The following is a 114,953-nucleotide window of genomic DNA, read 5'->3' on the forward strand; positions in this document are numbered from 1 at the left end:
TCGGTGTGGAACGCGTGGATCGTGCGCCCGCCAATCGCGGCAACCGTGTTCTCGACAAAGCCGCTTTCGTTCAGCGTATCCGTGTGGATCATGACCTGCACGTCCATGTCATCGGCCACGCTCAGGCAGCAATCGATGGCGGCGGGTGTCGTGCCCCAATCCTCATGCAGTTTCATCGCACAGGCCCCGGCCTTGACCATCTCGACAAGGGCTGCGGGTTGGGAGGCGTTGCCCTTACACGACAGGCCAATATTCATCGGCACGCTATCGACGGCCTGCAACATCCGCCCGATATGCCACGGGCCGGGGGTGCAGGTGGTCGCCAGCGTGCCATGCGCGGGGCCAGTCCCCCCGCCGAGCATCGTGGTTACACCTGAATGCAGGGCATCCTCGATCTGTTGCGGGCAGATGAAATGGATATGCGCGTCAAATCCACCTGCGGTCAGGATACGGCCCTCACCCGCGATGATCTCCGTCCCCGGGCCGATAATGATATCGACACCGCTTTGCGTATCAGGATTGCCCGCTTTGCCGATCGCCGCGATCCGGCCTGAGCGCAGGCCCACATCGGCCTTATAAATCCCGGTCCAATCGACGATCAGCGCGTTGGTGATCACCGTGTCCATCGAGCCTTCGGCACGGGTGACTTGCGACTGACCCATCCCGTCGCGGATCACCTTGCCGCCTCCGAATTTGACCTCCTCACCATAGGTGGTCAGATCCCGCTCCACCTCGATGATCAGATCAGTATCGGCTAGCCGCACCCGGTCACCGGTGGTGGGGCCGTACATGTCGGCATAGGCCGCGCGGGGGATGGATATGGGCATCGGATTTCCCTTCGTTCAGTCAGATGGGCCGAGCGGGCGACAGCGCGGGCCATGGCAATTGTGGTTTGCGGGGCGCTTGCACATTCGGTTGCGGGACGAGCCCGCTGCGCGGCTCAGCACATATCGGCCCGCCCAACGCGTGTGATGTTGCGGATATGCTTGTCACAGCGCCCCCATCACCGCCTTGTTAAAACCATATACCTCGCGTGCACCGCCCAAGGGCACGAGCGTCACCTCACGCGTTTGCCCCGGCTCGAACCGCACGGCGGTGCCTGCCGCGATATCAAGCCGGTAGCCCCGCGCCGCGTCGCGGTCAAAGGACAGCGCGCCATTGGTTTCGGCAAAATGGTAGTGGCTGCCGACCTGCACGGGCCGGTCTCCGGTATTGGAGATGGTGAGGGTCACGGCCTTCGCCCCGGCATTGAGCGTGATCTCTCCCGCTGCGGTCATCACCTCGCCGGGGATCATTTCTTGACCCGCGCCATGATGGCGGCCCCGACACCTGCACCGACGAGCAGCGCCAGCGCCATCGCGCCGATGCCAAACTCTGCCCCGTGGGGGTGCATATGTGCGCCGGAATGCGCCTGCGCGGCACCGGTCATCAAGATCAAGCCTATGGTTATGCGCATAACGTCTCTCCAATTCTTTTTTCCAAAAATACCTCCCGCCGGAGGCGTCTACCGTATGGGATGGTGGACGGTCACAAGCTTGGTCCCGTCGGGGAAGGTCGCCTCGACCTGCACGTCGTGGATCATCTCTGGCACGCCGTCCATGCACTCCTCGGCGCGCACCACATGCGCCCCGGCCTGCATCAGATCGGACACGCTGCGCCCGTCGCGCGCGCCTTCGACGACGAAATCGGTGATCAGCGCGATGGCCTCGGGGTGGTTTAGCTTCACGCCGCGCTCCCGTCGGTTGCGGGCCACGATGGCGGCCATGCTGATCAGGAGTTTGTCTTTTTCACGAGGGGTCAGGTTCATCTTTGTCTCACATATGCCAGACGCGGGGCAGGGCTTCGCCCCGCAAGTGGGTCAAGAGGGGGATCAGCGCGGCGCGCAGCGCCTGCGCCGTCTCCCCCACCAGTCGGAAGGCCATCATACCATTCCAGCCCGACACGCCCCCGATCACGCCGGGCGCATCAAGGAGGCCGCGCATCCCCTCCACGCGGGTCTCCGCATCAGGGGCGATATGCACGAGGCTTGCAAAGGCGCGGGAGCCGTCAAGCGCGCCGGGCAGGTCCAGCGCGCGCATCTCGGGCGGCAGGCGCAGCGCGTCGGCATAAACGAGCCGCCCTCCGCGATGGATATGCCATGTGTCACGAAATGCGGCGCGGGCCACATGCTCGCCCATGGCACGTCGCCCGATCACAATCGGCTCCAGCACCGTAAGGGTCGCATCCTCCGCCATATGGGCCGTCATCCGGCGCGACAGGGCTGAGTGCTCAAAAAGGATCGTCTCTTGCGGCACCCAATCAAGTCTGGCCCCGGTGCCGACCCGCAGGGTCGTGTGCACCTCTCCCGGCAGGTCGGCCTGCCGTGCGCGGTAGAGCCGCTCTGCCGTTTGGGTCGTTGCGGTGATGGCCGTGCCGTCACCCGCCTCCACCGTCCAGTCGAACCGGTCGCCGCCGGTGATCCCGCCTGCGGTGTTCACGAAAACAAGATGCGGCATGGTGCCATAGACACTGGGCAGCATCGCCTTGGCCGAGCCGGATTGGCTCAAATCCGCGATCCGCGTGCGCCCCGATTTGAGGGCAAAGCGCGCGGCGGCTGCCCCACGGGCCCGCTGCATCACCACGATATCCTGAGTGTCCAACATGCCCGCGATTGGGGCATGACGATGCCCCTTGGTCAAGCGATCCTGACAGTTTCACCGCGCCATGGCAGGCAATTGCCTTTGTGTTGGGCAACTGCCTTTCTGCTGGGCATTATGCGACCACCGCCTGTTTGCCGTATTTCAGGTTCCACGCCAGAAGCGCCAAGACGACAACCACGCCCGCCGTGTTGATCATCAGCGATCCCGGCCACATGCAGGCCGCACCACCCACCCCGGCGATGACGCGCATCGGCAGGTTCAGCACTTTCTCCATCCCGCCTTGCAAAGCGCCCGCCACGCCGTAGACGCCGACGCAGGCGAAGGCGAAGATGGTGAACATCTCCCCCCAATTGCCAGATAGGAACGGCGTATAGGCAAAGAGGACCGGCACGATGTAGAGGCCTTTGGCCAGCTTCCAACTCGCGATGCCCGTCTCCATCGGTTTCGATTTCGCGATGGCAGCAGCGGTGAAGGAGGCAAGTGCCACGGGCGGCGTCACGTTGCTGTCCTGACTGAGCCAGAAAATGATCATATGCGCTGAAAGGATCGCCGTGACCATCACTTCAGGGGCCACGACGAGATCCCGCAGGGGCTGCGCCACTTCAATGGGCAGGGAGGCGACAAGTGCTGCGGCCTCCGCCTGTGGCATTGGTTGCGACAGAAGCGGGATGACCTCTGGCGAGGACAGCATGAAAAGGGCAGAGGCGAAATCGGGCAATTCGCCAGCCGCGATCAGCGCGATCACCTCACGGTCTGCGATCATGCCGGACAGGGCCGGGGCCGAAAGGGTCGCGAGCACGATATAAGCCGCCGTCACCGGCAACCCCATGCCCAGCACCAGCGATGCCAGCGCGATCAGCACGATGGCGATCAGGATATTGCCCCCCGCCCAGCCCGCGATTTGCAACGAGAACACGTTGCCGATCCCGGCGGTCGTGATCACGTTCACCACAAGGCCCACGGCGCACAGCAGGATCGCCGTCATCACCATGGATTTCGAGCCCATGATGAGCGCCTCCATGATCGCTTTCGGTCCCATCGGATTGGCGCTGGCCCAGCTTGACACGATCACGGCGGCGATGCCGAACACGCCCGCATAGGTGGGGGTGAAGCCCATAACCAGCATGGTGATCAACAGACCGATGGGGATGATGAAGGGCGCGCCGCCTTTCTTGAGCGCGCCCATGAGTGTCTCCCCGTCGGCAGGCAGCGGTGGCATATCAAGGCGCCGCGCCTCGATCCGCACGAAAAACGCGACGGTGAGGAAATAAAGAAGCGCAGGCAGGGCCGCGACCGCCACGATGGTTTCGTAGGAGATTTGCGTAAAGCTCGCCATCACGAACGCGCCCGCGCCCATGATCGGGGGCATCAACTGCCCCCCGGTGGAGGCCGCCGCCTCCACACCGCCTGCAAATTTCGGCTGGAACCCGGCTTTTTTCATCAGCGGGATCGTAATCACGCCGGTGGAAGCGGTGTTCGCCACCGCAGAGCCGGAGATCGTGCCCGTCAGACCGGAGGAGATCACCGCGACGATCCCCGGCCCCCCCTGAATACGCCCGGCGACCGCGCGGGCCAGCGCGATGACAAAATCGCCCGCGCCGGAGCGTACCAGAAACGCGCCGAAAATGATGAACAGGAAAACGTAAGTGGATGAAATTCTGGCGATATTGCCGAAAATTCCCTCATCATTGTAGATCGACCGCCACAGCGTGCTTTCCCATGTGAAGCCGGGAAAGGAAAACACCCCACCGATCCATGGTCCCCAAACGGCGACATAGGTGAGCGACAGGATCACGAGGATCGGAATGACCCAGCCTGCGACCCGGCGCGTGAGTTCGGTGGCAAACACGACGAGGCAGATCGCGGCGATCCAATCCAGCGTGCCGAAGGGCTGGTTCGCACCATAAAGCGGCTCTTCCATCAGGATGAACCACGCCCCGGAACACAGCGCGACGATGCCGATGGTCACGTCGATTGCGATGCCCAGACGGCCCTCTTTCCACGCTTTGCGCCGGAACATTGGGTACATGGCCGCGGCAAGGATCGCGAAGCCACCGAAATGGAACACGTTGCGGTCAAATTCGGAGACGACCGGGAAGATCGCCACAAACAGGTGGAACACCGCAATCACGAGGCACAGGCCCGAGATGAGCCAGTGACCGATGCCATCGAATGTGCGCAAGGGCGCGCCTTCTTCGTCGCGTGGCTCGTCTGTCGCATCGGTCATTGGATCACCCTATGTCGTTTCTTTTTGTCGTTGGAACGAAAAAGGGCGGCCCGAGAGCCGCCCTGATCCTGAATTAGTTTGCCAGCAGGCGGGCAGGGATTTCGATGCCCTGCTCCTGATAGAAGCGTGCAGCACCAGGATGCAGCGGCACGGGCAGGCCCGCGATTGCCTTCTCGATTGCCATTGCTTTGGTTGCCGGGTGGATCGCCTGCAGGAAGGGCAGGTTCTCATAGATCGTCTTGGTGATCAGATAGACGTTCTCTTCCGGCAGGTCAGCATGGGTGGCAAGGAAGTTCGGCTGCGCGATGGTCATCACGTCAGCGGTCTGGCCGGGATAGGTGCCCGCCTCGATGAGGAACGGGGTCCACAACTCACGCCCACCATCTGCCATGGCAAGCTCTTCGTCGGTTACGCTCAGAAGCGTCACGCTATCACCCGCTGCGGCCATAAGCTGGCTCACCGCGCCGACAGGCACACCTGCGGGGGTGGAGATGCCCGCAACCTGACCGTTTTGCAGTGCCTCGGCAGAGGGGCCATAGCCACCCTCGACGAGCGTGAAGTCGTTATAGATGTCGAGCCCCATACCGCCCAGCAGGGCCTCGTTGGAGCCAATCGTGCCGGAGTTGCGGCGGCCAAGTGCCACGCTTTCACCCTTGAGCGCCACAAAATCGCTCAGCGTGCCGGAATTCACCCGGTCGCTTTGGACGATGAAATGCTCGACGTTCTGCCACAGCATGGAGACGGAGCGCAGATGCTCCTGCGGGCCGGACTCTGCGACAGGGCCAGTACCGGTTGCGGCGAAATAGCCAAACAGACCTTGCAAAATGCCGAACTGCGCTTCGCCTTCGCGGATCAGGCGAACGTTTTCACCGGAGCCTGCGGAGGAAATCGCGCTCATGCCGATCTTCTGGCCCGGTTGCAACTTCACCTTCACCAGCGTGGAAAGAGCCACGCCAACGGGGTAGTAGGTGCCGCCGGTGGAGGCGGTGGCGAGGATGTAATTCGCTTCTTCCTGCGCTTTTGCGGGGGCGGATGCGAAAGTGATCGCAGTTGCCGCGACAAGCGCGGCCTTCATCAGGTTCTTCATGGACTTCTCCCTGGTTAGAGGCAGCTATCGTGCTGCCTTGTGGGGAAAAGTTAGTGCGCGTGCTGCGCTGGGTCCACGAAAGAATCCGCGCAAGAGGGCGTGGGGGCCTGCGGATTTCCGCAGAGCGGGCGGTTTTGGGTGTCTCGGCGCGACGACGGTCTAGAATCAGAACGAAAAAGCGGACAAACCGCTCGTTCGTGCCGCAGATGGTCCCACGTCACTCCAGCAGATCCGCCTTTTTCAGCCCCAGTTTGACGATTTTCTCGTTCAGGGTGCGCCGCCCGATGCCAAGTGCCTCTGCCACCGCGTCCATCCGCCCGCCATGGGTCTTGATCGCGTTGGCAATCAGCGTGCGTTCAAATGCGGCGACGGCGGCACGCAGATTGTCGGGCACATCATCGGCAGTATCCGTCATGCGCAACGCCGCCGCGACCGAGCCGCCGCCACGGCGGGCCGACAGCACCCGCCGCTCCGCCACATGACGCAATTCCCGCACATTGCCGGGCCAGTCATGCGCGAGCAGGGCCGCCGCATCCTCTGCCGTGAGGGGCGGGGGCGTAATTTCATAGGTTTCCGAGAGTTGTTCGACAAAATGCCCAAAAAGGAGGATCACATCCTCCCCCCGATCCCGGAGGGACGGCAGATGCACCTCAAACGTATTGAGCCGGTAGAGCAAATCCTCGCGGAAGGTGCCTGCCGTCACACGCTCCGCCAGTCCTTCATTCGCGGCCGCGACGATGCGCACATCTGTCTGGATCATGGTGTCGGAGCCAAGCGGCGTCACCTCCCCGGTTTCCAGAACGCGCAACAATTTGGCCTGTACAGAGGGCGGGCAGGCGGAAATCTCGTCAAGAAACAGGGTGCCGCCATCGGCCCGGCGCACCCATCCCGTGACCCCGTCCAGCACGCCGAACATCTGCTCGTCAAACCGGTCTGGCGCGATGGTCGCGCAGTTCACGGCGACAAATGGCCCTTCCCGCCTTGGGCTGAGGGTATGGAGCGCGCGGGCCACCAGCTCTTTGCCCGTCCCGGTCGCACCTTGCACCAGAACGCTGCCCGATTGAGCGGCAATGTCGATCACGTCCTCCCGCAAGGCCGCGATGCCGCTTGATTGCCCCAACATCACCCGATCCAGCCCGGAGAGGGAGGAAAGCTGATCGCGCAGCGCCCGCGTGGCCGATAGGAGTCGGTGGTTCTCGGCCGCGTGCAAAACAGCCGCCAGCAGGCGACGCGGATCAAACGGCTTTTCAAGGAAGGAGTAGGCCCCGTCCTGCATCGCCTTCACGGCGGTGGGGATATCCCCATGCGCTGAAATCAGCACCAAGGGCGGCGCGACGTCATGGCCCTTGAGCGCGGTCAGAAGGTCCAGTCCAGTCATCCCCGGCATCCGCACATCCGACAGCACCACATCAGGGTCAAAGGCTTCCATCCGGTCAAGGGCGGCCTGCGCGGAAGCGGCGACACTGACGGTCCAGCCCGACCGTTCCAGAAGAACACCAAGGGAGGCGCGCATTTCCTTGTCATCGTCGATGACAAGCGCGCGATAACCGGAAGCGGGAGGGGAAACATGCTGGACCATGACGGCGGATATGGGCCGAGTTTCCGTGCCGATGCAAGCGGCGATTTATGCGAATGGGACCAAGGGGGGGATTTGGCGTGGTTGCCATGCTGCCCGTTTCGGGTAGAGTTAAGAATGAATAAAATTGTTAAAAATTAGTATCTAAGGGGCGTTTGTTCACGTCATTCCCCACACCTTTCGGCAAGGATAAGGTGAACACCGCACCACCCTCCGGGCCATCCTGAGCCTCCAGCCGCCCGCTCAGATCCGCCACGATGGAGGCCGAGATCGCAAGGCCCAGCCCCATGCCCGCGCCGGAGGATTTCGTCGTCATGAACGGTTCCTGTAGGTCGCTCAGGCTGTGCTTTCCCAGCCCCGGGCCAGTGTCGGACACGCGCACTTGCGCCTCCTCCTCCGTCTGGGCAAAGCGGATGGTCACGCGCCGGACCGGCTGATCCTCCACCGCGTCGAGCGCGTTGCGGATCAGATTGACCAAAACCTGCTCGACCCGGTGCTGCACGCCAAGTGCCAGCGCGGCCTGATCCTTGTCCAACACCTCTAGCGTTACATCCCGCGACAGTGCGGTATGCTCCACCAATGTGATCGCTGCCGCCACCGCATCGGCCATGGCAAAGGGCGCGCGCGGGCCTGCCCCTGGTGTTGCGAAAAACCGCAATTGATCGACGATGCCCTGCATCCGTGCGATCAGCCCCGTCATGGTCTGGTTCAGCGCGCCGGGCAGGGTGCCTTGCGCGATTTCCTCCGCTGCGAGGTAGTTGCGCATCGCGCTGATCGGCTGGCCCAGCTCATGGGTGATGGAGGCCGCAAGTTGACCGAGGGCCGCAAGCCGGGAGGACCGGCCCAGCTCGGCCTCCGCCGCGCGCAGATCGGCCTCCGCCCGCTGGCGTTCTCGGATTTCTTCGGTCAGGCGGCGGCGGTCCGCATCCGATAGTTCGAGCGCGCGGCGCAGTTGCGCCGACCGAAACACCGTCATTCCGATCCCCGCCGTGAGCAGCACGGCAAGCGCAAGGATGACGCCGACGCTGGCTTGCCGCCGCAGGCCCGCCACATCGGTCAGAAGGTGCACGGTCCAGCCTTCCCGCGGGATCGCGCGGATCGCCCAAAGATAGCTTTTGCCTTCCAACATCAGCCGCCCGGTGCCGGTGCTTTCCCAATCCAGCGGGGTCAGCGGATAGCTGCCATATTGGCGCTGCGCGTCGATGATCGCACGCGCCGCCGGGTCAAGCGGGGCGATGGTGCGAAACGCGAGATCCTCTTGGGAGGATAGCACGACCACCCCTTCGGGCGAGGTGACAAGGATCAAGGCGCCCGCGCCCGTCAGGGCGGTGCTCAACTCCGCCAACCCGATCTTGACCACCACCACGCCAATGACGCGCCCTGCGGCGATGACAGGTTCAGCCACGAAATATCCCGGTCGCCCGGTGGTCGCTCCGACGGCGAAATAGCGCCCGGTCTTGCCCGCCAATGCGTCCGTGAAATAGGGCCGGAAAGTGTAGTATTCGCCCACATAGGTGCCCGGCTCGTTGTAGTTGGAGGAGGCGATCGTCAGCCCGGTTGGGTCCATCAGGTAGATCGCTTCGGCTTCCGCGCGCTGCGCGTATTCCAACAGGCGCGGATTGAGCGCATCGCCCGCTCCGGTGCGCAGGGTTGCCATGATCACCGGGTCTTGCGCGATCACATGCGGCAAATGATCGAGCCGCCCGATGGCTGCACTGATCATGCTGGATTGGATATCGGCGCGGTCCTCCGTCTCCGCCTGACCTTGGCGCAGCAACACGCCCATCAGGCTGGCATAGATCACCCCGCAGATCACGAGGAGGGCCATTAGGACAAAAAGGATGCGAGAGCGTGGCATGGCCACCATCATGCCGGGCGGGGCGGCTGACGCAAGCGAAGTCTCAGCGGGCAGCGGCACGGATGCGCAGCGCCTCATCAAGCGTGATGCGGGTGGGGGCCGCGGTCTGATCCGTGTCGGGCGTGTCCGTGCGGTAATGCCCGCCGCGGCTTTCGCGCCGGTCGAGGGCTGCTGCCGCGATGAGGGTGGCCGCGTGGGTCATGTTGAGAAACGCGCGGGAGGCGGGGGCATGGGCAGCCTCGAGCGCCGCGATCCCCTTGAGCGCGGTTGTCAGCCCATCGGCGCTGCGCTCCACCCCGACATGATCGGCCATGAGTTGGCGCAGGCTGCGCACGGCGTCATCGGGGGCGACCGCGCCGGGGCCGTCCATCAGGGCTGGCGGGATGTCGATCGGCCGGGGTTGGCCCTCTGCCGCGTCCTGCCCTGCGATGTGCTGCGCGATGCGGGCGGCGAACACCACGGCCTCCAGAAGCGAGTTTGACGCCAGCCGGTTCGCGCCATGCAGGCCCGTTGCCGCGACCTCGCCGCAAGCGTAGAGGCCCGGCAGGCTCGATTGCCCGTCCGCATCGGTCCAGACGCCGCCCATGTGGTAATGCTGCGCGGGCTGCACCGGGATGGGCTGAGTGGCCGGGTCAATGCCCGCGTCCGTGCAATAGGCCGCAACGGTCGGAAACTCGTCAAAGATATGCGCGCCAATAGCTGCGCGCGTGTCGAGATATGCTTGTCCGCCGGATAGGTTCTTGCGATGGATCGCGCGGGCGACGATGTCGCGCGGCGCAAGCTCTCCATCCGGGTGATCGTCAAAGATGAACCGCCGCCCGCTCTCGTCTATGACGCTGGCGCCATGCCCGCGCAGCGCCTCGGTGGCGAGCGGGCAGGGGTCGCGGTTTACGTCCATGCCGGTGGGATGGAACTGCACGAATTCGGGGTTGGAGATCAGCGCCCCCGCCCGGGCCGCCATGCCCAGCCCCTGACCGCGCACACGCCCGGGATTGGTCGAGATGGCGTAAAGCCCCCCGACACCACCCGTGGCAAGCACCGTGTGGGCCGCGCGAAACATCAGCGGCTCTGACGTGTCATCCCCGACCCTGCGGGCAAATGCACCAATCACCCGCCCATCCGCCACGGTGAGGTCATCGACGGTGACATTCTCCAAAAGCGTGATGGAGGGGGTCGCGCGGGCGGTGGCGATCAACGCATCCATGATCGCGCGCCCGGCCTGATCGCCGCTGACGCGGATCACCCGGTTTGTGCTATGCGCCGCTTCGCGGGAAGCAAGAAGCGCTCCTGTGGCGTCATCGCGGTCAAACGGTGCGCCGTAAGCCAAAAGGTCAAGCACCCGCGCGCGGGCCTCCGACGTAACCATGAGCGCGATATCCGGGTCCACCAGACCTGCGCCCGCCGCGATTGTGTCTGCCGCGTGATCTTCAGCCGTGTCGCCCTCACCGATCGCGGCGGCAAGCCCGCCTTGCGCCCATGCCGATGACGCGCCCGTGCCAATCGGATCGGGGGAGAGGACAACCGCCGGGGCGGGGGCCAGTTTCAGCGCCGTGAACAGCCCCGCCAGACCCGCCCCGATGATCAGGGTGCCATCGCTTTCAAAGCAGGAATTGCGTGGGGCAGTCATGGCGCAACTTTCGGGCAGGATCGCAGGTGGCGGGCAGGGAAGCCTCCGGCGGGAGGTATTTTGGGAAAAAAGAAATCAGGGGCGCGCGCGCAGTGGCACGCGCCCCGAAAAGATCATTCGACCAGCAATTGCGTGGCGACAAGCCCACCGCACAATTCCCGCCCGCCTGTCGGCGCAATCGCCGCGCCATGGCGGGTGACGTTGGGGGCAAGCATATTGTCGCGGTGATTGGAGGAGGCCATCCAATCCTCCACCATGGCCTGTCCAAGGCTCGCATAGGTATGGCGCGGCAGGATGCCCGTGCGCCCGCCATAGGTATAAGTGCAATTTTGATGGCTGATCACCCGGTATTCGACGCCGGATTTATAGGCGATGAAGAAATCCTTGAGGATATTCTCTCGCGCTTCGCCATAGCGGGCCCCTGCGCTGTCCAGACGGTCAAGGAAGCTGTTGCGCCCCGCGACCGGGGAGCGGTGATCGAAAAAGCCCAGTTGCGCCATATCGCCCGAATGCATTTCAGCCGCGCGGGTCAGCGCCGGGTCGGTGGTGACCGGATCAAGCCCCGCCCGGCACCGTCGTTCGTTGACGAAAGCGGTCGTGGCCTCGCTCACCAATCGGTTGTCATGGGTGCCGTCATTGGGCACATCGGCGGCAAAAGCCCGTGGCAGCGTGACCGCGCATGCATCCGTCGCCACAGGCGCGGGGGCGGGGATATCGCTCGACACACAGGCCGCGAGGGTCAGCCCCGCAAGGGAGGCGAGGGCAAAGAGGCGCGCGCTCATTTCGTCACCGCGATCATGCGTTCCACCGCCCGTGCCGCCCGGCCGATCAGATGCTCAGGCACCGTGACCTCCTCTGTCCCGGAATGCAGCGCCCAGAGGATATTCTCAAGGCTGATCCGTTTCATATGGGGGCAGATGTTGCAGGGGCGGATAAACTTCGTCTCGGGCAGTTCCGCCGCGACATTGTCGGACATGGAGCATTCGGTGACCATCACCACCTTTTCGGGCTTTTTGGTGCGGACATAGGAAATCATGCCATGGGTGGAGCCTGCAAAATCGGCCTCATCAATCACATCGGGCGGGCATTCGGGATGGGCGATGATCACGACACCAGGGTGATCTTCGCGGAAGGCGCGGAGTTCTTCGGCGGTGAATTGCTCGTGGACGATGCAGGCACCTTCCCACCAGACCACGCGCTTTTCCGGGACCAGTTTGGCGACATTCTGTGCCAGATAGCCATCGGGGGTCATGATGACCGTATCGCTGTCTTGTGCGCGCACGATCTCCACCGCGTTGGAGGAGGTGCAGCAGATGTCGGAGGCCGCTTTGACCTCAGCCGTGGTGTTGACATAGGACACGACCGGTGCGCCGGGATATTCGGCGCGCATCTTGGCGATGTCGGCGGCGGTGATTGAGGACGCCAGCGAGCATCCCGCGCGGCTGTCCGGGATCAGTACCCGCTTGGCCGGATTGAGGATTTTCGAGGTTTCGGCCATGAAATGCACGCCGCATTGCACGATCGTGGATTGCTCCACCTTGGTTGCGGCAATGGCCAGTTGCAGGCTGTCGCCCACGATATCCGCGACGCCATGATAAATTTCCGGCGTCATGTAGTTATGGGCGAGGATGACCGCGTCCTTCTCCTTTTTCGCCGCGTTGATGGCGCGGATATAGGGGGCGCAGCTGGCCCATTCGGGGGCGGGAATGATGGATTTGACCACGTCATATTGCGCGGATGTTGCCTCCATCGCGGCATCGGACGGCGTCAGATCGTAATGCGCCGCCAACTCGGCACGGGCCGCATCTGCTGCGGTGTTGGCATTCATGAACATGGTTTGCTCCCCACATTATGCTCATTCGGAGCATAAATTTCTGTTCAAAAAACGCGCAAGGCTTGCGCGCGAAATCCCCTCAGATGTGGCGAGCTGTCACGAATTTGTCAAGCCTTAAGCCCCGGCGTGATCCGCGCAAGCCGTTGCTCCCGCCGGAATGCATATACCCCGGTCAGGGTCACAATCAGCATCCCGAACACCGTCCAACCATCTGGAATATCGCCAAAAACCAGATAGCCAAGGCCAATGGCCCAGATCATCACCGTATAGCGGAAAGGTGCGACATAAGCGATCTCTCCCACCCGCATCACCGCGACCGAACAGATATAGCCCAACAGGATAAACCCAGCCGCGCCCGCAAGGATTGCCCATGTGGCGGGCGCCATGGCGACCCAGTCTTGGGTCGGGGACAACACGATGCCGGTAAACGTGATCGCGCCTGCGGTCAGAAACGCGACCTGATAGGAGGAGACCTGCGCGGAAAGCCGCCGGGTCGCCAGATCGCGCAGCACGATAAAACCGACCGCCGCAACCGCCCAAAGTGCCGCTTGGTCAAATCCGGCAAATCCCGGCTTGATGATGAACAAAACGCCAAGGAACGCGACCGCAATCGCGCTTAACCGCCGCCAGCCCAATGGCTCCCCAAGGAACACTGCTGCCGCCAGCGTCACCGCAAGGGGTGTGATCTGCAACACGGCGGAGGCATTGGCGAGCGGCATCTGGGTGAGGGCCGTCAGAAAGCACAAGGTGCCGCCGATCTCCGCGCCGGTGCGCAGGGCGACGGGCCAACGGTCTCCGCGCGGAACGGGGCGGCGGAACGCGCCCTTGACCCAGGCGATTGTGCCCAAAAGGGCCGTCGCCATGATCCCGCGCACCACCATGATCTGATAGAGACCCAACTCAAGCGATGCGAGTTTCACCAAGGCGTCGTTGAACGTATACGCCCCCATTGCCCCGATCATCAGAAGCGCGCCGCGCATATTGTCCGTCAGGGGCATAGGTGGGGTTCCCGCATGTTTCCCTTATCGGTACACCTTGGATGGTCCTGCGCACAAGATGTCGCGGCGAGGCGATTGTGTGCCGTTTGCCGGGTTGTCCGCCGCGTTCAGGCTCGCTACCCATTGGGCGAAGGACAAAGGACGTCGCCATGACCAATGAAACCGCACAGGCGCTTGGGCCGCTCGAATTTCGCACGCATGGGCAGGGGGCCGCGACCCCGCTCGACCGCATTTCGGTGCGTGATTATGTGCGCACGGTCGATATCGGGGCGTTCGGCAAGGAGCGTGGCGTGACCCAGCGGGTGCGCTTTAACGTGGTGCTCGAAGTGGTCGCCCATGCTGCGGCGGAAAATGACGATGTGGATCAGGTCATTTCCTATGACACGATCGTGGAGGCGATCCACGCTGCCTTGGCGGTGGAGCGGCTCAACCTGCTCGAAACGCTCGCGGAGCGGATCGCTGCGGGGTGCCTTGCGGATGCGCGGGCTTTGCGCGTGTTTATCCGGGTGGAAAAGCTCGACCGTATTCCGGGTGCGTTGGGGGTGGAGATCATGCGCCAGCGTCGCCCGGCGGATACGCCCCGGCTTGGCCCCGTGCCCGCCCCGCGCCCCGATGCACCGGGTGCGCGGCCGCTTGTGTTGTTCCTCGCGGCGGGGGCGATGCCCGATCGGGATCAGCTTGCGGCCATGGTGCGGCCCCTGGTCGTGGTGCTGCCACCGCTCGATCCCAGCCTGCGCGATGTGACCGGGGAGGCCGCGCGCCGGATCAGCCTTCTGTCGATGGAGCAGGCCGCATGGCGGTTTGCCGGAGCGGATGACAGGCTTGTCGTCGCCGGATCACGGACGGAGCTAGATTGGGCGCTGCGCGAAGGGTTCGTCGCGGTCTGGGCCCCGTCGAAAATCGTCCTTGATGCGGTTGATGATCCGGCCCCGGACGGGGCGGACCCGGCGGCGCTGGCCACCTGGCTTGCCCGCCATCTTGACGGGGAATACGCCACGGCCCTTCCCGCCGCCTGAGCCGCCTTGCGATGGGCGGCGATCTGGGGCAGGGTCCGGCTCAGTTTTGATCCCGCGACGGAGGCCCGCTATGCCCGCAATTGAAACCCCGCAAGAGCCGCTTGGCTGGGCTGCGCCCGAATTCTCCCTGCCTGATCCGTCGGGACAGGTGTTCAGCCTTGGGGATTTGCGCGGTGTGCGCGGGTTGGTCGTGTTCTTCATCTGCAACCATTGCCCGTATGTGAAGGCCATTGCGGATCGGCTGACGATGGATGCGCAGGTGCTTCTCGATCTCGGCTATGGGGTCGTGGCGATCTCGTCCAATGATGTGGCAAGTTACCCGGAGGACAGCCCGGAAAACATGGCTGTTTTCGCGGAGGAGCATGCGTTTCCCTTCCCTTATCTCTACGATGAAGATCAGTCGGCGGCGAAAGCGTTCGGTGCAGTGTGCACGCCGGATATTTTCGGCTTCGATGCCATGCTCAAGCTGCGCTATCGCGGGCGGCTTGATGCATCGGGGCGGGAGGCCGCGCCGGATGCGCCGCGCGAGTTGATCGACGCGATGCGCCATGTCTACCGCACGGGCCGCGGCCCGGAGGTGCAGCATCCCTCCATCGGCTGTTCGATCAAATGGAAAGACTGACGCCGCTGCGGGTGATCTTTGACCTCGACGGCACGCTGGTCGACAGCGCGCCGTCGCTTTGCCATGCGGGCAATGCGATGATCGCGGAACTGGGCCGCGCACCCGTCGATGTGGCCACCTACAAAACCTTCGTCGGGCGCGGGATGCGCAAGCAGATTGAGGGGCTTTTGGCCCATACCGGGGGCATTCCTGAGGATTTCGAGCAGTGCCTTGCCCGGTTTCGCGCGATCTATGACGCCAACCCGCTGATCAAGACGGTGCTTTATCCGCATGTTCTGGATGCGCTGGCGGAGGTGCAGGCGGCGGGTCACAGCCTTGGCATCTGCACCCAAAAGCCCGAAGCGCCTGCGCGGTTTGTTACCTCCGGGCTGGGCCTCATGCCACCCATCACGGGGCTGACCTGTGGCGATACGCTTGACGTGTTGAAACCTGATCCCGCGATGCTCTGGCACGCAGCGGAGCAGTTGCCCGCTGGTCGGATCGTTTTTGTGGGGGACAGTGAAACCGATGCGCAAACGGCGCTGAATGCCGATGTGCACTTCGTGTTGCACACCAAGGGCTACCGCAAGGGGGAGATCGCAACGCCCTACCGGTTTGACGATTGGGCGGAATTTCCCGCCATCCTGCAAGAGATCGCCTTAGCCACATGATCTATTACCGTCCCCTTGCCCAAACCGGCCCGCGCCGCCCCGGGTCTGCTGTGCCTCTTGCCGGTGGGTGGGCGTGGTTCACCCATGTGGAGGCTCTGTCACGTGGGGCACCCGGGCGGATCGTTTCGGTGGCGGATGTGCCTGCGGATGCGCTGGCACGCCTCACCGGGGACCGCGCGCCGATGGCGGGCCTTTCCATGGCGCGCCCACACCTGATGGGTATTCTCAATGTCACGCCGGACAGCTTTTCCGATGGCGGGCGGCTTTCCAATGTGGAGAGGGTGCGGGAGCGGGCTGGGGCGATGGTGGCGGCGGGTGCCTCACTCCTTGATATCGGGGGGGAGAGCACGCGCCCCGGCGCGGCCCTTGTCCCCGTCGCGGAGGAGATGTCCCGGGTGATGCCCGCCTTGGAGGCCGTGCAAGGCTTGCCCTGCGCCATTTCCGTGGACACCCGTAAGGCAGAGGTGGCGCGCGCTGCCCTCAATGCCGGGGCGCATCTGTTCAACGATGTGTCTGCCCTGACCTTCGATCCGGCGAGCATGGACGTGCTGCGAGAAACCGGCGCGCCGGTCTGCCTGATGCATGCGCTGGGCGATCCGGCGACGATGCAGGATGCGCCGCGCTATGATGACGTGCTGCTCGACGTGTATGATTTTCTGGAAGCGCGCATCGCGGCCTGTGAGGCGGCGGGCATTTCGCGCAGCCGGATCATGGTTGACCCCGGTATCGGCTTTGGCAAGACGCTGGAGCATAACCTGACCCTGCTGCGCGGCCTCAGCCTGTTTCACGGATTGGGCTGCCCGATCCTGTTGGGTGTGTCGCGCAAGCGTTTCATCGGCACTATTGGCGGCGCGGCGGAGGCGGATCAGCGCGCGCCCGGCTCCATCGCCGTCGGGCTGGAAGGGATCCGGCAAGGTGCGCAGGTGTTGCGCGTCCACGATCTGGAGGACACGGCGCAGGCCCTGGCGCTGTGGCAGGCGGTGGCCGTCTAACTTAGATGCACGCGCAGGGCCGCGGCACTGGCAAAGGGGCTGACGGCGACCGCGAACAGGCTCGTGCCCGTCAAAAGCATCATAGCAATGCCGGGATCAAGGCCCTTCGCCGCGAGGCTTACGACCTGCGCGCCGAAAATCAGCGTCGGGATATAGAGCGGCAGCACGAGGATCGACAGCAACAGCCCACCGCGCCGCACACCCACCGTCAGCGCCGCACCAATCGCACCAAGCGCGGACAATGCCGGGGTGCCGACCAAAAGCGCCGCCACAAGCCATGGATAGGCGGGCCCGGCAAGGTTCAGCGTCAGCCCCAGCACTGGTGCCGCGATCACCAGCGGCACGCCTGTCGTCAGCCAATGACCAAGGGTCTTGACCATCACCAATCCCTCCATCGGCACGGGAGAGAGTGCGAGGATATCAAGCGTGCCATCCTCCGCATCCTGCTGAAACAGACGGTCGAGCGACAACAGGCACGCAAGCAGCGCCGCCACCCACAACACACCCGGCGCAATCAGGCCAAGCGTCGGCGTCTCTGGCCCGACGCCGAAGGGGATCAGCATGATCACGATCAGAAAGAAGGCAAGGCCCAGCCCCGCGCCGCCGCCGGACCTCAGCGCCAGTGTCAATTCGCGGCGCAGCAGGGCGGAATAGGCGTTCATTCCCAGCCTCCGGCCATGAACGGGTCGGTTTCTTCTGCCGCCGTGACAGGGCGCGGTCGCGTGAGGGTAAGCGTGTCGGCATCGGTCAACCCCAGATCAATATGCGTAGCGATCAGCGCCATGCCGCCCGCGTCGCAATGGGCGCGGATCACGCTTGCCACACGCTCGACCGTCGCCTGATCGAGCGACACTGTCGGCTCGTCCAGCAGCCAAAGGGGGCGGTCTTTGGCTAGTGCCAACCGCGCCAGCCCCGTGCGCCGCTTCTGCCCGGCAGAGCAGGCATGGGCCGGGCGATCCGCGATTTCGTCAAGCTGGAAGCTCTGCATCGCCGCGCGCACATCACCGCCAAAAAGATGCGCCCAAAAGGCGATGTTCTCCGCCACGGTCAGGGTCGGCTTGAGGGCATCCTGATGCCCGGCAAACAGAACCTGATCCTGAAAAGCATCCCGATCCGTCAGCGGCGTGCCGTTCAACACCACCGATCCCGACGCGATGGGCATCAGACCCGCAATGGCGCGCAGCACCGTCGATTTGCCAACCCCATTTGGCCCGCGCAACAGCGTCGCCCGCCCCGGGGTCAGCGCAAAGCTCAGATCAGATACGATCATGCGACCGCTGCGCATCAGGGTAAGGGAGGAAACGGCGAGGCTCATATCCCTTGGGTAACGGATCGCACCGCGCCTGGGAAGGCAGAAACCAGCGCGGGTGAGGGGCGTGCGTGTTTTTGGAAAAAAGAAACGCGGGGCAGGGTGTGACGAATTGTGTACCATTGCACACAAAGCTTGAAACCGATGCGAATTTCCGGCATAGGGGGCGCGAGATTTCAATCTGCGACTCTTATCTGCTAGCTTGCCGACAAGACACCGCACGACCCGGACCCACACCTGAGGAGGATGCCATGCCCATCACAGTCGGCCATGACAGTGCAAAAACCCGCCGTGAGCTGACCGTCGAAAACCAGACGGTTGCCTATTATTCCATTGAAGCGGCAGAGGCCGCAGGGCTTGGCGATTTTTCCAAGCTGCCCGCCGCACTCAAGGTCGTGCTGGAAAACATGCTCCGGTTCGAAGATGGCAAGACGGTGCATATCGACGATATCAAGGCGTTTTCCGATTGGGCCGCGCAGGGTGGCAAAACGAACCGGGAGATTGCCTATCGCCCGGCGCGCGTTCTGATGCAGGATTTCACCGGCGTTCCCGCCGTGGTGGATTTGGCCGCGATGCGCGACGGGATCGTGGCCCTTGGTGGGGACGCGCAAAAGATCAACCCGCTCAACCCCGTTGATCTGGTCATTGACCACTCCGTGATGATCGACGAATTCGGCAATCCGCGCGCGTTCCAGATGAACGTGGACCGCGAGTATGAGCGCAATATGGAACGCTACACCTTCCTCAAATGGGGTCAGTCCGCGTTCAACAATTTCCGCGTGGTGCCGCCGGGCACCGGGATTTGCCATCAGGTGAACCTTGAGTATCTGGCACAGACCGTCTGGACCGATACCGACCAGAACGGCGCCGAAGTTGCCTATCCCGATACGCTTGTCGGGACCGACTCGCACACCACCATGGTCAACGGTCTTGCCGTGCTCGGCTGGGGTGTCGGCGGGATCGAAGCGGAGGCCGCGATGCTGGGTCAGCCCGTGTCGATGCTGATCCCCGAGGTTGTGGGCTTTAAACTGACCGGCGAAATGGTCGAAGGCACCACCGCGACCGATCTGGTGCTCAAGGTCGTGCAGATGCTGCGCGAAAAGGGCGTGGTCGGAAAATTCGTGGAATTCTACGGCGACGGTCTGGACCGGCTTCCGCTTGCGGATCGGGCGACGATTGCGAACATGGCGCCGGAATATGGCGCGACCTGCGGCTTCTTCCCGATTGATGGCGAGACCCTGCGCTATCTGCGCACCACGGGCCGGGACGAGCAGCGCATCGCGCTGGTCGAAGCCTATGCCAAGGCAAACGGGTTCTGGCGCGGCGCGGATTACGATCCGGTCTATACCGACACGCTGCACCTCGACATGGGGGAGATTGTCCCCGCGATCTCCGGCCCGAAGCGCCCGCAGGATTATGTGGCCCTGACAGACTCAAAATCCGCGTTTGCGCGTGAGATGGAGCAGACGTTCAAGCGCCCGATGGGTAAGCAGGTTCCGGTTAAGGGTGAGGATTACACCATGGAATCGGGCAAGGTCGTGATCGCGTCGATCACTTCCTGCACCAACACCTCCAACCCTTATGTGATGATCGGCGCGGGCCTTGTTGCGCGCAAGGCGGCGGCCCTTGGCCTGACGCGCAAGCCGTGGGTCAAAACCTCCCTCGCGCCGGGCTCGCAGGTTGTGTCCGAATACCTTGAGGCGGCAGAGCTTCAGGATGATCTGGATGCGCTGGGCTTTAACCTTGTCGGCTATGGCTGCACCACCTGTATCGGCAACTCTGGCCCGATCCAGAAGGAGCTGTCTGATGCCATCGCAGAGGGCGATCTGGTGGCGACCTCGGTCCTGTCGGGCAACCGCAACTTTGAAGGGCGGATCAGCCCCGATGTGCGCGCAAACTACCTCGCCTCTCCGCCGCTGGTGGTGGTCTATGCCATCGCAGGCACGATGGATATCGACCTGACGAAAGACCCGATTGGCACCGATAAAGACGGCAATGACGTCTATATGAAGGACATCTGGCCGACCACGCAGGAGATTGCGGATCTGGTGGAGAAAACCGTCACCCGCGAGGCGTTCCAAGCGAAATATGCGGACGTGTTCAAGGGCGATGAGAAGTGGCAGGGCGTGGCAACCACCCCGTCAGAAACCTATGACTGGCCGCCAACCTCCACCTATGTGCAGAACCCGCCCTATTTCCAAGGCATGGCGCAGGAAGCTGGCGTGATCTCTAATATCAAGAATGCCAAGGTGCTGGCCGTGCTGGGCGATATGGTCACGACCGATCACATCTCCCCCGCCGGATCGTTCAAGGACACGACGCCAGCGGGCAAGTACCTGATCGACCGTCAGGTGCCGGTGCGGGAGTTCAACTCCTACGGCTCCCGTCGCGGCAACCACGAGATCATGATGCGTGGCACTTTCGCCAATATCCGCATTAAGAACGAGATGCTGGATGGCGTTGAGGGCGGCTACACCAATGGCCCCGACGGTGAGCAGACCTCGATCTTTGATGCCGCTATGGCGTATCAGGAAGCAGGCACGCCTTTGGTGGTGTTCGGTGGGGAGCAGTATGGCGCTGGCTCCTCCCGCGACTGGGCCGCAAAGGGGACGGCCCTGTTGGGTGTGAAAGCCGTGATCGCGGAGAATTTCGAGCGTATCCACCGCTCCAACCTTGTTGGCATGGGTGTGATCCCGTTCGAATTCACCGGGAGTGACACGCGTAAGACGCTGGGCCTGAAGGGTACCGAAACCGTGTCCATCTCCGGCCTTGCGGGCGATATCGTGCCGCTGTCTGAGGTGCCCTGCACGATCACCTATGAGGACGGCACGGTGAAAGAGATCATGCTCAAGTGTCGGATCGATACCGAGGTTGAGATCGACTATGTTCGCAACGGCGGTGTGTTGCATTACGTTCTGCGGAACCTCGCAAAATCCGCGTAGTCTGATGGCAGCGTTCTGATGAAAGGGCCGGGGGGCGACCTCCGGCCCTTTTTCGTGGTGGTGCGCGGGCCATGTCCCTTAGGCGGAAGAATAGACCGGGTGCCCTTTCCTCTGGCCCATCGTGACACCATATCCCGTCAACAGACTGAGCGGAGCAGACCCATGGCCGAAAAATCCTTTCCCGACCTTCCCCCCATCTGGATGGCGGGTGCGATGGTGGCAATTGTCATGATTGACCGCATGGTGCCGGAGCAGGGATTGCGGCTGCCGGGATTTGTGCTGATGCTCATCGGGATCGGATTGATCCTGTGGGCTGGCAGCTATTTCCAGCGCAAAAATACGCCGATCCATCCGGGTGTCGCCCCGAAATCCCTGTTGATCGAAGGCCCGTTCAAGATCAATCGCAACCCGATCTATACCGGCATGGCGGTGATCCTTGCGGGCTTTGCGATTGCGACGGGCGCGTATTTTGGTCTTATCCTCGTGCCGGTGTTTATGTGGATTATCACCGAGCGGTTCATCAAAGGGGAGGAGGCACTGATGCGACAGGCTTTCCCCGATGAAGCTGCGGCATATATCGCTGCCACCCGGCGGTGGTGAGGATCAGCGGGCCTCGTCCCACGCAGCAGCGCGCCTGAGAAGGTCGAGGATCAGATCGGGCTTGTGATAGAGAACATGAAAGCCTGAATCGGGCACGATCGTCACCGGATTGTTCGACGTTGTCCGCACATATTGCTCAATGAATTCAGCACCCATTACGGGGCAATGGGCACCATGCAGCCATTCGGCCCGGCAATGCACGGCGCGATACGCCTCCGTCCAGTCCGACATGGCTGCCGCCCCATCCAGAACAAAGCCGCGGGTGCCCTGTACGATCATATGCAACCCTCCGGCCTCAATCGCCGGATATATCGCGGGATCGTCAAGGCAGGCGCGATCTACCGGATCATTGCGAAAGAAGGAGTCGAAAAAGCTGCGCGGCCCGGATTTCAGGAACGCACGGGTGCCGATGGTCAGGATCATCTCCATCAGGGCAGGGGTGTGCTTGGTCGCGATGGCGGCCATGCGGGTCTGGCGGTTCATGGCGTGGATATGGGTTGTCTCATCAATGGGGATGCCCGCCCCGATCATGACCATCCCCCGCAGCCTGTCGCCGAGATGGGCCGCGATGCGGTAGGCGTGGGAGACGCCGCCCTGATGGGCAATGATATGCACATGCTCGATCTGCTCGGCTTCCAGCACAGCCAGCGCGTCGGTGATGGTTTCATCATTGAAGGCGGCATCCGTACTCGACGGGCTGGTTTTGCCGAACCATGGCCGCGAGGGCGCGATCAGGCGCAGCCCCTCGCGGGCAAAAGCGCGCTCCATCGCTTTGGGAAAGAAGGGGCCGGTTTGCAGCCCGTGCAGGAACAGAAACGGCACCCCGTCCGGCGCACCATATTGGCGATAGTGAACGGTCCGCCCACCCGCAACAGGCAAGAAATGGCCATCCTCGGGCAGGTTCTGTGCCGCGACTGCCGGGCGTCGCAAATAGGCGACGCTGCTGGCCAGCACCGCCACATCCGCCATGCGCGGCAATCCGGTTTTTTGCAGGATCGCTTTTGACTGCGCCTTGATCGTCTCGACAGATTTGCCGGCGGTCTGCGCGATCTGGGATTGGTTTTGACCGTTGAGCACACCGTGAAGCACCACTGCCTCCCGTTTGCTCAGTCCAAGTGCCGCCGCGATTTGGTCAACAAGGTCATCTGTCCAGCGAATATGCGAAAAGGCGAGGGCAAGCACCGGCTCCTCGGGGCGGTCGGGAAGGGCCGTGACCTGACATACCGCGAAATGCAGGCTGCCATCGGCATCATGCACCACCGGCAGGATGTCTTGCGTCAGGCCGGACCCATCGCGCAGGCCACGCAGTGCAAGGCGCAGCGCCTGCTGCCCGTCGCGCGTGATCGGCACGGCGTCAAGCGGCTTGCCCTGAGCCTCGGGAAACAGGGCGGCCGCGGCCGCGTTGCACCATTCCACACGCCCTGCGGCAGAGACGATCATGCGCGCATGGGCTGTCTCCGCCATGGAACCGCTGAGCGCGTTTTGCGCGCTTTCGCTGCCCTGAAACCGATCAAAAAGCCGCGCAAGCCGCGCGCTGTGCTGCGCGATCTCCGGCGCCAGCACCCGCGCGGCGCCCAGATCGGGCGCACGCTGCCAGCCACCGCCGCTTTGAAACAGATAGGCATTGGCCTGGTCAAACAGCGCGTCGAGTTGCGTGCTGTCCTCGGACACAGCATAGGCGCTGTTGAGCAACGCGATCAGTTTTGAGTTTTCGGCGGGTGTTTCCATCCGGCGCATGTTCCCTGTGAAACACCGTTTCTTCAAACCTTATCAGCACCATGCGACGCAATTGCGGCAAAGGCAACGTGGCGTGTTCACGCGGTCTCCCAAACTCTTGATTGGAAAAGGGGGGATGTGCTGTCTACATTCATGGCAGACCAAAAGGGGCACCGTTTTGAAACGATTTATCCATGCACTTTCCGCCGCTGCGATTATGGGGCTTGGCCTTGGCCTTGGCCAGATGGCTGTGGCTGAGGAACGGGAGGTGCTTTTGGAATTATTCACCTCGCAGGGCTGCTCGTCCTGCCCGCCCGCCGATGCGGCTTTGGGCGAATTTGCGCAGCGCGACGGCGTGATCGCACTCGCGTTGCATGTGGATTATTGGGATTACCTTGGCTGGCGGGACGAATTCGCCATGCCCGCCATGACCGCGCGCCAGCGCAGCTATGCTGAAACGATGGAAGAGCGGTCCGTCTATACCCCACAGATGATTATTCAGGGGCAGGCGATGGCCGTGGGTCATAACACCCGCGCCATTGACCGCTATATCGCCCAGATGCGCGCGCAACCCCAAACCGCGCGCCTGATGGCGGAACGCTACGAGGATATGATCAAGGTGCAGGTCGAGCCTGACATGGCTGGGCAAACCGGCGTGCTGCATGTGGTCGCCTATCGGTCCAAGGCGGTGTCGCCCATCGCCCATGGGGAGAACCGGGGCCGGACGCTGACCCACACGAACGTGGTCACGAATTGGTCCACGGTCGGCGCATGGGAGGGGGAGGCCGCGACCTTCGTTGTGCCAATGCCCGATGCGCAGGACGGCGGGATCGTCGTGATCCTGCAGGCGGGAATGACCGGCCCCGTGATCGCGGTAGACCGGCTCAACTAAGCTGGGATCAGCGCCAGCGCCGGTGAAACCAGAACCATTGCGCGGGCGCTTCCATGATCCAATCTGACAATTGCGCATTCGCGTCCGTCATCATCTGCTCGGGCGTGGAGGGCGTGATGGGCGTGCCGAAGATCACGTCAAAGCTCATCCCATCCGTGCGGCGACGGCTGATCGCGGGAATGAGGGGCATGTCGTTGGCCAGGGCAAGTTTGGCCGGGCTCAGCGCCGTTTCCGCCTCATGACCCAAAAACGGCAACAATGGCGCGCCGGTCTGTTTCTGATCTGCGAGGATCATGACGCCCCCGCCGCTGCGCAAATGCCGGACAAGCCCGCGCGTGCCTTCCTTCCCCTTGGGAAAAGCATTCGGATCGACCTCATGCAGCGAGGCCACGAAATCCGCGTTGTAATGGGGGTTGTTATGGGGGCGATAGACGCAAGCCATCTGGTGCCCGGCAAACCGGATCGCGGCGCGGATGCCTTCCCAATTGCCATAATGGGCCGTCACGATGACCGGGCCGCGCCCGGCGTCCAGCGCGTCGAGCGTGTCGGCCCAGCCGTCACCGCCAACATGGAACCGGGCGGGATCGGCCAGAAACTCGGTCATCATGGTTTCTTCCACGAGGACACGGCCAAAATTGTCGGATGTTTCCCGCAGGATTTTGCGCGCATCAAACGTGGGCGCCACCCGTTCCAGATTTTGAAAGGTGCGTTTGCGCGCGGTCGGGATGCGCGCAAACAGGCCACGCCCCACCGCCGCGCCGACCTTCACCCGGTTGGGATAGCTCAAGCCGCGCAAGGCGCGCCCGTAGAGGCGCAACAGGCCATTGGCGGCCCATTCGGCCCCTCGCATCATGGATGTGCTCAACTGGTTCATGCGCTTTGAGGTAAGCTATCGCGCGCGCGCAGAAAAGCCCTACACGTCCTGCCGTTGCGGCACGACCTTGGTTTCGCGATACCAGACGTAAAGCCCGGCACCCACGATCACGGCCGCGCCCATCACGGTGAAGCCATCGGGAAACTCCCCGAAGAAGAAAACACCCCAAAGCGTGGCAAAAGCCAGCCCGACATAGCTGAACGGTGCTAGCACGCTCGCGGGGGCCGCGCGAATGGCGAAGATCAGAAGGAGCTGCGCCAGCCCGCCAATCGCGCCGAGCACGACCATGATCCCCGCATCCGGCAGGCTGGGCGTTTCCCATACGGGTGCCACCATAAGGCTCGCGGCCAATGCGCCAAAGAGGCCAGTGTAGAAAAAGCTGGTCCATGCGCTTTCCTCCGATCCCAGAAACCGGGTCGCGATGGCATAGGCGGAATAGCAGAACGCGGCGGCAAGCGGGAACAGCGCATAGGGTGTGAACACGTCTGTTCCGGGCCGGATGATGATCAGCGCCCCGATCATCCCCGCGCCCACACCGGCCCAGCGGCGCAGGCCAACCTTCTCTTTCAACACCAGAACGGCAAGCCCGGTCAGGATCAGTGGTGCGACCTCGAAAATCGCGGTGGCCTGCGCGAGCTTCAACCCCGACAACCCGCTGTAGAAGCTGAACGTGGCCCCGAACAGCAGCACGGACCGCAGCAACTGCATCTTTATGTGTTTGGTTCCGATCACCCGAAACAGGATCGGGGAGAGCATCACGAGGGTCCATGCGACCTGCCCGGTATATCGCGCCCAGACCACCATCATCGGCTCATAGCGTTGTGTCAGCCCTTTGGCCAAGGCGTCCATCAGGGTGAAAAACAGGATCGCGGCGATCATGAACAACACCCCCTGCCGGGTGCTGTTTTCCTCAAGCCTGATGGTGGGGAGAATACGCATAAGCCTGCTTAGGCGGGCTGGCGCAGGCTGTCCATAGCGCGCGGCAACCGGAGCGCCTGTTGCACGGTCAGGCAGGGGCGGGCAGGGCGCCCGTTCAGCGCCTGCGCGCCGGTTCGGCGCGGAAACAACCCATAGAGACGCAGGCGCGTGCGCGCAGGCAGATTGCGGATCACCATTGGCCCGATCAGGAGCGATTCCACCTCGCATCCTTCGGCAAAGACGATCTCGTGCCGGTCGAGCGCGAAATGCACCCAATCCTGGTGGTGCCGTCCGCGCATAAGGCGGATGCCGGGTTGGCGCACCAGCCCCTTGGCCGGGGCAAAGCGTTCGCTCTCATAGGGCAGTTGGTGCGTTCCGCCCACCAGAACGCGATGTTGCGCGGACAGGATCAGATCGCGGCGGGGGATGGCCGGGCCAAATGCGCCCATTCGGATCAAGACGGGCAGTGTGTCACCGTCGAGCCCCACCTGGTGCCGGGACCACCAGCGGATCGGCCGTGGCCCGTGATCGCGCGTCAACACCAGATCACCGGCGCGCAGGTCGGCCACCACGCGCTCCCCCGCCGGAGTGGCGATGCGGGTATCGGGGGCGAAACAGGGCAGGTCGATATAGTCTGTGTACCGTAGGGTCGTATCCCCGAAGTCAGGATCGTTATTGTCCACATTGAAGGAGCGGATGAATTCGTAGGACAGATTTGGGTCCAACTGCTCTGACGGCAGATAGCCTATCAGTTGACCGCCGATTTCCACCCGGTCGATTGTGAGGATGCGGCCACCAGGGGCGCGGATCTCAGCATAGGCTTCGACATAAATGCGGCCAGAGGCGACAGCCGTGCCATCTGGCCGGGTCACGATGCCGGTTTGGTTGGTATCCTCCCCCCTTTCGTCAGCGGAGGCATCCCCATCGAAGAACACGTCGTTATCCGTGATCTCCATGCGCACCCGATCCTGAAAAGGATCATAGCCGTTGAAAAATTCAAATGAGTTGGTGCTTGCGTTATACCCGAACGCATCTGCGCTATAGGCAAACAGGGTGTAGGTGGTGGTCATCCCAAGCGCTCTTATCCATTCCGTCAGGAAGGGAGCTACGCGCAAGGATTTAAGTCATGGTAAATGGGCAAAGAAAAACGGGGCGCTGCATCGGCAGGCCCCGTTCCGCATGTCGCGTCTGATCGGATGAGGTCAGGTTTTGACCGGCCCCACGATCATGATCATCTGGCGGCCTTCCATCTTAGGCATGTGTTCGACCTTACCCAGTCCTTCAAGGTCGGTTGCCACACGCTCCAGAAGCTCACGACCCAGATTCTGGTGCGCCATTTCCCGGCCTCGGAATCGCAAGGTGACCTTCACCTTGTCCCCATTGTCGAGGAACCGCGTCACGTTGCGCATTTTCACTTCGTAATCATGGGTATCGGTGTTGGGGCGGAATTTGACCTCCTTCACCTCGATGATCTTCTGCTTTTTGCGCGCTTCGGATTCTTTTTTCTGCTGTTCGTATTTGAACTTGCCGAAATCCATAATTTTGCAAACCGGTGGGTTCGCATTCGGAGAAATCTCGACAAGGTCAAGCCCTTCTTCCTCTGCCATGGCGAGTGCCGCGGCGGGGGACAGGACACCATGGTTTTCGCCAGCCGATCCGATCAGGCGGATTTCGGGTGCACGCACGCGATCATTGACTCGAGGGCCGGTGTCACGGGTGGGCGGGGCGTTGTGTGGTCTGCGGGCGATGGTGGTATGCTCCGTTGTTGTTTCGATCATATGCGCAAATGGATGTAGCCATTGCACTTCATGCTCTTAAGTGGATAAAAATCCCATGAAGGTCAAGAGTCGCCGTCACGTTGGAGAAGCCAACAGCAGGTGTCCGGGCCTTTGAGCGGGGAATTTTGTGGAAGTTGCATATCTGGGTCTGATGCTGTCGGTGATGGGCGCGCTTGTCTATGTAAGCGTTTTCCAACTTGCCGCGCCGTCGCTGCGCCGCATGATCGTCAAGGGATGCGCCGTCAGCGGGCTGATCCTGTTTGCCGTGGGCTTTGGCGCGCCGCTGATGCTGATCGTGGCCCTTGGCCTGATGTTCGTCACGGACCTCGTTTTGGCCTCCGGCGCGTTTCGCACCAAACGGTTGATGATCATCGGCATGATCACCTCCATCGCCGGGCAGGGGGCGTTGATGCTGTTGTTCGCGCAGCATTGGGGCGGGCTGGAGAACTGGTTTTTCGGGCTGGTGGCCATCTTGGGCTTTGGCTTGGGCATTCTGACCATGCTCTGGGATGAGATGAAAAAGATGCTGTTCCCCGTCATGATCTATATCAGCAGCATTGCCGCGATGGCGTATTTCTCCTTCGGACTAATGGAGCCTTACCGGCTGGCGGTTTATGGCTCGGTGCTCTTTATCGTGCATGCGATCATCCATGCGTTTGAACAATTCCATCTGGCGCCGACATCGCCCTATGTGCGGGTCACGGCCCCCGTCATCTATCTGCTCTATTACGGGGCGCTGCTGATATTCGCGCTCGCGTTCATCCTGCCCGAAGCACTCTGATTTCCGAGTTTTCGATTCGATTTTGGTGAGGGTGGCTTGCCGGTTGGATTGTCGCGTTCTGATATCGACATATGTGCGGTTGTATATAAAGCTACCCGCAATGGCGTGACACACGTTTAAGTTGTGAAACGGGTCGAAACAGCGCGAAACACTTGCCCTTCCTTCACCGATGCTGTGCAAAGGGGTCAGCTTTGGGGGCTTGACGGTTGTTGCTGATCTTATCCATTGGTTGTGCGCTTGTGTATGGGCTGGCCTTTAGTTGGCGGCCTGACCTGTTGCCACGGATTGTGACCAAAACTGCGGCGATGCTGCTGCTGTCTTTGGTGGCTGTGCTCTCCGATGCCCCGCTTTTCATCATGTTTGGAATTCTGTCTGCCACACTGGGGGATTTCCTCGTCATCTATGGCTACCGATGGAAAAGCGTGGCGCGGCTCAGGATCAGTTCGCTGGCCTATATGGTGGCCTATGGCGCCTATATCGTCGGGTTCGTGAAGGCGGATGCGGCACTGGGGGCTGATTTTGCCTATGTCTTTGCTTTTGCAATCGCTTTTGGTGCGATGGTGCTAAGTTGCTTTGGGCCCCAGATGCGGGAGATTTCCTCGCCCTCGGTGCTTTTTTCGCTGATGGTCGTGGCGCAGTTTTCCGTCGCCTATACCCTTCCGCCGGAGCATGTGCTGGCGTGGTACGGTGCCTGCCTGATCCTGATCTCCAAGGCGCTGTTCGGGTATGAGCTGTTTTTGGTTCCGCAGGGCGATAAACGTCGCAGATTGTCGAGCCCGGCGGTCTGGTTGAGCTATTTCTCTGGCCAAGCGTTGATCGTGATGGGGTTTGCCTGAGCGATTAATTGCCGGCGGCGATGGATCACCTGCGCCGTGTTGAAAGGATCTGACTGCCCGTGTTGTCCCCGGCTTCCCTCCTTGCTGCGGCGCTCATTTCGTCCGTGATCTACGGCGTCGGCTTTAGCTGGCGGGTGGAGGGGCGCGCGCGGGCATGGGTCAAGCTGGCCGCGATGGGATGTCTGATCCTCTATGCGATTGCCGCCGGGATGCCGTGGCTGCTGGTTCTGGCCCTTGTCTGTGCGACGGTGGGCGATGTTCTGGTCGTTTCGGGGTGGAACGTGCCGCAAGAGCGGCTTTTGCACACCAGCCTTGCCGCCTATATGGGCTGCTATTTGCTGCAAATGTTCATGTTTTTCATGACAGGCGCGCAGTTTGATGCCGATTTCGCCATCACCTTTGCGCTGGCTTTGTCGATCCTCGTGATGGGGCTTGTCGCCTTCGGGAAAGACATGCTGAGCGTGTCTGTCGTCACGATTTTCTATGGCCTACTCGTGGTGTTGATCGTCAGCACGGCCTACACCCTGCCGGATGCGTTTTGGCGTGCGAAACTCGGGACTGCGCTGTTTTTCGCGGCAGGGCTGCTTTACGGGATCGAGTTGTTTCGCATCGGTGCGCATGATCCGAAACGGTATTTAGTGAGCCCCGCGATTTGGTTCACCTATATCGCGGGGCATCTTCTTGTTTTGTGGGCGTTTTCCGCCTAGTGGCGCAGATCGACCGGGGTTGCTTCCTCCCGCAGGATCGCGACGGCCTCCGCCACGGTGATCACCTTTGAGTGTTTCTCGCCCAGGCGGCGCATGGACACGGTGCCATCTTCCACTTCCTGACGCCCAACGGCGAGGATCACCGGCACCTTGCCCACGGAATGTTCGCGGACCTTGTAGTTGATCTTTTCGTTGCGGCTGTCTGTCTCTGCCCGGATGCCTGCCGCGCGCAATTGTGCGACGATATCGGCGGCAAACGCATCCGCATCCGACACGATGGTCGCGACAACCACCTGCCGTGGGGCAAGCCAAAGCGGGAATTTGCCCGCGTGGTTTTCGATCAGAATGCCGATGAACCGCTCAAAAGAGCCAAGCGTCGCACGGTGCAGCATCACCGGGCGGTGCGGCTCCCCATCCTGCCCGATATAGCTCGCATCAAGCCGCTCCGGCAGAACGAAATCGACCTGATGCGTACCGCATTGCCAGTCGCGCCCGATGGCATCGGTCAGAACGAATTCCAGTTTCGGGCCATAAAACGCGCCTTCGCCGGGGTTCAGTTCCGGCTCGATCCCTGCGGCACGGGTCGCGGACAAAAGCGCGGCTTCGGCCTTGTCCCACACCTCATCAGACCCGGCGCGCACCTCTGGCCGGTCGGAGAATTTGACCTTGAACCCCTCGAACCCAAGGTCCTGATAGGTCTTAGACAGGAAGGAGATGAATTCCGCCGTCTCCGCCTCGATCTGGTCCTCCCGGCAGAAGATATGACCGTCATCCTGCGTGAAGCCGCGCACCCGCATGATCCCATGCAGCGCGCCCGATGGCTCATACCGGTTGCACGAGCCAAATTCGGCCATGCGCAGCGGCAGATCGCGATAGGATTTCATACCCTGATTGAAAATCTGCACATGGCAGGGGCAGTTCATCGGTTTGAGTGCATTGATCGCCTTTTCGCGGGCGTGCTCCTCGTCCACTTCGACGATGAACATATTTTCCTGGTATTTTTCCCAATGGCCCGAGGCTTCCCACAATTTGCGGTCCACGACCTGTGGCGTATTCACCTCGACATAGCCACCCGCCCGCTGGCGGCGGCGCATGTAGTCCTGCAAGGTGGTATAGATGTTCCAGCCATTCGGATGCCAGAAAATCTGCCCCGGCGCTTCCTCCTGCATGTGAAAGAGGTCCATCTCCCGGCCCAGCTTACGGTGGTCGCGCTTGGCCGCTTCCTCCAGCATGGTGAGGTAGGCTTTCAGCTCCTGCTTGTTGCGCCACGCGGTGCCATAGATGCGCTGAAGCTGCTTGTTCTTTGCGTCGCCCCGCCAATAGGCACCCGAGACGCGCATCAGTTTGAACGCATCGGCAGGCACTTGGCCAGTATGCGCCAGATGCGGGCCACGGCACAGATCTTGCCAGTCCCCATGCCAATACATGCGGATCGCCTCACCCTCGGGGATCATGCCCACAAGTTCGACCTTGAACGGCTCGCCAGAGGCTTCGTAATGGGCCACAGCGCGGGCGCGGTCCCAAATTTCCGTGCGAACGGGATCGCGCAAGGCGATGATATCGCGCATTTTCTTTTCAATGACCTCAAGGTCTTCGGCAGAGAATGGCTCTTCCCGGTCGAAATCGTAATACCAGCCGTTTTCAATCACCGGGCCGATGGTGACCTTCACATCGGGCCAGATTTCCTGCACCGCGCGCGCCATGATATGCGCGCAATCATGCCGGATCAGTTCGAGCGCTTGCGGCTCATCCTTGAGGGTGTGAATGGCAAGGTCGGCATCCGCCTCAATGGGCCGGGACAGATCGCGAAATTCACCGTTGACGGTGCAGGCCAACGCGGCCTTTCCGAGCGATTTCGAGATATCGGATGCAACCTCACCCCCGGTGATCCCCGCCTCATAGCTGCGCTGTGCGCCATCGGGCAAAGTGATCGTGATCTGGGACATCTGATGGTCCTCCTCGGTTTGGCGCCTACGAAACGCCCGGTTGGGGTATGTGGTTCGGGCGCAGTCATCGCCGCATTGGCCGAGCCTGTCAAGCGTCGCGAAACGCGCCGGGCATGCTCTGTCTGGAATTATCACCCGAGTGCCGGGCGTTACCGCGCTGTGAGGCGCGGCCCCTAATTATGCCGCGCGAATCCGACCGATGATCTCGGTCATGTCGCGGGACAGCGTGGGTGCCGAAGCGATCCGTTCCAACTCCGGCCCGATCAGCGCCTGCCGGGCCCTATCGAGTCTCCGCCACGTCTCGAACGCGCCCGCGACCCGTGCGGTGGTCTGCGGATTGACCGGGTCAAGGGTCAACAGCCAGTCGGCCAAGAGCGTGTAGCCGCTGCCATCCGCCCGGTGAAAACCAGCCGGGTTCGCCACGGCAAAGGCACCGATGACCGCGCGAAAGCGGTTGGGGTTCTTCCAGTTGAACGCGGCATGTTGGGTGAGTGTCTTGACCGTCGCGACAGCCTGCGCGGGCGGCGTGGCCACGGCCTGCACCGTGAACCATTTGTCCATCACCAACGCATCCGTGGCCCATTTCGTCTCAAACGCGGCAAGGGCGTCCTGCGCCTGACCCGCGCTGACCAACAGGGCCAAGGCGGCCATCGTCTCTGTCATGTTGTTGGCCGTGTCGAACATCGCCTTTGCCTCTACCGCCTGACGGTCCAGTCGCGTGAGATAGGCCAATAGCCGGGCGCGCAGCGCCCGTTGCCCCGGTGCTGCACCATCGGGAGAATAGGGACCATCCACCCGCATTGCGGCATAGACGGCGGGCAGCGCATCGCCCAACGCCGTCGCAATGGTATGCTCCACCACGGCGCGCCGGTCGTGGATGGCCGATGGGTCCACCACTTGGCCCCGCCCTGCGACATGCGCGGCGATCTCCTCTTCGGATGGCAGGGTCAGGGTCAGCGCGCGGAACGCTGGATCAAGGGTTTCATCCGTCAGCACTGCCTGCAAGCCCGCGCCCAGTGCAGCGTTATCCCGGTCGGAGGTCAAAGCCTCCAGCATCATCGCGCGGCCTGCCTCCCATCGGTTGAACGGATCGCTGTCATGGGCAAGGAGGAATGCCTGTTCCGCCGCCGACACATCCCGCGCCAATGTGACGGGCGCGGAAAAGCCGCGTAGCAGGCTCGGCACCGGGCGCTCCGCCAGATCAAAGCTCAGGCTTTCCTGCGGTTGTGTCAGCACATGCAGGCCCTGCGCCACTTCCGCCCCGGTCTTGTCCAACAGCCCGTAAGCCATTGGGATCGGCACGGGTTTCTTGTCCGTCTGGCCGGGTGTGTCGGGCACGGTTTGCGTAAAGGTGAGCGTGTAGCGCCCGTCCTCCCATGCCTCCGCCACATCGACACGCGGCGTGCCCGCCTGCGCGTACCAAAGCGCGAATTGGCTGAGGTCAATGTCGCAGGCATCCTCAAACACCTTGAGCCAATCCTCGATCGTGCAGGCCTGCCCATCATGCCGCTCGAAATAGAGGTCGGTGCCCCGGCGGTATCCTTGAGGCCCAACCATGAGCCAAAGCATACGGATCAGTTCGGCGCCTTTCTCATAGACCGTCGCGGTGTAGAAATTGTTGATCTCCACATATTCGGCAGGGCGCACGGGGTGCGCCAGTGGCCCGCTATCTTCGCGAAACTGGCGGGCGCGCAGCATCTTGACGTCATCAATGCGTTTCACCGGTTCGGAGCGCATGTCGCCGGTGAACCGCTGATCGCGGAACACGGTCAGCCCTTCCTTGAGGCACAGTTGGAACCAATCGCGGCAGGTGATCCGGTTGCCCGTCCAGTTGTGAAAATACTCATGGGCGATGATCGCCTCGATCCGCTCGAAATCGAGGTCTGTCGCGGTGTCGGGCGTGGCCAGCACATAGCGGCTGTTGAAGATGTTGAGGCCCTTATTCTCCATCGCGCCCATATTGAAATCATCGACCGCCACGATCATGAACAGATCAAGGTCATATTCCCGGCCATATTCGGTCTCGTCCCAGCGCATGGAGCGTTTGAGTGCATCCATCGCATAAGCGCATTTGCCCTCATCGCCGGGGCGGACATAGATTTTTAGGTCCACCTTGCGGCCCGACATGGTGGTGAACGTGTCGTCCACCGACACCAGCTCGCCCGCGACAAGTGCGAAGAGATAGGCTGGTTTTGGCCACGGATCGTGCCATTCGGCCCAGCCGTCGCCCTGCGCGGTTGGATTGCCATTAGACAGCATGACGGGCAAGTCGCCCTCGATCCGCACGGTGAAAGGGGCCATCACATCGGGGCGGTCGGGATAGTAGGTGATCTTGCGAAAACCCTCGGCCTCGCATTGCGTGCAATACATCGCGTTGGACATATAAAGCCCTTCCAGCGCGGTATTGGCCGCCGGGTTGATTTCGACCTCCGCCGTCCATGTGAAGCCGCCCTGCGGGACATTTTGCACCGTCAGGCCCGTTGCGGTGATGTCCGGGGTCACGTCCTGCCCGTCGATCCACGCGGCCATAAGGGTCAACTGCTCCCCATCAAGTTCCAAAGGGTGATCCCCATCCGCACGTGCGGGATTGGGCACGAACACGATTTCCGAAGCCACGCGCGTGGCCTCCGCCTTCAGGGAAAAGGTCAGCGAGACCCGCTCCACCAGCCATGCGGGCGGCGAATATGCGGCAAGGCGGGTGACGGGGTGTTGGGTATCGGTGCGCATGGGAAACCTCGGGCAAATGCTGCTGTCACAGGAGATGGCACGAGAGGGCGGGGAGGTCAAACTTCCACTATGTGAAAACCTTTTTCAAAAGTGTTTGCCGCCCGCATGCCGTGGCATACATGCCAGTGCAGACCATAGGACATCGCCCTCAAAGGAGCCGCCATGAACAGCTATCGCACCGTATCTGACCTGCATATCGCGCCGCAGCTTTTCGACTTTGTGGAACGGCAGGCGCTGCCCGGCACCGGAGTGTCATCGCAGGATTTCTGGGCGGGTTTGTCCGCTGTCGTCCATGACATGGGGCCAAAAAACCGCGCGCTTCTTGCCCGCCGGGCAGATTTGCAAAACCAAATCGACGCATGGCATGTCGCCAACCGGGGCAAGGCGCATGACGCGGCGGCCTATACCGATTTCCTGCGGGAGATCGGCTATATCGTGCCCGAGGGCGATGATTTCAGCGTTGAAACCTCTGGCGTTGATCCGGAGATAGCGTCCATCCCCGGTCCGCAGCTTGTGGTGCCAGTGATGAACGCGCGCTATGCGCTCAATGCTGCGAATGCACGCTGGGGCAGCCTTTATGATGCGCTCTATGGCACGGATGCGATGGGGGATTTGCCGGAGGGCAAAGGCTTTGATGCAGCGCGGGGCAACCGCGTGATCGCGTGGGCGCGGGCCTATCTGGATGAGGTCGCGCCACTCGCGGCAGGGGGCTGGTCGGATGTGACCGGGCTGCGCGTTGAGGGCGGCGCGTTGATCACAGCGCAGACGGCGGGCGATACCGGGCTTGCCGATCCTAGTCAATTCGCGGGCTTTGCCGGGGCGGCCGCAGCGCCCACTGAAATTCTGCTGACCAAGAACGCGCTCCATATCGCCATCCAGATCGATGCGACCAGCCAGATCGGTGCGGGGGATGCGGCGCATATCTCTGATATCCTTCTCGAATCCGCGATCTCCGCCATTATGGATTGCGAAGATTCCGTCGCCGCTGTTGATGCCGAAGATAAGGTCGTGGCCTATGCCAACTGGCTTGGCCTGATGCGTGGCGATCTGGAGGAAGAGGTCGCCAAGGGAGGTAAGACCTTCACTCGCCGCCTCAACGCGGATCGCAGCTATACCGCGCCTGAAGGGGACGCACTGACGCTCAAGGGTCGCGCGCTGATGCTGGTGCGCAATGTCGGCCATCTGATGACGACACCTGCCGTGCTGGACCGCGACGGGAATGAGATCGGGGAGGGGTTTCTTGACGCTTTTGTCACCGTGCTCTGCGCGATGCATGATCTCAAGCGCGACAGCGGCAACTCCACCCATGGCTCCGTCTATATCGTGAAGCCGAAAATGCACGGGCCGGAGGAAGTCGCCTTTGCCGGGGAGATTTTCAGCGCGGTGGAGCGCACCCTTGGCTTGCCCGCGAACACGGTGAAGATGGGCATCATGGATGAGGAGCGGCGCACCTCCGCCAACCTCAAGGAATGCATCCGCGCCGCTAAAAACCGGGTTGTGTTCATCAACACGGGCTTTCTGGATCGCACGGGGGATGAGATGCACACCTCGATGGAGGCGGGCCCGATGATGCGCAAGGGGGATATGAAAAACACGCCCTGGATCGCGTCCTATGAGGACCGCAACGTCGATATCGGCCTTGCCTGTGGTTTGCGCGGCAAGGCACAGATCGGCAAGGGGATGTGGGCGATGCCTGACCTCATGCAAGCAATGCTGGAGCAAAAGATCGGCCACCCGAAATCCGGGGCCAACTGCGCATGGGTGCCCAGCCCGACCGCAGCGACGCTCCATGCCACCCATTATCACAAGGTTGATGTGCTCGCCCGTCAGGACGAACTTGCCAAGGGTGGCCCGCGCGGCACGCTGGCCGATCTTCTGACCATCCCCGTGGCGCAGGGTCAAAACTGGTCCGATGCGGACATCACGGCGGAGTTGGAGAACAACGCACAAGGCATCCTTGGATATGTCGTGCGCTGGGTCGATCAGGGCGTTGGCTGCTCCAAAGTGCTCGATATCCACAATGTCGGCCTGATGGAGGATCGCGCGACCTGCCGGATTTCATCGCAGCATATGGCCAACTGGCTGCATCATGGTGTCGTCTCCGAGGCGCAGGTCATGGAAGTGATGAAGCGGATGGCCATCGTCGTGGATGAGCAGAACGCGGGCGATCCGGCCTATACGCCAATGGCGCCCTCCTATGACGGGCAGGCGTTCAAGGCCGCGTGCGATCTGGTGTTCAAGGGGACGGAGCAGCCGTCTGGTTATACCGAGCCGGTGCTCCATGCCCGCCGTTTGGCGCTCAAGGCCGAGCTGGCCTCCTGATAAACCAAGAAAGAGGATATCCCAGATGGCAAATATTTCACATCGCAAGGCCCGCACGATCATCTCCAAAACCCTCGCCAAGGGGCGGGAAATGGGGCTCAAGCCATTGTCCGTCGTCGTGCTGGACGCAGGCGGGCATGTCATCGCGTTTGAGCGGGAGGATGGCGCGTCCCCGGGCCGGTTTGAGATTGCGCGCGGCAAAGCCTATGGCGCGGTGATGCTCGGTATGCCCGGCTCGGCGCAGATGGCGCGCGCCGAACAGCAGACCTATTTCATGGCGGCTGTGAATGGCGTCTATGGCGGGCAGGTGATCCCTGTGCCGGGCGGCATTCTCGTCATGGACAAGCGCGACAATGTGATCGGCGCGGTCGGTGTGACGGGCGATACGTCCGACAATGACGCCGAAGCAGGCATGGCCGGGATCGAGGCCGCGGGCCTGATCGGGTCCGCCTGAACGAAAAAGCACCGCGCCTGAAGGCCCAAGGGGAGTTGGGCGTCAGGGCGCGGTGCGCATGTATTCGGCCACGACAGGGAGACAGGGCGAATACAATCGGGTGGGGCCTTATACGAGGTAGGCCGAAATCACATCCAGAAGATGCATCCGCTGCTTGCGCATCTGGGTCATGTGGAAATCATCCGTCGGCTCCACATCCGTCTCTGCGCGATGGATCGAGCGGTTGATGTCGTCATAGGCTTCATCAAGTTTGGAAAAATGCGGATCGTTCAGCCGCAGCAAATGAATTTGTTCCGCCGCGTCGGGGAAATGTTCATTCAGGCTGTGGGGCACATGGCTCATAACGGGCGCTCCTTTGCGGCATCAGGTGGTGTGAGGCCAGATTGCGCGAGTCGCGTCCCTGCCGCTTTGATCCGGATCAAAGCGGTTTCTTTTTTGCATCATTGAAGAGAGCAGTGCCGCGCCGCCTTAGCGGGGCAGGGCCTGTTCCACACAATCGGCCCATGTCAGCAGGGCCGGGCGCATCGCGTCAGAGCGGAAGGTCACGACGCTGTTGTCATCCAACCTGCGGATCCGGATCGTTTCCGCGTTGAACAATTGCGCCTGAAACAGGGTTGCTTCTGTCTCCAGCGCGGGGAGGAAGAACATCACCGTATCACCGGTCGCAAAACCAGGGCGCAGGAACCGCACACCCTCGTCAAACTGCACCAAAAGGCGCAGTTCTTTCGGCTCCTCAGTCGCGCGCTCCGGATCACCAAGGATAAAGAAATCGCCCTCCACCCCGGTATTCGCGTTGAGCGACAACCACTTGTCGCCGCCCGTTGTGTTGCGCAAGGAGCAGGTCACCTCCGCCCCTGCTGTTCCCAGCAACGTCGTCGTCCAGGTTGGCCCCTCATGGAGAATGTCGAACGACTGGGCGAACGCGGTCACCGGCAGGCAGGCCAGACTGGCAGCAAGGAAAAGCGGTTTCATATCTGTGCCTTAGGTCAGGTTTTTTGCAAAAGTGATCGAGGTGGGCTGATCATAGCCGTCATGGCGCGTGCGATCCACCTCGTCATAGCCGAGCCGGGCAAAGAGCCGGTGGTTTTCGGTCAGTTCCACCCGCGATTCGAGCGTCGCATGGCCTGCGCCCTGCGCCCGCGCCCATCCTTCGGCGGCCCGAAACAGCCCGCTGCCGATGCCCTTGCCATGCAGGCCGGGGCGCACCGCGACCTTGCCAAGATACACCTCAGGTCCGTCCAGTTTCGCGAAAAGGCACCCAACCGGATAGGCCCCGCGCCATGCCAGAAAGAGGGTCTCCTCCCGCGCCTTTTGCGCCAGCGTGTCGGGCGTCATCCGGGTGAGGGAGCTTGGCGGGTCAATGCGCCCATCCATCCCGGCAAAGGCTGCGTTCAACAGCCGGTGCAGCCCATCCCAATCGTCAAAGCCAGCGCCTGCGATGATCTGCACCTCTTGCGCACTGCCAGCCCATGCCTGTTGCGCGTCCGTCTCCACCGCGCCGGGGCGGACAGCACGGATCGCCGTAAGCGCCGCGTCAGGTGCCATGCCCCGCTCCACCATCAGACGCATCAGCGCCATGCCAGACCGCCCATGCCCGCCATAGCAATGCGCCAGCACCGTCTCCCCCCGGTCAAGCAGGGTATGGGCCGCGCGCGCGGCGCTTGGCCACGCGGCCTGCACACTCGGAGAGGGCGTGCCCCAATCCACGATCGGTAAGCGCAAGAGCGCGATGTCGTGCCGCTCCAACGCGTGATGCAAGCGCGCAGGCCCGCCCGGATGCTCCTCATCCGCGGTCATCGACAGGACGAGCCGCACGCCGGCGTGCATCAGCGCCTCCGCGTCCGCCTCCAGCGTGTCGAACCGCCCCGGCATCGGTGCGATCCCAAGCCGCCCGCCACCCGGCAAATCGACAAAAGCCATCGTCATGGGCATTCTGGATCAGTCCCGCGCTTTTTGCCCGAAAAGGACCTTCTGGGCCTCTTTCTGATCCTGAAGGTTCGCGCGCATATCCTTTGCGAGCGCGCGTCCCTTTTGAACGCCCGGGCGGGCATAGCAGCGGTCAAGCCATGCCTGCATATGCGGGAATGTTTCGATGTCCTGCTCCTGACCTTCCCACAGGCAGGCCCATGGCCAGATCGCCATATCTGCGATGGAGAAGAAATCCCCCGCCACAAATTCCCGGTCCGCGAGTCGTTTGTTTAGCACCCCGTAAAGGCGACCCGTCTCATTGCGGTAGCGGTCCTTGGCGTAGGGCAGGTCATGGGGCGGCTCCATTGCGGGGGCGTATTTCAGGAAATGATGCGCCTGTCCGGCCATGGGGCCAAGCCCGCCCATCTGCCACATCAGCCACTGATCCACCTCGATCCGCTCCCGTTCCGTACTGCCGCAGAACGTGCCGGTTTTGCGCGCAAGATATTGCAGGATCGCCCCGGATTCGAAGATCGAGATTGGCTCCCCGTCCGGCCCGTCGGGATCAATGATCGCGGGCATCCGGTTGTTCGGTGCGATCTTGAGGAAATCGGGCGCGAACTGTTCCCCCGCGCCGATATTCACCAGCTTGAGCGTATAGGGCAGGCCCATCTCCTCCAACGCGATGGAGATTTTCCAACCATTCGGCGTGGGCCAATAATAAAGCTCAATCGGTGCGGGCATGGGGCACTCCTTTGTCTGAATTTGAAGCCGCAAGGCTGGGTCAGATCAGGACGGGGTGCAAGGGGTAATTGGGTTTTTGAGGCGCGTGGTGCCCTTAGCTGACACTTCCCGGAATCAAGCCGCAGGCGCCGGGCATCGCCAGACCGACCCCACGGGCTGTCGATTTGGTTGATCCGGGTGCACCGCATCAGCGGAAGATGACATGGCGACCATAAAGCGCCTTAGACTTTCGGTCACATCGCAATCCCCCGGTCCGGCGATGCCCTCATGACACGCAAGCAAGGGTGCTGTTCAAATCCGCACCGTCCCCTCGATCAGCATCTGTGTCTCCCCGCCGATCAGCACGCGGCCATCGTGGCTGGGATGGGGCAGGATGTGGACGCGGCCTTTGCGGCCTATCTTTTGCCCTTGGGACGCGGTGAGGGGGCCGGTCAGGCGGCCCTCGTTTTGCAGCCACAGCGCAATCGCGGCGTTCAGGGAGCCAGTAATCGGGTCTTCGGCCATGCCGGAGGACGGGGCGAGCATCCGCACCTCATAGGCACAATCAGCCCCATCCGGATAGGCCCCGAACAGGCCAATGGCTTTGAATTCGGGCCAGCGCACGCGCATCGCTTCCGCCCGCAGCACGTCTTCCGCGCTGGCGAGTTCGATCATTTGCCAAACGGGGCCATTATCGAGCTCCGCCGTGTGCCGCACGCGGTCCTCAGGAATGTCGAGCGTGCTGAGGATCGCGGCGCGCATGTCCGGGTCCATCGGGCGTATGGCGGTTGCGGGGGCGACAAACGCGGGCACCGGGCCGGTGAGATCAATCTCCACCACGCCGACACCGCAATCCTGCCGCACGATCCCCGGCTCCTTCGGTTGCCCGCCGAGATGCAGCCATGCCGCACAGCTTCCCAATGTCGGATGCCCGGCGAAGGGCATCTCCCGCGTGGGTGTAAAGATGCGCAAGGTATAGTCCGCCTCATCGCTGCGCGCGGGCAGAAGGAACGTGGTTTCAGCCAGATTGGTCCATGCCGCGAAGGCCTGCATCTCCGCGTCGCTCAGCCCCGTGCCATCCATGACAACGGCAAGCCCGTTGCCGCGCGTCGGCGTGTCGGTAAACACATCACATTGGATAAAGGGGCGGCTGCGCATGGGAGAAATCCTTTCTGAAAGAGGCCGCACGCTAGCAGCGCGGTGCCGTCTTGACCAGCGCGGGACATGGGCCTAAACGACTGGGACGTGGCGATTTGTTGACCGGCTTGCGGGCCACGTAAAATATTCCGCTAAACAGGACGACGGCCCCCCGCGCATGGCGCGGCCCGTGCTCCCGAACGGTTTTGAGCAAGGAGGGCCGGAGGGAACCCGGCTGACAGAGCATGAACGACTGGAACCCCCGCACGAAACTCGTCCATTCCGGCAGTCGCCGCAGCCAATATGGTGAGATGGCCGAGGCGATCTATCTCACCCAAGGTTTCGCTTATCCTGACGCTGCGACAGCCGAGCGGCGCTTTATCGAAAGCGGCGAGGATGAGTTCATCTATGCCCGCTATGGCAACCCGACCGTCGCGGTGTTTGAGGACCGGATCGCCGCGCTAGAGGGATGCGAGGCCGCATTCGCCACCGCATCGGGCATGGCGGCCGTGAATGGCGCGCTTTTCTCCATGCTCAAGGCCGGGGATCATGTGGTCAGTGCCAAGGCCTTGTTCGGCTCCTGCCTTTACATCGTTGAAACGCTGCTGCCCCGGTTCGGTGTCGAGGTCACGTTTGTGGAGGGCACCGATCTTGATCAATGGCGGGACGCGGTGCGCGATGACACGACGCTGGTGTTTTTCGAGAGCCTGTCGAACCCGACGCTGGAAGTGATTGACGTGGCCGCGGTCGCTGAGATCGCCCATGCCAAGGGCGCGCAGGTTGTCGTCGATAACGTCTTTGCCACCCCGATTTTCATGCGCGCCTTTGATCTGGGGGCGGATGTGGTGATTTATTCCGCGACCAAGCATATTGACGGGCAGGGGCGGTGCCTTGGCGGTGTGGTGCTGGGGACGGAGGCGTATATTCGCGGCACGCTTGAGCCATATCTGAAGCATACTGGCGGGGCGATGAGCCCGTTCAACGCGTGGGTGATGCTCAACGGTTTGCAGACCCTTGATCTGCGGTGCCGCGCGCAGGCGGAAAGTGCTTCCCGCCTCGCGGATGCGCTGGCCGGGCATGACGCGGTGACGCGGGTGCTTTATCCCGGGCGCAGCGATCACCCGCAACATGGCGTATCGTCCCGGCAGATGAGCAGCGGTGGGACCATGATCGCGATTGAGGTTGCGGGCGGGCAGGCAGGCGCGTTCCGGTTTCTCGATGCGCTGCACGTGTTCCTGATCTCCAACAATCTGGGAGACGCGAAATCCATCGTGACCCATCCCAGAACGACAACACATCAGCGCCTGACGGAGGAGCAGCGGCTGGCGCTTGGCATCACGCCGGGCACGGTGCGCCTGTCCATCGGGCTAGAAGATGTCGCGGATCTGGAAGCGGATCTTCTGTCAGCACTCGATACGATCTGAGGGAAGAGCGGCGGGGGCAGGGCATTGAGCCCCGCCCCCGCCGCGCCCTGACCCAGTGCGGGTCAGGCATGCCTCCGGCGGGAGGTATTTGCGGAAAAAAGAAATATGCTGTTGCCGCGCGCATCTGGGACGGGGCGGGCATCGCGGCACGCTCCGCCATTCCCGCGCAACCGCCACCCCCAACGGGAGGAAGGAGCGTTAGCGACTGTGCGACGGGCGGGAGCGCGCCTTATTCCGCAGGGATCCCCGCTGATGTGGGAGTTGATACGTTTCGCGTCTTGCGCTTTTCGCCCAGCATCAGCATGGCCGGGGTCACGATCAGGGTCAGGATCGTGGCCACCACAAGACCGCCCGCAATCGCACTCGACAACTCCGTCCACCATTGGGTGGAGGGCGCGCCATAGACGATCTCTCGTGTGAAGAAGTTGATATTGAGACCAATCACCATCGGCATCAGTCCCAGTGCCGTCGTCACCGAGGTCAGGATCACCGGGCGCAGACGTTGCGCGCCCGTGCGCAGGGCCGCTTCCAAGGGGGACTGGCCCGCCTTCTTCAGATCATTGTAGGTGTCGATCAGAACGATATTGTTGTTCACCACGATCCCAGCCAGCGCAATCACCCCGATGCCACCCATCACGATGCCAAAGGGGCGCCCGGTCACGAGGAGGCCCATCAGCACGCCCGCGACTGAGAACACGATGGCGCTCATCACCACGAAAGCCTGATAAAAGCTGTTGAACTGGGTCACGAGGATCACGAACATCAACAGGATCGCTGCCCCAAACGCCGCGGCGAGGAACTTCATCGCATCGGTCTGATCCTCCGCCTCACCGCCGAACTGATAGCTGACGCCGGGGGGAAGATCGAGATTGGCCAAGGCTTCGGTCAACAGAACGATCTGATCGTTCACCAGCCGGTCCCGGTCCACATTCGCCTCAATGGTGACCACGCGCTCCTGATCAATCCGGCGGATCGTGCCACTGCGCGGTGCGGGTGAGAAGGTCACGAAGTTACCGATCGGGACCAGCCCCGCCGAGGTCGGCACGCGCAGCGCCTGCAACTCCTCAAGATTTCTGTCGCCCGCGGGGAAGCGCACGCGGATATCGACTGCGCCATTCGCATCCGACGGGCGATAATCGGCCACCGTGATGCCATTGGTCAAAAGCTGCACCGCCTGACCTAAAAGCGTGATATCCGCGCCAAACCGCGCGGCCTCCGACCGGTCCACCTGGATCAGCCATTCCACGCCGGGCAGGGGCATCGTGTCCGTGACATCGACAAAACCGCCGATCCGGTCCATCTCCGCCCGGATCGCGTGGACGGTGTCCATCTGATCACCCGGATCAGTGGCAAGAACCTTGAGGTTGATGGGCTTGCCGCCCGCAGGGCCACCGGATTCGATCTGGACCTGCACATTGATGCCGGGGATGTCGCTCATCATGGTGCGGATCTCATCCGCGATCACTTCTGCCTTGCGGCGCGTGTCCCAATCGGTGAATTCAAGCTGGAGCGTGCCGATCATCTCTTCATTGTCGGCAGAACTGCCGATGGTACGGGCATAGACGCTCACGATCTCGTCTTGATCAAGGAGGCGATTTTCCACCCGGCGCACCAGCGCATCCCGCTCATAGATCGAGAAGTTTTCGCGCGAGCGGACCTCGACATTGGCGAAATCCGGTTCAATCGAGGGAAAGAACGAAATCCCGTTGCCCAAGGCGCCATAGGCACCAAAAGCCCCGATCAGCATCAGAATGGCGAAAGCCAGCGTCGTCAGCGGGCGCAGGATCGCCCATTGCAGGAACCGCACATAAGCCCCGGCAAACCCGGTCATGTCGCGCGGATCGCCAAATTCGGCGGCATGAAGCTGCGCCTTTTGCTTTTTCGATTGCGGCTGCACCTTGCCGATCACGCCGCCCAGAACGGGGATAAAGATGAGCGCCATAAACACGGAGGCCGACAGCGTCAGGATCACCGTGATCGGCAGGAATTTCATGAACTCGCCAATCACGCCTTCCCAGAACAGAAGCGGGAAAAACACGCAGAGCGTCGTGGCGGTGGACGCAAGGATGGGCCAGGCCATCCGCTTGGCGGCATGGGCGTAGGCTTCTTTCGGACTGTCCCCTTCGGAGAGGCGGCGATCCGCCAATTCCACCGTCACAATCGCGCCGTCCACAAGCATCCCGACCACAAGGATCAGGCTGAACAGGACCACGATATTGAGCGTGAACCCCATCAGATTGAGCGCCATCACCCCCGCCAGAAACGCGCCCGGAATGGCCAGCCCCACCAGAATGGAGGACCGCAGGCCAAGGGCATAGACGATCACGATCATCACAAGGAACACGGCGGCGATCACGTTCGCCTCCAGATCGCTCAACAGGGTGCGGACCTGTTCGCTTTCATCCAATGTGTAATTGACGCGCACCGTATCGGGCCATTCATTGCGCGCGTCGTCGATGATCGCCTGCACTTCGGCCACGGTTTCGATGATGTTGGCCCCGACCCGCTTTTTCACCTCAAGCGCCAGCGCGGGCTGGCCGTTGATCCGGGCAAAGCCAGTGGGATCGGCAAAAGTCCGGCGGATCGTGGCCACATCGGCAAAGGTCACGACCGTCTCGCCGCGCACCTTCACCGGAAGCTCCATCAGATCGTCGATATCCGCGATCAGGCCCGGCACTTTCAGCACCAGCCGCCCCGCGTCGCTCTCAATCGCGCCCGCCGCGATCAGGCGGTTGTTGCGGGTGATCTGGCCGATCAATTCCTCAAAGGAGAGGTTGTAGGTTTCAAACACGGTCGGGTCGATCAGCACTTCCAGCACTTCGGTGCGGGAGCCGCCGATATCGACCTCCAGCACCCCGGCAAGCGCCTCGATCCGGTCTTTCAGATCATCGGCCAGGGTGTTGAGGGTGCGTTCCGGCACCGGGCCGGACAGAATCGCGGTCAGGATCGGAAAGAGGGCGGTGTTGATCTCTGACACGCGCGGATCATCGGCATCCGCGGGCAATTCCAGCGCCGCGCGGTCCACCGCCTCGCGCACCTTTTCCAGCGCCTCGTCACTGTCAAAGCCCGGCTCGAATTCCAGATTGACGTTGGCGTAGCCTTCAGCGGCGGCAGCATTCATAGTTTTAAGCCCAGAGAGGGCAGAAAGCTCCGTCTCCAACGGCTCCAGCAACAGGCGCTCCGCGTCCTCCGGCGCGATCCCTTCGAGCGAGGTGGAGATATACGCGGCGGGGATCGGAATCTCAGGGGAGCTTTCCTTGGGGATAGAGATATAGGACAGCGCCCCGACGATCAGGATGCCCACCAGCGTCAGGACAACAACACGCGTTCGCGAAAAGGCAGCGTCGATGATCGTATTCATTGGGTCACCTCCACGAGGCTCGTATCCGTCACCGGGGTAACGGGCTGGTTATTGCTCACAAAGCCTTGGCCCACCGTGATAATCTGCGCCTGCTCGGGCAATCCGCCGACCCAGATGCCATCGGTCTGCGCGCGTAGGATGGTGATCGGCGTGAACCGCGCGCGGCTGTTCTCATCCACGATCATCACGCCAAGCGCACCATCGGGGCCAAGCGACAGCGTGGCGGGGGAGATGAAATGCGCCACTGCCGAACCTGTCGCGACCCGCACCTGCGCACTGATGCCCGAGGGCAGCGCAAGATCGCTGTTGGGGACGATCACTTCGGCGCGGAAGGTCCGCGTCGCGCTGTCGGCATTGATCCCGACAAAGTTGATCTCCCCAATCCGCTGCTCCCCCGTGATGAACTCGACCTGCGCCGGTTGGCCTTCCCGGATGCCGGATAGGGCTTGTTGCGGGATTTGGATCACGACGGTAAGCGGATCACTGTCGAGCACTTCGGCAACACTGCCGCCTGCCTGCACGAATTCGCCCTCATCAATATCAAGCGCACTCAGCCGCCCGGCAAAGGGCGCGCGGATGACGGTGTTGTCGAGCGCCTCGGTCGCGCGCGTCAGTTGCGCCTGTGCCGCAGCGAGCGCGGCGCGCGCTGTCGTGACACGATCGGCAGTTGCGTTACCGCGTTCGCGCAGCGCCTCGGCGTTGTCAAATTCACGCTGCGCCCGTGCGAGGTCTTCCTCCGCAACCGTAAGTTGCGCGCGCTGGTCGGTATCCTGAATGCGCGCGATCACGTCACCCTGTTGGACATATTGCCCCTTGCGGGCGACCAACTCGGCCACGGGGCCGGAGCTTTCGGCCCTGATCTCGGTGATCCGGTCCGGCTGCGCCTGCCCCTCGGCGGAGAAAATCTGCTGGATTTCTTCCGCCGTCGAATTTGTCGTGGCGACCGTCACGGCACTGCGGACGGAGGGCAGGGCGGCTTCGCTGTCATCCTCCGGCGTGGGCAGGATGATGCCGCTCGCCATCCATCCCACCATGGCCAATCCAAGGATCACGGCGACCCATTTGGAACGCGATGCGCCGCGATCCGTGTTGAAGGTCAGGGTCTGTTTGCTGGGGTCGGGCGAAGCCATCGTGGAATCCTTGTATCAAAGAAAGCGCACCAGATGATCGGGGCGACCCAATGCAAAACGCTTAATCTGTTTTCCGTCATACTGATTCTTAGGCGAAACGTCTAATGAAACAGCAATTTAGTCGCTTTTCGGACCGACAGAGCATCTGCCCGGAACCGACCGACGGCACAAGTTGCATTTGCGTATGGGTGCCATGCATCCGGCGATGGGCAGTGGGGTGCAAAAAAGATAGGGCCCGCCCCCTGTCGGAGCGGGCCCTCTAACCCGTCTGCTTCGCTTCGCTTCAAAGAGGAACGGGTTAACTCATGACCTCCGGCAAAAAGAGCGCGATAGAGGGGAAGGCGATCAGCGCCACGACCATCAGCAGCATCACGATGACGAACGGGATCGCGCCCAGCATGACCTCTCCCATATGCCCTGATTTTCGCGCCCCTTGCACAACATAAAGGTTGAGGCCCACAGGCGGCGTGATCAGCGCCATTTCAATGAGCACGATCATCAGGATGCCGAACCAGATCGGATCAAATCCTTGGGCGACCACCAGCGGCACGATGATCGGGATGGTGACGACCATCAGGCTCAGCGTTTCGATGAAAAAGCCCAGCACGATGTAGATGCACACCACCACAAGGATGGTCATCATCGGTGTCAGCCCCATGCCTTCGAGCAGGTCGCGCAATTCGCGGCCCAGCCCGGCAGAGGCGAGCGTGAGGTTCAGGAAGGACGCGCCGATCACAACGAGCATGATCATCGACGTGATCTTGATCGTGCCGATGACACTTTGCGCGACCATATCCCATGTGACGCCATGAAAAACGGCGGCAATGGCAAACGCGCCCGCCACACCCACAGCGGCGGCTTCGGTCGGGGTGGCAAGGCCAGTGTAGATCGTGCCGATGATGATCCCGAACAGCACCACGATAGGCAACAGATGGGTCAAGGCGCGCAGCATCTCGATGAAGGGAAACACCCGCCGCTCCCCGCCCAATTCGGGGCGGATCATGCAGATGATCGCCGTGATCACCAGAAACCCGAGGGCAAGTGCGATGCCGGGGATCAGCCCGGCAAGGAACAATTGCGGGATCGAGGTTTGCGTCAGGAAGCCATAGACGATCAGGTTAATCGACGGCGGGATCATGATGCCCAGCGTGCCGCCCGCTGCAATCGCCCCGGAAAACAGCTTCGGATCATAACCGAGCCGTTCTGCCTGTGGCATGGCGACCGTGGCCACTGTCGCGGCGGTTGCGACGGAGGAGCCGGAGGTCGCGGAAAACATCGTCGCGGTCGCGACATTCGCGTGCACCAGCCCACCGGGCAGCCAGCTCACCCACCGGTCAAGTGCGGCATAGGTCCGCTCCGCGATGCCGGAGCGCACGAGGATCTCGCCCAACAGCACAAAGAAGGGGATCGCGATCAGCGTGGCGGAATTCGAGGCCGACCAGACCATTGAGCCGAGCGCGCGGATCAAGGGGAAAGGGCTGAACCATTGGTCCACACCAAAGCCAAGCAAAAACAACACGATGCCGACAGGAATGGAGAGGCTTAAAAGGCCCAGAAGTCCGATGGAGATATACCCGATCACAGCGCGGCCTCCTGCTCGCCAAAGGTGCCAATCGCCCCTTCGGCCGCCCCGAATTTGCCTTGAGCGGCAAGGATGATCGCGCAGACCAGCGCGGCCCATGCCATCAGCGCAAACCAGACCCAGCCTGCGAACCATGGCACCTGCACCATCCAAAGCGGCGTTTCCAGCACTGTGTTGGCGCGCGAGCCGTTGCGCAGCGAACCCTCGACCACCGGCCAACACTGGAACGCGATGATCGACACGGTTCCAGCAAGGATCAGCAGCGAGCCGAGGTCGAACAGAACCCGCCCCGCCACTTTTTTCACCCGTGTGCGCAACAGGTCGATGCGCACATGGCCCAATTCCAGCATGGTAAACGCCATGCCCCAAGAGGTCGCGATGGCCATCACATAGCCGCTGATCTCATCCGTCCCGCCAAAGGACGACCCGATCTGCCGCAGGATGATGTCTATCAGCACAACGCCTGCGCAGATCAGAAGCACGGCGCCAATCACGAGGGCAACGCCCCGGTTGATCCTGTGCAGAGTTGCGAGAATGCTCTCGGCCATCGCTGTTGGTCCTCTTGTTTGGGGTTAGTTGATCGTGACGCCGACGACTTCGCCGACCGATGCGTTCCAGCGGGCGATCCAATCCTCCCCGGCGCGGTCTTTCCACTCCGGCAGCACTTGGGTCACGAGCGCATCGCGGGCGATGGCGAAATCTTCGTCCGTTGCCTCGACCAGCACCATGTTGCGCGCATCGCCGGAGGTGCATTCGCCCGTCCCGGTGAGACATGCCACATCATTGGCGAGCGCGTTTTGCGCGCTGGCCCATGCGGGAGCTTCGAAATTCGCGGCGATCTCCGCCTCGATCAGGGCTTTATGCTCAGCGCTCAGGCTGTTCCACTTGTCCATGTTGATTGCGGTCACAACCGGATCCCAGCCGCCGATGGGCAGGGTCAGAAGGTGCGTGGACACTTCCCACCAGCCTGCGGAATAGCCGGAGCCAGCGCCGGTGACGGCACAATCCACGACACCCTTTTGCAGCGCGCCCGGCACTTCGGAGAAGGACACGTTCACGCCCTCCGCGCCAAGCGCTTCAAGGAATTTCGCGGTCATCCGGCCAGAGGCCCGCACTTTGAGACCCGCAAGGTCGGACAGGCCCGCAATCTCAGCGTTACAGAACACGATCTGCGGCGGATAGGGCGCGATGGCCAGAACATGGGAGTTGAAGCGGTTGGCGAAAATGTCGCTGACCATTGGCTTTGCGGCGTCTGCCATTGCCCGCGCCTCATCGGCGGAGAGGGCCAGCAGCGGCACGTCCAGTCCTTCAAGCTCGGGCGCATCGGCCACGGCATAATCGCCAACGGTCATTGCGACATCATAAACTCCGTCGCCCAAAAGCCGGTAAATATCGCCAAGGCCAAGGCCCATCTGGTTATGGGTGGTCAGCGCCACCTCGATATCGCCACCGGATGCGGCGGGAAGGGTCTCCTCCCAAAACGGTGCTTCATATTGCTTGTGCAGCGGCAGGCCGGACCAGCTTCCGACAACGGACAGGCTTTCGGCCATGACCGGGCTTGCGAGGGCGGTTGTGGCCGCGAGCGCTGGGATCAATCGTTTCATCATGTGTCAGTTCTCCTTGTTGGTAGGGTGTTCTGTTGTTCAGCTTGGTTGCAAGACCGGGTTTTCGGCGGCCTCGGGAATATCGGTCACGAGCATGTGGCCGGGTTTGTGCGTAATCACGAGCGGCAGGGCCGCGCGCTCAATGGCAACCTGCGGGGTCACGCCACAGGCCCAAAAGACGGGAATGTGGCCTTCAGGGCAGGGGGCGGGGTCGCCCCAGTCGGGGCGGTTTGCGTCCCGAATGCCAATCTCCGCCGGATCGCCCCAATGGACGGGCGCGCCATGGGCGAGCGGAAATTTGCGGGAGGTCTCGATCACCAGATCAAGGTGCGCGGCGGGGATGTTGCGCATGCTCACGACCATCTTGCCGCCAAATGGCCCCGCCGGGATCGTCTCAATCGCGGAGCGGAACATCGGCACGGTCGTGTTATGCTCAATATGCCAAAGCTTTACGCCCACTTGCGCCAGCGCATGCTCAAAGGTGAACGAACAGCCAATGGCAAAGGCGACCATATCCTGAGCCCAAAGATCGACGATATCCGTGACCGATTCTGAATAGGCCCCATCGCGGTAGATGTTATAGGCGGGCACATCGGTGCGAATGTCGATCCGCGCGCCCATGGTGCGCATGAACGGATCGCCCGTTTCCGATACACCAGCGAGCGGGCAGGGTTTTGGATTGCGCTGGCAGAACCGCATGAAATCCAGCGCGACAGAAGCCGGCAGGATCGCGAGATTGGCTTGCAACACACCATCGCCCAATCCGGCCGTGTGGCCCGTATAACGCCCTGCCCGGATCAGGCGGCGCAATTCCTCCGGCGAGAGGTGTTTGAGAGTTTCATAGTCCAGCGGCACGGGTCGCTCCTGCATCGTGTTGGTGCAGGATCGAAACAAATCGCGATCACATCAAATCGAAAGATTTTCTGGCTACGTATCAAATATTTTTATATCCTAGATACTCCTCAGCCACTTCCGCCGCACATTTTGCTGCAATTTCAACGATCTGGCTTTTCGGGTCTGCCAGATAGCTGGCGGAGAAGCGTAAAGGCTCCGGCACCCAGCCGGGATCAAATGGCTTCACGGTGCCAAGTGCGGTGAGTGATTCCCCCAGCACAACCGGCAGGGCCGCCACACCCAATCCCGCCTCCACCAACCGGATACAGGCCGAGAGGGAGGAGGACGGAAACAGCCGCACATCCGGCCCGACACGCTCAAACAGCGCGCTTTGCACCTCCCGAAAGGGTCGCGTGTTGCGGGCATAGGTGATGACGGGGCGGTTGAAATAGCCGTCCACATGATCCGGCTCGGGCATGGTGGCCGCCGCGTACCACGCCAGCTCAAATCCCGGTAATTCGACATTATCGACCGAATAATCGGAGATCGGCCCCAACAGCAGCGCCAGATCGACCTCCCGATCAAAAAGAGCCGCGCGCAACACGATGGAGATGTCGACATTCACCTCAATCTCGATCTTCGGGAACCGCTGGTGCAGGCGGGTGATGAAATCGGGCAGCCAAATCTGGGCGATCGTCTCGGACGCGCCAACGCGCAGATGCCCCTCGATCCCGTCAGGATCAATCACGTTGCGCTCGACCAACGCGCTGAGTTGCTCAAACTGTTCGGCATAACGCAGCAGCAATTCGCCGCGCTTGGTCAGCTTCAGCCCGGTGGTGGTGCGGTCGAACACCTCCGCGCCGAGGGTGGTTTCCAGCGCTTTGATCCGCGCGGTGATCGCGGGTTGCGTAACGTTGAGGCCATCGGCGGCTTTGCGCACGCCGCCCATCCGCACGACCCAAAGAAAGCTGCGCAATTGTTCAAGGTTGAGGCGGGTCATGGCGGCTGGTCCTGCGTGAAGCGTGGAGAGTGGCCATAGCATGATTTTGCGGCTCAGGGGACTCCTGACACTGGCCGTTCGCGAACCAATTAGCCCGGTTTGAGCGGGATTATTCCGACTTTGGAATTTAACGGTTTTTTCACGCTTTCGCGGAGCGGAAAGGCGCAAATTCGTGGTTGCGCGGTTGTATCATCTGTTCGGGTTTGCAACCTTCATATGCTGTATTTTCGTAGGATGATTTGATCTCGATACCTTCATACTGGGATATTTATGCGCGGGTCTTTTTCTCATTTCATCCTGAGTGTTAGCCTTCTTGGGCTTGCTGCCTGTGGCGGAGGCGGTGGTGGCAGCACGGCTGAAAGCGGTGCCGCTGCAACCGGACCGGTCGTCGCATCCGATATGGAGGCGCGAGCGAATTACGCCCTGCGCTCCGTCAAGGCGCTGGAGGCAAATGCGCGGGGCTACACGGGACGCAATGTCAAGATCGGGATTGTCGATAGCGGTATCCAAGGCACTCATCAGGATTTTGCGGGGCGGATCGCCGGGACGTACATTCTGCGCGGTGGGCTGACTGCTGCGGACCGGGATCAGGTCAATCACGGAACAGGTGTTGCAAGCGTCGCGGCAGGGGCGCGCAATGGTTTTGGCACGCAGGGCGTTGCCTATGACGCGACCCTCTACAGTTATAAACTCTCAGATAGCAGCAGTATTGGCTACACCGACTCGGATCTGGCGGCGCTGATCAATCGGCAGGTCGCAGATGGGGTCGAGATTTCGAACAACAGTTGGGGCGGCTCGCCACTGGTTGGGAGTTTTGGAGCGTCAACCTACATGAATGGCCGCCCGCAAATCCGCGATGCCTATCGGAATGCGGTGAACAATGGGGTCATTTTTGTGTTTGCCGCGGGCAATTCGGGGCGCTCTCAGGTCGAGATGCATGGGGGAGCTGCGCATTACGATGCCATTTTGGCTCCGCAATGGCTGACGGTCGTGGATGTCGACTCCAATTTGCGTGAGACGAGCTATACCAATCGGTGTGGTTTGGCGCAGAGTTTTTGCGTCACAGCGCCCGGCGGAAATGTGGTGCTTGCCAGCAATTCGGGTGGGACGCGTCTTAATTCCGGCACCTCTTTTGCAGCGCCAGTTGTAACCGGCGCGTTGGCGCTCCTCAAACAGGCCTTTCCGACCCTCACCTCCGCGCAGGTCGTGACCCGGTTGAAGGAAACGGCGACCCTGAACGGGCTGACGACCGTTTCAGGGTGCACAATAAACACCTGCACAGAGGCAACGATGCGCAATGTGTTCGGGCGTGGCCTGATTGATGTGAACGCCGCGACCCAGCCTATCGCCGGGCTTGGTATGGCGCAGGGAGCGCATCTTGATGGCGGGCTGACCCCGGTTGAGAAGGCCCGGATCGCGCTTCCCGCAGGGGTGAGCGCGCAGGTGCTCGCCGCGCTCGGTGCCACTCAGGTCGCGGTGTTCGATCAATTCGACGGTGCAATGTTCCAAGTGTCCGCTGATAAGCTGATGGAACCCATCGCCACGACCACCCGGCAGATTGGCTATTCCGCCGATACAGCGGCCGCGCCCGCAGCGGATGTCACCTTCGCCAATGGTCTGAGTTTCGCGACCATGACGCAGGCGGATGCACATGCCTTTGGGCAGCAGGCCTTTTGGGGCGGAAAGCTCGGGCTTGTGGCGCAGCCTGCATCGGCGCGCGCCTCTGGCGTTGAGGCGCGCTATGCTGCGTCGGGCTGGCTGTCGCTTGGCGGGTATGCGGCGTTCTCCGAAGATGTGGAGGCGGCATCGCTTGGCTTTGATGGCGTTGCGACACTGTCTGAGCGGACCCGCCTGCGCCTTGGGTTTTCCATGGCTGAGGGAGAGGCTATCGGTGCCACGCAAGAGGGCCAATCCAACTTCACCTTTGGCCTGCGCCACACGCTGAGCGACCGGGTCGAATTGTTCGGGCAGGCGGCCCTTACCCGGATCGACGATACCGCGTCTGGCATCAACACATGGGGCCAAACGGGGGCCGTGATGCAGGATGCGACGCTGGGGCTTGAGCTTTTGTCGGATCATCATGCGCTGTCGGTGGGTGTCTACCAGCCACAGGCACAGGTGGGCGGCACAGCGGAGATCACGCTTGCCTCTGGCCGGGATCTGGCGGGCAACATCCAATACACGACCCACCGGTTTGATGCCGCCGATGCGACAGCGCCGGGTCTGTTCCTTGCGCTGCGGGGCGATGTGCCGGGCCTGTCGGCAGGGGATTTCACCCTCTCGGTCCAGCAGACGCCCGGCAATGTGCAGCGCACGGATCAGGCGGCGTTCAAGATCGGGTTTCAGTTCTGACCGGCACCCAGCCCCATGCGCATCGCGACCTGACGCACTGGCCCCAAACCGTGCAACGCGGTCAATCCGCGAAGGCGTAGATCACGCAGCGGCTGCGCCTCTGCCATCGCGGCGCGGTTGAGCATGTCGATCCCCTTGAGCCGCGCGGCGATATCGACCTCCCGCGCGCGCGCATAGGCGGCAAGCACGGGCGCACCGGCCCAATCCTGCCCGGTCTCACGGGCGGTTGTGACCCCGGACAACAGCGTCGTGATGTCCCGCAGGCTCATATTCAGCCCCTGCGCGCCGATGGGTGGCATCACATGGGCTGCCTCCGCGATCAGGGCGGTGCGCGGGCCGGTCAGCCGCTCTGCCTTTTGCGTAATAATCGGCCAGATGCGCCGGGGGGAGGCGAGCGTCAAATCCCCCAAAACCCCACAGGCCCGAATGTTGAGCGCCTCGGTAAAGGCAGCCTCGTCCATCGCCATGAGCGCCGTGGCTTTTGGCCCGGTTTCCATCCACACGATCGCGGAATGATGCTGCCCCTCCGCATCGGGCAAAGGCACCAGCGTAAACGGCCCGCCGGTGCGGTGGATCTCTGTCGAGATATCGTCATGGGGCACCGGATGGGACACGGCAAACACGATGGCCTTTTGCCCATACCGGGTCGTTTTCGCGCCGATCCCCAAGGCTTCCCGCACGAAGGAATTGCGCCCATCCGCCCCGATCACCATTTGCGCACGCAACGCCGTGCCGTCCGACAGGGTGGCGAGCGCTTCTGTCTGGCGGGTCAAAAGCTGTGACAGCGCGGTGCCCATGCGCAGATCGGCATTTGGCATCGCCTCCAGATGGGCGACCATTTCGCGGCGCAAAAGCCAGTTTGGCAGGTTATAGCCAAACGCCTCCTCGCCAAGGTCATCGGCCACGAAATCGCGCACTTCGCGAATCTCCGGCTCAGGCCCGCCTGCATCCGCGAGCCGCATGATCCGCAAGGGTGCCGCATAGGGCGCAAGGCGGGGCCAAAGCCCGATTTCCTTCATCAGGCGCACGGAGGGCTGCAAAAACGCGGTGGAGCGCAGATCCGACCCGTCGGCTGCGGCCTCGGTCACCGGCGGGACCGGATCGACGCAAATCGTGCGAAACCCATGCGATGCAAAGGCGATGGTGGCCACCAGCCCGGCCACGCCGCCGCCGGAGACTAGGATATCAGTCTGTTCTCTTTTCATAGGGCAAAAGATAGGCCGCCGCGCGGGGCGGGGAAAGCCCACGGCCCGCGACGAAACGCCCGGCTCATGTCAGGGCTTCCAGAAACGCGGCAAGGTGTTCGGTCTGATCCGGGGCGTACGGCGCGTCCTCTGCGGGGCCGACGAGCACGGTTTTCATGCCCCACTCATAGGGGACTTTGAGGTTGCGCGCGTCATCTTCGAACATCGCCGCGCCAATGGGTGCAATCGCGGCCTTGGCAAAGACTTTGGCGAACGCGTCCGCCTGCGGCTTTGGGATGTAATCGGCATCCTCAATCCCGAAGATCGCATCAAACACCCCGTTGAGCCCGCGTGCTGCCGTCACCCGCTCTCCATGTTTGCGCGACCCGTTGGTGTAGACGATCTTGCGCCCCGGCAGCGCGGATATGGCAGCGCCCAGCCGCTCGTCCTCCGTTAGATGGGTGAGGTCGATATCATGCACCTCCTCCAGAAATGGATCGGGGTGGATGCCGTGGTTTTGCATCAGGCCGTTCAGGGTCGTGCCATGCTCCATCCAATAGCGTTTGCGCAGGTGGCTTGCGTCCGATTCCGACAGGTTCAGTTCGCGCATCACATAGCGATGCATCAGATGCTCGATCTGGTCAAACAGCCGCGCTTGCGGAGGATAGAGCGTGTTGTCGAGGTCAAACACCCACGCCGTGACGCCAGAGAAGTCTTGGGAAATTGTGATTGTCATGGCGCGATGGTAGGGCGGTGATACGGAATGGTCCAGCGGAGGAAAGCGCATGACGGATGCACGCGATTGGCAGGGGCGGGTCGGGCAGGAATGGGCCCGGCGGGCCGATGCGCTCGACGCGCTGCTTGGCCCCGTGGGAGAGGCCGCCTTTGGCCCGCTGGAGCACGCAGCGCGGGTGCTGGATGTCGGCTGCGGCGCGGGGGAGAGTGCGCTGACGTTGGCCCTGCGCGGCAAAGACGTCACCGCCCTTGATCTGTCGCGTGATCTATTGGAGGTGGCGCGTGCGCGCGACGTGGGTGGGCGCGTCAAATGGGTTGAGGGCGATGCGGCGCGCTTCACCGCCGATCCGCCCTTTGACGCCCTGCATTCGCGGTGCGGCGTGATGTTTTTCGACGATCCTGTCGGCGCGATGCGCCATTTGCGCGGGCAGATCGAGCCCGGCGGCACGCTGTCGGTCATCACATGGCAGGACGCGGCGCTGAACGCATGGGCGCGCTTGCCCTTGGACATCGCACGCCCGGTTTTGGGAGAGGCGCTGACCAGCCTTCCCCCTGCGGGCGGCGCGGGGCCGTTTGGCTGGGCGGATCAGGACTATGTGGACAGAGTGTTGCGGCAGGCCGGATGGCGGGACGTGGTGTTCACCGAAATCAACCGCCCCGCGGAGGTCGGCTACGCGATGGACGCAGACGGGATAGAGGCCGCGACGCTGTTTTTCACCCGGATCGGCACACTCGCCAGCCGCTTGCGCAATGTCGAGAAACCCCTGCGCGATAAGGTGAAAGAGCGTCTGCGCGACGCGCTTGCCGCGCATCAGCGGGCGGATGGCACCGTGTGGCTGGACACGGCCGCGTGGCACATTACGGCATCTGCTTAAGCTCGCAATTGCGCCAACCGTCTTCTGCGAATACAAGTGTATACAAAGACTGACGGGAGGACGCAGATGCCCAGCACCGAAACCGGCCCAACGGATGCGTATCGGCGCATCCTTCAGGCCATCGACAATGGCGAATTCAATCCCGGTGATCGGCTGGTGGAAAGCGAATTGGCCGACCGGCTCGGCATGTCCCGGACGCCCATTCGCGAGGCCCTGCAACGGCTCGAAACGCAAAGCGTGCTGGCCCGTGACGGGCGCAGCCTGATCGTCTCATCGCTCGATCATGACCAATTGGGTGAGCTTTATGTCGTGCGGGCAGAGTTGGAAGGGCTGGCCGCACGGCTCGCCGCGCAACATGCCGCGCCGGAGGAAATCCGCGTCCTTTATGACATGATCGACGCCGACAAGAAGCTGATGTCCGATCCCAAGGCGATGAGCCGGGCCAACAAACGCTTTCACCGGCAAATCCATCTTGCGAGCCATAACCGCTATCTGATCCAGCAACTCGACAGTGTGCGCCGGTCGATGGCGCTTTTGTCCACCACGTCCTTTTCCGCCGAAGGGCGGCCCGAAGTGGCGATGGCGGAGCATAACGCGATCGTGGATGCCATTGCCGGGCGCGATGGGGATGGCGCGGATGAGGCCGCGCGGGCGCATATCTCCATCGCCTATGAAACCCGGCTCAAGATTGATGCTGAGGGCCGCAATGGATCTTGATGCGCTGGCGCGCCACATCGCGGCGGACCGCCGGGCGCGCGCGCCTTTTGTCGATTTTCCGATCCCTGACATCGCGACGGGCTATGACGTGCAGGACCGGGTGACGGCCCTGTCCGGCCCGGTCGGCGGGTATAAGATCGGCTGGAACAGCCCCGCGCTGCTGGAGCGGTATCATGTCTCCGAGCCAGCGGTGGCGCGGGTCATGGCGGCGGATATTCGTGACGGTGCTGCGGCACTTGATCCGGGCGATTATGCCACTCTGATGCTGGAGCCGGAGATCGCGGCGATCCTTGCCACCGATTTGCCGTCGCGCGCGGGGCCATGGACGGCGGACGCGATCCTTCCCTATATCGCGCGGTTCACGCCCGCCTTTGAGGTGTTGGACCGGCGGCAGGGCGAGAGCGTCCATGCGCCCTCCATCATCGCGGCAAATGTGTTTAACGCAGGCGCTGTGGTCGGTGAGCCCGGGCAGGGATGCGAGAGCGATCTGACGGGGCACGCGACCCTGACCATCGGCGGGGAGGAACGGCTCTCCGCCGAAAACACCGCCCCCCAACCGCCCGCTGAGGCCGCAGCTTTTATCGCCACGGTGATGCAATCGCGCGGTCAGGTGCTGGCGCAAGGGCAGATCCTGCTTTGCGGCACGCATGCCGGTTTGCAGAGTATTGCACCGGGGCAGGAGGCCGTTTTTGCCATCGCGGGGCTGGGGGAGGCCCGCCTAACCTACGGTTGATCCATGGGGCGGCTGGTCCTTCATATCGGGATGCACAAAACCGGCAGTTCCGCTGTGCAACATGCGCTGGTGCGCAACAGGCATCTGCTGCGCTGGGCTGGTGTGCACTATCCGCTTTCCAAAGGTGCCACGGGACGGCGGCTGTCAAAGCAATCGGATCTGGGCGCTGCCATCGCACATGAAAAGGACCATGGCGGCCCGCATCCCGTCTTTGGCCCGGCGCGGGAGCGGATCGCGCGGCTCTATGACGTGGCAGGGGCGGCGCGCTGCACGATAGTGAGTGCGGAAAACCTGTCAGGGGAGCATCCGTGCTATGCGGAGGCATTCCGCCCCTTCGCAGGGCGGGTAGAGACGGAGGTGATCGTCGTCTTGCGCGATCATGCCGATTGGGCCGTCAGCTTTTATGCGCAGATGGTGCGCAACCGCGATGTGCGGGAGCCGCGCAGCTTTGCCGAATGGTGTGAGGATGAATGGACGCAAGCGCATCTTGATTATCCCACGATCCTCGGCTGGTGGGCCGATGTGTTCGGGCGGCAGGCGCTGCGGGTGATCCGCTATAACGGCGGGGTGTCGGTGGTGCCGGAGGTGCTTGCCGCCGCGCAGTTGCCCGCATGGATGCGGGTGCTGCCGCAGGTGCGCCGGGTGCGCAACCCCAGCCCGGATTTGGCCGCACTTGACCCCCTGCGCCAACGCAATGCGGCGGAAGCGGGTGTGCCTTTCACCCCCAATCCGCCGCAGTGTTTTTCAGATGAGGCCGAACGGGCTGCCTTTCGGGCGCGCTACGCCCCGCAATGGGCGCAGCTTTCCGATCTGGGCCTTGGTCCTCAAAGGTTCAGTTGGTAGCTCACTGGCGTGTAGTCGAACCCATCGCCTGCCGCCTCGACAAAACCCATCGCGGGGTAGGGCATGTGGTAGCCGATGAACGGCACACCATCAGCGGCCAGCATCCCGAACAGATCCTTGCGGGTTTGCGCCGCGGCGGCCTTGTCCATGTCAAACCGCACTTCCCAATCCGGGCGCTGGAGGGAAAGCACGAAATGGTTGGCCGCGTCGGCGGTCAGGACCACGCGCTTGCCTTCACTCTCGATGTGATAGGTCATGTGACCGGGCGTGTGGCCAAAAGCGGCCATCGCCTCGATCCCGCTGGCAACACTGTCGCCCGGCTGAACAAAGGTGGTTTTCTCCGCCATCGGCGCGAGCGTGTTGCGCACCATCGTGTGGATGCCCTCAGCCCCGGTGCCGACACGATCCGTGGAGTTCCAGAAATCATACTCCGTGGCCCCCATCACATAGCGCGCATTGGGGAAGGTCGGCGCGCCATCGGTCATCATGCCGCCGATATGGTCGGGATGCATATGCGTGATGACCACCACATCCACCTGATCGGCGCTGTAGCCAGCGGCCTCCATCGCGGCGAGAAGGTTACCGCGCGCGGGCTGGGCGCCGGCACCATTGCCCGTGTCAAACAGAATGAGTTCCGCTCCCGTGTTCACGATTGTGGGCAGGAAGGTGAATTCCATCATATCCGTCGGAAGATTGTTCGCGGCAAGCAGTCCTTCGACCGCCTCGACGCTTTGATCCTGACCGAAAATGCCCTGCGGGTTCGGCACCGGGGCCGCACCATCCAAAAGTGTGGTGACTTCAAACGCGCCGAGTTTCACCCGCCGGTAGGTTGGCCGCCATGAGCCCATGAGAGGTGCTGCGGCATGGACTTGCGAAAGGCCAAGCGCTGCCCCCGCAGCACCAGTGGCCAGAACGGAGCGTCGAGTAAACTGTGTCATGAATTTCCCTCCTGTTGTGACGTTAGAAATGGAGCGCCCATTCGATAGGTCAAAACAGCTAGTCTGTTTCCGTTCTGGAAACCGATTTTCGGGCCAACCCATGTTGGGTTTTTTGCCAATGAAACGGCATGGTGAATAATTCAAAAATCGCGCGATAGGACGCGATGGAGCCAAGCGACCAATAGGCGGGCAGGGTAAATGCCCATGGCAACAGGCCGAGCAGACGGCGCCGATAAAGAGCCAGGATTGCCGCACAGATCATGGTGAGATTGCCCAAGGGCAGGCTGATGAAAAATAGTGACCAGACCGTCCGGTCCACCGCACCAAGCCATTGCGGCTTGATCCCCGTCACCTCCGCGAACAGCAGCACCCAGAACAGCGGCATCGCAAGGTAGGCCGTGACCGATCCCAGCAGCAAAAGCTGAAAGCCCAGAAATGGCCCGGTCCCCAGATCGCGCCACAGCCGCAGCGGCGTGCGCATGTGGTTCACCCATGTCACGGCATAGCCCTTGAGCCAGCGGGAGCGTTGCCTCAGCCAGTTGCCCAATTGGGGGTTGGCCTCTTCAAACGTCACTGACCGCACGAGGTCACAGCGGTATCCGAGCCGCGCGAGCCGCATACCGAGATCGGCATCCTCGGTGACGTTATGGGCATCCCACGCGCCGATTTCCTTCAAGACATGGGTATGAAAGAAAACCGACGTACCGCCGAGCGGCAGCGGAATGCCAAGGCGGCGCACGCCGAACAACAGCACCCGAAACCAGATCGCGTATTCCATGGTGAAACAGCGGGTCATCCAGTTTTGTCTTGGGTTGTAGAAATCAAGCTGGGCCTGCACACACGCGACCTCGGGCGGGGGCGGCGGCAAGGCTGCGCACCACCAGCGTGACCTGATCGGGATCGGGGCGATCCTCGGCGTCATAAATGCCGACGATGCTGCCCCGACAGAAGGGCAGCGCGTAATTCATCGCGCGCGGTTTTGTCGTGGGGCCGCCGGGCGGGATGTCGAGCACTTCGATATTGTCCGGCAGGGGGGAGCGGCTCAGCGCCGCGCGGGTCACATCATCATGCGCTTCGATGAGTAATTTGATATCTAAAAGATGCGCCGGATATTCAATCTTACTAATCGCTTGGACAAGCTGATCTACAATCTCTGGTTCTTTGTGAACCGGCAGGAGGATCGACACGACCGGCAGCACCTCCGGCAGCGGCGGCGGCTCCGGGGCCAGTTCGGACGGCTTGGTCATCAGCCCGATCATGCGCATCACGGTGGTCGCGGTGTTCATGATCACGATCCAGCCCAACAGCAGCGTCAGCGCCACGGACGGTGCGGCGATGGCGAAGAGCAAAAGGCCCGCAGCAAGGGCCGCGAGCATTGACGGGCGCAGCGCCCCGGCCCAGTCCCGGCAGGCATATTCCGTGGGGCAGAGGGTCGAGGCGGCTTCGGCCAGTTCCGCGCCATGGCAGCGGGTGATTTCCGCATGGAGGGAGCGTTCATCCGCAAAGGAAAACAGGATGCTGCCGCGCCAATGGCGGGCAAGTTCGGCGCGCACCCGATCCGTATCGGTGATCGTCGTGACCGCGACCACCAGCACCAGCCCAAAGCTGCGCCATGGCAGGCACAGATGCTCGGCACAGAATGCGCCGGACAAGAGCCGCGCGCGGTCATCCTGAGCCGGGTTCTGCGCAAGGTCGATGGCATATTGGCGCGGGCGCAGCGGCTGCACCGGGGCCGGGAAGGGTGTGACCGCATCAAAGCCGGGCGAGGATGCACCGACGCGCCCCGCAGGCACCACCCGGGGGGCGGGCACGATGGCTGCCCACTGTTCAGTCTCTGATGTATAGGCCAAGCGGCGACCTCCCTGTCGGGATCACCGTCGCATGGCCGAGGTTAACGGAGTGTTAACGAACGTCGAATGGCCCGTCCGTCAGGCCGCCCGATCCATCGACGCCACGAACCGCTCAAACAGATAGAAGCTGTCTTGCGGGCCGGGGCTGGCCTCCGGGTGGTGTTGCACCGAAAACACGGGCCGCCCTTCAACGCGCAACCCGCAATTCGTGCCGTCAAACAGCGACACATGGGTCTGTTTCACGCCCTCGGGCAGCGTGTCTGCGTTCACCGCAAATCCGTGGTTCATCGACGTGATCTCAACCTTACCGGTTTCCACGTCCTGCACGGGATGGTTCACGCCGTGGTGGCCATGGTTCATCTTGATCGTCTCGCCACCCAGCGCGAGCGCGAGCATCTGGTGGCCAAGGCAAATGCCAAACACCGGCAGATCGGTCTGCTCCAGCACCGCGCGGATCATCGGCACCGCATAGGCGCCGGTTGCCGCCGGATCACCCGGACCATTGGACAGGAAAATACCCTCTGGCTCATGGGCCATGATCTCTTCAAACGTGGCAGTGGCGGGCACGACCGTGACGTTACACCCGGCAGAGGTCAGACAGCGCAGGATGTTACGCTTGGCCCCGTAGTCCACGGCGACGACCTTGCGGCCCTTGCCCTCGCTCGGGGCAAAGCCGCCCGGCCATGCCCACCGCTGATCGGACCATTGATAGGTCTGTCCGGTGGTGACATCCTTTGCCAGATCGGCCCCTTCCAACCCGGCGAAGCCAGCGGCCAGCGCGCGCAGCGCCTCAAGGTCGAACTGGCCATCCTCGCGATATTCCAGCGCCACATGCGGCATCCCAAGCGAACGGATCATCCGGGTCAGCCGCCGCGTGTCCACACCGCCCATCCCAACCCGGCCCTGCGCGCGCATCCAGTCCTGCAACGTGCCGGTGGAGCGCCAATTGGACGGGGCGGTCGGATCCCATTTCACCACCATGCCGGAGGCTTGGGCCTGCGGGCCTTCCTCATCTTCCGGGGTCACACCAGTGTTGCCGATATGGGGGAAGGTGAAGGTGACGATTTGCCCGGCATAGGACGGGTCGGTCATCACTTCCTGATAGCCGGTCATCGCGGTGTTAAAGCACAATTCGGCGGTTTTCACACCCTCGGCCCCGAAGCCGCGGCCATAGAAAATCGTTCCATCTGCAAGGACAAGGCAGGCGGTCGGGTGGGGTTGAGCGGTCATGGCGCACCTTTTTGAGATTTGGCGGAAGCTACCTTGCGTCCCGCCAAGCGTCAAGAAGGCGCTGAGAATAGATTTCATAGTGAAATCATAAGTTTAGCGAAATCTCTCCAGCCTTGCTCCTACTGAGGGCGATGCGTATAGTCTGGCGCGACAGATATTCCTAACATGGTGGGTGATTTGATGCTGCGAGAGCGCATTACCAAAGACATGAAAGAGGCGATGAAGGCGCGCGACAGCCAGCGCCTTGCCACGTTGCGCCTGATTATGGCCGCGGTGAAGGATCGCGACATCGCATCGCGCGGGGATGATGGATCGGAGGGCGTGTCGGAGGCCGATATCCTCTCTATCCTCGACAAGATGATCCGCCAGCGCGAGGACAGCGCGCGCACCTATGAGGAGGCCGGGCGGCTGGAGCTGGCGGAACAGGAACGCGCGGAAAGCCAGATCATCGCGGAATTCCTGCCCAAGCAGCTCTCGGCGGAGGAAGTCACCGCCGCCGTGGACGCTGCCCTCAAGGAAGCAAACGCAACCTCAATCCGTGACATGGGCAAGGTGATGGGCGTGCTCAAGACACGCTATGCGGGGCAAATGGATTTCGGCAAAGTGGGTGGCGAGGTCAAAAAACGGCTGATGTGAGCGCGGCTCAGGAGGTTGCGCGCCGCACAAGGGCAATCAGCGGCAGCGTAAGGGCGGCAAGAGCGACAAATGCCGTGCCAAGCCCCGCGATCTCCCCCAGAAAGCCCATGATGACCGGGCCGAACAGCAGCCCGCCATAGCCGCAAATGGCGACGGCGGCGACCGCGCGGCCCGCCTCCGGCGCGCGACCCGCGCGGGAAAAGGCCAAGGGCGCGATCAGGGCCAGTCCGGCGGCAAGTGGTACGATCGCGGCAAACACGCTCCACCAGACGGGCGACAGGCCAACACCGGCCATGCCAAGGCCCGCAAGCAGGGTGGACAGCATCAGGGCCCGCCGCGGACCAACCCGCGTGATCAGGTGATCGCCGCTCAGTCGCATGACCACCATCACTACCGAAAAGAGGGCCAGTGCCAGCGCCCCACGCTCGGGTGTGGCCAAATGGGTTTCGATCAGAAACACCGCGACCCAATCCAGAAGCGAACCTTCGGCCACGAAGGCGAACCCGGCAAAAAGCCCGACCGCCAGTACGGGGCCGGTCGGCCAGACAAATTGCGCCCCCACCGCGCGGGGCTGCGGCAGGGACGGGACGAGCCGTGCCTGCGCGAACACCGCCGCGCAAAGGCCCACGCCACACATCAGTGCGAAATGGTGCTCCGGCGTCAGATCCAGCGCGATGGCCAATGCACCAATGCCTGCGGCCATGCCAAACCCCACGCTCCAGAACCCATGCAGCATCGACATGGTCGAGCGTCCACGCCTGGCCTCGACCTCCGCGCCATAGGCGTTCATCGCCAGATCAAGCGATCCGCCAAGCGCGCCAAAAAGGAACAATGCAACGCCGAGAAGGACAGGGCTTGGCATCCACGCCATCAGGGGCAGGGTGGCAGCCATCCCGATCCCGGCAATGGCCGTCACGCGCGAGGCTCCTTTGGTGTCCGACAGTCGCCCGGTCACGAAAAACGCCGCGACCGCGCCCACGGCCATGTACAAAAGGATCAGGCCCAGCATTGCTTCGGTCAGGTCAAACCGGGCCTTGATCGCGGGAATGCGGCTGGCCCAAGTGCCAAACATCGCGCCATTGATCCAGAAATAGACCAGCGCCGCGATGCGACCCGATGGGATGTCAGGCTGAGCGGAGTGCGCGAGTGATATCGTCATAGAGGCTGGCCCTTGCTTCTGGCGTGAGGAAAGCCCCAAGTTCGATCCGCCGCCCATTTCCCTTGAGCGTCAGGTATTTCTCGATCTTTGGCGTGTCTTCCAGCGCGACGTCTACCCAATAGGGATTGGCGTGCCAACGCTTAATCTCTCCGTTTGGCTCGGTCCGGATCACAGTGATGAGATCGGGCCAGATCGACAGCACTTCGCGCAGGTCGGCATCGCGGTAATTGCGCATCAGACCGGCCCATAGGAGCCACAGCGTTCCGCAGAAAAAGGGCAGCAATCCCCAGCCCACTGGTGTTCCTAGAAACGGGATGAGGGAGAACACGAACCCCATCGTCACCAGAAACATCAGCCAGGTGACGCCCTCCTTGCTCAGCGACCGGTGCGGTTGCAGCGTGAGCCGATAGGATGGTGCATCGGCCCGTGCATAGGGATCATCCTCAACAGCAAAGGCCGGGGAGGGATCCCCGGCCTTTCCGTTTTTGTCAGCAGGGTCGCTCATCAATGCCCCGGTTGCTTGTCCCACATATCCTGCGTCGGGAGCGTCTCAAACGTGTGCTCCGGCGGCGGGTTCGGCAGGGTCCACTCAAGGGTGGGATCGGTGCCTTCGCCCCAATACATCGGCTCTTCGACCTTGCGGCCGCGCAGCAGCGCATACCCGATGATGCCGAGGAACAGCAGGAAGGACGCGAAGGCGATGAACGCACCGATTGAGGAGATGTAGTTCCAGTAGGCGAACTGCTCCGGGTAATCGATATAGCGGCGCGGCATACCCTGACGGCCAAGGAAGTGCTGCGGGAAGAAGGTGAGGTTCGCCCCGATGAACATCATCCAGAAATGGACCTTGCCCCAGAACTCGGAATACTCGCGGCCCGTCATCTTGGTGAACCAGTAATAGACACCGGCAAAGATACAGAACACGGCACCAAGGCTCATCACATAATGGAAGTGCGCGACCACATAGTACGTGTCGTGATACACACGGTCCACAGGTGCCTGAGACAGGACAACACCGGTCACACCACCCACGGTGAAGAGGAACAGGAAGCCAATCGCCCAGAGCATCGGCACCTTGAACTCAACGGAGCCGCCCCACATCGTCGCGATCCAAGAGAAGATCTTAACCCCGGTCGGGACCGCGATGACCATCGTGGCCAGCATGAAATAGGACTGCTGGGTGATGGACATGCCCACGGTATACATGTGGTGCGCCCAAACGACGAAGCCCAGAACACCAATCGCGATCATCGCCAGAACCATCGGCATGTAGCCAAAGATCGGCTTCTTGGAGAAGGTCGCGATGACGTGGCTGATGATGCCGAAGCCCGGCAGGATCACGATATACACTTCCGGATGGCCAAAGAACCACAGGAGGTGCTGATACAGGACCGGATCACCGCCGTTGGATGCGTCAAAGAATGCCGTGCCGAAGTTCCGGTCGGTCAGCAGCATGGTGATCGCACCCGCAAGCACCGGCAGCGCCAGAAGGATCAAGAGAGCGGTCACAAGGATGGACCACGCAAACAGCGGCACCTTGAACATGGTCATGCCGGGGGCACGCATGTTCAGGAATGTGGTGATGATGTTGATCGCCCCAAGGATCGAGGAGGCACCCGACAGGTGCACCGCGAAAATCGCAAGGTCGGTCGAAATTCCGGCTTCCGTGGTGGAAAGCGGCGCATAGAGCACCCAGCCGATGCCGGAGCCAAGCTGCCCGTTCCCGCCCGGTGCCACAACAGACGCCACCGCAAGGGAAGACCCCGCCACGAACAGCCAGAAAGACAGGTTGTTCATCCGTGGGAATGCCATATCCGGCGCGCCGATCATCAGCGGCATGAAATAGTTGCCGAAGCCGCCAAACAGCGCCGGAATAACCACAAAGAACATCATCAGGATGCCGTGGGCCGTGATCATCACGTTCCACAAGTGTCCGTTCGGATTACAATTTTCTGCCCCAATGCCGGATATGAACCGTGCAGCGGACTGTCCGCTTTCATCCAAACACATGAACTGCACACCGGGCTCCATGAGCTCCATGCGCATGTACACGGTGAACGCGACCGAAATAAAGCCCAACAGGCCCGATACGATCAGGTACAGAATACCGATGTCTTTGTGATTGGTGGACATGAACCACCGGGTGAAAAAGCCCGGCTTGTCATGTCCAGCGTCGGCGTGAAGCGTTGCGTCAGCCATAGAGTGTCTCCCCACACGTTTCATCAGCCTTCCGAGTCGGAAGTGTGCCGATGTATGCATAATCGAGTTTGGTCGTAGCGTTTCGCATACTAATGCTCAACGCCTAATTGGGCGAAAGCGGGGTGTGAATTGCCGCAGGCCCTTGAATTTCCACATCGCGGTGCGCGCAGGCAGGGGGTGGAGCCACCCGCAATCAGGTAAACGGGCAGGTTTTGCGCAACGCCGCGTCCACATCGTCCATCGTCACTGGCAGCCCCAGATCGACAAGGCTCGTGACTCCATGCCCCTGAATGCCGCACGGCACGATCCCCTCAAAATGGCTCAGGTCCGGCTCCACATTGATGGAGATACCGTGAAAGCTGACCCATTTGCGCACCCTCAGGCCAATCGCTGCGATCTTATCCTCTCGCGGGGTGCCGTCGGGCAGGGCGGGTTTGTCCGGGCGGGGAAGCCAGACGCCAACGCGCCCCGGCCGGATTTCTCCCGACAGGTTGAACTCCGCCAGTGTTTCGATCACCCATTTCTCCAGATCACGGACAAAGCAGCGCACATCGCGGCCCCGCTTATCCAGATCGACCATGACATAGACCACGCGCTGCCCCGGGCCATGATAGGTGTATTCGCCACCCCGCCGCGCCTCGTAGACAGGGAAGCGGTCCGGCTCCAGCAGATCGTCACGATTTGCGCTCGTCCCGGCGGTGTAGAGGGGGGGATGTTCCAAAAGCCAAATCCGCTCAGGCGCTGTGCCGGCGCGAATCTCGGCGACCTGCGCTTCCATCTGCGCCAGCGCGTCGGGATAGGGGACAAGCCCGTCTGAATAGGTCCATTCCACCATCGGGCGGGCCCTCACGAAAAAAGTTTTGCTGACCCTCAATATTCCGCATCGGGGGGGCTTCACAACCGCGAAAGGCGGGGCTATACGCTCCCCACCTCGCGAATGAGAGACATCATTCGCATCGCGGTCGTGGCGGAATTGGTAGACGCGCAGCGTTGAGGTCGCTGTGGGGTAACTCCCGTGGAAGTTCGAGTCTTCTCGACCGCACCAAAACACACCCTGAGCCTGTTGGCTCGGGGTGTTTTTGTTTTAGGCTGCATCCATGGCAGCCGCCCGCAGGAAGGATGTGCGACATGACTCTGGAAACCTATCCCAGCGCCCATCCCCGGCATCGGCGCGCCGATATGCTTGTGCATGCGGTGGGTCTCATGCTCGTGCTGGGCGTGAGCACTATCCTGATCGGCAAAGCCGCCGGGGGCGATGCGGCGATGCTGGCGGCGATTGTGGTCTATGCCGCCGCGGCCCTTGCCTCAAACCTTGCCTCATGGGCTTATCATTTCCTGCCATGGCATGACAGGCGTGTGCTGTTGCGCCGGATTGATCACGCGGCGATCTATCCCAGCATCGTGGCGACCTTCACCCCGTTTTTCGTTCACGCCGGTACGACATGGACCCTGACCCTGCTGGTTCTGTGCTGGCTGCTGACCGGTCTCGCGATATGGAAGAAGCTGACGGATGTGGCGGTGAAATCGCGCTGGTCCACGGCCTCTTATCTGCTGATCGGGGGATTGGGGCTTTTGGCGATTCCCGATCTGGAGGATGTGCCGCAAGCGACGGTCTGGTTCATCCTCTCGGGGTCCGTGTCCTATCTCATCGGCACCGCGATCTATGTGCGAAAAGCACTGCCCTACCGCTATGCCATCTGGCACGCATGGGCGAATATGGGTGGGCTTTTGATGTTTTTCGGCATTTGGCAGATCGTGGCGTAATCGGGTCAAACCGTCATTCTATCCTGCCGTGATTCAAATCGGATGCGCGGTCAGTTTTGCCGCCCGAGGGGCAATAAGCGGTGTTTGTGGGCGGAGTGTGTAGCACGGCCTCACACCACCCTCCGGCGTGGCGTCAAATCATCAAAATCGAGTTTCTACAGCGAAAATCCACTGCTGGGTCATGCAGCAATGCATGCTGGCCATACAACTTTAGGTGGTGGACCATTTGAACCCTTATCGAGAAGCTTCGATTTGAGGCGCGCGGATAACCATATGGTTTTTATGCGATTAATCTCGAAAATGTGACCAGTGAACCATCCCTGCCGCTCTTGAATGACTGTTGAATTGATGTTGATTTCTGAGCCTTACATTCGCGCTTTTCTCCTTATGAGTGTGTTTTTGACGGATCTGGCGCTGTGACGGCGCTGGCACCGATCTGTGACTGGATTCGGAGAGAGACTGACCGTGAATCGTAAGAAACGGCACCGCCGTGCAGCATGAAGGGTCGGATGCGCATCCGGCCAAAAAATATGAAGGAAGACCTCTAATGAGTATTACAAAGCAGATCATTGTCTCAACCCAAGCTGAGCTAACAGCCGCGTTGGACACTGCAACCGGTGGTGAGACGATTTTGCTGGCGAGCGGGTATTATGGTGACCTGCAAATTTCTCCTAAAAGCCTCAAAAATTCCGAAGGTGTTTACGATAGCACCGTCACAATCAAATCTTTGAACCCCGAAGATCCGGCTGTGTTTAACAGCGTCGAAATTGCGGGTGGGCAAAACATGCATTTTGCCGATCTGAAGTTTGAATTCACGCCACAAGAGGGCGATGGCACGACAACGCGGGTTTTTGACATCCATGGCTGGTCTCTGGCAGATCGCGACGCGTCCAACATCACCGTTGAGAACTCGCTATTCGTCGGTCAGCCCGTGCCCGACGATCTGGGCGGCGATCCGAACGACCCGGAAGATGTGTATGCACATGGCGGAAACGTCGCCGGTATGGCCACAGGCATTGCCTTCTCCGCCAATGGTGCCAGCGACATTTCGTTTATTGGTAATGAAGTCACCAACTTTTATCGCGGTGTCGTTTTCTCAGACACCGACGATATCAATTTCTCCGACAATTATATCCACGGGCTGCGGTCGGATGGCGCGGATTTTGCGCAAGTCAAGAATGTGCTCATCGAAGGGAACGAAATCCGTGACATGACCCCATGGCGCCATGAGGATGCCGTGGCCAAGGGCGATCACGCCGATCTGATCCAGTTCTGGACAAGCAGCACGACGGAACCGTCGGAAAACATCATTATCCGCGACAACCTGCTGCATGTGTCCGATGGCGATCCGTCGCAATCAATTTTGATGCGAAACGAGTTGGTCGATAGCGGTCAGGCTGGTGAGGAGATGTTCTACCGCAATATTCTGATCGAAGATAACTTGATCTATAACGCGCAAGCCCATGGCACCCGGATCGGTGAGGGTTTCGACATCACGATCAAAAACAACACCTATATCCAGAATATTGATCACGCGGACGGCACAGTGACCGTCCCTGCGATTACGGTCGCGTTGACGTCAGAAAACGTCACGATCGAAAACAACATCGTGCCGCGCATCGCCAACGAGGATGCCATGCGCGATCTGGGCTTCAACATCAGCAATAACCTGATGATCCAGAACACGGACCCGAACGGCGAAAACTATGTCGGTGATCTGTTCATTGATGCCCTTTCTGGCAAATATTCCAGCGTTGCCGACCTACAGTTGATCCCCGGATCGGCTGCGGATGGCATGGGGGTCGGCGCGGCCATGACCCAGTTCAACGAGACGCCTGAGGCGCTTACGGCCATTGCACGTCAGGCTTCGGGCGAATATCTGGGCGATGATAACTATTTTGTCTTCGATGCCAGCCTGACGGCGGATGCGCAGGGCTTTACCGGCGCGCGTGCGACCTATCTGTGGGATTTCGGGGATGGCACCCAAGCCACGGGCCCGCTGGTTGAGCATCGGTATGCATCGCATGGCGACTATAAGGTGACCCTGACCGTCACGGGCGAAGATGGTGCCGTCTCCATCAACGAGATGAAGGCCGTTGTCGATAATCCCGTCTTGTTCGAGCTTGGCCTTGCTGCGGATGGTGTCATCGACACGTCGAGTTACAATGTGGCACTCAGTGGCGATGGTGCCGCTGACGCGATCGTCACGCTGGATGACGGAAGCCTTGCCTATCAATTGTCTAACGCATCCACGCTGACCCTTGATCGGGCTGCGAGCCAACTCTACAGCCACGATCAATTCACCTTCTCGCTCGATCTGAAACGCGACATGGCGCATGACGGTGGCGGCTATCTGATGATGTGGATCAGTTCCATGCGTCTGCAAATCGACGATGCTGGCTTCCTGACCTTCGATTTCTGGAATGCCGATGAACAGCATTTCGAGATGGTCTCAGATACGGCCATTTCGGATACCGACTGGCACGATCTGTCGGTCAGCTACAACGCGCATCTTGAGGAGGCGGTTTTCTTTCTGGATGGTCAGACTATTGGCAGCGCCTTCATGGAAGGATTCACGGACGCCCGAGAAAGCTGGGGCATGCAACTGGGCTACAGCTTCAAAGATAATTTTGAGGGTCTGATCCGCAATGTAACCCTGTCAAACCAAGCACTTGATGAAAACGGGATGCCGCCAGTGCCCGACGAGCCAGCACCGGCGCCCGAAGCGCCAACCCCCATGCCCGAAGCGCCCGCACCATCGGAGGAGCCACTTCCAGAAAACCGCATTGATCTCGCGCCCGGTGGCGCGATCCAAGGTGGCACCTCTGATGCGGATCTGATCGTCGGAACCGATGGTGACGACATTGCCAAGGGTCTGGACGGCGACGACGTTTTCCAGATGGGTGATGGTGACGATATCGTCAACGGCGGCGCGGGCGATGACATCATGTATGGTGGGGCTGGCAATGACACGCTGCGCGGCTTCGCCGGAACAGATACCGCCTATGGTGGGGCCGGGGACGACCTCATCTATGCCAACATCGCATATGGTGAGGACGGAAATGACACCCTTCGCGGCGGCAAAGAGGACGATTACCTGTCCGGCGGCGACGGGGATGACGTCCTTATTGGAGATAATGGCAATGATGTTCTAATTGGCGGGGACGGTGCCGACATACTGAAGGCTGGCAATGGGGACGATATCCTCGTGGCGGATATGCTCGACATCCGAATTCAGGGGGGTGCCGGACAGGATACCGCGCTTTTCTTTGGTGCGGATGACACGTTCGAGTTCGATGGCAAGATGGTCATTGGCATTGAGACGATGGATTTCACCAATGCCCTGCACAACACGATCGAACTGACCTCCCTTTCTCAGATACGGCAATCGGATACCGATGAGCTTGCGATCATGGGCGATTTGGGCGACGTCGTCCGCTCCAGCCTCGATTTGACTTTCACGGGTCAAGAGGAGCGTGACGGTGTCACTTACGACCGTTACCTGACGGATGAGGGAACATCGTTGCTGCTTGATATTGATCTGACATTGGACGGTTTGGTCTAGTCAGCCAAGCGGTCTTACGCGTCCCCGCCAGCCCCTCAAAACGGGCGGGCGGGGACGTTGCCATGGGGTTACCCAGACACGGTGGCACAACCCTTTTTCACGGGTGCTCCGGGGAAGGGGCCCGTTCATTTTTCCGTCGATCCGGTTGGGTTATTCGGTGGAGACAGCAACAATCGCGGGATTGAACGGCGACGCGTTGATAAATTCAGCAGAAATACCCGGTGCCAGCGGGGACATGACATACTGCCTGACGTGAAACGTCCACGATCGGCCTGTGTCGTCTGCGGCGGGCATCGCACCTTTGCTATCAAGGTTTAGCTCCACATCTCCCGACAATTGGAGAAAGCGGCTCGTTTCAAAATCGACAAAGGTTAGGCCAGCGCGCGGATTGAGCCGGAAATTTCCCAACGTGCTGAACATTGAGTTTCCGTGATAGTCAGGAATATGCAGTGTCTGGCCTTGGGTTCGGACAAATCCGGGTTTGCCACCGCGATGCGAAACATCTGCTGCTCCATTGGGGGCAGTGCTGGCCACAAAGAATGTGTCGGCAGCCGCAATCCAGTTCGACGCATAATCGGGAAGGACCGTCCCTTTCTCAACGATCTGCGGGTCGGTGAGCCCGTCTGTCGTCGTCAGCCGCCTCGACTGAATATATTTGGGACAGTTGGGAAAGGATTGATCGACGGTCAGTGTCAGGCCCCGGCCTGACAGCGCAGCAATATGGCCATTGACCCGCAGACGCTTGCGCGTCGAAAGGTCGACAAAAAGCACGCCAATTTGGCGTCCGACACTCAGGTCAATTTGCCGATGGAGCAGCCCGCCGGGGGAAAGGGATAAGGTCATGGACGCTCCATCCTCCGTGACGGTCGCAAAACCTGTGGTCCCCACTAGAAACTCTGCCCAAGCATCGCCATCCGCCGACACACCTCCAAGGACGCAATAGGATTGCGCCGTGACAAAGGGGACAACGCGGGCGGGTATCGACGACCACAAGAGCTTTGTATGGCCGGCAGCAATATGCCGAACGCCAGCGGCGTCCTGAACTGCCAATTCACCAGGGTGGAACATTATAGATTTGCCTTTGGTCTATCTGAGTCCGTGCACCGCCCAAATGGTGATGCACGGACATGCGCGGCAGTTAGAAGGTCACCAGCCGGTAACCTTCATCAAGGTAGCGTGACAGGTCGATGACGCCGGACGTTCCGGGAATGGCTTTGTCCCCGACAAGGGAAACGCCCGTCGATTTCACATCTTCGGTCGCCCCAAAAACATCGGCGCATCCAAGGCAGGCACCCGCCACTTTGTCCGAGATTGCGTTATAGAGTGCATTTGCTGGATGGGCGGGATTGGTCAATTCGCTCACCCAGCGCACGCCGGTGCCTTGAAAGATGAGGGCGACTTCCTGTTCCTTGTCCTTGAGTTCATAGGCCAAGAACATGGCGTTAAAGACGCGGCCAAGCGCCTCTTCCGAGTTTGCCTTTGGGTCTGAGTAAATGACGATAGCAGTTTTAGACATGGGTATTTTCCGTTTTTGAGTTGCTATTTCCGAACGATCGTTCAATTATCTGATAGCGACAGGCGGGGTGTCGAGCAATCGTATTTTACCGTTCGTTCGGTAACGAATTGGTGATCTGGAGGAGTTGTAGTTGGGACGAAAGTCAACGATCGCAGAGGACGATCTGATTGAGGCTTTATCGCGCGTCTTTCGCGAAACGGGGTTTGATGGGGCAACACTGACGGTCCTATCGCAAGAAACTGGCCTGCAACGGGCCAGCCTCTATCATCGCTTCCCCGGTGGGAAAGAGCAGATGGCGCAAGAGGTGCTGGCAGCGACCGAACGGTGGCTGACGGACAACCTGTTTGACCCGTTAAAGGCTGACGCCCCGATCGAGCAGCGGCTTCAAACACTGATAGCGAAGCTGGATGACCTCTACTCAAGTGGAAAAAAGGCGTGCATCCTGAATATGCTCAGTTCCGCCAGCGACCATGACAGCCCTTTTTCCGGAGCGATCAGGCGGATATTTGGTGCCCTGATTGAAGCATTTTCCGCCCTCGCTCAGGAGCAAGGGTTTGACGACGCGCAGGCCCGGACACGCGCCGAACGCGCTGTGATGTTGTTACATGGCAGCTTGGTCCTGTCGCGTGGGACAGGATCGCAAAAGCCCTTTGAACGGTTTCTCGAAACGCTCCCGGATGAATTGCTCGGGCAACGCTAACGAATAGCTGGTGCCGTTGGCTTGCTGTCACATTGATGAGCCGTTCCGGTGCGGTACGTGCCACTAAAAATCTTGTTAGTAAGCACGCCGCAAGATTGCCTCAGTCAGCCTATGGGCTCGCCATGCCGCACTTGGCGCTTGTCTCAATTCGATGCGGAAAAAACGGCGATTCGTGACGACCCAGACCGAGGAAGTCGTCGATCAATAAAGGCGAATCTCGCCTGTCGTTGACGACGAGGCCTGCCAAGCGCGTTCAATGAACTGGCGAAAACCTAATCTCGTGAGGTTGGTCCGGTCACTGCTCCGGCGCAATCGGTAACTACCTGAAATCATTAAGAGATTTTGGTGAGCCCGGAAGGATTCGAACCTTCGGCCAATTGATTAAAAGTCAACTGCTCTACCACTGAGCTACGGGCCCGACTGCTGCGGCGGTGTTTAGGCAAGCCTTGGGGTGGGGTCAAGCGGGAATTGGCAAAAATCTGACGCCCTTCGCGCCACGCGCAAAAATCGGGGGCAAGCGGGTGGCTGATGATCCTGCGGCCCTTGTGATGGCGTGCGTCGGTCGATAGTGTCCGCGCGACTTTCCGCAAAAGACATAAGAGGTACATGATGAGCGAAGATGCGCTTGGGGCGATCCCTGAAGAGTCCGGCCCGGCGGAGCAATACCGTGTCACCGCAGGTGAATTGCGCGCCTTTGTCGAGCGGATCGAGCGGCTGGATGCCGAAAAGAAAGACATCGCCGATCAGCAAAAAGAGGTGATGGCGGAGGCAAAGGGCCGGGGCTATGACGTGAAAGTCCTGCGCAAACTCGTCGCGCTGCGCAAGAAAGACCCGCAGGAGATCTCCGAAGAGGAGGCCGTGCTGCAACTCTATAAGGAAGCGCTCGGGATGTGAGCGCGATCCGGTCTTGCCCCTTGGGCCAACGCTCTGGCAGGGTCAGCGCGGTAGGTATTAAGGGGAGAGACCGCCATGCGATTCCTTCTACGTGCGTTTTTGGGGCTGGTGGCCCTCATCGTCCTTGCAGGGGTGGGGCTGTTTTTCTTCTTGCCCACGGACCGGATCGGGCAGATCGCGGCGGAACGGTTTGAGGCGGCGACGGGGCGCACGCTCACCCTGACCGAAGGCTTCAGCCCCTCGCTTTATCCCACACTTGGGGTGCGCACCGGTCCGATCACCATTTCAAATCCCGATTGGTCCGACACGCCCAATATGGTCACCGCCGAAGGGGCCGCTGTGGGCGTGTCGCTTTTGCCGCTCTTGTCCGGGCAGATCGAGGTGGAGGAGTTGACGCTTCTCAACCCGGTGATCGCGCTGGAGCGGGACGCTGACGGGCGGGCCAACTGGCAACTGACCCCAACGGGATCCGCCGCCGAGGACACCCTATCCGATACGGCGGCAGAGGCTGAACCCAGCGCGTCCTCCGGCCCTGCGCTCACCCGTGTGAACGCGCAGATCGTCGACGGGGTGTTCAGCTATCGCGATGCGGCATCGGGAGCGGCGCATCTGATGGATGACGTCAATGCCCGCATCGGGTTCAGCGGGCCGGAACTGCCTGCTGAGGTGTCGGGTGAGCTGACATGGCAGGGGCAGGAGATCACGCTTGCCGCCACGCTCGGTGCCATTGGCGCGCTCTTGAACGGAGAGATGACCGATATTGCCGCGCGGATCGAGGGCGATCTGGGGCAGATCGCGGTGAACGGCGCGCTGGCTCTTTCTCAGACAGGGGCATTGCACTCGGGCCTTGTGACGGTGAGCGCAGGGATGGAGGATTTGGCACCAATCATGACCGCACTTGCCCTGCCGCCCCTGCCTGCCAGCGCGGGCGCGCTGCGGGATGTGTCGGCAGAAGCGTCCGTGGGGCTGGGTGAGAGTGGGCTCGAAAGCACGCTGACCGCGCAGATCATTCGCGACGATGTGCCCGTCCGCCTGTCGGGTCGCGTCGATGGCGCGGCGGATTGGCTGAGCGCGCTGGCCTTTCAGGTGGATATGAGCGTGGCTGTCGAAGGGCTTGCCGATGCGTCCTATCGCGGCACGGTGGACGTGTCTGACCCGGCGACCCCGGCGGCGAATGGGGCAGTGTCGTTCCGGTCTGACGATCCGCGCGCGCTGATCGCTTGGGGTGCAGGCACCGCACCAGACTTGCCGGATGGCGTGCTGACAAGCGTGGCTTTGGATGGCACGCTCAAGCTTGCCGGTGTCAATCGGGTCGATCTGACGGGGCTGACACTGGCGCTGGATGAGTTGACCGCGACCGGGTCGCTGGGCGTGACCATGGGCGGTGCGCGCCCAGCGATCCGGGGGGCGCTGGCGACGAACCGGATCAACCTTGACCCGTTCCTTGGCGGGGAGGGGGAAGAGCAGCCTGCCTCCGGTGGGGGTGCGTCCACCCCGGGCGGGCCGGCGGGATGGAGCACCGATCCGCTTCCGCTGGAGTTGTTGCGCCTTGCCGATGCCGATCTGGACCTTGACGCCGAGGGCCTCAAAGCCGGCACGATCGACATTGGCCGCACCGGCATCAGCATCGACCTGACCGATGGCGTGCTAACTGCCCGCCTGAGGGAGGCTGCGGCCTTTGGCGGGAACATGGCTGCGGAGGTGCGCGCCAATGCGGGCAGTAAAGCCGTCTCGCTCAACGCCAATCTTGCCTCTATCCGCATTGAGCAGGTGCTGCTCGCACTGGCCGGGCTGGACCGGTTGCTGGCCGATGGTGCCCTGACGGTGGAGGTGGCGGGCGATGGCAGCAGCCTCGACAGTCTGATGAACAGCCTTGATGGCCAGATCGGCCTGAACCTTGCCGACGGGGCCATTCAGGGGGTCAATATCGCCCAGCTTGCCGCGAATTTCACCAATCCCGGTGCGGCGATGGAAGCGAATGACCGGACAGACTTTACCAGTGCTGTCGCGGCCTTCACCATCACCGATGGCGTGATGGATACGCGCGAATTGTCGATGCTGGGGCCACTTTTGCGGCTGACCGGGTTGGGCACGGTGGACCTTGGCGGGCAATCGTTGCAAATGCGGCTCGCGCCCCGGATCGTGGGGGATTTGCAGGGGCAGGGCGGTAACCTTGATGCCAGCGGGATCGTGTTGCCGGTGATTGTGCGCGGGCCGTGGTCCGACGTGTCCTTCGCGCCTGATCTGGAGGCTCTGCCCGCCTTGCAGGCCGCACAGGACAGGTTGCGGCAGGAGGCACAAGCGGCAGAAGAACGGCTCCGCCGCGAGGCGGCAGAGGCAGAACAGCGCCTCCGCGATCAGGCGGAAGAGCGCGTCAATCGCGAACTCGATGCGCTGCGCAATCAGTTGCAGGAAGCCAACCCGATCCTGCGCCTGTTCGACTAGGCGTAGCAGCCTAAACAACAAAGGCCGGGGATCGCCCCGGCCTTTTTCGTTTTGGACCTGAATTTGCCCTTAGCTTTGCCAGGAGCGCACCGGCCCGCAATCGTAATGTACGAAGCCGGAGCGGCGATACCGCCCGACGCCGCCACCACTCAGGCTGACCGCCGCACGGTACATATCCCAAGAGGACCGCTCCAGCAGCCGCAAATCGGCCGCCATGCCGCGCGTGTGATAGGAGTTGCGCGCCACACCCCGGTTGGACCGGCGCAGCATCGCGTTCGTCTCGGGCGTGCGGTAGCCCGACATCATCTGATAAGGCTCATCGGTTTCCAGAACCGAATGCGCCGCAGCCATCACGTCGATCAACGCGGGATCCATCGGGATGACCATGTTTTGCCGCCAATCGCGCATCAGGAAGGAGATTTCGTCCATCACTTCCGGCACATATTGGCCGTCGATCCAATACACAGAATCCAGTTTTTCGCCCGTGCGCTGGCTATACATGCGGATGCGGCGGATATTGCCCGCACCGCTCAAAACCGCTGGCGCGTTGGCAAAGCTGGGAGCCGCCGAAACAACCCCGAATCCAGCCATTCCGCCAAGAAGCGCGCGGCGTGTTACCGTCGTTTTGTTCGTCATATGCCCACTCTGTCCTCAGATGTCCCGTCTCGGTCCGGCTGTTTTCACCGGTTGCTGGGACCGTCGCATACCAAGACTCATTGGCCAAGTGGTAAAAATATCGCAACAATTCCGTCAGATGGCAGGTGTTGAGTGATGGAAGGGCGTCAATGTGTTCGCAAATGTTCTTGTTTTTCAACCGGTGGTCGGCAAAATTGTGACAACTCGGCGGAAACTCGCCGGGAAGAGCCTGAAATATCTTTAGCTTTCGCCTGTGACCCCCTAAATCTAGTATCTGTTCGGCGGATAAGCGGAGGGCTTCTGAGTGATGCAAAATGGCAACAATTCTGGTCTTTTCCGATCTTTTTCGGTGGCCCTTGTCGGTTTTGCGGCGACTTTTGCCGCTCCGGCGCCCGGTTTTGCGGCGACCCCGGCAGGGTTGAGCGTCTCCCAACCTGCCGCGTCCGTTACGTTTGAACAGCATCTTGAAGCCGCAATCCTCGCCGCTGGCCCGGAATTTGAAGGGGTGCGCGCATTCTATGCCGCCCGCGCTTATCAGCCGATCTGGACAGGGGCTGACCGGCGAACGGCGCAGGCGCTTCTCGCGTCCATGGGGCAGATGTTTGACCACGGATTGCCGTCCCAGTCGCGCAAAACGACCCTGATGGCCGCGATCCTTGAAACGGTGGGTGAGGGGGAGGCCGCAGCCTCTGCCGAGTTGATGTTCACCGAAACTTATCTCGAATTCGCACGGAAAAAGACGACCGGACTTCTGATCCCGAACACGCTGGATGAGGAGATTTATGTCTTCCCCGAGGAAAAGACCGATGATGAGCTTTTGTTCACCCTCGCGTCGTCCCGCGATCCGGCGGAATTCATTCAGGCGCTCGCCCCGCAGACCGAACAATATCGCCGCTTGCAAAATCTGCTGGTCGCGATGCGCGACACGGTGCGCGGGGGCGGATGGGGCGCTGTCACGATCCCGCCCGGCGATTTAATCCGTCCCGGGGACGCGGACCCGCGCATTCCGGCGATCCGCGACCGGTTGACAGCAATGGGCGATCACGCGCGCCCCTTGTCCGGTCTGGTTCTTGCCAGCACGGGCGACAATGGCGCGCAACTCTATGATATCGAGCTTGAGGCCGCATTGCGCCGCTTTCAGGCGCGGCATGGTCTGAATGATGATGGCGTTATCGGGAATGCGACGCTTGCCGCGTTGAACGTCACCGCCGAACAGCGGATGCGTCAGGTTCTAGTCAATCTGGAGCGGGAGCGCTGGATGAACAAGGATCTGGGCGGCAAGCATATCTATGTGAACCTCGCAGATTTCCGCATGTTCGTGCGCGAGGGCGGGGAGGAGCTGTTCACCAGCCGCGTCGTCATCGGCCAGTCCGAAGAGCACCGCACGCCCGAATTTTCCGACCGGATGACCTTCATGGTCGCCAATCCGACATGGACCGTCCCGCGCTCCATCGCGGTGGAGGAAATTCTGCCGGAGTTGAAGCGCAACCCGGCCTATCTGGTCGAGAACAACATGCGTCTTTTGCCCGGCGGCTCTGCCGAGGTGCCGGAGGACAGTACGCTTGTGGACTGGTCCCAGTATAACGAGAACAATTTCCCGTGGTGGATCCGGCAATCTCCCGGGCCGCATAACGCGCTTGGTCGGGTGAAATTCATGTTCCCCAATAAATTCGCGATCTATCTGCATGACACCCCGTCCCGCAGCCTGTTCCGCCGCGATGTGCGCGATTATTCTCACGGCTGCGTGCGGGTCGATCGCCCGCTCGATCTGGCGCATTTTCTGCTAAAAGATCAGGAGGATGACCCGGAGGCTTATTTCCAGAGCGTGCTGGACACTGCCGAGGAAACGGAGATTTCGCTCAAGCGGTCCCTGCCGGTGCATCTGAGCTACCGCACCGTTTGGGTCGATGCGGATGGCCAGTTGAATTTCCGTCAGGATGTCTATGGTCGCGATGCCACCGTCTATTCCGCGCTGGAACAGGCGGGCGTCACCCTATTCGATGTGAAAGGATGACGCATCGTCATCCTCCTTTGACCGTGTGATTGGCGTTTTCCAAACCCCGCCCGGTGGCGTATAGAGCGGGGGAAATGGAAAAGAAGGTGTCTTTGGTGTCCCACTCGATTGCCGACATTGCCGCTCAATTGGGCGGGCAGGCGGTTGGCCAGACCGATCTGATCGTCACCCGCCCGCGGGAGCCCGCAGCGGCGGGGCCGGGCGATCTGGCGTTGGCCATGGACCCGAAATTCGCCGCTGGTCTGGCGCAGTCGCGCGCTGAGGCGGCGGTTCTTTGGGCCGATGCCGATTGGCAATCCTTTGGCCTGAAAGCCGCAATCCTCGTCGGGCGCTCGCGCTATGCGATGTCGGGCATCACCACGCTGTTTGACCTGCCTCCCGGCCTTGCGCCGGGCATCCATTCGATGGCTGTGATTGATCCGAGTGCGGAGATTGGCGACGGCGCTGCGATCGGCCCCTTCGTGGCGATCGGCGCAAATGTGCGGATCGGGGCGGGGGTGCGCATCCTGTCCCATGTCAGCATCGCGGAAGACGTGATCATCGGGGAGCATGCGCTGATCCATGCGGGCGTGCGCATCGGCGCACGGGTGCGAATCGGGGATCGGTTCATCGCGCAGCCGGGATGTGTGATCGGCTCGGACGGGTTTTCCTTCGTCACACCAGAGCCGAACGCTGTTGAGGAGATGAAGCGCACAGGCCGGATCACTGGCGAAACAGCCGCCCCCGAATGGACCCGGATCAATTCGCTCGGCGCCGTGCGCATTGGCGACGATGTGGAGATCGGGGCGAATGCAGCGATTGACCGGGGCACGGTGTCGGACACGAAAATCGGCAATGGCACAAAGCTCGATAACCTCGTGCATATCGGCCATAACGTGCAGATCGGTGAGACGACGCTCATTTGCGGTCAGGTCGGCATCGCGGGCAGTGCTGTGATCGGGGATCGGGTGGTCCTGGCGGGGCAAGTCGGCGTGGCCGATCACGTCACCGTCGGCTCTGACGTGATCGCGGGCGCGCAGGCCGGGATCGCCAACAACGTCAAACCGGAGACGATGGTCATGGGCTATCCCGCGCAACCGCGGGAGCAGTTCATGCGCGGATTGAAATCAATCCGTCGCGTTCCGATGCTATCGGAGCGGTTGGCAGCGGTTGAAAAACGGGTTCCAAATGAAGATGTGAGCGGCTAAGGCTGGCGGCTCAAAGGGGAATGACTGACATGTCCGATGAAGTGGCAGAGAAGGTAAAAGCAATTCTGGCGGAGCAAGCGGTGCTTGAGCCATCCGACGTGGAGATGACATCCACGCTGGACAGCCTCGGCATTGATAGTCTCGGGCTTGTTGAGGCTGTGTTCGCCATCGAAGAAACCTTCGATGTGCAGGTGCCGTTCAACGCCAATGATCCAAGCGACTCGGACTTCGATATCACCAATGTCGCCTCGATGATTGACGCCGTGCGCAAACTGGTTGCGGAAAAGCAGGGCTGATGGGGCAAGCGGGACATCGCGTCGTCATCACCGGGCAGGGGGCGGTTTCCGCGCTTGGCATCGGGGCGGACGCGAACATGGCCGCGATGCGCGACGGGCGCTGCGGCATCGCGGAGATGGAATTTCGCGACATTGACCGCCTGTCGATCAAGATCGGGGGGCAGATCAAGGGCTACCGCGCGGAGGATCGCTTTTCCCGGCAGGAAATTGCCCTCTACGATGCGTTCACCCAATTTGCGCTGATCGCCGCCGATGAGGCCGTGCAGCAATCCGGGATCGAGATTTCGGAGGCGCTGTCGCTGGAGGCGGGCGTGATCCTCGGCACCTCGGGCGGTGGGCTGCAAACCGTCGATGACAATTACCGCACCGTGTTTGCCGAAGGCAAAAACCGGGTGCATCCCTTTGTGGTACCGCGCCTGATGAACAACGCCGCCGCGAGCCATCTGTCGATGGTGCATGGGCTGCGTGGCCCAAGCTTTACCGTGGCGACGGCCTGTGCGTCCTCCAATCACGCGATGGGGCAGGCGTTTCAGATGATCCGCTCGGGCCTGTCGAAGGTGATGCTGACGGGCGGCGCTGAATCGATGCTCTGCTTTGGCGGGATCAAGGCATGGGAAGGGCTGCGCGTGATGTCAAAAGACGGCTGCCGCCCCTTCTCCAAAAACCGCAACGGCATGGTACAGGGCGAGGGCGCGGCCGTGTTCGTATTCGAGGAATATGAGCACGCAAAAGCGCGCGGGGCCAACATCCTCGCGGAAGTGATCGGCTTTGCCATGTCGTCGGACGCAAAAGACATCGTGATGCCAAGCCAGAATGGTGCCGCGCGTGCCATGCAGGGCGCGCTGAAATCTGCGGGGCTGTCGGGCGATGAGGTCGGCTATATCAACGCGCATGGCACCGGGACGGCCGCGAATGACCGCACCGAATGTGCCGCGGTGCGCGACGTGTTTGGCGCCCATGCCGATACCTTGATGATTTCCAGCACAAAATCCATGCATGGCCACCTGATCGGCGGCACTGGTGCGGTGGAGCTGTTGGCCTGTATCATGGCGTTGCGGGATGGGGTGATCGCACCCACGATCAACTATGAAGAGCCTGATCCGGCTTGCGACCTTGATGTGGTCCCCAATGAGGCGCGGGAGGCATCGGTCAATGTGGCACTGACCAATGCGTTTGCATTTGGCGGGCTGAACGCGGTGCTGGCGCTGCGCGCAATCTAGGCTCAGCGCGCGTGCGGGCGCAGCGCGTTAAAGCTCGCGGTAAAGCCTGCAAGGGACACGCCCAACACCGCCTGATCCGGCAGGTTGATGGCGCGCACACCGAGCTTGACCAGATTGCCCCGCTTCATCGCGTCCACGGACGCCTGATCCACGCCAAACCGCGCGAGACAGCCATCATTTGAGCAAAACTGGAATTCGTAGCGGCGGGTGCCGGTATCGTCGATCTCAAAGATAAGCCCTTCGGTCAACAGCACGCCAAGCGGGGTCAGCACGTTGATCCCGGCAGCAGCAGGGCCACCCCGGGGCAGGCGGATGACCTCGATCTCAGCGGCGGGTGTACCGTCGGCGTTGAGCGCGATCTGCTTCATCGTGCAAAACTCACTCTCCCCCGCGCAGACAATCGCCCAATCGCCGTTCACGGCGCGCACGGTATCTTCCAGATTGCCCTCGGTCGGGGGGCTGACGGGCGCAGGCTCGGGCGGTGGTGGCGGCGGGCCAAAACCGGTGGTTGGCCCGGTTTGCGCGGATAGCGGCAAAGCCATAAGGCCAGCAAACAGCAGCGCGGGGATCAGGGAGAAGCGGATCATAGGTGACCTGTGTTGTGATGCTCGGTTGCGCTAAGACGTGTCAGCCCCTGCAACGGCTGTCAACCGGTGGGGCATCAACTCTGCGCATGGGATAGGTCGAGAAACACAAAAGGGTGCTCCGCTGAGCACCCTTTCGCTGCCTTTTTGGCTTCCCTGTCAGACTGGCCGAACCGTCTACGAAATGGACGCTAGAAAAAGCTGGCGGCAGCGTCAACAGGGTTTTGGGGAACTTTCCAAATAATAGGAAAACTGCCCATTTCCTTATCAATTGATCAAAAAAAGGCCGCACCAGAACGGTGCGGCCAGTCCAACAGGGAGAGTACCATCCCGCGAAAGCAACGCGTGACAATAGGGTCAGTCTGCGCGATGAAAGTTAACACAAGGTTTAGGGTAAAGAGGGGCAGAGCAGCATGACCGAAGGGCGGATTTTTGTGGGCGGCGCGGGGCCGGATTATGGCGTGGCAGAGGAGATGCGGCTCGACTACGCAAACCGGCATGGCCTGATCGCCGGGGCCACGGGCACGGGCAAGACGGTCACCCTTCAGATCCTCGCCGAAGGCTTCAGCCGTGCGGGTGTTCCGGTGTTCCTGTCGGATGTGAAGGGCGATCTTGCGGGGCTGGCGCAGCCCGGCTCCGCGACGCACCGTTTGCATGACAAGCTGGTCGCGCGCTGCGAAACCATCGGTCTTTCCCCCTATACCTATGAGGCGTTTCCGGTCGTGCTGTGGGATCTTTTCGGGCGGCAGGGGCATCCGGTGCGCACGACGATCAGCGAAATGGGGCCATTGCTGTTGTCCCGGCTTCTGGACCTGTCCGAAGCGCAGGAAGGCATCCTCAACATCGCCTTTCGTGTCGCCGATGAGGATGGGCTGGCGTTGCTGGACCTCAAGGATTTGCAGGCCCTGCTTGTCTGGGTTGGGGAGAACGCGAAGGACTTGAGCCTGCGCTACGGCAATATCTCCACCGCGTCGGTGGGGGCCATCCAGCGGCGGCTGCTGGTTTTGGAGAATCAGGGTGCAACGGGCTTTTTCGGGGAACCCGCGCTTGATCTGGCCGATATGATCGCGACCGAAGGGGATGGGCGCGGGCGGATCAACATCCTTGCCGCAAGCGAGTTGATGCAATCCCCGCGCCTTTACGCCACTTTCCTGCTCTGGCTGCTGTCGGAATTGTTCGAGACGCTGCCCGAAGTCGGTGACCCTGAAAAACCGAAATTTGTTTTCTTCTTCGATGAGGCGCATCTTTTGTTTGATGATGCGCCCAAGGCGCTGATCGACAAGGTCGAACAGGTCGCGCGCCTGATCCGGTCGAAAGGGGTCGGGGTCTATTTCGTGACGCAAAACCCGGCGGATGTGCCGGATGATATCCTCGGTCAGTTGGGCAACCGGGTGCAGCACGCGCTGCGCGCTTACACGCCGCGTGACCAGAAAGGGCTGCGCGCGGCGGCAGACACCTTCCGCCCGAACCCCGCATTCGATAGTGAGACCGCGATCAAGGAGGTCGGCGTGGGGGAGGCCGTGACCAGTTTTCTGGAGCGTAAAGGCATCCCCGGCATTGCACAGCGCACGCTGATCCGCCCGCCATCCTCCCGCCTTGGCACGCTCAGCACTGAGGAGCGCGCGGCGATCATGGGCGCCTCTCCCCTTGCGGGCAAATACGACACACCCATCGACAGGCTGTCCGCCTTTGAGATACTGCGCCAGCGGGCAGAGGATGCCGCGCGCGCAGCCGACGAAGAAGACCTGCCCGAAGACGGCCCCGAAAACCCATGGGCGCGGGGCCAAGGCCGCGATTACCGCGCCGATGAGGAGGCACCAAGCTGGCGCAACCGCGAATACAGCACCGCCCGGCGCTATTCTGCCAAAACCTATGGCACCCGCAAAACGACCAAGCGGCGCGGGGACAGCACCAGCTCCGCCTTCGCCAAATCGCTCGCCCGGTCGGCGGGCACGCAACTGGGGCGCGCGATCACGCGGGGCATCATGGGGGGGTTGTTCAAGGGGCGGTAGAAGGACCGGAATCAAGGCGAAGCCGCCGGTCCAGCGGCCGTCCGCCCCAAGGCGGCCGCTTTGCGACGGTGATCTTAGCGATGCGCGTTGCAGACTTGGCACCATAAACTGGTCCGCTTGCCCGTTTCTGCGGCCCCCTCAGACGGCCGCTGGACCGGCTTGCGGTTGCTTTCCGTATCAGCGTGCGAATGTCAGCAAAGGTGGGCCGGCGTTTCCGCGCACATCAGATCGACTGCCGTCGCTTGTCGTTGACCCTCCCCATCCGCGCGCATATGGTCCGCGCGACTTTAGCCGTAAGGGTTCCCCGCCATGACCGACACCGCCAAACCTCGCAGTTTTCAGGAGATTATCCTGCGTTTGCAGTCCTATTGGGCCGGGCAGGGATGCGCGATCTTGCAACCCTATGACATGGAGGTCGGCGCGGGCACCTTCCACCCCGGCACGACCCTGCGCAGCCTTGGCACGAATGCGTGGGCCGCGGCCTATGTCCAGCCATCGCGCCGCCCCACCGATGGGCGCTATGGGGAAAACCCGAACCGGCTTCAGCATTATTACCAGTACCAAGTGCTGATCAAACCCAGCCCGCCGAATTTGCAGGAGCTCTACCTCGGATCGCTCAAGGCGATTGGCATTGATGCGGAAATCCACGACATCCGATTTGTCGAGGATGATTGGGAAAGCCCAACGCTGGGCGCATGGGGGCTGGGCTGGGAGGTCTGGTGCGACGGCATGGAAGTGTCCCAATTCACCTATTTCCAGCAGGTCGGCGGCCACGATTGCCATCCTGTGTCGGGCGAATTGACCTACGGGCTGGAGCGGCTCGCGATCTATATCCTTGGCGTCGATCACGTCATGGATATGCCGTTCAATGATCCTGACGCGCCGATTCCGCTCACCTATGGCGACGTGTTCCGCCAGACGGAGCAGGAATATTCCCGCTGGAATTTCGACGTGGCCAATACGGATGTGCTCTTGAAACATTTTGAGGAGGCGGAGGCCGAATGCGCAGCGATCCTCGCGCAGGAGCATATCGACCCCAAAACCGGCAAACGCATCATCATGGCCCACCCGGCCTATGACCAATGCATCAAGGCAAGCCATGTGTTTAACCTCCTTGACGCGCGCGGCGTGATCTCCGTCACCGAACGGCAGGCCTATATCGGGCGGGTGCGCGCATTGGCCAAGATGTGCGCCGACGCGTTTGTCCTGACCGAAGCCGGGGGGCACGCGGCATGACCCGCGCCCAGATCGTGATCGTGGTGCTTGTCGCTTTTGCGCTGACCTTGGGCGGGGTGCTCTACTACACCACCGTTTACGCCTATTACGAGCGGGTCAGCCTTGTGTCCTCGATCGAGGTACAGGGCCGCACGATCCCCGTGGCCAGCTATGAGGGCATCGACAGCCCCACATCCCCGTTGAAAATTCGGGGTTGTTTCCGCGTGGACCCCGACACGTTCGACGGCATGACCCCAGCGACCGACGCAACCCCGCTGATCCCGCCCGATTGGTTTGACTGTTTCGATGCGGGTGCCCTGACGGCGGATATCGCATCCGGGGCCGCTACCGCCTTTGTCGCGCAGGACAACACGCCCGAGGCGGACCTTGATTTCCGCATTCAGACCTATGTCGCCGTCTATCCCGATGGCCGCGCCTATCTGTGGCGCCAACGAAATGAGCAATAACGATGCCTGATCTGCTGATTGAACTCTTTTCCGAGGAAATCCCGGCACGGATGCAGAAACGTGCTGCGGAGGATCTGAAAAAGCTGGTGACGGACGGTCTGGTCGAGGCTGGTTTGACCTATGCCGGAGCAGGGGCCTTTGCCACGCCGCGCCGCCTGACGCTGGCGCTTGAGGGCCTGACCGCCGAAAGCCCGACCCTGCGCGAGGAGCGTAAAGGCCCCCGCACGGACGCGCCCGAAAAGGCGCTCGCGGGTTTTCTGCGCTCAACCGGGCTGACGATGGAGCAGTTGGAGCGGCGCGCCGACAAGAAAGGCGAAGTGTTCTTCGCCGTGATCGAAAAACCGGGCCGCCCAGCAGCAGAGATTGTGGCCGAAGTACTGGAGAAAACGATCCGGACCTTCCCATGGCCAAAGTCGATGCGCTGGGGCAGCGGCTCTTTGCGCTGGGTGCGGCCCTTGCATTCCATCCTGTGCATTCTGAGTGATGAGGCCGGGGCCGCGATTGTGCCACTGGCCGTCGATGGCATCACCGCAGGCGATACGACAGAAGGTCACCGCTTCATGTCGCCGGGCCGGTTTTCTGTAACGTCTTTCGAGGATTACGCGGCAAAGCTCAAGCGTGCCTATGTGGTTCTGGACGCCGAAGAACGCGCCGAAACCATCTGGGCGGACGCCACCGCGCAGGCCTTCGCGCAGGGGCTTGAGGTGGTGGAGGATCAGGGCCTTTTGGCAGAGGTCGCAGGGCTGGTGGAATGGCCCGTAGTGCTGATGGGCGCGATTGGCGCGGATTTCCTCGACCTGCCGCCAGAGGTGCTGCAAACCTCCATGAAGGAGCATCAGAAATTCTTTTCCGTGCGCGATAGATCGGGCCGGATCGTGAAATATGTAACCGTGGCCAATCGGGAGACGGCGGATCAGGGTGCCACGATCCTTGCGGGCAACGGGAAGGTGCTGGCAGCACGGCTCGCGGATGCGAAATTCTTTTGGGAAAATGATCTGCAAACCGTGCGGGAGCAGGGGCTGGAGGGCATGGCCGCGCCCTTGGCCAATGTCACCTTCCACAATAAATTGGGGTCGCAGGCGGAGCGGATCGCGCGGATCGCGGCGCTTGCGCGTGAGATTGCCCCACTGGTCGGCGCGGATGCCGATCAGGCGGAGCAGGCCGCACGGGTGGCCAAGGCTGATCTGTCCTCCGAAATGGTCTATGAATTCCCCGAATTGCAGGGCGTGATGGGCGGCTATTATGCCCGCGCGGCGGGGTTGCCCGATGCGGTGGCCAATGCCTGCGCGGCCCATTACCAACCCCTCGGCCCGTCCGACGATGTGCCGACCGAGCCTGTATCCGTGGCCGTGGCGCTGGCCGATAAGATCGACACGCTGACCGGATTCTGGGCCATCGACGAGAAGCCGACGGGGAGCAAAGACCCCTATGCCCTGCGCCGCGCGGCGTTGGGGGTTATTCGGTTGGTATTGGTCAATGGTATCAGAGCCGGACTCTCAAACGTGATCACGTCATCTCGGGATGGGACCGATGACTGGGGGTCTGACCTCCTCTCCTTCATCCACGACCGCCTCAAGGTCCATCTCCGCGCCGAAGGCATCCGCCATGACGTGATCGACGCCTGTCTTGCCATGCCGGGCAATGATGATCTGGTGCTTTTGGTGAACCGGGCGACGGCGCTTCAGGCGTTTCTGTCCACCGAGGACGGAGAAAATCTGCTGCAAGGCTACAAGCGGGCGAACAACATCCTCACGGCGGAAGAAAAGAAGGACGGGGTGGAATATTCCTACGGCCCCGATCCGAAACTTGCCGAAGGGGAGGCCGAAACCACGCTTTTCGCGGCCCTCGACACCGCCGAACCCGCTATTGCCACCGCGATGCAGGCCGAGGATTTCGCCACTGCCATGGCGGAAATGGCGAAGCTCAGGGCACCGATCGACGCGTTCTTCACCGACGTGCAGGTAAACGCGGATAACGCCGTGATCCGCCGCAATCGCCTCAACCTTTTGCACCGCATCCGCGCGACCATGCGACAGGTTGCCGTTTTCGACGCAATCGAAGGCTGAGCGCTTTCCACATGGCGCGGGCGGGCCTATGCTCGCGCCATGAAAGACACACACCCAACCCATATCGCGCTCCATGATGCGGGCGATGCTGATGAGGCAACCTTTGGCGAGCGTGGCGCGCGGCTGGCGCGGCTGGCGCGTGTGGGCCTGCCGGTGCCGCTTGGCCGTCTCGTGTCGGTCGATCTGGTCGCACAGGTCGCGGCTGAGGGGGCTGAGGCTGCGCTGGGGGATCTGATCTCTGCCGTGGCGGGGCGTTTGCCCCCGGATGGGCTGCTGGCGCTGCGCGGCTCCCCTGAGCGGACGGCATGGGGCGGGCCAACGGCTCTGTTGAACATCGGCATCACCGACGCGCGCCTGCCCGCGCTGATCGAGCGGGTCGGGCCGGGCTGCGCGGCGGAACTGTATTTTCGCCTCATCGCGGGCTTTGGCGTCACGGTGCGCGGCATGGACCCGGATGAATTTGAAACCCTCGTTTACGATCAGGTGAAACATTCCGGCGTGTCGGGGGAGGCAGAATTGCCTGCCGAAGCCTGGGCCAGCCTTCTGCAACAGGCCAAGCGCGCCTTTGAGGCGGATACCGAGCAGCCCTTTCCTCAATCGGTCGAAACCCAGCTTGCCGCCGCGATTGATGCGATGGCGCATCGCTGGCACACGCCCTCCGCCCGCATCCTGCGCGCGGCACGGGGCGCGCCGGAGGATGCGGGCATTGCGCTGATCATCCAGCGGATGGTGCTGGGCATCGGGGAGCGGGCCTGCGGCGCCGGGATCGCGCATTTCACCGATGAACGCTCCGGCGTGCCGCTGACATGGGGGCGCTTCCTGCCCTGTGCGCAAGGACCGGATGTGCTGATGGGCCTGCGCACGCCGCATCTGATCACCTCGGAGGAGCGCGCGCGCGCCGGGCAATCCGCCAAGGCGCTGGAGGAGATGATCCCCGGCGCTGTCACCACGCTTGCGGGCCTGTGGGATATGGCCGGGTCGGGGCTGGGGGAGAGTTACAGTTTCGAATTCACGATTGAGGACGGCACGGTCTGGCTGTTGGACGCGGCACCGGGGCGGCGGTCGTCGCGGGCTGCTGTGCGCATCGCGGTTGATCTTGCGCGCAAGGGCGCGATCACGCGGGAGGACGCGATCCTGCGGGTCGAGCCGCGCAACCTTGTCGAGCATCTTCATCCCCAGATCGACCCGACCGCCCAGCGTGACACACTGGGGCAGGGGCTTGCCGCCTCACCGGGTGCTGCGACCGGAAAGATCGTGTTCAGCCCGGAGGAGGCGCAGGCCCTTCATGCACAGGGGGAGGCCGCGATCCTTGTGCGGGTCGAGACCAGCCCCGAGGATATTCGCGGGATGCATTCAGCAGCGGGCGTCATCACCGTGCGCGGCGGCATGACGAGCCATGCGGCGGTGATCGCACGCGGGCTTGGCCTGCCATGTGTGGTGGGAGCCGGGGATTTGCGGTTGGATGCCAAGCGGCAAAAGCTCGTGGCCCGCGACGGGCGCAGCTTTGACGCGGGTGATATCGTCACTGTTGATGGCACGCGGGGCGAGGTCGTCGCGGGCGCGCCCGCGATGATCCAAGCGGAACTGACCGGCGCGTTTGAGACGCTGATGAGTTGGGCCGATCAGGTGCGCGGGATCGAAGTGCGCGCCAATGCCGACACGCCCGCCGATGCGCGCACCGCGCGCGGCTTTAACGTGGACGGCATCGGGCTGTGCCGCACGGAGCATATGTTTTTCCATGAGGACCGCATCAACGTGATGCGGGAGATGATCCTTGCTGACACGCGGGAGGATCGGGTGCGCGCGCTTGACCGGCTGTTGCCGATGCAGCGCGATGATATTGTGGAACTCTTCAGCATCATGCGCGGCCTGCCCGTGACGATCCGCCTCTTGGACCCGCCTTTGCACGAATTCCTGCCCCATAGCCGCGATGAGATGCATACGCTGGCCGAGGCGATGGACGTGCCGGTGAGCCAGATCGTCGCCCGCGCCGAATCCTTGCGCGAGTTTAACCCCATGCTGGGCAAGCGCGGCGTGCGGCTGGGCGTCACCATGCCCGAAATTTACGACATGCAGGCCCGCGCGATTTTTGAGGCGGCCGCCATTGTGAACCTGCAAAACCTTGAACAGGTGGTGCCGGAGATCATGATCCCGCTCGTCTCCGCCAATCGGGAGGCAGAGATGGTCAAGGCGCGGGTCGATGCCATTGCCGCCGCCGTGATGGCGGAGCGGGAGGTGTCGCTCACCTACCGGCTTGGCGTGATGGTCGAGACGCCGCGCGCGGCGCTGCGCGCGGGCGATCTTGCGCGCTCCTCCGCTTTCTTGAGTTTTGGCACCAATGATCTGACACAGATGACCTATGGCCTGAGCCGCGATGACGCCGGGCGGTTCATGCGCGATTACGTCAATCAGGGCGTCTATCCGGAGGATCCGTTCCATTCGCTCGATATCGAGGGGGTGGGCGAGTTGCTTTTGATGGCGTCCCAGCGCGGGCGCGCGACGAACCCGACGCTGACGCTGGGATTATGTGGGGAGCATGGCGGCGATCCGGCCTCGATCCGGTTCTGCACGCTGGCGGGATTTGATTATGTGTCCTGCTCGCCCTTCCGGGTGCCGATTGCGCGGCTCGCGGCGGCGCAGGCGACGATCCTGTCCCAGCGGGGCGAGGTGATGGCGTGAAACACGCGCTGCCGACATCGCTTGCCGCGTTGCGCGGCGCGGGCAAGGCGGGGATCGCGCGGGTTCTGACCGCGCTGGAGACACAGGCCAATGACCCGGGACTTGTGGCATTACTCGACGCGGCTTTCGCCGCAGAGGGCGGCGCATCTCTTGGCCTTACGGGGCCGCCGGGCGTGGGCAAGTCATGCCTGACGCAAGCGTTGATCAAGGCCTACCGCGCACAGGGTCAGACGGTCGCGATTGTCGCCGTCGATCCCTCGTCTAGCCGCACGGGTGGCGCGCTTCTTGGCGATCGGACGCGGATCGACACGGACCCGGAGGATGACGGGGTGTTCATGCGCTCCATGGCGGCGCGCGGCGCACTCGGCGGACTGGCGGAGGTCAGCTTTCCCGCGATTGTCCTTCTGCGCGCGCTTTATGACATCGTGATCGTGGAAACGGTCGGTGTCGGCCAGTCTGAGATTGAAGTCGCCGCCCGCACCGATGGCGTGATTTTCTGCGCGCAGCCGGGATCGGGCGACGCATTGCAATACATGAAAGCGGGCGTGATGGAGACCCCGCAGGTGATCCTCGTGACCAAGGGCGACATGGGCGTGCTCGCCGAGCGCACGGCGGCGGACCTCAAAGGAGCCTTGTCGCTCGACGGGCGGGGGGATGCTGTGTCTGTGCAAACCGTGTCGGCGGTGACCGGTGCTGGCATTGCAGGGGCGATGGACCTAATAGACACCCGGATCGTTGCCCCGGCAAATAGCCAATCTGGCTGGCAAAACCGGCTGGCACAGGGCGAAAGCTGGCTGACATCGCGTCTGTCCGCTGAATTTGGGCGCGCCGGGCTTTCCATGGTGCGAAACCAAATCCTGCAAACCGAAACACCTTTTTCCCGTGATAGAGCCTTGCAATTGCGCCTAAAACGGGCGTTAGAGGCTGGATGGAGCGGGGAAAATCCCGGCTGATGCATCTTTGCAACCCTGCGACACATGCGCCCCACATCTTGCGTTGTGGGATGACATTTCGGGATTGAGGCGCTACATGAGCGCCATGAAACAGAAGCGGACATATACGATTCCCGCCATTGCGGCAGCTTTTGCCCTTTGCGTGACGGTGCCTGCGACCGCGCAGCCCATCGTTTCGGCGGAAACACAGGCGATCCAGCAGATCAGCGCGATGATGGCGCAGGAACGTGCTGTCGTGAGCGCGATCAACGCGGACCGGCTGTTGGAACTTGGCGGTGCTGGAAACAGCCTGCCGGTGACTGCCCCGGCGGATATGGCTGTGACCTCGTTGACCGATCCGGGCTTGGCCATGGATCCGCAGGGTTTGGCGACGAATGCGCAGGCTTCGCTGATGGATGATCTGGACGCGATGGTCGTCGTGACGCCGCTGACGGACGATATTCTTGACGCGATGCCGCCGGCAGATGGCGGGCGGCAGTGGGAATGCCTGACACAGGCGCTTTATTTCGAAGCGCGGGGCGAAACGCTCGCCGGGCAAATCGCCGTAGCCGAAGTGATCCTCAACCGCGTGGATGACCGCCGCTACCCATCCTCCATCTGCGGTGTGATCGAGCAGGGCGCGCATCGGCGCAACGCGTGCCAGTTTTCCTATATGTGCGACGGTGAACGCGAAGTGATCACCGAGCGGGATAGCTGGGAAACGCTGGGCAAGGTTGCCCGCGTGATGATGGATGGCCGCCCCCGGTATCTGACCGCCGGGGCGACGCATTACCACGCGACTTTTGTCAATCCCGGTTGGGCCAGCCGCCTGATCCAGACGACATGGATTGGCGATCACAAATTCTTCCGCTATCCGACCCAACTTGTTCAGAACAACTCATAAGTTCAGGGGCGGCGTGATGGCCGCCCTTTTCATATGGCTCTGCACGCCCGGATTGGCGCAAACAGTGGCGGAGGCAGAAGCGGCGCTCGTGAACGGCGCGCCCGTGGAAGCGCTCGACATCCTTGATCGGCTGGAGGTGGACCCCGCCGATGATCCGCTCCAGATCCTGTTCATCGAAGGATTGGCGGCGATGGACGCAGGCCAATTCCAGCGCGCGATCCGCGCATTGGAGGCGATGGTCACAGCCGCACCTGACCTTACGCGACCCCGGCTCGAACTTGCGCGGGCCTATTTCCTCGCCGGGGATGACGGCAACGCCATGCGCCAGTTTGAACTCGTCACCGGCGGCATCACGGACCTGGCGGTGCTCGACACGATCGAGCAGTTCTTGGCGGAGATCGAGGCACGGCGGACGCTGTGGTATTCCTTCTCCATCGGGTTGGCGCCCGACACCAACATCAATGCAGCGACCGATGCGGCGACCGTCGATCTCGCCTTTATCGGGTTGCCTTTTGACGTGCCTGCTGATGCCCGTGCGCAATCGGGCACCGGGCTTGAAACCTCCCTTGGCCTTGATTGGCGGGGCAGGCCGGATGAGGTGGGGGGGCGCTGGACGGCGGGTGCGACCCTGTTTGCGCGTGAATACAGCGATGATCGGTTTGATGATCGGTTGATTGACGTGACGCTGGGCCGACAGGTGCGCCTGTCCGACTGGACGCTGACCTTTGGCCCTAAGGCGCTGATCCGGCAATCGGGTGGCGCTGTGTCAGAGCGTGGATATGGCCTGCGCCTTCAGGGGACGCATACGCCGCGCGCGACGCGGCAACTCAGCTTCAGCCTTGGGAAGGATTGGGATCATAACCTGCTGACCGACCGTCGCATGGCCCGCGCCAGCGCCAGCGCCGGGATCGTTGAGGCACTGAGCGGGCGGACACGCGCGGGCGTGACCCTGAGCCTTGATCGCTACCACGGGGAGGCCACGACGGAGGCGCGTGGCGTCGTTGGGCTGACCGGGCTTTTCTACACCGAGTTTGCCGATGGCCTGACAGTGGCCCTGCGCCCGCGCGTGTCGCTCGCCGTCTATGATCAGGCGGTGAACGGGATCAGCGGCAACCGACGGCGCGATATCACCTATGGCCTGCCGGTGGAGGTAAGCCACCGCCGGTTGCGCATCGCGGGCTTCCAGCCCTATGGCCAGATCACCTGGGAACAACGCGACAGCGTCAATCCATTCTTCGAATATGACCGGCAGCGTGTATTCGCCGGGGTGTCGCGCCGGTTCTAGCGGCGCGCCCCGAACGCGCCGGAGATCGCGCGGTTTTGATTATTTGCTCCCCGGTTCTCGACAACCCGGAACGAACCGGCAAACTCCTCGGCATTCGGACCATAGAACCGACCATTCACCGGCCCAGTTTGGCCTGCTGAAAGAACAGTGTTTGCCGCAGCACCGGCAGGCTCTGCACCTGCGGTCAATTGCGTTCCCGCATTGATCCTACCATCCGTCAGCGTTGCGTTGAAGGTCAGATCATTGAACGCCGGGGTGCCTGCCAACTCATCCAATGTGATGCCCGTAATCGCGCCGTTGAGGGAGTTTGTGGTGAAATTCGCGGTTAATGCGACATTGCCGCTGACCGCCGAATTGACCATGCCGCTGCGATACTCCCCGACCATTTTCCCGTTATAGGCAAAATTGGTGTTGACCTGCGGCAGGTCGCGGGTGCGGGTCTCGTTCCCGAAATAAAAGCCACCCATGCTGCTTTGCGTTGTGGTGCCGCGATTGGTGGCCCACACGCCCGCCTCGGTGTAATCGAGCGCCACGCCCGATACAGGGCGGAAGGTGATGGGGACATTCCGGTTTGTGTTGACGGTCTGCTCATTCGCTTGGTTCAGATCGACGGTCACCTCACCTGCGCCACCATTGAAGCGGAACTCGTATTGCCCTGGCGTCGCGGTGGTGATGACCTGCTGCATCTTGGACGCGCCGAAACTCGCCTGATCTGCTGGGTTCACCTTAATATTACCTGCAAAACCTGATGCCTGATAAGTGAACCGCACGCTGCTGCCCGCGCCCAAGGTGCTGCGCGCCGTGCCTGCGGCAAGTGAATCAAGGCGTTGCGCCGGCACATTCGTGTTTTGCGCATTGACCGCCTCAAGCCGTGCGGCCTCAATCCGTGCCCTGATCTCCGCAATCTTGCCCGCCGCCCCGCAGCCGCTCAGCATACTGACGATCACGGCCCCAAGGACCAAGGATTTCAAACGCGCGGGGCATACAGCAATTGTCATTCGATCAACCTAAGACTTAGGAGTATGTCCGGAGCATATTGGGAAGCTGCGGCCAGTTGAAGTTTAAAAAGCGTTAATATTTGGGCGATCTTCCCGTTTCACAGGTGAGGCGCACGTATTGTTCACGTTATGCGTGTAATCACTCGATTTCGAACCGAACAGGCACGGTCAGGCGATGCACGCGTGCCTCGGGCGGCGGCGGAAAGGGGCTTGCCCGGCGGACAGCCGCAGTGGCGGCCTCGTCAAGCCGCCGGTTGCCGCTGGTGGTTGCGACACGCATCGCCATGACCTCTCCCGCGCGGCTGATCTGCACATCCATGATCGTGCGGCCGGTAATGCCCAATTGGCGCGGGCGCTGGGGGTAGCGGACATGCGACGCGATCAGCGCGCGCACGGATTGCACCCATGTCTCCTGCGCGCCTGCGGTGATTGCCGTGCCTGTAGTGGATGCGCCGGTCCCACCCGACACGGAGGCGGACTGCGCGCGGGCCGCCGCCTGCGCTGGTGCGGCAGAGCCAAGGCGCGCCGGGCGCGGGCGGGGCGGTGTCGTCTCTGCGAGCCTCCGGGGCGCGGCGGCGGCGGGCTTGGTGCTTCGCGTTGTGCGCGTAAAACTCTCCCGTGGCGCAGGGCGGGCCGGGGTCGCGCGCGGTGCTTGGCGCAAGGGACGCTGCGATTGCTCTGCCCGTGGGCGGGTCAATTGCCGCTCTTGCGGGGCGCGGGGCAGCGCCAATGCGCCGGGGGTAATGGCCTCGGGCTGGGTCAGACGCTCGGGCGGGATGAAAACGGGCTCTGCCACCTCGGACGCGGCGGCAAGGGCCGTGGCCTCTACCATGTCGGGCGCGTGCTCCGCCTCTGGGGCAGGGGGAGCGATGCTTTCCTCTGGGGCAGAGGCCGGACCAATCGGCTCTGCCGTGTCGGGTGGGCGGTCCCATGCCTCGACCATGGCGGCCATGTCCGCTCCTGCGAGACCCGGCACACTACCCACCACACCGCCCGGCGCGGGGGATTGCGCCTGCCAGATCGCCAGTGCACCCATATGCACGGCCAGTGCTGCAGATACCGCAATGGCAAAGCCGCGTGTCATGGGGCGGGCACCGTCACAATGGCGATATCGCTCACACCCTCGGCAGTGAGGCCCTTGGCCACGGCGATCAGCCGGTCTGCGGGTGCGGCGCGATCCGCGCGGATATACACGCGCTCGGGCTGGCCAGAGAGAAGCCGCGCAAGAGCGGCCTCCCCCTCCATCCCGTCGTAAAGGATCATGCCATCGCCGCGCAGCACGAGCGTGGACGGCTCAGTGTCGGCCTCCGCCCCGGTTGCTTCGGCCAATGTCACGTCCTCCTCCGGCGCGGGAACGAGCGTTGCTGTCATCAGGAAAAAGACGAGCAGCAGGAACACGATATTTATCATCGGCACGATCCCGTCCTGCGGGGCGCGGCGCGGGGTCATGTCGTCAAACCGCATGCGCTTACTCCACCAATGCCACATTGGGCAGACCCGCTGCGCCAAGCGTGTCGATGACGCGCATCAGCGCCTGCACATCGGCCCCATCGCGGGCGCGCAGGATGATCACATCCTCCGGCGATTGCATCAGGGGCGACAAACGGTCGGAAAGGGCAGAAAGATCAACCTCTTGCCCATTCAGGTGCAGGCCATCGCCACGCAGCTCCACCAGCCGCGGGGGGCCGGAATATGTGCTGCCCCCGTCACCCCCAGTGCGCAATGGCACAAGGTTTTCGGCCCCAAACCGTGCGGCCAGCATGAAAAAGATCAGGAGCAGAAACACAACGTCGATCATCGGTGTCAGGCTGGCGCGGCGGCGCGCGCGGGGCGGCGGGCTAAGGTCAAGCATCGGCCTGACCCGTGAGGATACGCGTCGCCTGATCCTCCATCCCGAGGCGCAACCGGTCCACGATGCTGTCAAACCATGTCAATGCAGCAGAGGCCGGAATGGCGACCGCCATGCCCGCCGCCGTGGTCAGAAGCGCCTCCCAGATGCCGCCTGCAAGCGCGCCGGGATCAGCCTGTGCGCCGCTCGCCTCCAGCACGCGGAACGCGTCGATCATACCCAAAACGGTGCCCAGAAGGCCCACAAGCGGCGCGATGGTCGCGATCAGTTCAAGCGCACGCAGCCCCTGCCGCGCGGCGGCCAGTTCCGCGCGGGCGACACGGGTGACTTCCTCCCGCTGGTCGGCGGCGGACATCTCAGAGGCCCGAACGCCACGCGCGCGGGCCGCCACGCGCCCGATCATACCCGCGTCGGACCACGCGCCCAAGCTGCGGAAATGCCACAATTTCCACAGGATCACCGCGAGCGTCAGCACCGAAAGGCCGAAAATCACCCAAAGCGCCGGGCCACCAAGCGCCAGAAGGGAAGCGGAGGCTGTGTCGGTCATGGGTCTGTCTCTCCTGTCGGCTGTAGGGGCTTTATCTGTCCTGCGCGGTGCTGCTCTGTCCAGAGGGTTACGCCTGCGCGCATGACCTGCCGTGTCGCCGCGCCAATGGCCTCCCCAAGGGCGGTGTGCATCCCGGCATAGGGCGTTGGATCGGGCGCATCAGGGGCGGCGATGACGATACAGTCGGTGCCGGTGCCCGTGGCGCGCCGCCCGCCCGGCAACGGGTGGTCAGCAGCCAGAACCTCCACCGTGCGGGCCGCAGCGATCAAGCTCATCGCTTCGAGCAGCGCGGCCTCCGTCATTGGGGTGTGCGATTGCACCAGAATATTGATCGTGCCGGGAAAGGGCGCGCGGGGGGAGCGGGTGCCGATCTCCTCCGCGTTCGAGAGGCCGACGGTGGCCAACGCCTCAACCCGGTGGCCCTCGATGGTCACGGTCGTGTGGTGATGGTGCCGGATATCGCGGGAGGTCAGCAGACCAACGGGGTCGCCTTGTGTCGAGAGTTCCTTTGTAAACCAGTCTGTTACGTCAAGTTCCTGCGGTAAATCCGCGTTCCGCACTTGCCGCCATGCAACCCGTTGCGCGCGCGTGATCCCCGGATGGGACAGCGCCCAGCTTGCCATCTTGTGCGGGGTCGCGAGATCCGCGATCAGCCATGGCGGGGTGAGCGTGATCCTCATGTCGCGCGGCCCTTGGGGGTCACGATCAACCCGGACGCGTCCCGTGCGATATGCGCGTCGATCCCATAAACGGCGCGCAGCAGTGGCGCGGTTAGCACCGCGTCCGGTGGCCCATCGGCCACGGCGCGCCCGTCCTGCATGACGATCAACCGGTCGCAAAACCGCGCCGCAAGGCTCAGATCATGCAAGGACACCAAAACGCCGCGCCCCGCGCGGGCCAAGCGCTGGAATGTCTCCATCAGGCCGATCTGATGGGCTGGGTCCAGCCCGGCTGTTGGCTCATCGGCGATGAGCAGCGGCGCTTCCTGTGCCAAGGCGCGCGCGATCAGCACCCGCGCGCGCTCCCCTCCCGACAGGTCCGTCGCAGGGCGGTGGCGAAAGGGGAGGAGGTCCATCTCCGTCAGGGCCGCGGTGATCGCCGTGTGATCCGCGGGGCCAAGCGCGCCGCGCCGATGCGGCGTGCGGCCAAGGGACACCAGAAGCTCCACCGAAATCGGCCAGCCAATATCCCGCTCCTGTGGCAGATAGGCGACCTGCCGCGCACGCGCCTCCCGCCCCAGATCGGGCAGGGCGTGACCGGCCAGCGTGATCTCCCCCATGGCGGGGATAAGGCCAAGGGCCGCTTGCATCAGTGTCGATTTGCCCGCGCCATTCGGCCCGATCAAGCCCGTGAGGCTGCCGGCCTCCATCGTGAGGCTGACCTCATTGACCACCGCGCGCCGATCCCGCATCACACGCAGATTGTGCAGAGACATCAGGCTCATAGCAGCGTCCTTCGGGTGCGGAACACGAGCCAGAGGAAGAACGGCGCGCCGACAAGGGCCGTCAGCACCCCCAGTTTCAAATCCCTGTCCGGCGCGATCAGCCGCACCGCGATATCCGCGGCCAGCAACAGCGCCGCCCCCGCAAGGGCCGAGGCAGGCAGTAAGCGGGAGGGCTGCGCACCAACAAGCGGGCGCATCACATGGGGCACGATCAATCCGACAAAGCCGATGGCCCCGGCTACAGCGGTCGCAGCACCCACGCTCGCCGCCGTACCCAGCACCGCCAAGAGCCGCACGCGCGCGACCTGCACCCCCATGGTGCGCGCCGCGTCCTCACCCAGCGTGAGCGCATCAAGTGCACGACCGAGCGGCAGCAGCATCGCCCATCCTGCGAGCATAAAGGGTGCCGCCAGCGCCAGATGCTCCATCGACCGATCCGCGAGCGAGCCAAGCAGCCAAAACACAATCTCAACCGCCGCAAAGGGATTGGGCGACAGGTTCAGCACCAGCGATGTCAGCGCCCCGGCAAGGCTCGATACCGCAACCCCGGCAAGGATCAGCGTCAGCGCCCCGCCGCGCAAACCGGCAAGGCTTTGCAGGATCAAGGTCGCAAGGATCGCGCCCAACAGCGCCATGAGCGGCAAGGCAAGCGGGAACAGCACCGACAATCCGGTATAAAGTGCCAGCACCGCGCCAAGGGCAGCAGCACCCGACACGCCCAAAAGCCCCGGCTCCGCCAAGGGGTTGCGCAGGTATCCTTGCAGCGCCGCCCCCGATAGGCCGAGTGTGGCACCAATCATCAAGCCAAGGATCGCGCGGGGCAGGCGAATTTCGCGCATCACGATGCCGGTCGCACTCTCCTCACCGCTCAGCAGGGCCGTGAGACTGTCGATCGTGCCGATCTCCGCCGGGCCGGTGAGCAGGGAGATGGCAAAAAGCAGCATCACCAGCGCCGCAAGTGCGCCCATCAGCGCCCCAAATGGCACGGGTCGGATCATTCTGCCGGCTCCCGCAGGGCCGCGAGCGCGCGGATCGCGTCCTGCACAAGGGGAGTGCCGCACACCCATGTGGCATCACGCAGATGCTCCCGGCGCAGTGCCGCTTCGCGGACCGCCGGGTGGCGCTGGATTTCCTGTGCTCGCGCGGGCGGGTCATAGACCTGACCTTGCAACACGATATCGGGATGGGAGGTAACCAACAGCTCAAGCGGCAAACGCGACAAGCTGCCAAGGCCCAATTCCGCGCCGATATTGTCAAACCCCGCCACGGTCAGGATGGCATTGGGCAGGCTGCCCGCGCCGGAAGTGTAGGAGTTGGCGTAATGCAGCGCCATGCGGGGGCGGGTCTCGGGCTGGCGGATCGCAGCGATGGTGGCATCAAGGGCTGCAATCGCGTCCTCCGCCGCGTCCTCTGTGCCAAGCCAGCGGCCCATTTGCCGTGTTGTGTCGCGCACATCGTCAAGCGAGCGGGCGATGGGGATCTGTTCGACCCGGATGCCAAGCCTGCGCAGCAGGTTCACGGTGGCTGGGTCGGTGAATTGCCCCGCAAGCACCAGATCAGGCGCCAGCAAAAACACGTCCTCCGCCCGCCCGGTATTGATCGGATAGCCGCGCGCCTCCTCCGCCATGGCGGAGGAGACCGGGTCACGCGCAATGCGGGAGACGGAGAGCAATTGCCCCGGCCGCGCCAATTGCATGGCAAGCTGGTCGGTACACAGATTGATCGACACCACACGTTGGGGCGCCGGGTCATCCGCCCATGCAGGGGCGCACAGCCCCAGACACAGCGCGATGAGCCCGGCGCGCACCATCAGAACTGACCCGACACGCCGACATAGAATGCCCGGTCGGACGTGCCATATCGGTTGAGCGTCTGATATTCCTGATCAAGCAGGTTCTCGATCCGCAGATGCAACGCGGTATCGGCGTTCAGGTCATATGTCAGCTTGGTGTTCACCAGCACATAGCCGCCCAAATCACGCCCGCCGTCAATCACGTCAATCGGTTGATATGCGTCAGCGGCAAGCCCGATCCGCTCCCCGATGCGGGTGGCAAGCGTCAGGCTCACTTCCTGCTCCGGCACCCGCACCTGTTGGGTGCCATTGGCGTTGCGCGCATGGCTATAGGTATAGCCAAGGCCATAGCTGACCGCGCCGATCTGCGATCCGGCGCTGATCTCCACCCCGGTGCTTTTGGAGGTGCCGGCAACCTGATTGTACCCCCCGCCGACAAATTCGATCCGGTTGTCGATATCGAGCCTGAACAGGGTGGCCGACAGATCAACGCCCGCAACCTGCGTGTCGATTCCAGCGTCAAGGCTGAGGCTTTCCTCCGGTTTGAGGGCCGCGTTGGCCCCAAACGGGCCGAACAGCTCATTCAGGGACGGCGCGCGGAACCCGGTCGCGGCAGAGGAGCGCAGCTTTGTCGTGTCGCTGATCCGGTAGGCAATCGTCGCGCGGTAGGTCTCAAAACTGCCAAAGGCGGAATGATCATCGACCCGCGCGCCAAAGGTCAGCGTGGAAGCCCCCACATCGAAAGAGCCTTGGGCAAACAGCCCGTCAATGCGCGAGTTGGTAAAGGCGCGGCCCACGGGCTGCGCTTCTTCCCAAGTGCGGTCAAAGCCGAACACCGCGTCGATGGGGCCATCGCCCGCATAGGTGCCGACATACTCCACCTTGTCCCGCGCTCCGGCATTGCCAAAGGAGAACGCGGAGTTGGTGTAGAAATCGCGGGTGGCGACAAGGTTCTGCACGCCGATCCGGTGGGTAAAGGCGCTGTCCTCGTTCTGAAGGTCCAGATGCGCACCGATTTCGCGTTTGAACCGCTCAAAAACGTTGTCGCGATCGGCCACGGGGGTGCCGCCATCATAGCCGCCGCGCCCGGTTTCGGCCGCGACCGATCCGCTAACCGCGATGCCGCTGCTCACCTGATGCCCGGCTTTGAGGCGCACTGCGTTGCGCGCATACCCATCGGTTTCGGTGTTGCCGAGGTTTTCATCGGCGGCGGAAAACCCATCAGACACCAGCCGACCGAACGAAAGGCTCACGTCGCTGTCGCCAAACACGCCAGAAACACGGCCATTCGCGTCCACCGTGTTATAGCTGCCTGCCTCGACGGAGTAGGCGGCGCTCACACCGTCTTGTGTCGCGCGGCGGGTGGTGATGAACAGTACGCCGCCCACGGCCTCCCCCCCATAAAGCAGGGATTGCGATCCTTTGAGCACCTCTACCTGTTCGATATCGGCAGTGGTCAGACCGGACAGTTCGGCCTGTATCTGCAACTCGGAAGGATCGGAGAGTTCGACCCCATCGATATAAACCGCGACATAACGGTCCTGCGCGCCCCGGATACGGATATTGGCCGCCGCCCCGACCCCGCCATTGCGCACGATATTCACGCCCGGAATGCGCTTGAGATAGTCGATCAGGGCGATGTCACCGGAGCGGTCAAGCTCCTCGCGCGTCACGACCGTGACCGCAGAGCCGACCCGCGCGGCCTCCGTCGGGGTACGGTTGGCGGAGACGATGATATCATCCAGCCGGGTCTGCGCCGTCAGAGGGGCTGCGATCAGGGCAATCAGCCCCGTGGTGAGAAGAAGAGAGCGTTTCATACGCGGTATTCCATCCGTATCAGGGGCATGCGCCCCGGTTTGATCTTTTGCTCGGGTGGACAATGCGCGCAGTGCCACCGCAAACGGTTTCCTGATCACCGCTGCGGTTACGCCGCTCCTTCACGCACCCCGCGCGTCGGATGGGTGGTCTTGCCGGCAGGTCTCCTGGCTTGCGGGTCAATGCCGTTACTCCGCCTTCCCGCGCCCCTTGGGGGCAGTGGCATTGTGGAGCTGGCTCGCCGCTTACAGTTGCGGGGGCAGCCGCGGTTTTGCGCCATCGCGCGCACCGCGTTCCCTTTTCATCCAACCCGTTTTCACGGAGTGGAACCGGACGCGTTCTTTAACGCGGGGAAGGGCTGTTCTGTCAACCTCATGTCGCGTCGCAGCATCGGCAAAAAGCGACATCGCCGCTTGCCCCCTTGGCCATTTGCCCCGAAGCTGACGGAAAAACGGAAAAGACAGGGGAGGTATGCCATGCCGGGTCCATTGGACGGGTTGCGCGTGGTCGAGTTTTGCGGACTGGGGCCGGGGCCGTTCTGCGGGATGCTTCTGGCCGATCTTGGCGCCGATGTGGTGCGCATTGATCGCCCCGGCACCGATCCGAAAGGGGCGCTCGGGCATCACGTCTTGGGCCGGGGGAAGCGTGTTGTGACCCTTGACCTTAAGGCCGACCGCGCGGCAGCCCTTGATCTGATCGCCCATGCCGATGCGTTGATCGAAGGGTTCCGCCCGGGCGTGATGGAACGGCTAGGCCTTGGTCCCAAGGACGCCCACGCCCGCAATCCCGCGCTGATCTATGGCCGGATGACCGGCTGGGGCCAGACCGGCCCGCGCGCGCAGGATGCAGGGCATGACATCAACTATATCGGCCTCACGGGTGCGCTTCATGCAATCGGAGAGGACGGACCGGTGCCGCCCTTGAACCTCTTGGGCGATTTCGGGGGCGGGGCGATGTATCTGGCCGTGGGCATTCTGGCCGCCCTCCATGAGGTGCGCAAAACCGGGCGCGGGCAGGTGATTGACGCGGCCATTGTCGATGGCACCGCCCATCTGAGCGCGATGATCTGGGGCATGGTCGGGCAGGGTGCATGGACGGCAGAGCGGCAGGCCAACACGCTTGACGGTGGGGCGCATTTCTATCGCTGCTATGAATGCGCCGATGGAAAATGGCTGAGCATCGGCCCGATTGAGCCGAAATTCTATGCGCTCCTGCGGGAGAAAGCCGGGCTGACCGACCCCGCTTTTGACGCGCAGACGGACCCCGCAGGCTGGCCCAATCTGCGGGCGCGCTGTGCCGCGATGTTCAAGACGCGGAGCCAAGCGGAATGGCTTGCGCTGTTGGACGGGACGGATGCCTGTGTGGCCCCGGTCCATGATTTTGATGCCGCTCTTGCTGATCCCCATATGCAGGCGCGCGGCGTGTTTCAGATGGGAAAGGACGGCCCTGAACCCTCCGCCGCCCCGCGCTTTTCCCACACCCCAGCAGAGCCGAGCCATCCGGTGGCGGAGGCAACGCTGGGCGATATCCTCAATGGATGGAGCGGATCATGACCATGCAACAGGCCACGGATTTTGTGGAGGAGACCCGCGCTCTCGCGCGGATCGTCACGCCCGATATTCTGTCGATCAAAACGGGCTTTAAGGGCTGGAGTATTGAGCAGATCATCCGGCATCTGCATGTCTGGACGACCATGGTTGCCTACGCGCAATCGGATGAGGCGCGGTTTGTCGAAACACTCGAAACGCTCCACCCCGCCTTCCTCAAAGGCCGGGTATGGGAGGCCGAGGCGCTTTTCATGCCGCAAACCGGAGCGGCGCTGCTGTCTGACTGGCGCGACATGGCTGAGGAGGTGGGCGCGCGCTGGGCTGGCGTGGACCCGAAACAACGCATTCCATGGGTCGGCACCAGCATGTCCGCCCGCTCCGCCATGACCGCCCGCCAGATGGAGACTTGGGCCCATGGGCAGGCGATCTACGATGCGCTGGGCCTTGCGCGCGTCGATGCTGACCGGCTGAAGAACATCGCGGTTCTGGGGATCAACACGTTTGACTGGACCTATCAGAACCGGGGCCTGACACCGCCCGATACGCGCCCGACGGTGATCCTGACCGCGCCAAGCGGGGCGGAATGGCGGTTTGAGGGCAGTGATGACGTCGTGCGCGGCTCCGGTACCGGGTTTTGTCAGACCGTTACTCAGACCCGCAATGTTGCGGATACCGATATTGTCACGATGGGCCCGGTCGCAGCGTTCTGGATGGGCAATGCCCAGTGTTTTGCCGGCCCTCCCCATGATCCGCCAGCCCCCGGCACGCGCGGGCCGCGCTGACTCGACAGGGCAGGGTGCCTGACTTAAGTTACCTCTCATCAGTGACAGGAGAGACGAATGACCCGCCCCGTGATCGGTATCATCGGCAATGCGCATCTGATCAACGATCAATACCCGGCGCAGGCTGTTGGCTCCATGAATATGGATGCGGTGTCTCAGGTGTGCGATGCGGTGCCGGTCATGCTGCCTGCCGATCCGGCGCATGTCAGCGTTTCCGATGCGCTATCCCTTTGTGATGGTTTTATTTTTCCCGGCGGTCGTCCCAATGTGCACCCGCATGAATACGGCCATGAGGAGACCGAGGCGCATGGCGCCTTCGACCGGGCGCGCGATGCGCTCGCATTGCCGCTTATTCGGGAGGCCGTGGCGCGCGGGGTGCCTGTGCTGGGCCTGTGCCGTGGGTTTCAGGAGATTGCCGTCGCGTTCGGCTCCACCCTGCACCCGGAGATTCGCGAGCTTCCGGGCCGGATGAATCACCGGATGCCGCCCGATGGCACGCTGGAGGAGAAGTTCGAGCTGCGCCATTGGGTGGAATTGACCGATGGCGGGCCGTTTGCCCGCATCTTCAACGCCAACCGGGTTTTCACAAATACGTTACACGGGCAGGGCATCGACGTGGCCGGGCCACGGGTGATCGTGGATGGGCGCGCGGAGGATGGCACGGCCGAAGCGATCTTTATCGAGGGCGCACCCGGTTTTGCGCTGGGCGTTCAGTGGCATCCTGAATATCGCGCGGCAGAAGACCCGACCTCCCGCCCGCTTTTCGCCGCCTTCGGAGAGGCCGCCCGCGCCACCCGGATCAAGCGGATGGTGGCCTGATCGGGGCTGGTCAATCCTGCTCCCTTTCGCCTTAATGGCCGGGACAGGGAGACCGATATGAAACTCTTTTCCGACGCGTCCCGCCCGGTGCATCTGGGGCGCTATCCGCTGGAGCGGCTGAAGCGGGGCGCGATGCCCGATCTGGGCCGTGTGCCTGCCTTTACCCCCATCTCCTTTACCCGGCCCGAAGCGCCCGACAGCATCGTGAACGCGATGGGGGAATATCAGGCGATGCTGGACGCGATCCGCGATGGGCTGGTGAACAAGGTGCCATCGGAGATACCGAGCGACTTGACAGAGCGCGCCAACCATCTGAAAGGCTTTGGTTATTTCTCTGACGCGACGATGGTGGGCATCTGTGAGTTGCCCGATGCTGCCCGGCTGACCTCCCCCTACCGGAACCCCGATATCGACCGGTTGGCGGAGGATTTGCGGACCCGGCAAACCAAAACGCTCGCCTCAGGCATCGACATGATCATGGCCGATCTGCGCGAGTCGATGGAGGCCCCGCCCAAGGGCATCGACGATCACACCCACGCCATCGTCTTCCTCTATGACTATCCGCGTGATCCGCGACAGGGGGAGCGGGGCGCGGATTGGATCGCGGATGCGCAGGCGCAACGCGCGGCCTTGCGCGCCAATGAAACGGCGGCGGTGATCGGCAATTATCTGCGGCTGTTGGGGCATCCGTCTAAATCCCATTCCGCGTCCAGCAGCGATGTGGACCTCAATGTGCTGACGGTCGCCGCAGGCCTCGCCACGGTGGAGGAGGACGGCGTGCAGGCCCCATGGCTTGGGCAGCGGTTCGGCGTGGCGGTGGTGACGACGACGCTGGCCATTGCCCCCGATCAGCCGCTTGCCCCCATGACGCAGCAGCCATGGAACGACACGCGCGGCCCGGCTTGGGCGCTTGGCCTGCGGTCAGGCACAGGCGGGCTGAACCGAGATCCTTATGCCAAGCGCGATTTTGCCGCTGGCGCGCATCCGTTTGAAAAGCTCAAGCGGGTGGACAGCCCAACCACCTATATCGACGAGCCGAACGTCGCGCGCGTCCCCAAACGCACCGATATGTTCGCGCGCGCGCAATTCGGGGACATGGGCAAGCCATTGCAGGACGGCGCAAAGGGTGGGCATTACGCGCGCAAAGCCGCGCCAAGCGGTGCGCAACGCCGCGCGCTTGGGGCGTTCGTCCTGATCCAGGACGGGCCTGCAGGCGATGGCCCGCGCCCCACCGATGCGCAGCGCAATGCCGATGCGATCAAGGCGGCGAGCTATTTTCTGGGTGTCGATGCCGTGGGCATCTCCCGCTGTCCTGACTGGACGTGGTATTCCCATGACGCAATCGGGGAGCCGATCACCCCCACCCATGACAACGCGATCAGCATGATCATTGATCAAGGGTACGAGACGATGGAGGGCGCGTCGGGCGATGATTGGATCAGCGTCGCGCAATCCATGCGCGCCTATCTGCGCTTCTCTCTCCTTGGTGGTGTTATTGCCAAGCAAATCAGGAACCTAGGCTACAATGCTAAGGCGCATACAGTGCTGGATGGGGAGGTGTTACAGCCGCCCTTGCTGCTGCTGTCGGGCCTTGGGGAAGTGTCGCGGATCGGGGAAGTGATCCTCAACCCATATCTTGGGCCGCGTCTGAAATCGGGGGTGGTGACCACGGATATGCCGCTGGCGCATGACAAGCCGATTGATTTCGGCCTGCAATCCTTTTGCGAGAGTTGCAACAAATGCGCCCGCGAATGTCCGTCCGGGGCGATCACCGCCGGGCCGAAACTGATGTTCAACGGCTATGAGATTTGGAAATCCGACAGCCAGAAATGCGCGACCTACCGGATCACCACGCCGGGGGGCGCGATGTGCGGGCGCTGCATGAAAACATGTCCGTGGAACCTTGAGGGCCTGTTCGCGGAGGCACCATTCCGCTGGGCCGCGATGAACATTCCGCAGGCCGCCCCCCTGTTGGCAAAGCTGGATGATAAGGTTGGCAATGGTGGCCTGAACCTGGTCAAGAAATGGTGGTGGGATCTGGAACTTGGCCCCGACGGGGCCTATCGCCCGACCATGCACGCCCTGAATGAGCGTGATTTGCAAACCGATCTGGACTTGAAATACGAGGATCAGACGCTGGCCGTCTATCCCGCCCCACTCGCGCCGCATCCATGGCCCTTCCCCTTCCCGATGGATCGTGAGGCCGGGATCGAGGCTTATCAGGCCATGGTCACGGCAGATGAATACCAGCGCCGGCGCGACGCGGGCGACGAGAGCGTCATCCACCGCACCGCGCCCCATGGCGACGCGCCCGTGATCCGTGTCGAAGTGACCAAGGCGGAGAAAATGACGCCCGACATCACCAAATACGAGATGCGCAGCCTTGATGGCAGCGACCTGCCGGAATGGGAGGCGGGTGCGCATCTTGATATCGTGGTGGCCCCAGAATTCCTCCGCCAATACTCGATGAGCGGCGATCCGGCGGACCGGTCGGTCTATCAGATCGGGGTTCTGCGGGAGGATACAGGCCGGGGTGGCTCCGCGCTGATGCACCGGATTTTCTCCGAAGGGCGCAAAATCTTCATCTCCAAACCGATCAACCATTTCCCACTAGCGGAAGGGGCGCGCAAACACATGCTGATGGGGGGCGGGATCGGGATCACGCCAATGATTGCCTTTGCTCATACGCTGCACCGGCAGGGCGCGGAGTTTGAGTTGCATTATTGCGTGAAATCCCGCGCAACGGCGGGATATCTCAATGATATTGCGGCGGCCCCATGGGCAGAGCGGGTGCATCTGCATGTGTCGCAGGAAGGCACACGCGCCGATCTGCCGACACTCCTGCGCTATACCGATGGCGCGCATGTCTATACCTGCGGCCCGGATCGGTTCATGTCCGGCGTGATGGCCGCAGCGGAGGCGGGCGGCTATCCAGAGGATGCGCGGCATTTGGAATATTTCTCCGTCCCGGACATACCGGATTATGAGAACCACCCGTTTACGCTGCACCTTGCGCGGTCGGGCCGCAGCTTTGACATTCCGGCTGACAAATCGGCCACGGATGTGCTGGCGGAGCATGGCATCCATGTGGACGTGAAATGCTCTGACGGGATTTGCGGTGTGTGCAAATGCGGCCTTCTGGACGGGGAGGTGGAGCACCGCGATTTCGTGCTCTCAAAGGCGCAGCGCAAGACGAGCGTGATTTTGTGCCAATCGCGCGCGGCAGAGCCCGATGGGACCATCACCGTGGATCTATAAGCCGGACAGAAACACGCATACCGTGCATTTGAGGATTGGCGCGCGGCTCAAAACCTGTATAGTTTGAAATAGCTTATCAGGCATTCCGGCACGATCCGCTGCGACATGCCAACAGGATCGATGGGGTTTTTGATGGTCGCGCTCATTGTGCTTTACCTCTGTGCGAGCCTTGCTGTGGCAGGGTTGGGGCGGCAAACGGCCCTTGGCTTTTGGGGGACGTTTTTCGTCTCTTTGGTGCTGACGCCTTTCCTCATCTTTCTGCTGCTTCTGGCCTTTCGCCCAAATCAGAAGGCGCGCAATCTGTTATTGCGCGCGCAATTGGACGCCTATGACGAAGATGACTGATCCCCGGATCGCGCCGTTTCAAATATCTGGCTCAGGGTAAGGGGCGATCATGTCAGCCGAGGATACGACCAAAAAAGGCACCAAGCCAAAGCGCAAGCGGCCAAGCAAGCTGCGCCTTTGGCTGAGCGGCTGGCGCAGCCGCAACGGCTTCGGCATGGCGATGATCCTGTTGGTGTTCCTGTTCGTGGGGGCCATCGCGCTGCCGCGCGCGATTGTGCAGATCCCTGCGGGTCATGCGGGCGTGCTTTGGGCCCGGTTCGCGGGCGGCACGATCACCGATTTTCACTTGGATGAAGGTCTGCGGTTCATATGGCCATGGGATGAGGTCTATATCTACGACACGCGCCTGCGCACCATCGCGCGGACCTATGACACCATCTCGTCCAATGGTCTGAGCATGCAGGTCGAAATCGCGGTGCGGTTCCGGGTGAACAAGGATTCCGTAGGCACCCTTCACCAGTTGATCGGCCCGAATTATCCCGATGTTCTGATCAACCCGGAGATCGGCTCCCATGCCCGCGAGTTGATTTCGCGCTACACGCCAGAGCAGCTTTACACCGAAACGCGTGCGTTCATTCAGGCCCAAATTCTGGAGCGGATGGCGACACAGCTTGGCTCGTCCCTGATCGCGCAGGGCCTGTCGGGGCAGTTGGTGTTTGTGGAGGACGTGCTGATCCGCTCCGTCACGCTGCCCAGTTCCGTGGTCGAAGCGATCGAGCGGAAAGAGCAGCAATACCAAGTGGTGCTCGAATACGATTTCCGCCTTCAGCGGGAGGAGTTGGAACGCCAGCGCAAGAATATCGAAGCGCAAGGTATCCGCGAATTCCAGGACATCGTGTCCGACACGATCACCGATGAATATCTGCGCCTGCGCGGTATTGATGCGACGCTTGCCATTGCCACGTCGAACAATTCCAAGATGGTTGTGATGGGCGGCTCCGATGGTTTGCCGGTTATCCTTAATACGGGCGCGTTCGAACAGGGCGGCGGCGATGACGAAACGCTGGAGCCGATCACCGCGCCATTGGCCCCGAATGCCGCCGTGGTGGAGCCGCTATCGACCAGTGCGGTGCAGCCCGACAATGACCGGTTGCAAGGCACCCGCAGCCCGCAGACCCGCACCACGGGGTCGCGCCCGGTCACAACATCGACCATCTCTCCGGCGGAGAACGCGGATAACCGTGCGCTGCCCGAAGGGGTCAGTGACAACGCGGATGAGCCGCCAACGCTGACGCAATCCCCGCCCTCGAACGCGGAGCAGTCGCCGCCCTCCAACGCGGCGCAATCGGCCCCTGCGCCCGCTGCCCCGTCCCCGTCCAGTTCCACCACGCGGCCCTGATCCACGATGGGGAAGGGCGCGTGTCTGATCCCGTCCGTCACCGGGGTCTTGCCCTGTGATACATGGGTGCTGAGCCGTCAGCCGGGCGGTGATCTTGGTGCCGTGGCTGGTGTGTTATCCAAGGCGGATATCGCGCGGGCTTCCGCCACCATCACCGCGCGCCCCGATTATGCCCCAACGCCGCTTCTGCCGATGCCCGGCGTCGCGCGTCTGCTCGGGATCGCCCATCTTGCCTGCAAGGACGAATCCCAGCGGTTCGGCAAGGGCGGGGTCAAGGCACTGGGCGCGCCCTACGGGCTGACCCGATTGTTGGAGGACGCGTCGGGCACGCCCGAAGCCGTCGCCGCCACCGATGGCAATCACGGCTTGGCGCTTGCATGGGCCGCGCAAGGGGCAGGCGTGCCGTGTCGGATTTTCATCTCGGAGGACGTGGACCCGCCCCGGCAAACTCGGCTGACCCAAGCGGGCGCGCAATTGTCGATCATCAAAGGCACCTATGATGATGCCGTCGCCGCGGCAGAGGCCTATGCCGCCGCCGCCCCCGACCGGTTGCTTGTGACCGATACGGATTACACAGGCGGCCTTCCGGTGACGCGGCACATCATGGCGGGATATGCGGTGCTCGGTCAGGAATTGGCGGCGCAGACAGCCGCCGCGCCCCCGTCCCATATCCTGCTGCAATGTGGTGTGGGCGGGATGGCTGCGGGCGTGATCGCGGGCTATGTCGCTGCGCGCGGCAGGCTCGATACCAAGCTCGTGCTTGTGGAGCCGCAATCCGCCGCCTGCCTTTACCAAAGCCTCAAGGGCGGCGCGATGCAGGGTGTCGGTGGGGATTTGCTGACCCATATGATGGGGCTGTCCTGCGGCCACCCGTCCCGCCCGGCATGGGATATCCTTTCAGAGCTTGCCGCTGGCGCGGTTGCGGTGGGGGAGGCGGTCGCGGTGCATCTTCAGCCGATGCTGCGGGAGGGGCGCGGGGGTGACGCACCCTTTGCCTGTGGTGATACGGGGGTTGCGGGGTTCGCGGCCCTTGCCGAATTGGCCGCAACGGGCCAGATGGGCGCGCTTGGGCTTGGGCCAGATGCCCGCGTCGTCGTGGTCAATTCCGAAGGGCCGGTCGTGGTATGAGCCTGCGCGTCGTGCTGATGCACACCGCATCCTGCGGGCAGGCAGAGGTTACGGCGGCGCGCGCGCTCCTTTCGCGGGATGAGCAGGACAAAGCCGCCGCATTCCGCTTTTTCCGCGATCAGCGCGATTATGTCATGGCTCATGCACTCCTGCGGCGGGAGTTGGCGCGGGCGGTGGACAGGGCGCCTGCCTCCATCCCCCTGACAACAGATGCCAAGGACAAACCGGTCCTGCTCGGGGCCGGGCCAGCCTTTAACCTTTCGCATTGCGATGGTTTGGTGGCGGTGGCCCTTGGCCCGCGCGCCCTTGGAGTGGATGTGGAATCGGTCGGCACGGACACCCAAGCGGAGATCTGGGATCAGGTGTTGCACCCGGATGAGCGACGCTGGCTCGCGGGCCTGCCCGCCGCCGCGCAGCCCTATGCCTTTCGCCAGTTCTGGACGCTGAAAGAAGCGGTGCTGAAGGCTGATGGCATTGCCCTGCGGCAGGATCCGCGCGCGCTGTGTTTCACCCTTGATCCGGTGCAGTTGCGGGTGGAGGACGGCGCGCGAATCACGCCAGATCACTGGGCCTTTGCGCAGCGCCGCATCGGTCCGAGCCATGTCGCGGCTGTGGCCCATGCGCCGGGGGAGGACGTGACGTGGCAGGAGGAGACAGGGCCGCCTACCCGTTGGTGAGGAAAATCTCTGGCCCGGTGGCTGTGGTCCGCAATGCGGTGCCGCGCGCACCATGGGCAAACGCATCCTTTTGGGCGTCAAAATCAGACAGCGGTAACCACACGCCATCCTGTCCTGCGCGGTCGGTCCCGTCGTGATGCATCACATAAC

The 114,953-nt window shown here is 62.2% G+C and carries 103 protein-coding genes, 2 tRNA genes and 2 riboswitches (2 of these 107 running past the window's edge); of the genes, 45 read left to right on the forward strand and 60 right to left on the reverse strand.

What is annotated here, in order from left to right; translation table 11 throughout:
* The 13 genes from ureC to FHS89_RS11155 form a co-directional block, all read right to left on the reverse strand.
* Window positions 1-827: the 5' end (the start) of an urease subunit alpha gene (gene ureC / locus FHS89_RS11095; protein WP_184011601.1), read on the reverse strand. It extends 886 nt beyond the left edge of the window; 827 of the gene's 1,713 nt are visible here — the first part of the coding sequence; it begins with the start codon at window positions 825-827; the stop codon falls past the left edge of the window.
* Window positions 828-989: 162 nt separating this feature from the next.
* Window positions 990-1,295: an urease subunit beta gene (locus FHS89_RS11100; protein WP_184011603.1), complete on the reverse strand. Its 306-nt coding sequence runs from the start codon at window positions 1,293-1,295 to the stop codon at window positions 990-992.
* Window positions 1,292-1,456 (reverse strand): hypothetical protein, encoded by a 165-nt coding sequence (locus tag FHS89_RS11105; RefSeq protein ID WP_184011605.1) that lies wholly within the window; start codon window positions 1,454-1,456, stop codon window positions 1,292-1,294. Before FHS89_RS11105 ends, FHS89_RS11100 begins: the two co-directional genes overlap by 4 nt.
* Before the next feature lie 48 nt (window positions 1,457-1,504).
* Entirely contained in the window at window positions 1,505-1,807 is a 303-nt protein-coding gene (locus tag FHS89_RS11110; RefSeq protein WP_184011607.1) for an urease subunit gamma, read from the reverse strand.
* A gap of 7 nt (window positions 1,808-1,814) precedes the next feature.
* Entirely contained in the window at window positions 1,815-2,642 is an 828-nt protein-coding gene (locus tag FHS89_RS11115) for an urease accessory protein UreD (protein WP_184011609.1), read from the reverse strand.
* A 109-nt stretch (window positions 2,643-2,751) separates the two neighbouring features.
* Window positions 2,752-4,866, reverse strand: a complete 2,115-nt coding sequence (locus tag FHS89_RS11120) for a TRAP transporter permease (protein ID WP_184011612.1) — start codon at window positions 4,864-4,866, stop codon at window positions 2,752-2,754.
* 73 nt (window positions 4,867-4,939) lie between these two features.
* The gene (locus tag FHS89_RS11125; RefSeq protein ID WP_184011614.1) at window positions 4,940-5,953 is read right to left on the reverse strand and encodes a TAXI family TRAP transporter solute-binding subunit; all 1,014 of its coding nucleotides are present in this window, start codon (window positions 5,951-5,953) and stop codon (window positions 4,940-4,942) included.
* A gap of 217 nt (window positions 5,954-6,170) precedes the next feature.
* Window positions 6,171-7,532: a sigma-54-dependent transcriptional regulator gene (locus FHS89_RS11130; protein WP_184011615.1), complete on the reverse strand. Its 1,362-nt coding sequence runs from the start codon at window positions 7,530-7,532 to the stop codon at window positions 6,171-6,173.
* Window positions 7,533-7,659: 127 nt separating this feature from the next.
* Window positions 7,660-9,387: a sensor histidine kinase gene (locus tag FHS89_RS11135; protein WP_184011616.1), complete on the reverse strand. Its 1,728-nt coding sequence runs from the start codon at window positions 9,385-9,387 to the stop codon at window positions 7,660-7,662.
* 43 nt (window positions 9,388-9,430) lie between these two features.
* On the reverse strand, window positions 9,431-11,014 hold the full coding sequence (locus FHS89_RS11140; RefSeq protein ID WP_184011617.1) for an L-aspartate oxidase: 1,584 nt from the start codon (window positions 11,012-11,014) through the stop codon (window positions 9,431-9,433).
* Window positions 11,015-11,127: 113 nt separating this feature from the next.
* Window positions 11,128-11,796: a CAP domain-containing protein gene (locus FHS89_RS11145; protein WP_184011618.1), complete on the reverse strand. Its 669-nt coding sequence runs from the start codon at window positions 11,794-11,796 to the stop codon at window positions 11,128-11,130.
* Window positions 11,793-12,848, reverse strand: a complete 1,056-nt coding sequence (gene nadA, locus FHS89_RS11150; RefSeq protein ID WP_184011619.1) for a quinolinate synthase NadA — start codon at window positions 12,846-12,848, stop codon at window positions 11,793-11,795. The genes FHS89_RS11145 and nadA overlap by 4 nt, the downstream gene beginning before the upstream one ends.
* 107 nt (window positions 12,849-12,955) lie before the next feature.
* Window positions 12,956-13,846 carry a DMT family transporter gene (locus FHS89_RS11155; protein WP_184011620.1) on the reverse strand — a complete coding sequence of 297 codons (891 nt, stop codon included), beginning with the start codon at window positions 13,844-13,846 and terminating at the stop codon, window positions 12,956-12,958.
* A gap of 149 nt (window positions 13,847-13,995) precedes the next feature.
* On the opposite strand from FHS89_RS11155, the gene FHS89_RS11160 reads away from it, so the two are divergent.
* The 4 genes from FHS89_RS11160 (at window position 13,996) to folP (ending at window position 17,126) form a co-directional block, all read left to right on the forward strand.
* A complete protein-coding gene (locus FHS89_RS11160; protein WP_184011621.1) occupies window positions 13,996-14,862 on the forward strand; it encodes a dihydroneopterin aldolase in 867 nt (288 codons plus the stop codon).
* 70 nt (window positions 14,863-14,932) lie between these two features.
* On the forward strand, window positions 14,933-15,484 hold the full coding sequence (locus FHS89_RS11165) for a thioredoxin family protein (protein WP_184011622.1): 552 nt from the start codon (window positions 14,933-14,935) through the stop codon (window positions 15,482-15,484).
* The gene (locus tag FHS89_RS11170; RefSeq protein ID WP_184011623.1) at window positions 15,472-16,134 is read left to right on the forward strand and encodes an HAD-IA family hydrolase; all 663 of its coding nucleotides are present in this window, start codon (window positions 15,472-15,474) and stop codon (window positions 16,132-16,134) included. The genes FHS89_RS11165 and FHS89_RS11170 overlap by 13 nt, the downstream gene beginning before the upstream one ends.
* Window positions 16,131-17,126: a dihydropteroate synthase gene (gene folP, locus FHS89_RS11175; RefSeq protein WP_184011624.1), complete on the forward strand. Its 996-nt coding sequence runs from the start codon at window positions 16,131-16,133 to the stop codon at window positions 17,124-17,126. Before FHS89_RS11170 ends, folP begins: the two co-directional genes overlap by 4 nt.
* On the opposite strand, the gene ccmB is transcribed toward folP, so the two are convergent.
* Together ccmB and ccmA are read right to left on the reverse strand one after the other, a co-directional pair.
* Entirely contained in the window at window positions 17,123-17,788 is a 666-nt protein-coding gene (ccmB, locus tag FHS89_RS11180; RefSeq protein WP_184011625.1) for a heme exporter protein CcmB, read from the reverse strand. The two genes, folP and ccmB, sit on opposite strands and share 4 nt — an antisense overlap.
* A complete protein-coding gene (ccmA, locus tag FHS89_RS11185; protein WP_184011626.1) occupies window positions 17,785-18,441 on the reverse strand; it encodes a heme ABC exporter ATP-binding protein CcmA in 657 nt (218 codons plus the stop codon). The genes ccmB and ccmA overlap by 4 nt, the downstream gene beginning before the upstream one ends.
* Before the next feature lie 245 nt (window positions 18,442-18,686).
* Between ccmA and acnA the strand changes: the two genes are divergently transcribed.
* Complete coding sequence (acnA, locus tag FHS89_RS11190; protein WP_184011628.1) at window positions 18,687-21,377, forward strand: aconitate hydratase AcnA; 2,691 nt, start codon at window positions 18,687-18,689, stop codon at window positions 21,375-21,377.
* A gap of 162 nt (window positions 21,378-21,539) precedes the next feature.
* Complete coding sequence (locus FHS89_RS11195; protein WP_184011630.1) at window positions 21,540-21,977, forward strand: methyltransferase family protein; 438 nt, start codon at window positions 21,540-21,542, stop codon at window positions 21,975-21,977.
* A gap of 3 nt (window positions 21,978-21,980) precedes the next feature.
* Here FHS89_RS11195 and FHS89_RS11200 read toward each other — a convergent pair whose 3' ends face one another.
* Complete coding sequence (locus FHS89_RS11200; protein ID WP_184011632.1) at window positions 21,981-23,705, reverse strand: alpha/beta fold hydrolase; 1,725 nt, start codon at window positions 23,703-23,705, stop codon at window positions 21,981-21,983.
* A gap of 166 nt (window positions 23,706-23,871) precedes the next feature.
* On the opposite strand from FHS89_RS11200, the gene FHS89_RS11205 reads away from it, so the two are divergent.
* Window positions 23,872-24,585, forward strand: coding sequence for a DUF1223 domain-containing protein (locus FHS89_RS11205; RefSeq protein ID WP_184011634.1), 714 nt, complete (start codon window positions 23,872-23,874; stop codon window positions 24,583-24,585).
* Between the two features lie 7 nt (window positions 24,586-24,592).
* On the opposite strand, the gene FHS89_RS11210 is transcribed toward FHS89_RS11205, so the two are convergent.
* The 4 genes from FHS89_RS11210 to infC form a co-directional block, all read right to left on the reverse strand.
* On the reverse strand, window positions 24,593-25,459 hold the full coding sequence (locus FHS89_RS11210) for a lysophospholipid acyltransferase family protein (RefSeq protein WP_184011637.1): 867 nt from the start codon (window positions 25,457-25,459) through the stop codon (window positions 24,593-24,595).
* A gap of 39 nt (window positions 25,460-25,498) precedes the next feature.
* Window positions 25,499-26,398: a DMT family transporter gene (locus FHS89_RS11215; RefSeq protein WP_184011638.1), complete on the reverse strand. Its 900-nt coding sequence runs from the start codon at window positions 26,396-26,398 to the stop codon at window positions 25,499-25,501.
* 8 nt (window positions 26,399-26,406) lie between these two features.
* Window positions 26,407-27,447, reverse strand: coding sequence for a Hint domain-containing protein (locus tag FHS89_RS11220; RefSeq protein ID WP_184011640.1), 1,041 nt, complete (start codon window positions 27,445-27,447; stop codon window positions 26,407-26,409).
* Window positions 27,448-27,579: 132 nt separating this feature from the next.
* The gene (gene infC, locus FHS89_RS11225; RefSeq protein WP_184011642.1) at window positions 27,580-28,155 is read right to left on the reverse strand and encodes a translation initiation factor IF-3; all 576 of its coding nucleotides are present in this window, start codon (window positions 28,153-28,155) and stop codon (window positions 27,580-27,582) included.
* Between the two features lie 127 nt (window positions 28,156-28,282).
* On the opposite strand from infC, the gene FHS89_RS11230 reads away from it, so the two are divergent.
* From FHS89_RS11230 to FHS89_RS11240, 3 genes are all read left to right on the forward strand, one after another.
* On the forward strand, window positions 28,283-28,936 hold the full coding sequence (locus FHS89_RS11230) for a lysoplasmalogenase family protein (RefSeq protein ID WP_184011644.1): 654 nt from the start codon (window positions 28,283-28,285) through the stop codon (window positions 28,934-28,936).
* 287 nt (window positions 28,937-29,223) lie between these two features.
* Window positions 29,224-29,772: a lysoplasmalogenase family protein gene (locus FHS89_RS11235; RefSeq protein ID WP_184011646.1), complete on the forward strand. Its 549-nt coding sequence runs from the start codon at window positions 29,224-29,226 to the stop codon at window positions 29,770-29,772.
* Between the two features lie 59 nt (window positions 29,773-29,831).
* Entirely contained in the window at window positions 29,832-30,479 is a 648-nt protein-coding gene (locus tag FHS89_RS11240) for a lysoplasmalogenase family protein (RefSeq protein WP_184011648.1), read from the forward strand.
* On the opposite strand, the gene thrS is transcribed toward FHS89_RS11240, so the two are convergent.
* The gene (gene thrS / locus FHS89_RS11245; RefSeq protein ID WP_184011650.1) at window positions 30,476-32,425 is read right to left on the reverse strand and encodes a threonine--tRNA ligase; all 1,950 of its coding nucleotides are present in this window, start codon (window positions 32,423-32,425) and stop codon (window positions 30,476-30,478) included. The genes FHS89_RS11240 and thrS overlap by 4 nt on opposite strands.
* Before the next feature lie 177 nt (window positions 32,426-32,602).
* Window positions 32,603-35,152 (reverse strand): aminopeptidase N, encoded by a 2,550-nt coding sequence (gene pepN / locus FHS89_RS11250; RefSeq protein ID WP_184011652.1) that lies wholly within the window; start codon window positions 35,150-35,152, stop codon window positions 32,603-32,605.
* Between the two features lie 162 nt (window positions 35,153-35,314).
* Here pepN and FHS89_RS11255 point away from each other — a divergent pair, with 162 nt between their 5' ends.
* Together FHS89_RS11255 and FHS89_RS11260 are read left to right on the forward strand one after the other, a co-directional pair.
* Window positions 35,315-37,474, forward strand: a complete 2,160-nt coding sequence (locus FHS89_RS11255; RefSeq protein WP_184011654.1) for a malate synthase G — start codon at window positions 35,315-35,317, stop codon at window positions 37,472-37,474.
* Between the two features lie 25 nt (window positions 37,475-37,499).
* The gene (locus FHS89_RS11260; RefSeq protein ID WP_184011656.1) at window positions 37,500-37,928 is read left to right on the forward strand and encodes a GlcG/HbpS family heme-binding protein; all 429 of its coding nucleotides are present in this window, start codon (window positions 37,500-37,502) and stop codon (window positions 37,926-37,928) included.
* A 108-nt stretch (window positions 37,929-38,036) separates the two neighbouring features.
* Here the strand turns inward: FHS89_RS11260 and FHS89_RS11265 are convergent, their stop codons facing one another.
* The 5 genes from FHS89_RS11265 to FHS89_RS11285 all read right to left on the reverse strand — a co-directional run bounded on the left by FHS89_RS11265 (window position 38,037) and on the right by FHS89_RS11285 (window position 41,717).
* A complete protein-coding gene (locus tag FHS89_RS11265) occupies window positions 38,037-38,270 on the reverse strand; it encodes an HP1242/YdcH family protein (RefSeq protein ID WP_184011658.1) in 234 nt (77 codons plus the stop codon).
* A 126-nt stretch (window positions 38,271-38,396) separates the two neighbouring features.
* Complete coding sequence (locus tag FHS89_RS11270; protein WP_184011660.1) at window positions 38,397-38,900, reverse strand: hypothetical protein; 504 nt, start codon at window positions 38,898-38,900, stop codon at window positions 38,397-38,399.
* A gap of 9 nt (window positions 38,901-38,909) precedes the next feature.
* Window positions 38,910-39,860: a GNAT family N-acetyltransferase gene (locus tag FHS89_RS16200; RefSeq protein ID WP_221229402.1), complete on the reverse strand. Its 951-nt coding sequence runs from the start codon at window positions 39,858-39,860 to the stop codon at window positions 38,910-38,912.
* A 6-nt stretch (window positions 39,861-39,866) separates the two neighbouring features.
* Entirely contained in the window at window positions 39,867-40,580 is a 714-nt protein-coding gene (locus tag FHS89_RS11280) for a glutathione S-transferase N-terminal domain-containing protein (RefSeq protein WP_184011662.1), read from the reverse strand.
* A gap of 291 nt (window positions 40,581-40,871) precedes the next feature.
* A complete protein-coding gene (locus tag FHS89_RS11285) occupies window positions 40,872-41,717 on the reverse strand; it encodes a PhzF family phenazine biosynthesis protein (protein ID WP_184011664.1) in 846 nt (281 codons plus the stop codon).
* Window positions 41,718-41,794: 77 nt separating this feature from the next.
* Window positions 41,795-41,873: riboswitch (SAM riboswitch) on the forward strand.
* Between the two features lie 68 nt (window positions 41,874-41,941).
* On the opposite strand from FHS89_RS11285, the gene metZ reads away from it, so the two are divergent.
* Window positions 41,942-43,120: an O-succinylhomoserine sulfhydrylase gene (metZ, locus tag FHS89_RS11290; protein WP_184011665.1), complete on the forward strand. Its 1,179-nt coding sequence runs from the start codon at window positions 41,942-41,944 to the stop codon at window positions 43,118-43,120.
* A gap of 229 nt (window positions 43,121-43,349) precedes the next feature.
* On the opposite strand, the gene FHS89_RS11295 is transcribed toward metZ, so the two are convergent.
* The 7 genes from FHS89_RS11295 to FHS89_RS11325 form a co-directional block, all read right to left on the reverse strand.
* On the reverse strand, window positions 43,350-46,481 hold the full coding sequence (locus FHS89_RS11295; protein WP_184011666.1) for an efflux RND transporter permease subunit: 3,132 nt from the start codon (window positions 46,479-46,481) through the stop codon (window positions 43,350-43,352).
* Window positions 46,478-47,611, reverse strand: coding sequence for an efflux RND transporter periplasmic adaptor subunit (locus tag FHS89_RS11300; RefSeq protein ID WP_184011667.1), 1,134 nt, complete (start codon window positions 47,609-47,611; stop codon window positions 46,478-46,480). Before FHS89_RS11300 ends, FHS89_RS11295 begins: the two co-directional genes overlap by 4 nt.
* A gap of 298 nt (window positions 47,612-47,909) precedes the next feature.
* Window positions 47,910-49,193, reverse strand: a complete 1,284-nt coding sequence (locus FHS89_RS11305; protein ID WP_184011668.1) for a TRAP transporter large permease subunit — start codon at window positions 49,191-49,193, stop codon at window positions 47,910-47,912.
* Window positions 49,190-49,741 (reverse strand): TRAP transporter small permease subunit, encoded by a 552-nt coding sequence (locus FHS89_RS11310; RefSeq protein WP_184011669.1) that lies wholly within the window; start codon window positions 49,739-49,741, stop codon window positions 49,190-49,192. Before FHS89_RS11310 ends, FHS89_RS11305 begins: the two co-directional genes overlap by 4 nt.
* 24 nt (window positions 49,742-49,765) lie before the next feature.
* The gene (locus FHS89_RS11315) at window positions 49,766-50,797 is read right to left on the reverse strand and encodes a TRAP transporter substrate-binding protein (RefSeq protein WP_184011671.1); all 1,032 of its coding nucleotides are present in this window, start codon (window positions 50,795-50,797) and stop codon (window positions 49,766-49,768) included.
* Window positions 50,798-50,836: 39 nt separating this feature from the next.
* Window positions 50,837-51,652, reverse strand: a complete 816-nt coding sequence (locus FHS89_RS11320) for a putative hydro-lyase (protein ID WP_343051444.1) — start codon at window positions 51,650-51,652, stop codon at window positions 50,837-50,839.
* 79 nt (window positions 51,653-51,731) lie between these two features.
* Window positions 51,732-52,631, reverse strand: a complete 900-nt coding sequence (locus FHS89_RS11325; protein WP_184011675.1) for a LysR family transcriptional regulator — start codon at window positions 52,629-52,631, stop codon at window positions 51,732-51,734.
* A 270-nt stretch (window positions 52,632-52,901) separates the two neighbouring features.
* Between FHS89_RS11325 and FHS89_RS11330 the strand changes: the two genes are divergently transcribed.
* Window positions 52,902-54,983, forward strand: a complete 2,082-nt coding sequence (locus tag FHS89_RS11330) for a S8 family peptidase (RefSeq protein WP_184011677.1) — start codon at window positions 52,902-52,904, stop codon at window positions 54,981-54,983.
* Here the strand turns inward: FHS89_RS11330 and FHS89_RS11335 are convergent.
* Together FHS89_RS11335 and FHS89_RS11340 are read right to left on the reverse strand one after the other, a co-directional pair.
* Complete coding sequence (locus tag FHS89_RS11335; protein ID WP_184011679.1) at window positions 54,974-56,188, reverse strand: UbiH/UbiF family hydroxylase; 1,215 nt, start codon at window positions 56,186-56,188, stop codon at window positions 54,974-54,976. The two genes, FHS89_RS11330 and FHS89_RS11335, sit on opposite strands and share 10 nt — an antisense overlap.
* A 64-nt stretch (window positions 56,189-56,252) precedes the next feature.
* Complete coding sequence (locus FHS89_RS11340) at window positions 56,253-56,903, reverse strand: pyrimidine 5'-nucleotidase (RefSeq protein ID WP_184011681.1); 651 nt, start codon at window positions 56,901-56,903, stop codon at window positions 56,253-56,255.
* A gap of 49 nt (window positions 56,904-56,952) precedes the next feature.
* Here FHS89_RS11340 and FHS89_RS11345 point away from each other — a divergent pair, with 49 nt between their 5' ends.
* From FHS89_RS11345 to FHS89_RS11360, 4 genes are all read left to right on the forward strand, one after another.
* Window positions 56,953-57,777: a class I SAM-dependent methyltransferase gene (locus FHS89_RS11345; RefSeq protein WP_184011683.1), complete on the forward strand. Its 825-nt coding sequence runs from the start codon at window positions 56,953-56,955 to the stop codon at window positions 57,775-57,777.
* A 66-nt stretch (window positions 57,778-57,843) separates the two neighbouring features.
* Window positions 57,844-58,494, forward strand: coding sequence for a GntR family transcriptional regulator (locus FHS89_RS11350; RefSeq protein WP_184011685.1), 651 nt, complete (start codon window positions 57,844-57,846; stop codon window positions 58,492-58,494).
* A complete protein-coding gene (locus FHS89_RS11355; RefSeq protein ID WP_184011687.1) occupies window positions 58,484-59,227 on the forward strand; it encodes a fumarylacetoacetate hydrolase family protein in 744 nt (247 codons plus the stop codon). Before FHS89_RS11350 ends, FHS89_RS11355 begins: the two co-directional genes overlap by 11 nt.
* A gap of 3 nt (window positions 59,228-59,230) precedes the next feature.
* Window positions 59,231-60,070 (forward strand): hypothetical protein, encoded by an 840-nt coding sequence (locus FHS89_RS11360; RefSeq protein WP_184011689.1) that lies wholly within the window; start codon window positions 59,231-59,233, stop codon window positions 60,068-60,070.
* Here the strand turns inward: FHS89_RS11360 and FHS89_RS11365 are convergent.
* The 4 genes from FHS89_RS11365 to carA all read right to left on the reverse strand — a co-directional run bounded on the left by FHS89_RS11365 (window position 60,052) and on the right by carA (window position 64,088).
* Entirely contained in the window at window positions 60,052-61,008 is a 957-nt protein-coding gene (locus FHS89_RS11365) for an MBL fold metallo-hydrolase (protein WP_184011691.1), read from the reverse strand. The two genes, FHS89_RS11360 and FHS89_RS11365, sit on opposite strands and share 19 nt — an antisense overlap.
* A gap of 58 nt (window positions 61,009-61,066) precedes the next feature.
* Window positions 61,067-61,804 (reverse strand): glycosyltransferase family 2 protein, encoded by a 738-nt coding sequence (locus tag FHS89_RS16360; RefSeq protein WP_281376688.1) that lies wholly within the window; start codon window positions 61,802-61,804, stop codon window positions 61,067-61,069.
* Between the two features lie 25 nt (window positions 61,805-61,829).
* On the reverse strand, window positions 61,830-62,858 hold the full coding sequence (locus FHS89_RS16365) for a GspE/PulE/PilB domain-containing protein (protein WP_184011695.1): 1,029 nt from the start codon (window positions 62,856-62,858) through the stop codon (window positions 61,830-61,832).
* A gap of 78 nt (window positions 62,859-62,936) precedes the next feature.
* On the reverse strand, window positions 62,937-64,088 hold the full coding sequence (gene carA, locus FHS89_RS11380; protein WP_184011697.1) for a glutamine-hydrolyzing carbamoyl-phosphate synthase small subunit: 1,152 nt from the start codon (window positions 64,086-64,088) through the stop codon (window positions 62,937-62,939).
* 165 nt (window positions 64,089-64,253) lie between these two features.
* Here carA and FHS89_RS11385 point away from each other — a divergent pair, with 165 nt between their 5' ends.
* Window positions 64,254-64,724 carry a GatB/YqeY domain-containing protein gene (locus tag FHS89_RS11385; protein WP_246413797.1) on the forward strand — a complete coding sequence of 157 codons (471 nt, stop codon included), beginning with the start codon at window positions 64,254-64,256 and terminating at the stop codon, window positions 64,722-64,724.
* 7 nt (window positions 64,725-64,731) lie between these two features.
* On the opposite strand, the gene FHS89_RS11390 is transcribed toward FHS89_RS11385, so the two are convergent.
* The 4 genes from FHS89_RS11390 to lipB form a co-directional block, all read right to left on the reverse strand.
* Window positions 64,732-65,883 (reverse strand): MFS transporter, encoded by a 1,152-nt coding sequence (locus FHS89_RS11390; protein WP_184011699.1) that lies wholly within the window; start codon window positions 65,881-65,883, stop codon window positions 64,732-64,734.
* A complete protein-coding gene (locus FHS89_RS11395) occupies window positions 65,849-66,388 on the reverse strand; it encodes a DUF2244 domain-containing protein (protein ID WP_184011701.1) in 540 nt (179 codons plus the stop codon). Before FHS89_RS11395 ends, FHS89_RS11390 begins: the two co-directional genes overlap by 35 nt.
* On the reverse strand, window positions 66,388-68,082 hold the full coding sequence (gene ctaD, locus FHS89_RS11400; RefSeq protein ID WP_184011703.1) for a cytochrome c oxidase subunit I: 1,695 nt from the start codon (window positions 68,080-68,082) through the stop codon (window positions 66,388-66,390). The genes FHS89_RS11395 and ctaD overlap by 1 nt, the downstream gene beginning before the upstream one ends.
* A 193-nt stretch (window positions 68,083-68,275) precedes the next feature.
* Window positions 68,276-68,917 (reverse strand): lipoyl(octanoyl) transferase LipB, encoded by a 642-nt coding sequence (lipB, locus tag FHS89_RS11405; RefSeq protein WP_184011827.1) that lies wholly within the window; start codon window positions 68,915-68,917, stop codon window positions 68,276-68,278.
* Window positions 68,918-69,040: 123 nt separating this feature from the next.
* Between lipB and FHS89_RS11410 the strand changes: the two genes are divergently transcribed.
* From FHS89_RS11410 to FHS89_RS11420, 3 genes are all read left to right on the forward strand, one after another.
* Window positions 69,041-69,127: transfer RNA gene (locus FHS89_RS11410), tRNA-Leu, on the forward strand.
* A gap of 83 nt (window positions 69,128-69,210) precedes the next feature.
* On the forward strand, window positions 69,211-69,846 hold the full coding sequence (gene trhA / locus FHS89_RS11415) for a PAQR family membrane homeostasis protein TrhA (protein WP_184011705.1): 636 nt from the start codon (window positions 69,211-69,213) through the stop codon (window positions 69,844-69,846).
* A gap of 547 nt (window positions 69,847-70,393) precedes the next feature.
* Complete coding sequence (locus tag FHS89_RS11420) at window positions 70,394-73,411, forward strand: PKD domain-containing protein (RefSeq protein ID WP_184011707.1); 3,018 nt, start codon at window positions 70,394-70,396, stop codon at window positions 73,409-73,411.
* 150 nt (window positions 73,412-73,561) lie between these two features.
* Here the strand turns inward: FHS89_RS11420 and FHS89_RS11425 are convergent, their stop codons facing one another.
* On the reverse strand, window positions 73,562-74,479 hold the full coding sequence (locus FHS89_RS11425; protein ID WP_184011709.1) for a pyridoxamine 5'-phosphate oxidase family protein: 918 nt from the start codon (window positions 74,477-74,479) through the stop codon (window positions 73,562-73,564).
* Between the two features lie 70 nt (window positions 74,480-74,549).
* On the reverse strand, window positions 74,550-74,927 hold the full coding sequence (locus FHS89_RS11430) for a DsrE family protein (RefSeq protein WP_184011711.1): 378 nt from the start codon (window positions 74,925-74,927) through the stop codon (window positions 74,550-74,552).
* 130 nt (window positions 74,928-75,057) lie between these two features.
* On the opposite strand from FHS89_RS11430, the gene FHS89_RS11435 reads away from it, so the two are divergent.
* Window positions 75,058-75,627, forward strand: coding sequence for a TetR/AcrR family transcriptional regulator (locus tag FHS89_RS11435; RefSeq protein WP_184011713.1), 570 nt, complete (start codon window positions 75,058-75,060; stop codon window positions 75,625-75,627).
* Between the two features lie 343 nt (window positions 75,628-75,970).
* On the opposite strand, the gene FHS89_RS11440 is transcribed toward FHS89_RS11435, so the two are convergent.
* Window positions 75,971-76,045 (reverse strand) — tRNA-Lys (locus tag FHS89_RS11440).
* A 191-nt stretch (window positions 76,046-76,236) separates the two neighbouring features.
* Between FHS89_RS11440 and FHS89_RS11445 the strand changes: the two genes are divergently transcribed.
* Both FHS89_RS11445 and FHS89_RS11450 read left to right on the forward strand, forming a co-directional pair.
* Window positions 76,237-76,521, forward strand: a complete 285-nt coding sequence (locus FHS89_RS11445; RefSeq protein WP_184011715.1) for a DUF2312 domain-containing protein — start codon at window positions 76,237-76,239, stop codon at window positions 76,519-76,521.
* A gap of 75 nt (window positions 76,522-76,596) precedes the next feature.
* Window positions 76,597-78,966, forward strand: a complete 2,370-nt coding sequence (locus FHS89_RS11450) for an AsmA family protein (protein ID WP_184011717.1) — start codon at window positions 76,597-76,599, stop codon at window positions 78,964-78,966.
* A gap of 69 nt (window positions 78,967-79,035) precedes the next feature.
* On the opposite strand, the gene mepK is transcribed toward FHS89_RS11450, so the two are convergent.
* The gene (gene mepK / locus FHS89_RS11455; protein ID WP_184011719.1) at window positions 79,036-79,602 is read right to left on the reverse strand and encodes a peptidoglycan L,D-endopeptidase MepK; all 567 of its coding nucleotides are present in this window, start codon (window positions 79,600-79,602) and stop codon (window positions 79,036-79,038) included.
* A 349-nt stretch (window positions 79,603-79,951) separates the two neighbouring features.
* Between mepK and FHS89_RS11460 the strand changes: the two genes are divergently transcribed.
* The 4 genes from FHS89_RS11460 (at window position 79,952) to FHS89_RS11475 (ending at window position 84,319) form a co-directional block, all read left to right on the forward strand.
* On the forward strand, window positions 79,952-81,616 hold the full coding sequence (locus FHS89_RS11460) for a L,D-transpeptidase family protein (protein ID WP_184011727.1): 1,665 nt from the start codon (window positions 79,952-79,954) through the stop codon (window positions 81,614-81,616).
* A 95-nt stretch (window positions 81,617-81,711) separates the two neighbouring features.
* A complete protein-coding gene (gene lpxD / locus FHS89_RS11465) occupies window positions 81,712-82,803 on the forward strand; it encodes a UDP-3-O-(3-hydroxymyristoyl)glucosamine N-acyltransferase (protein WP_184011829.1) in 1,092 nt (363 codons plus the stop codon).
* A 29-nt stretch (window positions 82,804-82,832) separates the two neighbouring features.
* Complete coding sequence (locus tag FHS89_RS11470) at window positions 82,833-83,099, forward strand: acyl carrier protein (protein WP_184011831.1); 267 nt, start codon at window positions 82,833-82,835, stop codon at window positions 83,097-83,099.
* A complete protein-coding gene (locus FHS89_RS11475; protein WP_184011729.1) occupies window positions 83,099-84,319 on the forward strand; it encodes a beta-ketoacyl-[acyl-carrier-protein] synthase family protein in 1,221 nt (406 codons plus the stop codon). Before FHS89_RS11470 ends, FHS89_RS11475 begins: the two co-directional genes overlap by 1 nt.
* Before the next feature lie 2 nt (window positions 84,320-84,321).
* On the opposite strand, the gene FHS89_RS11480 is transcribed toward FHS89_RS11475, so the two are convergent.
* On the reverse strand, window positions 84,322-84,906 hold the full coding sequence (locus FHS89_RS11480) for an invasion associated locus B family protein (RefSeq protein ID WP_184011731.1): 585 nt from the start codon (window positions 84,904-84,906) through the stop codon (window positions 84,322-84,324).
* Between the two features lie 410 nt (window positions 84,907-85,316).
* On the opposite strand from FHS89_RS11480, the gene FHS89_RS11485 reads away from it, so the two are divergent.
* From FHS89_RS11485 to FHS89_RS11520, 8 genes are all read left to right on the forward strand, one after another.
* A complete protein-coding gene (locus FHS89_RS11485) occupies window positions 85,317-86,915 on the forward strand; it encodes a helicase HerA-like domain-containing protein (RefSeq protein WP_184011733.1) in 1,599 nt (532 codons plus the stop codon).
* Between the two features lie 309 nt (window positions 86,916-87,224).
* Window positions 87,225-88,151 (forward strand): glycine--tRNA ligase subunit alpha, encoded by a 927-nt coding sequence (locus FHS89_RS11490; protein WP_184011735.1) that lies wholly within the window; start codon window positions 87,225-87,227, stop codon window positions 88,149-88,151.
* Window positions 88,148-88,597: a DUF6446 family protein gene (locus FHS89_RS11495; RefSeq protein ID WP_184011737.1), complete on the forward strand. Its 450-nt coding sequence runs from the start codon at window positions 88,148-88,150 to the stop codon at window positions 88,595-88,597. The genes FHS89_RS11490 and FHS89_RS11495 overlap by 4 nt, the downstream gene beginning before the upstream one ends.
* 2 nt (window positions 88,598-88,599) lie before the next feature.
* A complete protein-coding gene (gene glyS / locus FHS89_RS11500) occupies window positions 88,600-90,663 on the forward strand; it encodes a glycine--tRNA ligase subunit beta (RefSeq protein ID WP_184011739.1) in 2,064 nt (687 codons plus the stop codon).
* 39 nt (window positions 90,664-90,702) lie between these two features.
* A complete protein-coding gene (gene ppdK / locus FHS89_RS11505; protein ID WP_184011741.1) occupies window positions 90,703-93,342 on the forward strand; it encodes a pyruvate, phosphate dikinase in 2,640 nt (879 codons plus the stop codon).
* Window positions 93,339-94,295 carry an ArgK/MeaB family GTPase gene (locus tag FHS89_RS11510; RefSeq protein ID WP_343051450.1) on the forward strand — a complete coding sequence of 319 codons (957 nt, stop codon included), beginning with the start codon at window positions 93,339-93,341 and terminating at the stop codon, window positions 94,293-94,295. The genes ppdK and FHS89_RS11510 overlap by 4 nt, the downstream gene beginning before the upstream one ends.
* Before the next feature lie 76 nt (window positions 94,296-94,371).
* Entirely contained in the window at window positions 94,372-95,178 is an 807-nt protein-coding gene (locus tag FHS89_RS11515; protein ID WP_246413803.1) for a cell wall hydrolase, read from the forward strand.
* Window positions 95,179-95,194: 16 nt separating this feature from the next.
* A complete protein-coding gene (locus FHS89_RS11520) occupies window positions 95,195-96,463 on the forward strand; it encodes a surface lipoprotein assembly modifier (protein ID WP_184011743.1) in 1,269 nt (422 codons plus the stop codon).
* Here the strand turns inward: FHS89_RS11520 and FHS89_RS11525 are convergent.
* From FHS89_RS11525 to FHS89_RS11570, 10 genes are all read right to left on the reverse strand, one after another.
* Window positions 96,460-97,425, reverse strand: a complete 966-nt coding sequence (locus FHS89_RS11525) for a transferrin-binding protein-like solute binding protein (RefSeq protein WP_184011745.1) — start codon at window positions 97,423-97,425, stop codon at window positions 96,460-96,462. The two genes, FHS89_RS11520 and FHS89_RS11525, sit on opposite strands and share 4 nt — an antisense overlap.
* Window positions 97,426-97,600: 175 nt before the next feature.
* The gene (locus tag FHS89_RS11530; RefSeq protein WP_184011747.1) at window positions 97,601-98,545 is read right to left on the reverse strand and encodes an energy transducer TonB; all 945 of its coding nucleotides are present in this window, start codon (window positions 98,543-98,545) and stop codon (window positions 97,601-97,603) included.
* The gene (locus tag FHS89_RS11535; RefSeq protein ID WP_184011749.1) at window positions 98,542-98,925 is read right to left on the reverse strand and encodes an ExbD/TolR family protein; all 384 of its coding nucleotides are present in this window, start codon (window positions 98,923-98,925) and stop codon (window positions 98,542-98,544) included. The genes FHS89_RS11530 and FHS89_RS11535 overlap by 4 nt, the downstream gene beginning before the upstream one ends.
* A gap of 4 nt (window positions 98,926-98,929) precedes the next feature.
* Window positions 98,930-99,313, reverse strand: coding sequence for an ExbD/TolR family protein (locus FHS89_RS11540; protein ID WP_184011751.1), 384 nt, complete (start codon window positions 99,311-99,313; stop codon window positions 98,930-98,932).
* Window positions 99,306-99,857: a MotA/TolQ/ExbB proton channel family protein gene (locus FHS89_RS11545; protein ID WP_184011753.1), complete on the reverse strand. Its 552-nt coding sequence runs from the start codon at window positions 99,855-99,857 to the stop codon at window positions 99,306-99,308. Before FHS89_RS11545 ends, FHS89_RS11540 begins: the two co-directional genes overlap by 8 nt.
* The gene (locus FHS89_RS11550; protein ID WP_221229407.1) at window positions 99,854-100,537 is read right to left on the reverse strand and encodes an adenosylcobinamide amidohydrolase; all 684 of its coding nucleotides are present in this window, start codon (window positions 100,535-100,537) and stop codon (window positions 99,854-99,856) included. The genes FHS89_RS11545 and FHS89_RS11550 overlap by 4 nt, the downstream gene beginning before the upstream one ends.
* Window positions 100,534-101,301 carry an ABC transporter ATP-binding protein gene (locus FHS89_RS11555; protein WP_184011755.1) on the reverse strand — a complete coding sequence of 256 codons (768 nt, stop codon included), beginning with the start codon at window positions 101,299-101,301 and terminating at the stop codon, window positions 100,534-100,536. Before FHS89_RS11555 ends, FHS89_RS11550 begins: the two co-directional genes overlap by 4 nt.
* Window positions 101,298-102,299 (reverse strand): FecCD family ABC transporter permease, encoded by a 1,002-nt coding sequence (locus FHS89_RS11560; protein WP_184011757.1) that lies wholly within the window; start codon window positions 102,297-102,299, stop codon window positions 101,298-101,300. Before FHS89_RS11560 ends, FHS89_RS11555 begins: the two co-directional genes overlap by 4 nt.
* The gene (locus FHS89_RS11565) at window positions 102,296-103,111 is read right to left on the reverse strand and encodes an ABC transporter substrate-binding protein (RefSeq protein WP_184011759.1); all 816 of its coding nucleotides are present in this window, start codon (window positions 103,109-103,111) and stop codon (window positions 102,296-102,298) included. Before FHS89_RS11565 ends, FHS89_RS11560 begins: the two co-directional genes overlap by 4 nt.
* A complete protein-coding gene (locus FHS89_RS11570) occupies window positions 103,111-104,910 on the reverse strand; it encodes a TonB-dependent receptor plug domain-containing protein (RefSeq protein ID WP_184011761.1) in 1,800 nt (599 codons plus the stop codon). The genes FHS89_RS11565 and FHS89_RS11570 overlap by 1 nt, the downstream gene beginning before the upstream one ends.
* 138 nt (window positions 104,911-105,048) lie before the next feature.
* Window positions 105,049-105,254, reverse strand: a riboswitch (cobalamin riboswitch).
* A gap of 130 nt (window positions 105,255-105,384) precedes the next feature.
* Between FHS89_RS11570 and FHS89_RS11575 the strand changes: the two genes are divergently transcribed.
* The 8 genes from FHS89_RS11575 to FHS89_RS11610 all read left to right on the forward strand — a co-directional run bounded on the left by FHS89_RS11575 (window position 105,385) and on the right by FHS89_RS11610 (window position 114,803).
* Window positions 105,385-106,461 (forward strand): CaiB/BaiF CoA transferase family protein, encoded by a 1,077-nt coding sequence (locus FHS89_RS11575; RefSeq protein WP_184011763.1) that lies wholly within the window; start codon window positions 105,385-105,387, stop codon window positions 106,459-106,461.
* Window positions 106,458-107,237 carry a maleylpyruvate isomerase family mycothiol-dependent enzyme gene (locus tag FHS89_RS11580; RefSeq protein WP_221229410.1) on the forward strand — a complete coding sequence of 260 codons (780 nt, stop codon included), beginning with the start codon at window positions 106,458-106,460 and terminating at the stop codon, window positions 107,235-107,237. Before FHS89_RS11575 ends, FHS89_RS11580 begins: the two co-directional genes overlap by 4 nt.
* Window positions 107,238-107,294: 57 nt before the next feature.
* Window positions 107,295-108,056 carry a gamma-glutamyl-gamma-aminobutyrate hydrolase family protein gene (locus FHS89_RS11585; protein ID WP_184011765.1) on the forward strand — a complete coding sequence of 254 codons (762 nt, stop codon included), beginning with the start codon at window positions 107,295-107,297 and terminating at the stop codon, window positions 108,054-108,056.
* Window positions 108,057-108,113: 57 nt separating this feature from the next.
* A complete protein-coding gene (locus FHS89_RS11590) occupies window positions 108,114-111,314 on the forward strand; it encodes a reductive dehalogenase (RefSeq protein WP_184011767.1) in 3,201 nt (1,066 codons plus the stop codon).
* A 105-nt stretch (window positions 111,315-111,419) separates the two neighbouring features.
* A complete protein-coding gene (locus FHS89_RS11595) occupies window positions 111,420-111,659 on the forward strand; it encodes a hypothetical protein (RefSeq protein ID WP_221229411.1) in 240 nt (79 codons plus the stop codon).
* A gap of 49 nt (window positions 111,660-111,708) precedes the next feature.
* The gene (locus tag FHS89_RS11600; RefSeq protein WP_184011769.1) at window positions 111,709-112,998 is read left to right on the forward strand and encodes a prohibitin family protein; all 1,290 of its coding nucleotides are present in this window, start codon (window positions 111,709-111,711) and stop codon (window positions 112,996-112,998) included.
* A gap of 6 nt (window positions 112,999-113,004) precedes the next feature.
* A complete protein-coding gene (locus FHS89_RS11605) occupies window positions 113,005-114,126 on the forward strand; it encodes a pyridoxal-phosphate dependent enzyme (protein ID WP_184011771.1) in 1,122 nt (373 codons plus the stop codon).
* On the forward strand, window positions 114,123-114,803 hold the full coding sequence (locus tag FHS89_RS11610; RefSeq protein ID WP_184011773.1) for a 4'-phosphopantetheinyl transferase family protein: 681 nt from the start codon (window positions 114,123-114,125) through the stop codon (window positions 114,801-114,803). The genes FHS89_RS11605 and FHS89_RS11610 overlap by 4 nt, the downstream gene beginning before the upstream one ends.
* Here FHS89_RS11610 and FHS89_RS11615 read toward each other — a convergent pair.
* Window positions 114,790-114,953, reverse strand: the 3' end of a protein-coding gene (locus FHS89_RS11615; RefSeq protein WP_184011775.1) for a GNAT family N-acetyltransferase. It continues 598 nt past the right edge of the window; only the last 164 of its 762 coding nucleotides appear in the window; its start codon lies beyond the right edge, outside the window — the gene reads right to left on this strand; the stop codon is at window positions 114,790-114,792. The two genes, FHS89_RS11610 and FHS89_RS11615, sit on opposite strands and share 14 nt — an antisense overlap.

The organism is Rubricella aquisinus (genome assembly GCF_014199445.1).
GTDB lineage: Bacteria > Pseudomonadota > Alphaproteobacteria > Rhodobacterales > Rhodobacteraceae > Rubricella > Rubricella aquisinus.

Bases quoted from the DNA above. Each gene is read 5' to 3' on its own strand.
- FHS89_RS11470 (WP_184011831.1), top strand. From the start codon at position 82,833: ATGTCCGATGAAGTGGCAGAGAAGGTAAAAGCAATTCTGGCGGAGCAA.
- FHS89_RS11210 (WP_184011637.1), bottom strand. From the start codon at position 25,459: ATGAACCAGTTGAGCACATCCATGATGCGAGGGGCCGAATGGGCCGCC.
- FHS89_RS11540 (WP_184011751.1), bottom strand. From the start codon at position 99,313: ATGCTTGACCTTAGCCCGCCGCCCCGCGCGCGCCGCCGCGCCAGCCTG.
- FHS89_RS16200 (WP_221229402.1), bottom strand. From the start codon at position 39,860: ATGCCCATGACGATGGCTTTTGTCGATTTGCCGGGTGGCGGGCGGCTT.
- FHS89_RS11420 (WP_184011707.1), top strand. From the start codon at position 70,394: ATGAGTATTACAAAGCAGATCATTGTCTCAACCCAAGCTGAGCTAACA.
- acnA (WP_184011628.1), top strand. From the start codon at position 18,687: ATGCCCATCACAGTCGGCCATGACAGTGCAAAAACCCGCCGTGAGCTG.
- FHS89_RS11115 (WP_184011609.1), bottom strand. From the start codon at position 2,642: ATGTTGGACACTCAGGATATCGTGGTGATGCAGCGGGCCCGTGGGGCA.
- FHS89_RS11490 (WP_184011735.1), top strand. From the start codon at position 87,225: ATGACCGACACCGCCAAACCTCGCAGTTTTCAGGAGATTATCCTGCGT.
- FHS89_RS11110 (WP_184011607.1), bottom strand. From the start codon at position 1,807: ATGAACCTGACCCCTCGTGAAAAAGACAAACTCCTGATCAGCATGGCC.
- ccmA (WP_184011626.1), bottom strand. From the start codon at position 18,441: ATGAGCCTCGCCGTTTCCTCCCTTACCCTGATGCGCAGCGGTCGCATG.
- FHS89_RS11105 (WP_184011605.1), bottom strand. From the start codon at position 1,456: ATGCGCATAACCATAGGCTTGATCTTGATGACCGGTGCCGCGCAGGCG.
- FHS89_RS11195 (WP_184011630.1), top strand. From the start codon at position 21,540: ATGGCCGAAAAATCCTTTCCCGACCTTCCCCCCATCTGGATGGCGGGT.
- FHS89_RS11560 (WP_184011757.1), bottom strand. From the start codon at position 102,299: ATGATCCGACCCGTGCCATTTGGGGCGCTGATGGGCGCACTTGCGGCG.
- FHS89_RS11125 (WP_184011614.1), bottom strand. From the start codon at position 5,953: ATGAAGAACCTGATGAAGGCCGCGCTTGTCGCGGCAACTGCGATCACT.
- FHS89_RS11155 (WP_184011620.1), bottom strand. From the start codon at position 13,846: ATGCCCCTGACGGACAATATGCGCGGCGCGCTTCTGATGATCGGGGCA.
- FHS89_RS11495 (WP_184011737.1), top strand. From the start codon at position 88,148: ATGACCCGCGCCCAGATCGTGATCGTGGTGCTTGTCGCTTTTGCGCTG.
- FHS89_RS11445 (WP_184011715.1), top strand. From the start codon at position 76,237: ATGAGCGAAGATGCGCTTGGGGCGATCCCTGAAGAGTCCGGCCCGGCG.
- FHS89_RS11530 (WP_184011747.1), bottom strand. From the start codon at position 98,545: ATGACACGCGGCTTTGCCATTGCGGTATCTGCAGCACTGGCCGTGCAT.
- FHS89_RS11200 (WP_184011632.1), bottom strand. From the start codon at position 23,705: ATGGAAACACCCGCCGAAAACTCAAAACTGATCGCGTTGCTCAACAGC.
- FHS89_RS11385 (WP_246413797.1), top strand. From the start codon at position 64,254: ATGGTGGGTGATTTGATGCTGCGAGAGCGCATTACCAAAGACATGAAA.
- FHS89_RS11160 (WP_184011621.1), top strand. From the start codon at position 13,996: ATGACCAATGAAACCGCACAGGCGCTTGGGCCGCTCGAATTTCGCACG.
- FHS89_RS11215 (WP_184011638.1), bottom strand. From the start codon at position 26,398: ATGCGTATTCTCCCCACCATCAGGCTTGAGGAAAACAGCACCCGGCAG.
- ccmB (WP_184011625.1), bottom strand. From the start codon at position 17,788: ATGAACGCCTATTCCGCCCTGCTGCGCCGCGAATTGACACTGGCGCTG.
- metZ (WP_184011665.1), top strand. From the start codon at position 41,942: ATGAACGACTGGAACCCCCGCACGAAACTCGTCCATTCCGGCAGTCGC.
- FHS89_RS11270 (WP_184011660.1), bottom strand. From the start codon at position 38,900: ATGAAACCGCTTTTCCTTGCTGCCAGTCTGGCCTGCCTGCCGGTGACC.
- FHS89_RS11300 (WP_184011667.1), bottom strand. From the start codon at position 47,611: ATGGCTTCGCCCGACCCCAGCAAACAGACCCTGACCTTCAACACGGAT.
- FHS89_RS11360 (WP_184011689.1), top strand. From the start codon at position 59,231: ATGGGGCGGCTGGTCCTTCATATCGGGATGCACAAAACCGGCAGTTCC.
- FHS89_RS11390 (WP_184011699.1), bottom strand. From the start codon at position 65,883: ATGACGATATCACTCGCGCACTCCGCTCAGCCTGACATCCCATCGGGT.
- FHS89_RS11600 (WP_184011769.1), top strand. From the start codon at position 111,709: ATGTCAGCCGAGGATACGACCAAAAAAGGCACCAAGCCAAAGCGCAAG.
- glyS (WP_184011739.1), top strand. From the start codon at position 88,600: ATGCCTGATCTGCTGATTGAACTCTTTTCCGAGGAAATCCCGGCACGG.
- FHS89_RS11220 (WP_184011640.1), bottom strand. From the start codon at position 27,447: ATGACCACCACCTACACCCTGTTTGCCTATAGCGCAGATGCGTTCGGG.
- FHS89_RS11430 (WP_184011711.1), bottom strand. From the start codon at position 74,927: ATGTCTAAAACTGCTATCGTCATTTACTCAGACCCAAAGGCAAACTCG.
- FHS89_RS11350 (WP_184011685.1), top strand. From the start codon at position 57,844: ATGCCCAGCACCGAAACCGGCCCAACGGATGCGTATCGGCGCATCCTT.
- FHS89_RS11335 (WP_184011679.1), bottom strand. From the start codon at position 56,188: ATGAAAAGAGAACAGACTGATATCCTAGTCTCCGGCGGCGGCGTGGCC.
- FHS89_RS16360 (WP_281376688.1), bottom strand. From the start codon at position 61,804: ATGACCCGCTGTTTCACCATGGAATACGCGATCTGGTTTCGGGTGCTG.
- FHS89_RS11340 (WP_184011681.1), bottom strand. From the start codon at position 56,903: ATGACAATCACAATTTCCCAAGACTTCTCTGGCGTCACGGCGTGGGTG.
- FHS89_RS11605 (WP_184011771.1), top strand. From the start codon at position 113,005: ATGGGGAAGGGCGCGTGTCTGATCCCGTCCGTCACCGGGGTCTTGCCC.
- FHS89_RS11165 (WP_184011622.1), top strand. From the start codon at position 14,933: ATGCCCGCAATTGAAACCCCGCAAGAGCCGCTTGGCTGGGCTGCGCCC.
- FHS89_RS11610 (WP_184011773.1), top strand. From the start codon at position 114,123: ATGAGCCTGCGCGTCGTGCTGATGCACACCGCATCCTGCGGGCAGGCA.
- FHS89_RS11520 (WP_184011743.1), top strand. From the start codon at position 95,195: ATGGCCGCCCTTTTCATATGGCTCTGCACGCCCGGATTGGCGCAAACA.
- FHS89_RS11545 (WP_184011753.1), bottom strand. From the start codon at position 99,857: ATGACCGACACAGCCTCCGCTTCCCTTCTGGCGCTTGGTGGCCCGGCG.
- FHS89_RS11310 (WP_184011669.1), bottom strand. From the start codon at position 49,741: ATGGCCGAGAGCATTCTCGCAACTCTGCACAGGATCAACCGGGGCGTT.
- FHS89_RS11280 (WP_184011662.1), bottom strand. From the start codon at position 40,580: ATGCCCGCACCGATTGAGCTTTATTATTGGCCCACGCCGAATGGTTGG.
- FHS89_RS11345 (WP_184011683.1), top strand. From the start codon at position 56,953: ATGACGGATGCACGCGATTGGCAGGGGCGGGTCGGGCAGGAATGGGCC.
- FHS89_RS11555 (WP_184011755.1), bottom strand. From the start codon at position 101,301: ATGAGCCTGATGTCTCTGCACAATCTGCGTGTGATGCGGGATCGGCGC.
- FHS89_RS11265 (WP_184011658.1), bottom strand. From the start codon at position 38,270: ATGAGCCATGTGCCCCACAGCCTGAATGAACATTTCCCCGACGCGGCG.
- FHS89_RS11450 (WP_184011717.1), top strand. From the start codon at position 76,597: ATGCGATTCCTTCTACGTGCGTTTTTGGGGCTGGTGGCCCTCATCGTC.
- FHS89_RS11515 (WP_246413803.1), top strand. From the start codon at position 94,372: ATGAGCGCCATGAAACAGAAGCGGACATATACGATTCCCGCCATTGCG.
- FHS89_RS11595 (WP_221229411.1), top strand. From the start codon at position 111,420: ATGCCAACAGGATCGATGGGGTTTTTGATGGTCGCGCTCATTGTGCTT.
- FHS89_RS11535 (WP_184011749.1), bottom strand. From the start codon at position 98,925: ATGCGGTTTGACGACATGACCCCGCGCCGCGCCCCGCAGGACGGGATC.
- mepK (WP_184011719.1), bottom strand. From the start codon at position 79,602: ATGACGAACAAAACGACGGTAACACGCCGCGCGCTTCTTGGCGGAATG.
- folP (WP_184011624.1), top strand. From the start codon at position 16,131: ATGATCTATTACCGTCCCCTTGCCCAAACCGGCCCGCGCCGCCCCGGG.
- FHS89_RS11395 (WP_184011701.1), bottom strand. From the start codon at position 66,388: ATGAGCGACCCTGCTGACAAAAACGGAAAGGCCGGGGATCCCTCCCCG.
- FHS89_RS11565 (WP_184011759.1), bottom strand. From the start codon at position 103,111: ATGGTGCGCGCCGGGCTCATCGCGCTGTGTCTGGGGCTGTGCGCCCCT.
- FHS89_RS11255 (WP_184011654.1), top strand. From the start codon at position 35,315: ATGAACAGCTATCGCACCGTATCTGACCTGCATATCGCGCCGCAGCTT.
- FHS89_RS11590 (WP_184011767.1), top strand. From the start codon at position 108,114: ATGAAACTCTTTTCCGACGCGTCCCGCCCGGTGCATCTGGGGCGCTAT.
- FHS89_RS11585 (WP_184011765.1), top strand. From the start codon at position 107,295: ATGACCCGCCCCGTGATCGGTATCATCGGCAATGCGCATCTGATCAAC.
- FHS89_RS11100 (WP_184011603.1), bottom strand. From the start codon at position 1,295: ATGATCCCCGGCGAGGTGATGACCGCAGCGGGAGAGATCACGCTCAAT.
- FHS89_RS11485 (WP_184011733.1), top strand. From the start codon at position 85,317: ATGACCGAAGGGCGGATTTTTGTGGGCGGCGCGGGGCCGGATTATGGC.
- FHS89_RS11480 (WP_184011731.1), bottom strand. From the start codon at position 84,906: ATGATCCGCTTCTCCCTGATCCCCGCGCTGCTGTTTGCTGGCCTTATG.
- FHS89_RS11580 (WP_221229410.1), top strand. From the start codon at position 106,458: ATGACCATGCAACAGGCCACGGATTTTGTGGAGGAGACCCGCGCTCTC.
- ppdK (WP_184011741.1), top strand. From the start codon at position 90,703: ATGAAAGACACACACCCAACCCATATCGCGCTCCATGATGCGGGCGAT.
- FHS89_RS11330 (WP_184011677.1), top strand. From the start codon at position 52,902: ATGCGCGGGTCTTTTTCTCATTTCATCCTGAGTGTTAGCCTTCTTGGG.
- ctaD (WP_184011703.1), bottom strand. From the start codon at position 68,082: ATGGCTGACGCAACGCTTCACGCCGACGCTGGACATGACAAGCCGGGC.
- FHS89_RS11135 (WP_184011616.1), bottom strand. From the start codon at position 9,387: ATGCCACGCTCTCGCATCCTTTTTGTCCTAATGGCCCTCCTCGTGATC.
- infC (WP_184011642.1), bottom strand. From the start codon at position 28,155: ATGATCGAAACAACAACGGAGCATACCACCATCGCCCGCAGACCACAC.
- FHS89_RS11575 (WP_184011763.1), top strand. From the start codon at position 105,385: ATGCCGGGTCCATTGGACGGGTTGCGCGTGGTCGAGTTTTGCGGACTG.
- carA (WP_184011697.1), bottom strand. From the start codon at position 64,088: ATGACCGCTCAACCCCACCCGACCGCCTGCCTTGTCCTTGCAGATGGA.
- FHS89_RS11475 (WP_184011729.1), top strand. From the start codon at position 83,099: ATGGGGCAAGCGGGACATCGCGTCGTCATCACCGGGCAGGGGGCGGTT.
- FHS89_RS11140 (WP_184011617.1), bottom strand. From the start codon at position 11,014: ATGACTGCCCCACGCAATTCCTGCTTTGAAAGCGATGGCACCCTGATC.
- FHS89_RS11170 (WP_184011623.1), top strand. From the start codon at position 15,472: ATGGAAAGACTGACGCCGCTGCGGGTGATCTTTGACCTCGACGGCACG.
- FHS89_RS11145 (WP_184011618.1), bottom strand. From the start codon at position 11,796: ATGAGCGCGCGCCTCTTTGCCCTCGCCTCCCTTGCGGGGCTGACCCTC.
- FHS89_RS11355 (WP_184011687.1), top strand. From the start codon at position 58,484: ATGGATCTTGATGCGCTGGCGCGCCACATCGCGGCGGACCGCCGGGCG.
- thrS (WP_184011650.1), bottom strand. From the start codon at position 32,425: ATGTCCCAGATCACGATCACTTTGCCCGATGGCGCACAGCGCAGCTAT.
- trhA (WP_184011705.1), top strand. From the start codon at position 69,211: ATGACTCTGGAAACCTATCCCAGCGCCCATCCCCGGCATCGGCGCGCC.
- FHS89_RS11325 (WP_184011675.1), bottom strand. From the start codon at position 52,631: ATGACCCGCCTCAACCTTGAACAATTGCGCAGCTTTCTTTGGGTCGTG.
- FHS89_RS11365 (WP_184011691.1), bottom strand. From the start codon at position 61,008: ATGACACAGTTTACTCGACGCTCCGTTCTGGCCACTGGTGCTGCGGGG.
- FHS89_RS11295 (WP_184011666.1), bottom strand. From the start codon at position 46,481: ATGAATACGATCATCGACGCTGCCTTTTCGCGAACGCGTGTTGTTGTC.
- FHS89_RS11285 (WP_184011664.1), bottom strand. From the start codon at position 41,717: ATGCGCAGCCGCCCCTTTATCCAATGTGATGTGTTTACCGACACGCCG.
- FHS89_RS11130 (WP_184011615.1), bottom strand. From the start codon at position 7,532: ATGGTCCAGCATGTTTCCCCTCCCGCTTCCGGTTATCGCGCGCTTGTC.
- FHS89_RS11570 (WP_184011761.1), bottom strand. From the start codon at position 104,910: ATGAAACGCTCTCTTCTTCTCACCACGGGGCTGATTGCCCTGATCGCA.
- FHS89_RS11550 (WP_221229407.1), bottom strand. From the start codon at position 100,537: ATGAGGATCACGCTCACCCCGCCATGGCTGATCGCGGATCTCGCGACC.
- FHS89_RS11120 (WP_184011612.1), bottom strand. From the start codon at position 4,866: ATGACCGATGCGACAGACGAGCCACGCGACGAAGAAGGCGCGCCCTTG.
- FHS89_RS11260 (WP_184011656.1), top strand. From the start codon at position 37,500: ATGGCAAATATTTCACATCGCAAGGCCCGCACGATCATCTCCAAAACC.
- pepN (WP_184011652.1), bottom strand. From the start codon at position 35,152: ATGCGCACCGATACCCAACACCCCGTCACCCGCCTTGCCGCATATTCG.
- nadA (WP_184011619.1), bottom strand. From the start codon at position 12,848: ATGTTCATGAATGCCAACACCGCAGCAGATGCGGCCCGTGCCGAGTTG.
- FHS89_RS11425 (WP_184011709.1), bottom strand. From the start codon at position 74,479: ATGTTCCACCCTGGTGAATTGGCAGTTCAGGACGCCGCTGGCGTTCGG.
- lipB (WP_184011827.1), bottom strand. From the start codon at position 68,917: ATGGTGGAATGGACCTATTCAGACGGGCTTGTCCCCTATCCCGACGCG.
- FHS89_RS11315 (WP_184011671.1), bottom strand. From the start codon at position 50,797: ATGAAACGATTGATCCCAGCGCTCGCGGCCACAACCGCCCTCGCAAGC.